The sequence below is a fragment of the Thermobacillus sp. ZCTH02-B1 genome (genome assembly GCF_002159085.1).
Taxonomy (GTDB): Bacteria; Bacillota; Bacilli; order Paenibacillales; family Paenibacillaceae; genus Thermobacillus.
The window spans coordinates 1-115343 of record NZ_LZRU01000023.1; the positions used below are offsets into that span (position 1 = coordinate 1).

Genomic DNA, 115343 nt, shown 5'->3' on the forward strand with positions numbered 1-115343 from the left:
CCGGATGACCGCTTCCCGCCATGCTGATTGACGATGCCGAAAGCACGGGAACATGATATAATGAACGGGATCAGCACAGCGGTCCTGCGCAGCGGACCGCCGGAACGCCGGAAGGAGGCAGTGAATGGGCAAGGTAGTCGTGTGCGATCATCCGCTGATCCAGCACAAACTGACGATCATACGCGACAAGAACACGATCACGAAGGATTTCCGCGAACTGGTCAGCGAGGTCGCGACGCTGATGGCATACGAGATCACGCGCGACCTGCCGCTGTCGAAGGTGACGATCGAGACGCCGATCGCGAAGATGGAGGGGAGCGTGCTGTCCGGCCGGATGATCGGGCTCGTGCCGATTTTGCGCGCCGGGCTCGGCATGGTGGACGGCATCCTGAAGCTGATTCCCTCCGCGAAGGTCGGCCATATCGGGCTGCAGCGGGACGAGGAGACGCTGAAGCCGGTCGAATACTACATCAACCTGCCGACCGACGCACAGGAGAGACTGCTCATCGTCATCGACCCGATGCTGGCCACCGGCGGTTCGGCGGTCGCGGCGCTGTCCGCGCTGAAGGCGCGGGGCTGCCGGCACCTCAAGATGATGTGCCTGATCGCGGCGCCCGAGGGCGTGAAGGCGCTGCAGGAGGCGCATCCGGACATCGACCTGTACGTCGCCGCGATCGACGAGCGGCTGGACGAGCGCGGCTACATCGTGCCGGGGCTCGGCGACGCCGGCGACCGGCTGTTCGGCACGAAATGACGGGGGCCGCCGGATGAACGGGAGCGTGAGGGGCGACATGGCAAGATTGAAAGTGATGACGATCTTCGGCACGCGTCCGGAAGCGGTAAAAATGGCCCCGCTCGTGCTCGAGCTGCAGAAATACGAAGACGTGATCGAGACGGTCGTGTGCGTCACCGCGCAGCATCGCGAGATGCTGGACCAGGTGCTCGACTTTTTCGAGATCAGGCCGGACTACGACCTGAACGTGATGAAGGACCGGCAGACGTTGACCGAGATCGCGGTGAACGTGCTCGCCGGGCTCGATCCGGTGCTGAGGGAGGCGCGGCCCGATCTCGTGCTCGTGCACGGCGACACGTCGACGACGTTCCTCGCAAGTTATGCGGCGTTCGTCAACCAAATCAAGATCGGCCACGTCGAGGCGGGGCTGCGCACCTGGAACAAGCGGTCTCCCTTTCCGGAGGAGATGAACCGGCAGCTCGCCGGCGTGCTCGCGGACCTGCACTTCGCGCCGACGGAATGGTCGGCCGGCAATCTCCGGCGGGAAAACAAGCCCGAATCGTCGATTTACATAACGGGCAACACGGTGACGGACGTGTTCCAGTACACGGTCGATCCGTCCTTCAGCCACCCGATCCTCGACTGGGCGAAGGGGCGCCGGCTGATCCTGATGACGGCGCACCGGAGAGAGGCGCTCGGCGAGCCGCACCGCAACATTTTCCGCGCCGTGCGGCGGATCGCCGACGAGTTCGCCGACATCGCGGTCGTCTACGCGGTGCACATGAATCCGGCGGTACGCGAACCCGCGTACGAGATTCTCGGCGGCCACGAGCGGATCCGGCTCGTCGACCCGCTCGACGTGTTCGAGATCCACAATTTCTATCCGCACACGTACATGATCCTGACCGATTCCGGCGGCCTGCAGGAGGAGGCGCCGTCGTTCGGCGTGCCGGTGCTCGTCCTGCGCGACACGACCGAGCGGCCGGAGGGGATCGAGGCGGGCGTGCTCGAGCTCGTCGGGACGCAGGAGGAGCGGGTGTACGCGGCCGCGCGCCGGCTGCTCACCGATCCGGCGGCTTACGATCGGATGACCGGCCGGACGAATCCGTACGGCGACGGCCGCGCGTCCGAGCGGATCGTGCAGGCGATCCTGCACCACTTCGGCCTGCGGGACGAGCCGCCCGAGCCGTTCGCGCCCGGGGAGCCCGCGCGGGAGAACCGGCCGGAAACGGCGGAGTGAACCGCCCCGAGGCCGGTTCCGCCCGAGGCACAACCGGCTCCTGCCGGGCAACCGGCAGCCCATCCGGCCGGACCGCAGGTTGGGCAAATCTACAGTCGAACTGTATGCTGTAAAGTTTCCGGACGCCGGAAGCCGCGAAAAAACGCCCATTTCCGCCGTTTGTTCACGAAATATTCGATTATGCGCGAAAAGGTCCGAATTGACAAAGGATCTGACGCATGACTAAAATAGATGGGGATTGACAGGGGTACGCGGGCATGAACAAGTCGGACAAGGGTGACAATCCCTGGCGCGCAGCGGGACTGGTGGGCGCGATGGGAGTCAACGTGGCCGCATGCATCACGGCCGGGTATTGGCTCGGTGCGCGCCTTGGCGGCACGCCCGGATGGGTTGTCGCGGGCGTATTGATCGGGCTTCTGACGGGAATTCTTTCCTGCATTGCGATGGTGAAGCTCGTGCTGGGGGGTTCCGATGGATGACATCTTGAGGCGGGCCGTTCGGCTTTCGCTGTTTACGATGGCGGCCTTGCTGATGGCCTGGGCCCTGTTCCCGAATGGACGAGACGTAGCCGCAGGATTGTTGCTCGGGATTTGCGCGAGTCTTGTGAATGCGTTTTTATTGCGCGGCAGGGTGCAGATGATCGTCCGCGCCGCGCTGGAAGGCCGGAAGCGGAGGAGCCTCGGCCTCGCCGCCCGGCTGGCGGTCATTCTGCTTGCGGTCATGACGAGCTGGCGATATCCCGAACACTTTTCGCTACCCGCAACATTGGCGGCGTGTTTTTATGTCCAGTTTGCGGTATTTTTTTTGGCGGCGGTACACAATAGGGATGTCGGGAATGGAAAGGGGTGAGAATCGGCGTGCACGAATTTCCTGTCATAGAGGTTGGAGGATTCCACCTTGACCTGTCTGCCATCCTGGCCATCGTTGTGTCCGGCATCATCACGTTTGTGATCGCGAAGCTGGCGACACGAAACCTGTCGATCCGCAATCCTTCGAAGCTGCAGAATTTCATGGAATGGGTCGTGGAGTTCGTTCACAAGACGATTGCCAGCACGATGCCGCTGTCGAAGGTGAAGATGTTCGTCGGGCTCGGCATGACGCTCATCACCTACCTCTTCGTCTCCAACCTTCTCGGGCTCCCCTTCGGGATTGTGACGGAGCACCACGAGGAATTCCGGCTCTTCGGCTCGGTGGTGGTGTCGGAGGAAACGATTGAAAAGCATGGCGGCGAAGTGCACGTCGCCTGGTGGAAGTCGCCGACGGCCGACATCATGGTCAACTTTGGTCTCGCGATCATCGTCTTCTTCCTGATCCACATCCTCGGGCTGAAGATGAACCGCAAGCATTACCTGAAGCATTATGTCGAGCCGTACCCGGTGTTTCTGCCGCTCAATCTGATCGAGCAGATCGTCCGCCCGGTGACGCTGGCCGTTCGTCTGTACGCGAACATCTATGCGGGCGAACTGCTGATTGCGACCATCCTGATGCTCAATTTCGTGGGGATTCCGCTGCTTGCCGTATGGCAGGGCTTCAGCATATTCGTGGGTGCCGTCCAGGCGTTCCTGTTCACGATCCTGACGATGGTCTACATCTCACAGGCGATTGTGCATGAGGACCATTGACCGGAACGGTACCGCACACGGCCGCGCTGGTCGCCGGCCGGGTTTTGAATCCCGTTTCAAGAAATTTCATTTTTGCGAGGAGGAATTGGTACAATGGAATTTCTGGCAGCAGCAATTGCAGTCGGTCTCGGCGCGATCGGCGCAGGTTTCGGCAACGGTTTAATCGTGAGCAAGACCGTTGAAGGCATCTCCCGTCAGCCGGAAGCGCGCGGTGCGCTCCAGACGACGATGTTCATCGGCGTCGGTATCGTCGAAGTCGTGCCGCTGATCGGCGCCGTGCTCGGATTCCTGATGTTCTTCAACGCTTAAACTGCAAACCGTATAGTTTGAGCGGGGCGGGGACGGCGTATGCCTCCACGCCTTCTGTTTGTATGATGCTGCGGGCGGAACCGTCCGTGTCCGGGAAGGGAGTGTAACGGATGTCGTTCCATTGGGAATCGACCATCTTTTCCATCATCGCGTTCGGATTGCTGTACTGGCTGCTCAACAAATACGCGTTCGGACCGCTGTTCGGCATCATGGAGAAAAGACGCGAGATCGTGCTCGGCGAGCTGGAGGCGGCCGAAGCGAACCGGAAGGAATCCGAGCGGCTGCTTGCGGAACAGCGGCAGGCGCTTGAGGAAGCGCGCAGGGAAGCCCAGGAGATCATCGAAACCGCGCGCAGGACAAGCCAGAAGCAGGCGGAGGAGATCATCCAGGCCGCGCGTGAAGAAGCAAACCGCCTGAAGAACGAGGCGCTCCGGGAAATCCAGAACGAAAAGAACAACGCGATCGCCGCGCTGCGCCGGCAGGTCAGCGGTCTGTCCGTGCAGATCGCATCGAAAATTCTCGAGCGCCAGATCGACGAGAAAGCGCACGAGCAATTGGTTGAACAATATTTGAAAGAAGTAGGGAAGACGTCATGAGCGCGGATTCGGTCGCAGCGAAGCGCTACGCCAGGGCGCTCTACGAAGCCGCGGCGCAGCGGAACGCGGTCTGGGATATCGAGCTCCAGTTCAGGGAACTGGTCGAAGCGCTGGAAAAGGATGCGGAGATCAGGGCGTTTCTCGGCTCCCCGAAATTTGAAACCTCGCTCAAGCTTTCCGTCCTCCGGCATGCGCTGGAGGGTCGGATGGACGAACTGCTCGTGAACACGGTCGAACTCCTGTTCAAGCGCGGCAGATTGCCGGAACTTGCGGCCGTCTATCAGGCTTATTCGAGAATCGCCGAGGAAGGGTCCGGACAGGCCAGGGCGATCGTCTATACGGCCCGGCCGCTCCGCGACGCCGAACTGGCCGCCGTCGCGGAACAATTCGGCAAATTGACCGGCAAGCAGGTCCGCGCGGAACAGGTGGTCGATCCTTCGCTGATCGGCGGCGTCAAGGTGCGGATCGGCGACCGTCTGTACGACGGCAGTTTGTCGGGCAAGCTCGCGCGCCTCGAGAAAGAATTGATTTCCTAAGCCAATTCAGACAGGGGTGAGCCTTTTGAGCATCAGACCTGACGAGATCAGCACGCTGATCAGGCAGCAGATCGAGAATTTCAAATCCGAAATCGAGGTCGCCGACGTCGGTACGGTCATTCAGGTGGGCGACGGGATCGCGCGCGTACACGGCCTGGAGAACGCGATGGCCGGCGAGTTGCTGGAATTCGAGAACGGCGTAGTGGGCATGGCCCTGAACCTCGAAGAGAACAACGTCGGCGTTGTCATCCTCGGTCCCTACACGGGCATCCGCGAAGGCGACCAGGTGAAACGGACGCGCCGGATCATGGAAGTGCCGGTCGGCGAAGAACTGCTCGGCCGCGTCGTCAACCCGCTCGGCCAGCCGCTTGACGGCAAGGGGCCGATCGAGGCGAAACATTTCCGTCCGATCGAGTCGCCGGCTCCGGGCGTCATCGACCGGAAATCGGTTCATGAACCGCTGCAAACCGGCATCAAGGCGATCGACTCGATGATCCCGATCGGCCGCGGCCAGCGGGAGCTCATCATCGGCGACCGTCAAACGGGCAAAACGACGATCGCGATCGACACCATCATCAACCAGAAAAACACCGGCGTGAAGTGCATCTACGTCGCGATCGGCCAAAAGCAATCGACGGTGGCGAGCGTCGTGGAAACGCTTCGTCGCCACGGCGCCATGGATTATACGATCGTCGTCACCGCATCGGCATCCGAACCGGCGCCGCTTCTGTATATCGCGCCGTATGCCGGCTGCGCGATGGGCGAGTACTTCATGTACAAGGGCGAACACGTCCTCGTCATCTATGACGACCTGTCGAAGCAGGCGGCGGCCTATCGCGAGCTGTCGCTGCTGCTCCGCCGCCCGCCGGGCCGCGAAGCGTATCCGGGGGACGTCTTCTATCTGCACTCCCGTCTGCTGGAACGCGCGGCGAAACTGAGCGACGCCCGCGGAGGCGGGTCGCTGACGGCCCTGCCGTTCATCGAGACGCAGGCTTCGGACGTGTCGGCTTACATTCCGACGAACGTCATCTCGATCACGGACGGTCAGATCTTCCTCGAGTCCGACCTGTTCTATGCCGGACAGCGCCCGGCGATCAACGTCGGCATCTCGGTCTCGCGGGTCGGCGGCAATGCGCAGATCAAGGCGATGAAGAAAGTCGCCGGCACGCTGCGCCTCGACCTCGCTGCCTACCGTTCGCTGGCGGCGTTCGCGCAATTCGGTTCCGACCTCGACAAGGCCACGCAGGCGCAGCTGACCCGCGGCGCGCGCACGATGGAAATTCTGAAACAGGACGTGCACGAGCCGATGCCGGTTGAGAAGCAGGTCATCTCGATCTTCGCGGCCATCAAGGGTCATCTCGACGATCTGCCGGTCGAGGCGGTCAGGCGGTTCGAAAAGGAATTGCACGCGTTCCTCGACACGAACCATCCGGAGATCGCCCAGTCGATCCGCGATACCAAGGATCTGACGCCGGAAACCGAGAACGCGCTGAACGAAGCGATCCTCAAGTTCAAGAAGACCTTCGTCGTCTGACGGCGGATCGACGATTACGAATCTGGCCTTCTGCCGCGCCGCGACGGTCCCGGACCCGGAACAACCGGGCGAACTCCGGGACCGGCTGTCGGCGGCGGCCGGGGCGTGCAAAGACGGGTGAGTGACGATGGCCAAAGGCTTGCGCGAGCTCAAGGCGAAGATCAAGAGCACGCAGAGCACGATGCAGATCACGAAGGCAATGGAACTGGTGGCGGCTTCCCGTCTCCGGCGCGCGCAGGAGGCTGCAACCGCGGCCCGGCCGTATGCGGAGAAATTGCGGGAGGTCGTCGCAAGCATCGCGCTCGGCACCCGGGATGTCCAACATCCCATGCTGCAGAGACGACCGGTCAGGCGGACGGGGTACCTGGTCATCACCTCCGACCGGGGTCTGGCAGGCGGTTACAATTCGAACCTGCTGCGCAACGTGTTGAACACGATCAACAGCCGGCACGCTTCGCCGGATGAATACGTGCTGTTCGTCATCGGCCGGAAGGGCCGGGATTTCTTCCGCCGCCGCGGCATTCCGATCGCGAGGGAAGTGACGGGGCTGCCGGATTCGCCGGCGTTCTCCGATATCAGGACGATTGCGCAGGAAGCGGTCAAGGGCTACGAGGATGAACTGTATGATGAACTGTATCTCTGCTACAACATGTTCATCAGCACCCTGACCATGAGGCCGACGGAGCGGCTGCTCCTGCCGCTGTCCAAAGACGACGTGGCCGCCACGCCGACGACGGTCTATGAATATGAACCGTCCGCCGAAGTGGTATTGAACGCGCTGCTTCCGAGATACGCGGAGACGCTCATCTACAGCGCCCTGCTGGACGCGAAGGCGAGCGAGTTCAGCGCGCGGATGAACGCGATGGGCAATGCGACGCGGAACGCGCAGAAGATGATCCAGACGCTTACGCTGAACTACAACCGGGCGCGTCAGGCCGCCATCACGCAGGAGATCGCCGAAGTCGTCGGCGGCGCGAACGCGCTGAAGGGCTGATCATATCCGTGCCGGCCGGCGGCGCCCGGCCGCCGGCGCCGGCATATCGGGAGGGAACGCTATGAAGAAGGGACGCGTGGTGTCCGTCATGGGTCCGGTCGTCGACATCGAGTTCGAACGCGGACATCTGCCGGACATTTACAACGCGATCAAAATTGAAGCCAAGGGCGGGGGCGGCGGTCCGGACATCAACCTGACGCTCGAAGTTGCCCTGCACCTCGGCGACAACCTGGTCCGCACGGTCGCGATGGCCTCGACCGACGGCCTCGTGCGCGGCATGGAAGCCGTCGACCTCGGCGGCCCGATCACCGTGCCGGTCGGTCCGGCCACGCTGGGCCGCGTCTTCAACGTGCTCGGCGAACCGATCGACGAGGCGGGCGAGGTGAAGTCGGACATCAAGCTGCCGATTCACCGTCCGGCGCCGTCGTTCGAACAATTGACGACGAAACCGGAAATCCTCGAAACGGGGATCAAGGTCATCGACCTGCTCGCGCCGTATGCGAAGGGCGGCAAGATCGGCCTGTTCGGCGGCGCGGGCGTCGGCAAGACCGTCATGATCCAGGAACTGATCCACAACATCGCGCAGGAGCACGGCGGTATCTCCGTCTTCACGGGCGTCGGCGAACGGACCCGCGAAGGGAACGACCTGTACTATGAAATGAAGGAGTCCGGCGTCATCGGCAAGACGGCGATGGTGTTCGGCCAGATGAACGAACCGCCGGGCGCCCGTCTCCGCGTCGCGCTGACGGGCCTCACGATGGCCGAATACTTCCGTGATGAAGAGGGCCGCGACGTGCTGCTCTTCATCGACAACATCTTCCGCTTCACGCAGGCCGGTTCCGAGGTGTCCGCGCTGCTCGGCCGGATGCCGTCGGCGGTCGGTTACCAGCCGACGCTCGCGACGGAGATGGGTCAGCTGCAGGAGCGGATCACGTCGACGAAGAAGGGTTCGGTCACGTCGATCCAGGCGATCTACGTCCCGGCGGACGACTACACCGACCCGGCTCCGGCGACGACGTTCGCCCACCTCGACGCGACGACGAACCTCGAGCGCCGCATCGCCGAGATGGGCATCTATCCGGCCGTCGACCCGCTGGCTTCGACCTCGCGGATCCTGACGCCGGAAGTCGTCGGTCAGGAGCACTACGAAGTCGCCCAGGGCGTCAAGAAGATTCTGCAGCGTTACAAGGAACTGCAGGACATCATCGCGATCCTCGGCATGGACGAGCTGTCCGAGGAAGACAAGCTGATCGTCGCCCGCGCGCGCAAGATCCAGAACTTCCTGTCCCAGCCGTTCCACGTCGCGGAGGCGTTCACGGGGCAGAAGGGGGTCTACGTGCCGGTCAAGGAGACGGTCCGCAGCTTCAAGGAGATTCTGGAAGGCAAGCACGACGATCTTCCGGAGGCGGCTTTCCGTTACGTCGGCACGATCGAAGAGGCCGTGGAGAGAGCGAAGAAGCTCTGATGCTTCCGGCGGGAGGTTATCGCGATGAGCACCATGCTGCTTGAAATCGTCACGCCGGAACGCACCGTCTTCTCCGAGCAGGTCGACATGGTCGTCGTGCGCGGCGTGGAAGGCGAGCTCGGCATTCTGCCCAACCACATTCCGCTGGTCACGCCGCTCAAAATCGCGCCGGCGAAGATCAAGCAGGGCGGCCGCGAGAAATGGGTGGCGGTCAACGGCGGCTTCCTCGAAGTCCGCAAGGACAAGGTCGTCATCCTCGCCGAGAGCGCGGAGCTGCCGGAGGACATCGACGTCGAGCGGGCGCTCGCCGCGAAGGAGCGTGCGGAGCGTCGTCTCCGGGCCGAGCGGCAGGAAGAGATCGATTTCCGCCGCGCCCAGCTGGCGCTGATGCGCGCCCTCAACCGGCTGGAAGTCAAGAACCGTCAAGATTGACGCCCGCGGACGTGCCTGCCCGTCAGGCATGGAAACCTGTCGGCCAGCCTGCCGGCCTGGCCGGCAGGTTTTTTTCTTGTTGGCGGGCGCGCGGAAGGGAGGAGTTGGCGCGTCATGATCCGCCGTTTTCTGGGATATTACCGCCCGCACATCAGGCTGTTCTGGCTCGATTTCACCTGCGCCGTCGTCGCCGCGCTGCTGGAGCTCGCGTTCCCGATGGCCGTCAACTGGGTGATCGACGAGCTGCTCCCGACGAAGGACTGGAACGCGATCGCCGTCGCGTGCACCGTGCTCCTGTTCGTCTATCTGTTCGCGATGTTCATGCACTTCATCGTCGGCTACTGGGGCCACATGCTCGGCATCAACATCGAGACGGACATGCGGCAGCAGGCGTTCAATCATCTCCAGCGGCTGTCGTTCCGCTACTTTGACAACACGAAGACGGGCCACCTGATGTCGCGGATCACGAACGACCTGTTCGACATCGGCGAGATGGCGCATCACGGTCCCGAGGACCTGTTCATCGCGCTGATGACGTTCGCGGGCGCGTTCGGCATCATGTGGACGGTCGACTGGCAGCTCTCGCTGATCACGTTCTCGGCCGTGCCGGTCCTCGTCGCGCTGATCGCGTACTTCAACCTGAAGCTGAACCGGGCGGCTAAGCAGATGTTCGAGAACATCGCCGACGTGAACGCGCGGGTCGAGGACAGCGTGTCCGGCATCCGCGTCGTGAAGTCGTTCGGGAACGAGGACTTCGAGATCGAGCGGTTCCGGCGGAACAACGCGGGCCTGCGCAAGGCGAAGCTCAGGTCGTATCTCGCGATCTCCCTGAGCTCGTCGGGCATGTACATGCTGAACCGGCTGATCATGCTGATCGTGCTGGTCGCCGGCGCCTGGTTCGCCTACCGGGGCCGCATCACCTACGGGGAGCTCGTCGCGTTCCTGCTCTACGTGCAGGTGTTCCTGAAGCCGATCGACAAGATCAACGCGCTGATGGAAATGTACCCGAAGGGCATGGCCGGCTTCCGGCGGTTCTGCGCCCTGATCGACACGGAGCCGGAGGTGAAGGACGCGCCGGACGCGATCGAGGTGAAGTCGCTCAGGGGCGACATCGAGTTCCGGAACGTGACGTTCGGCTACGAACCGCACAAGAAGGTGCTGCGGAACGTGGACCTGCACATCCGGGCGGGCGAGACCGTCGCGCTCGTGGGGCCGAGCGGCGCCGGGAAATCGACGATCTGCAGCCTGATTCCGCGATTTTACGACGTGGACGAAGGGGAGATCCGGATCGACGGCATCCCGATCCGGAAGATGACCCAGCGGTCGCTCCGCTCGCAGATCGGCATCGTGCAGCAGGACGTCTTCCTGTTCAACGGGACGATCCGCGAGAACATCGCCTACGGCCGGCTCGGCGCGACGGAGGAAGAGATTCGGGAGGCGGCGCGCCGGGCGCATCTCGGGGAGCTGATCCGCGAATTGCCGGACGGCCTCGACACGGTGATCGGCGAGCGCGGGCTGAAGCTGTCCGGCGGCCAGCGGCAGCGGATCGCGATCGCGCGGATGTTTCTGAAGAATCCGCCAATACTGATCTTGGATGAAGCGACATCGGCGCTCGACACCGAGACGGAGCGGATCATCCAGCAGGCGCTGGAGGAGCTGGCGGTGAACCGCACGACGATCGTCATCGCCCACCGGCTGGCGACGATCCGCGGCGCGGACCGCATCTTCGTCGTGAGCGGCGACGGCATCGCGGAGACGGGGAGGCACGAGGAGCTGCTGGCGAAGGACGGCATCTACGCGCGCCTGTACCGGGCGCAGTTCGGCGAGGCGGTTCCGACGTGAGATCTCCGGACGCGTTCCGTCAGTCAAACCGGACATAGACGGGGCGCACTCCTTTAAGCTATAATTATTAAGTAAATTTTTGCGGCCGGCGTCATCCGCAAGCCGTCCATACCGATCCTGCGCACGGAGGCGAACGTATGGAGAAATACGTCAACAGCTACGTGATCGTGGTCGTTTTTGTCGCGCTGGGCATTCTGCTCCCGATGGTCGCGCTGGCGGCGGGTCGCATCCTTCGCCCGAACAAGCCGACCGCGGAGAAGCAGATGACCTACGAGAGCGGGAACGACCCGGTCGGCGAAGGACAGGTTCGCTACAACATCCGGTATTACCTGTACGCGCTGATGTTCGTCATATTTGATGTCGAAACCGTTTTCCTCTATCCCTGGGCCGTCGCTTACAATCAGCTCGGCCTGTTCGCGCTGGTGGAGATGCTGATCTTCACGGCCCTGCTGCTGGTGGGGCTGTTCTATGCCTGGAAGAAGAGGGTGCTGAAATGGGATTCGATCTAGAATCGATTACGCCTGAAGAGCGCGAGGAGCTCAGCCGCAACGTGCTGCTGACGTCGCTGGAGCAGATCAAGGCCTGGGCGCGCAGCCATTCGATGTGGCCGCTGACGTTCGGGCTGGCCTGCTGCGCGATCGAAATGATGGGCACGGGCGCCGCGCACTACGACCTCGACCGGTTCGGCGTCTTCTTCCGTCCCTCGCCGCGCCAGGCCGACGTCATGATCGTCGCGGGCACCGTCACGAAGAAAATGGCGCCGCTGCTCCGCCGTCTGTACGAACAGATGCCGGAGCCGAAGTGGGTCATCGCGATGGGCTCGTGCGCGACCGCGGGCGGTCCCTACGTGCGCTCGTACTCCGTCGTCAAGGGCGTCGACCAGATCGTGCCCGTCGACGTCTACATTCCGGGCTGCCCGCCCAATCCGGCGGCGCTCATCTACGGCATCAACAAGCTGCGCGAAAAAATCCGCTACGAGGCGAAGACCGGGAAGCAGGTGACGAATCGGTGAGCGAGGAGCAAAAGCGCGAGGAGAGCCGGCCGGCGGAGCCGGAAGCCGCGCGCCGTGAGGATGCGGCCGAAGCGCGGACCGGCGGGCCGGCGGACGCGCGCGTGGAGAATGCGGGCGAAGAGAAGCGGGATGAACCGGCGGCCGAAGGCGGCCGGGAGACGGTGACGGCGCGGGAGGCGTCCGGCGGCGGGTCCGCCGGAACGGAAGCGGGGCAGCCCGCGCAGCCGCAGCCGGACGCCGCATCGGATCAGCCGGCATCCGCGGCGGGCGCGGAAGCGGAGGGCAAGGCCGCGCCGGCCGGAGACGGAGATGGCGCACGCGCCGGTGACGGCGCGGATGCCGGCACGGGCAAGTCCGGCGGCGAGGCCGCCGATGCGGGCAAGGCGGCCGTTGATCCCGAGCGCGAGGCGAAGATTCGCGCCGCGCAGGAGGCGCGCGCCGCGCGCCTCGCGGCGAAGGCAGCCGCGGGTGCGGCCGCAGGCGGCGCCGCAGCGGGCAAAGACGCCGCGGCGGCGGAACCGAAGCCGCCGTCGCCGAAGCAGCCCTGGCTTGACGAGGCCGTCGAATTGCTGAAGACCGAAGTGCATCCCGAAGCGGTCGAAGAAGCGACGATCAACGCGCTGTCGGACGACATGCCGACGATCGTCGTGAAGGCCGAGCATTGGCCCGCGGCGGCGAAGCTGCTGCGCGACCACGAGAAGCTGGGTTGCAGATATCTCCGCAACGTGACGGGCGTCGATTACGAGACGCACATGGAAGTCGTCTATTTCGTCATCAACATGGAGACGAAGCGCGAATACGCGATCAAGATTCGTACGGACCGCGAGCATCCGTCCGTTCCCTCGGCCGTGCCGGTGTGGCCGGGAGCGGACTGGCCCGAGCGCGAGATCTACGACCTGCTCGGGATCGAATTCCCCGGGCATCCGAATCTGCGCCGCATCCTGATGCCGGACGACTGGGTCGGCCATCCGCTGCGCAAAGACTACGTTCCGCTCGATCCGGAGGTGTGACGCGTGATCCGTACCGAAGAACTGCTGCTCAACGTCGGTCCGCAGCACCCGAGCACGCACGGCGTGTTGCGCATCGTGGTCAAGCTGGACGGCGAAGTGATCAAGGAAGCGACGCCCGTCATCGGCTATCTGCACCGCGGAACGGAGAAGCTGGCGGAAAGCCTGAACTATACCCAGATCATCCCGTACACGGACCGGATGGACTACCTGTCCGCGATGACGAACAATTACGTGCTCTGCTACGCGGTCGAGAAAATGATGGGCATCGAGGTGCCGGAACGCGCCCAGTTCCTGCGCCTCATCGTGATGGAATTGCAGCGCATCGCGAGCCATCTCGTCTGGTGGGGCACCTATCTGCTTGACCTGGGCGCGCTGAGCCCGTTCCTGTTCGCGTTCAAGGACCGCGAGAAGATCGTCGACCTGTTCAACGAGCTGTGCGGCGCGCGCCTCACCTACAACTACATGCGGGTCGGCGGCGTGAAATGGGATGCGCCTCCGGGGTGGATCGACAAGGTTCGCGACTTCATCCCCTACATGGAGAAGCAGCTGCAGGATTACGACCGGCTGGTCACCGGCAACGAAATTTTCCTCAACCGGGTGAAGGGGATCGGCAAATACGACGCCGAGACGGCGATCGCCTGGGGCCTCTCCGGCGTGAATCTGCGCTGCACCGGCGTAAAATGGGATTTGCGGAAAGACGAGCCCTATTGTATTTACGACCGGTTCGAGTTCGACGTTCCGGTCGGGAAGAACGGCGACTGCTATGACCGGTACCTGCTCCGGATCGAAGAGATCCGCCAGTCGCTGCGCATCCTGAAGCAGGCGGTCGAGCAGTTCCCGTCTTCCGGCGAGACGATGGGCAAGGTGCCGCGCGTCATCCGTCCGCCGGAGGGGGAAACGTATGTCCGCATCGAGGCGCCGCGCGGCGAGCTCGGCTGCCATATCGTCTCGAAGGGCAAGGCGGAGCCGTATCGCCTGAAGTTCCGGCGGCCCTCGTTCAACAACCTGCAGATGCTGCCGAAGCTGCTCGTCGGCGAGACGATGTCCAACCTGATCGCGATTCTGGGCGGCGTGGACATCGTCCTCGGGGAGGTCGACTGCTGAGATGACGAAATGGCTGGAGCAACCCCTGTCGTGGGAAAACGCGCTCTTCTTCACCGCCATGGCGGTCGTCTTCCTGCTGATCGTGCTTTTGTACGTCGTGTACGCGATTCTGTTCGAGCGCAAGGTGCTCGGATGGATGCAGTGGCGGCACGGACCGAACCGGCTCGGCCCGTGGGGGATGTTCCAGACGGTGGCGGACGTCCTGAAGCTGCTGTTCAAGGAGGACACGATCCCGCGCAAGGCCGACCGGGCGCTGTTCATCATCGCGCCGGCGCTCTGCTATGCGCCGTCGTTCGCGGTGCTCGCGGTCATCCCGTACACGCGCGAGCTGTATTTCGCCGATCTGAACGTCGCCGTCGTCTATTACGCGGCGCTGTCGGCGATCTCCACGATCGCGATCGTGCTCGGCGGCTGGGCATCGAACAACAAGTATTCGCTGCTCGGCGGCATGCGGTCGGGCGCGCAGATGATCAGCTACGAGGTGCCGCTCGTCCTTTCGATCGTCGGCACGGTCATGATGACCGGCAGCATGAACCTGCGCAAGATCGTCGAGGCGCAGGGCGACTGGTTCTGGCAGTGGAACTTCCTGCCGCAGATCATCGGATTCGGCGTCTTCCTCGTCGCGGCGGTGTCGGAGCTGAACCGCTCGCCGTTCGACCTGCCGGAGGCGGAGTCCGAGCTCGTCGCCGGTTACCACACGGAGTACAGCGGCTTCCGGTTCGCGTTCTTCATGCTGGCGGAATACGTCTACATGTTCGCGATCGCGGGGCTCGCGTCCGTGCTGTTCCTCGGCGGCTGGCGACCGCCGGCGCCGTTCCTGGATTTCATTCCGGGCATTGTCTGGATGATCCTGAAGATGGCCTTCGTCATCTTCTTCCTGTTCTGGCTCAGGGCGACGATGCCGCGCGTGCGCATCGACCAGCTGATGGGATTCGCCTGGAAGGTGCTGCTGCCGCTGGCGATTTTGAACGTGTTCGTGACGGCCGTCGGCCTGGAGCTTTTCATCAAGGGATAACGGGGGGACAAGGCCATGAAAGGCATGATCCAGGGTCTGGGCGTCACGCTCAAGACGATGTTTTCGAAGAAGGTCACCTATGCCTACCCGGATGAGCCGCTCAAGATGCCGGACCGGTTCCGCGGCATCCAGCATTTCGACCCGGACAAATGCATCGTCTGCAACCAGTGCGCGCGCATCTGTCCGACGCAATGCATCACGCTGACCGGCAAGCCGAATCCGGATCCCGAGAAGAAGGGCAAAGTGATCGACACGTACGACATCAACTTCGAGCTGTGCATCCTGTGCGATCTCTGCACCGAGGTGTGCCCGACGGAAGCGATCGTCATGACGAACAATTTCGAACTGGCGGCATACAGCCGCGACGAGCTGTTCAAGGACCGCGAATGGCTGGAGAACAACAACACGAACATCCGGCAGGACAACAACAATATCGGCGCGCCGCAGAGAGGAGGCGCGAAGTAACCGATGGGCGGATTCTACATCGACTGGTCCGGCGAACTGGTTGCGTTCTTCGCGTTCGCCGTCGTCATGATCGTCGGCGCCGTGCTGATGCTGACGCTGACGAAGGTCGTGCACATGGTGGCCTCGCTGGCGGCCGTCTTTCTCGGGCTCGGCGGCATGTTCGTCGTGCTGGAGGCGGAGTTCGTCGCGTTCACGCAGGTGCTCCTCTACGCGGGCGCCGTCACGATCCTGCTGATCTTCGGCATCATGATGACGGATCATCAGGCCGTGCAGCGGGAGCCGGTGCGGCCGGCACACGAGATCGTCTCGGCCGTCGCATCGATCGTGCTGTTCGGCATCCTGTTCTACGCGATCCGGACGACGGAATTCGCGCCTTCGGCTCCGCCGCTGCAGGCCGGGGTCGACAACGCGATGGAGATCGGCAAGCAGCTCTACACGCAGCACGTCATTCCGTTCGAGCTCGTGTCGGTTCTGCTGACGGTCGCATTCATCGGCGCGATCGTGATCGCGAAGAAGGAGGCGGAGTAAGGCGTGCTGTCCTCGTATCTGACCATGGCCGCCATTCTGTTCTGCATCGGGCTGTACGGCGCGCTGACGAAACGCAACGCCGTCATCGTGCTGATGTCGGTGGAGCTGATGCTCAATTCGGTGAACCTGAATCTGGTCGCCTTCTCGAAATACGGCGTCGTGCCGTCGCTCACGGGACAGATCTTCTCGCTGTTTACGATCTCGGTGGCGGCCGCCGAGGTGGCCGTCGGCGTCGCGATCCTGATCGCGCTGTTCCGCTCGCGCGGCTCGGCGAACGTCGACGAATTCAATGAGATGAGGAGGTAGCGGCATGGAAACCGTGCTTTCGCAATACGCCTGGCTCGTACCGGTCTTCCCGCTCGCGGCCTTCCTCATCCTGCTGGCGTTCGGCCGCGGCATGAAGCGGACCGGTCCGGTCATCGCCACGCTCGGGTCGCTCGCGTCGCTCGTCCTGTCGGCGCTGGTGCTGATCGAGCAGCTCGGCGGTGCGGATGAGTACAACAACGGCTTCGACTGGATCCAAATCGGCGGCTACACGCTGACCGTCGGCTTCGACGTGACGAACCTGACGGCGCTCATGATGGTCGTCGTCTCGCTCGTCGCATTCCTCGTCAATGTATATTCGATCGGCTACATGAAGGACGACGAGCGCATCTCCGTGTTCTTCGCGTACGTGGCGCTGTTCACGTGCTCGATGCTCGGCCTCGTGATCGCCGACAATCTGCTGATGCTCTACATCTTCTGGGAGCTCGTCGGCCTCTGCTCGTTCCTGCTGATCGGCTTCTGGTATTACAAACCGGAGGCGAAGGCCGCGGCGAAGAAGGCGTTCATCGTCACGCGCGTCGGCGACGTGGGGTTCCTGATCGCGCTCCTGCTCCTGTTCTGGTACATGCCGGATCATGACCTGTCGTTCGCCGCGATCGCGAACGTGTTTGGTCAAACCGGCCTGATCACGGAGGGCATCACGACGCTGATCGCGATCCTGATCTTCCTCGGCGCGGTCGGCAAGTCCGGCCAGTTCCCGCTGCACGTCTGGCTTCCGGACGCGATGGAGGGTCCGACGCCGATCAGCGCCCTGATCCACGCCGCGACGATGGTCGCCGCCGGCGTGTTCCTCGTCGCCCGCACGTTCCCGATCTTCGAGGCGTCGCCGGCGGCGCTCGACACGGTCGCCTGGGTGGGCGCCTTCACCGCGATCTTCGCGGCGTCGATCGCGATCGCGCAGGACGACATCAAACGGATTCTGGCCTACTCCACCGTCAGCCAGCTCGGCTACATGATGATGGCGCTCGGGCTCGGCTCGGTGACGGCGGCGATGTTCCACCTGTTCACGCACGCGTTTTTCAAGGCGCTCCTGTTCCTCGGGGCGGGCAGCGTCATCCACGCGGTGCATACGCAGAACATCCACGAGATGGGCGGCCTCGGCAAGACGATGAAGACGACCGCCTGGACGTTCGCGGTCGGCGCGCTGGCGCTGGCCGGCATTCCGCCGCTTTCGGGCTTCTGGTCGAAGGACGCGATTCTGGCGGAGGCGCTGCACGACCATCCGGCGCTGTTCGCGATCGGCATCGCGGCCGCGCTGCTCACGGCGCTCTACATGTCGCGGCTGTTCTTCCTCGTCTTCGCGGGCAAGCCGCGGAAGGGCGCTTCGGGTCACGAGTCGCCGGCCGTCATGACGGTGCCGCTCGTCGTGCTCGCGCTGCTGGCGGTCGTCGCGGGCTTCGTCGAGATGCCGTTCGAAGGAACCGGCTGGTTCGGCGAATGGCTGACGGGACATGCCGCGGCGCATGAAGGCACGGCGCTCGTCATGCTCGTTTCCACGGCGGTCGGCCTCCTGGGCATCTATCTCGGCTGGCTGATCTACGTGAAGGGCGCGATTCCGCGCGACGCCGTCACGAAGCGCATGCCCTGGCTGACCCGGCTGCTGGAGCGGAAATATTACATCGATGAAATCTATCATGCGGTCTTCGTGGTATCGCTGCGCGCGATCGGGCGGGCCTTCGATGCCTTCGACCGCCATGTCGTCGGCGGCGCCGTCCGGCTGGCCGGCGGTGCGGCGGTCTGGACGGGACGCGCTGCCACCCGGATGCAGAACGGCCAGCTGCAGTCCTACGGCCTGTATGCCGTGATCGGTCTGGTCATTCTCGCGGCGGCGATCGCCGGAAGGAGGTTTTGGTGATGGCGGGCTCTTTTCCCTGGCTGACGCTGCTGACGTTCTCGCCGATCATCGGGCTCATCGTCCTGCTCTTCCTGCCGGGGACGAACCGTCGCGCGCTCCGCTGGACCGCGATCGTCACGACGCTCGTCCCGCTCGCCCTGTCCCTCTGGCTGTTCGCCGTGCATGATGCGTCGGACCCGGACGCCTTCCGGGAGAAGGCGGACTGGATCACGATCGCGCTCAACCACGAGGCGGTCAACATCGAATCGAGCGCCTACGTGTTCCAGTATCATCTCGCGATCGACGGCCTGTCGCTGCCGCTCGTGGTGCTCGCGTCGCTCGTCGCGGTGATGGCCGCGCTCGCGTCCGTTCACATCAAGAAGCGCTGGAAAGCGTTCTACGTCTGGTTCCTGCTGCTCGAGACGGGGATGCTGGGCGTGTTCCTCGCGCGCGATCTGATTCTGTTCTTCCTGTTCTTCGAGCTGACGCTGATCGCGCTGTTCTTCCTGATCGGCATCTGGGGCTCGCTGAACCGGGAGAAGGCGGCGAACACGTTCCTCATTTACAACGGGCTCGGCTCGGCGCTCATGCTGATCGCGTTCGTGCTGCTGATCGCCACCGCGGGCGCGTCGCTGAACGCGACGCAGCAGGGGGGCGACCTGGTCTATACCGGCGACTACGCGACGATCCGGTCGAATCTGACGGCCGAGAATTCGCTCACGAATCTGCCGGGCCATTACGAGAACCCGTTCGCGCTGAGCGACGGCATGCGGTGGGCCATCTTCATCCTGCTGCTCGCGGCGTTCGGCATCAAGCTGCCGATGCTGCCGTTCCATACCTGGATGCTGCGCGTCCACGCGGAGGCGCCGCCGTCCGTCGTCATGATCCACTCGGGCGTGCTGCTCAAGATGGGCGGCTACGGTCTCATCCGCTTCGGCGTCGGGCTGTTCCCCGGGCTGGCGGAGGAGGCGGCGTTCGTGCTGGCGCTGCTCGGAGCCGCTGGCGTGCTGTACGGCGCGGCGCTCGCGTTCGTCCAGACGGAGTTCCGGCTCGTGCTCGCCTATTCGTCGGTCAGCCACATGGGCATCGTGCTGCTCGGGATCGCGTCGCTGAACGAGATCGGCCTGCAGGGCGCGGTGTACCAGCTCGTCTCGCACGGCCTCATCTCGGCGCTGCTGTTCCTGATCGTCGGCAGCCTGCATGAGCGGACCGGCACGACGGAGCTGGACGAGCTCGGCGGCCTCGCGCGTCCGATGCCGTTCATGAGCGGCATGCTGCTGGCCGCGGGGGTGGCTTCGCTCGGGCTGCCCGGCCTGTCCGGGTTCGTCGGCGAGTTCCTCAGCTTCCTCGGCCTGTTCGAGACGATGAAGTGGGTGACCGCGATCGCCGCGATCGGCGTCATTCTGGCGGCCGTGTACATCCTGCGCAGCGTGCTGAAGATCACGTTCGGCCCGCAGCAGGAGCGCTATGCGGCGCTGAAGGACGCGCGGCTGATCGAAGCCGTGCCGATGATCGCGCTCATGGCCTTCATCGTGCTGCTCGGCATCTATCCTTCCGTACTGACGGATGCGATGCAGGGCAGCTTCGACGACATCATCGCGCAGCTCAACGCGAGGATGGGGGGGTAACCGCATGTTGATGACGGCAACGCAAGCCCTTACCGGGCCGGATGTGGCTTACCTCGTCCCCGAGATCCTTCTCGTCGGCGCGGCGATTGTGCTGACGGTGCTTGATCTGCTGCTGCCGAACACGGTTCGCCGCGGGTGGATCAGCTGGCTGACGCTCGCCTCGCTCGCCGGCGCCGCGGCCGCCGTCATCGGGCAGTTCGCGATGTTCAATCCGTTCGACGGCGACGCGGAGGTCGTGTCGCTGCTTTCGGACAGCTACCGGATCGACGGCTTCGCGCTCGTGATGAAGCTGGTCATCCTGACCGCCTCGATGCTCATCCTGCTGATGGGCATCCGGACGATCGAGCGGGACGATGCGATTCCGGACAAGGGCGAGACGTTCACGATGATGCTGCCCGCCGTGACCGGCGCGCTCGTCCTCTGCTCGACGGCGGATCTGATCACGATGTTCGTCGGCCTCGAGCTGCTCGGCATCTCGACGTACGTGATGATCGGCTTCCGCAAGAAGTCGAGCCTCGCGTCCGAAGCGGCGTTCAAATATATCGTGATCGGCGCCGTTTCGTCCGCGATCATCCTGTTCGGCATGTCGTATCTGTACGGGGTAACGGGATCGACCAACCTCGGCTGGATCGCCTGGGCGCTGGAGCAGGCGGCGGCCGATTACCAGGCGCTCGTCTATGTCGCGCTGTTCTTCATCGTCGCCGGCTTCGCGGTGAAGATCGCGGCCGTGCCGTTCCATGCGTGGGCGCCCGACGTCTACCAGGGGGCGGCGACGCCGGTCACCGCGTTCCTGGCCGTCGTCTCGAAGGCCGCGGCGTTCATCGCGCTGGTCCGGGTGATCTTCAACACGGCCGTCATCCAGACGCCGTTCATCCTCGGGCCGGGGGTCAGCCCCGTCGGCGAGGACGTGCTGCTCGCGCTGAAGGTGCTCGCGGCGGCCGCGATGATCGTCGGCACGACGGCGGCGCTGCGCCAGAAGAACGTGAAGCGGCTGCTCGCGCTGTCGGGTGTCGCCAACGCGGGCTATCTGCTCGTGCCGCTCGCGATCGGGATCGGCTCGACGTCCACGAACAATCTGGGCGACTTCGCGTTTTACCTGGTCGCCTACCTGTTCATGACGATCGGCGCCTTTGCGGTCATGGCGGTCGTCGGCCGAGCGGCCGGCCACGACGAGCTGAAGGGCTACGCCGGGCTGTATTACCGCGCACCCTGGACGGCGGCGGGCATGGTCGTGCTGCTTGTCTCGCTCGCCGGGCTGCCGGTGACGGGCGGCTTCTTCGGCAAGCTGTTCATCCTGCTCAGCGCCGTGCAGATGAAGGATTACTGGCTGGCGGCGATCATGGTCGTCACCAGCGTCATCTCGTACTACTTCTACTTCAGCATCATTCGCCAGATGTTCATGCGGACCGCCGAGACGGAGGCGAAGCTCAGCGTCCCCGCCCCGACGGGCATCGTGGCGTGGATTTGCGTCGTTGCGACGCTGGCGCTCGGTTTTCTGCCGAACGCGTTCATGGACATGTTCGAGCAGGCCGTGACGCTGTCGCGCGACATCTGGATCGCGGTGCCGAAGTAATCCGGCGCACTGCAACCGGCTTTTTGGGGAAAGGATGGACGGCCGGACGGCCGGCTGGGGGCGGCGGTCCGGGAAAAGAGAGAAGATACGGAATGTCCGGCCGCATCTTGTCCGGATTGGACGGGATGCGGCCGGATCGCGTTTTCGGGGGCTGAATCGGTGCGGGCGCAAGCGGCGGGTCGAGGTGGCGGAAGCGGGCTCGCAACGCGGACGAACGTGCGTAAAAAGTCACGTGAAAGTTTTTTAAGCGCACCGGCACATCCAATCGATTATAATAGGTTCATGGCATGGAGGATCGGGTCATGGATAAGGACAGATCGTGATGCGCATGATATACGGGAACGGCCGAATCAGGGAAAACCGGATGGACGGGGAACGGAACGGACGGCGCCGGCGGCGCGGCGCGGCCGCAATCGCGGCTGTGCTGGCGTTTGCGCTGGCTTTTGCCGTCTTGCCGGGTGCGCCCGGCGGGGAGGCGGCTTCGGCCGCGGCATCGGGCGGCGCCAGACCGCGCGCCGCCGGCCATGCACCCGCGGACGGACCGGCACAGGGGGCGGCGGAAAGCGGATACGCGGCCGCAGGTTGGGCGCTCAAATGGCGGGAAGGCGCCGCGGCCGATCCCTCGCGGCTTCCCGGCACCGTCGTGCGCATGCGGCAGCCGGAGATCCGCGTCGACCTGGTCGAACCGGAGGAGGGGGTGGATCCGGAGCGCTGGCTCGAACGACTGAGCGCGCATCCGGATGTGGAATATGTCCATCCCGTCGGGAAGGTGAAGCTGCTCGCGTCGGAGGGAGGATCCGGCAAGGAGCGGACGGACGGAGTCACGGCGGCGATGGATCGGCCGGACAGGCCCGACGATCCCCATCTGGACAAGCAGGGGCATCTGTCGCTGATCGGTGCCGATCGCGCCTGGTCACTGGCGCCGGGCATGGCAACCGACCTGACGATCGCGGTCGTGGATACCGGAATCGACCTCGATCATCCGGATCTGAAGGACAACCTTGTGGACGGGATCAATCTGATCTCCCCGGGCCAGCCGCCCGAGGACGACAACGGGCACGGCACCCGGGTGGCCGGCGTGCTGGCGGCCGTCGGCAACAACGGCATCGGGACGGCCGGCGTGCTCTGGAAGGCGAAGATCATGCCGGTCAAGGCGCTGGATTCGAGCGGATACGGCGACGAGGAGATGCTCGGCGAGGCGATCGTGAGGGCGGTGGATGCCGGCGCGAAAATCATCGTGCTCTCCGTCGGGCTGTACCGCTATTCCCCCTACATGCTGGATGTCGTCCGTTATGCCGAGGAGAAGGACGTGCTGCTCGTCGCGGCGAGCGGCAATGACGGCGTGCTGCACGGCGGCAAGGCAGCGGTCAAATATCCCGCCGCCTATCCGACCGTGTTCGCCGTGGCCGGTGTCGCTTCGGACGGCAGCCCGGAACCCCGATCCAACGCCGGACCGGAAATCGATATCGCGGCGGCCTGGGAAGTGTACACGACGTCACGGGGCGGCGGATACCGAAAGGAAGAAGGCACGTCGATGGCGGCGCCGCAGGTCGCGGCGGCGGCGGCGCTCGTCTGGTCGCGGGAGCCGAATCTGAAGGTCTGGCAGGTCCGGGAGAGACTGATGCAGACGGCGCAGGACATCGGCGCTCCCGGACGCGATCACCAGTCCGGAGCGGGGCTGCTCCGGGTCGATCGGGCGCTGCAGGCGAAGCAGACGCCGGATGCGCGGGAGCCGAACGACACGCGCCAGAAAGCGGCCGTGCTGCCGTACGCCAATCAGATCGCGGGCAGCCTGAGCGGCGGTACCGACGTTGACTGGTTCAAAATCGAGGTGCCGCATGACGGCTGGCTGACGGTAACGTTTGAGGGGCATCCGGGCGAGCGGAAATCCCATCCCGCCGTATCGGCGACGCTGCACCGGCCGGACGGGTCCCGGACCTCGACGGAATGGCGGAAGGACGACTCCGGGGCCGAGTGGCAGGTGAAGCGCGGAACGCATTGGCTCGAATTGAAGTTCCTGAACGGGAAGGATCAGACGGTCGTGCCGTACAAGCTCACGACCGGATTCCGGATGGCGGCCGACGCCTTCGAGCCGAACGATACGCGGGAGGCCGCGCGTCAGGTGACGCTGGAGAACGGTCGGCTGAAGCTGACCGGCACGTTCCACCGGCAGGGAGACCTGGACTGGTTCGCCGTGACGATCGACCAGACGGGCGATTTGAAGGTGACGCTCTCTGTCGACACGATGCGCATCGATCCGGCCCTGCTCATCAAGCCCGAACGCGGCGGTCCGGAACAACGCATCGACGATTACGGCGAAGGCGTCACGGAGCGGGCGAGCATACCGGTGAACCCGGGGCGTTACCTGATCCGCGTGCGCGACGCCACGTCCGTTTCGTCCCATCCCGTGGTCGGCACCTATACGCTGATGCTGGAATTCGAGCGGAGGCACGTGGATCCGAACGAGCCGAACGACCGGATCTACCAGGCGACGACCATGACGCCGGGCACGGAATATCGGGGAGTATTCGCTGCCGCAGGGGATGAGGACTGGTTCCGATTCAGGCTGAACGCGCGCTCCGTCGTGACGGTCACGCTGGACGGAGTGCCTTCGGACCGCCGCGTGAAGATGGAGGTGTTCGACCGGCGCCAGCAGCTCATCGAAACGATCGAAACGCCGGCCGGAGCCGGCGGCCTGCGCGTCGAGCGCGAATATGATGAAGGCGATCACTACATCCGGCTGACGGCCGACCGGCCGTTCGACCGGAGTCTGTACCGGCTGCGGGTGAACGTGGAGCGGTTGACGGGCGGTTTCCGCGACATCGCCGGCCACTGGGCGGAGGAGGCGATCGTGAAGCTGAGCGGGCTCGGCCTCGTGTCGGGCACGGGCAACTGGCGGTTCGAGCCGGATCGCGGCATTTCCCGCGCGGAGTCGGTCACGCTCCTCGTGCGGGCGCTGGCGCCCGCCGGCTCGTCCGGCGCCCGGACCGCTTACCGGGATGTGGGCGCGGGTCATTGGGCCTACAACGCGATCCGGCGGGCGACGGCCGCCGGCATCGTGAACGGCATGCCGGACGGCACCTTCGGTCCGTCCCGGCCGGTGACGCGGGCGGAAGCGGCCGTCATGATCGGCCGGGCGCTCGGCCTCAAGCCGCTGGACGCGGCGGCGCCGGCGTTCGCCGATCTCCGGCCCGGCCACTGGGCTGCGCCGATGGTCAACCGGCTGAAGGAAGAGGGGCTTCTGATCGGTTTCCCCGGCGGGCGGTTCAGGCCGGATGAACCGATCAGCCGCGCGGAATTCAGCGTGTTGCTGCTCCGCGCATTGGAGGAGAGGAGAATGAGCTGAGATGGAGGACATCTATTTCTCCGTCGGGATGAATGCGCTTCTGGCCATGGTCATCATGCTGCTGAGCGTCTACCTTGCCTGGGTCCTGCTGCAGGAGCTCAAGCTGGAGGTATTCCTGAAGCAGCCCAAGGGCAGACGGGCGATCCTGCTGCGGCTGATGCTCGCGGTCGCGATCGGCTACCTGTTCTCCCGCTTCGTGCTGGACTACTGGGAATGGTCGGCGTCGCTGCGGCTGCTTGTCGAATAATGCGGACCCATTTCGTCAACAATGGTATTGATTCTGCGTCCCGAATCCCGCCTGCGGTCCCGAAAGATGCAGATTGTACGGAAATTTGCGCAGTTCCTGTAAAGATTCGAAAAATTATGCTTGTCGATCTGTGTAAGAAAATGCTAAGATTGTTCAGAGAGAGTTGGACGGATGAAAAACTGCACGTGTTCGGATCGTGAAAGGTCAGGATCATGTGCGCGGAGGGACCCATATGAGCAAAATCATCGTACGCGGCGGCCGGCGGCTCTCCGGATCGGTTCGCAACAGCGGCGCCAAAAATGCGGTGCTGCCCATTCTGGCCGCGTCGCTGCTCGCCGAAGAAGGCGTCAGCATCATCCGTGACGTTCCCCTCCTTGATGACGTGCTCACCATGCGGCAGGTGCTGACGTCGCTCGGCGCGGATTTCCGCCATGAAGGCGACGCCGTAACCGTCGACGCATCATCGCTGAACAGCTTTGAGCCACCCTATGAACTCGTCCGCAAGATGCGGGCTTCTTTCCTCGTGATGGGACCTCTGCTGACGCGATTCGGACAGGCGCGCATTTCGCTTCCCGGCGGATGCGCGATCGGCACGCGCCCGATCGACCAGCACCTGAAAGGCTTGGAAGCCATGGGGGCGGATATCGCCCTTGGGCAAGGTTACATAGACGCCCGCACGAACGGCAGGCTGAAGGGGGCCAAGATCTATCTTGACGTGCCGAGCGTCGGCGCCACGCAGAACATCATGATGGCCGCCGCGCTGGCGGAAGGGACGACGATCATCGAGAACGCGGCCCGGGAGCCGGAGATCGTCGATCTGGCCAACTTCATGAACAAAATGGGAGCCGTCGTGCGCGGCGCGGGCACGAGCATGATCCGCATCGAGGGAGTCGACCGTCTGTGCGGGGCCGAGCACACGGTCATTCCCGATCGGGTGGAAGCCGGCACCTATATGGTGGCCGCCGCCATCACCGGCGGGGATGTCCTGATCGAAGGCGCGATCGTCGACCATTTGACGCCGGTCATTTCGAAGCTGGAAGAGATGGGCGTCGAAATTCGGGAGTGCGAAAACGGCATCCGCGTGGCGGTGAACCGTCCGCTCAAGGCCGTCGACGTGAAGACGCTCCCGCATCCGGGGTTCCCCACCGACATGCAGGCGCAGATCATGGCGCTGCTCATGGTGGCGGAAGGGACGAGCGTCGTGACGGAGACGGTGTTCGAGAACCGTTTCATGCATGTGGAAGAATTCCGCAAGCTGCAGGGACAGATTCGCGTGGAAGGCCGGTCCGCGATCGTGACGGGCGGCGCCAGGCTGGTCGGCGCGAAGGTGTGCGCCACCGATCTGCGCGCGGGCGCCGCGCTGATCTGCGCCGCGCTGGCGGCCGAAGGCGAGACCGAGATCACGGGCGTTCATCATATCGATCGCGGGTATCTGCAGATTACGGAGAAGCTGGCGGCGCTCGGCGCCGACATCCGCCGGATCGATGCCGAGGCGGATCCCGCCAAGGCGGCGGGGGCGCTGCATGCGGTGCGGCCGGAGGAAGAGGGGGCGCAGACCGTCTTCGTCCGCGACAAGGAGCCAGCCCTCGTGCAGGTGCGGCCTTCGTGGGCATAATGGCAACGTGATGCAGGAACGCGCCGGTTGCGGCGCGTTCTCTTTTTTTGTCCGGCGGTGCGGCCGAAGCGGCGGGAGGACCGGCTTGCCGTCCGCATGCCGCAGCCCGGACTCGTTTTTTTTTTTTTGCATTCGAAGGGGGTTCCGCCGAATTAGGGGCCACATGTTCGCTTGCGTTTGCCCGGAGCGGGCGGGAGAGTCACCGGTCTGCCCGTTCCGGTGCCCGTCCGGTTCAGCGGAGGCGGGTCCGGTTCGTGTGACGGGAGGACGATGTGCCGGCGGCAGGACGAGAAGGCGGCAGCACGAGGAAGGCTCCGGGAGCGGCGCGGACGCGGGAGGGCGAGACCCGCGGCCGCGAATCCGGGGGCGGAGCGCTGTCCGGCAACGGGAGGTTCGCGGTTCTGTTCTAGCAATCCGCTTCATAGGATGTAGCAGACCCGTCGGATGAGAGATTCAACCGGACGAACCCGTGTCGATTGGAGGGTATGCGGAATGCGACGAAGACCGGCATGGTGGCGCATCCTGCGGGGCGGTGGCGGAAGGACGGGAATCCGGACGGCATTCCTGGCCGGCATGGCGGCGGCCATGTTGGCGAAGACGATCATGGCGGGCGGGGATCTGTCGGAATCCGGCGGTTCTTCCGCGGGATCCGGCGCGGGCCGGACGGACCGGACGGTCGGGGCGCCGGGAGCGGAGCGGATGGAGGAAGCTGCGACGGCGGCATCCGTCGGCGACCGGCGGTCGGCCCGCGGCCCGGCCGGGATCGGAAGCAAACGGCGGCCGCCGGGGAATGCCGGGACGGCCGGCGAGGGAAGCGAGCGGCGGTTGAAGGACGGAGGCGCCGGTGACGCAAGCGCGCCGGTTCGGCCGGAAGCCGGGCGGGCCGACGGCACGGGCGTTCCGGTGCCGTCGGGCACCGGACGAGCCGAAGGCGGAGGCATCCCGGAGGGGGAGACGGCCGCGGCCGGACGCATCACCGGACGGCCGGAGGACGGAAGGTACGGAGGCAACGGCGCATCGGCGCGTGCGAAAACCGGACAGGCCGGCGTTGAAGACGTATCGGGAATCACGGAATCCGGCGGTCCGGAAGAGCCCCTCGTGCGCGTCTATCTGGAAGGCGGGCGGCGGGTGGAGACGGTGCCGCTGGAGACGTACGTCCGCGGCGTCGTGGCGGGCGAGATGCCGGCAAGTTTCGAGCTGGAGGCGCTGAAGGCGCAGGCGATTGCGGCCCGGACGTACATCGTCCGGAAGCTGCTCACCGGGCCGCAGGACGAAGGCGGCGGGCGCCGGGACTACGATGTGACGGACGGCGAGGCCGACCAGGCGTATGTTCCGCTGGAGCGGATGCGGCAGCTCGAGTGCGAGCGGACGGAGGACATGGAACGCATCGAACGGGCGGTCGCCGAGACGGAAGGACTGGTGCTGGTCTACGACGGCGAACCGATACAGGCGGTCTATTTTTCGACTAGCGGCGGCCATACGGAGAATGCGGAAGACTACTGGTCCACGGAGGTGCCCTATCTGCGAAGCGTGCCCAGCCCGTGGGACGCGCTGATCTCCCCCCGGTACGAGCAGGTGATCGAGATGGGGCGGGAGGAGTTCTATGACCGGCTCGGCATCGGCAAGCGGGACCGGAAGGGCGGCATCCGGGTGTTGAGCAGGACGGCCGGCGGCAGCGTGAAAGAACTCCGGGTCGGCAGTAAAGTCCTGTCCGGCCGCGAGGTGCGCGAAGCGCTGGGGCTGCCGTCGGCCAATTTCAGCCTGAGCGTCCGGGACGACACCATCAGGCTGGTCTGCCGCGGTCACGGGCACGGCGTCGGCATGAGCCAGTACGGCGCACAGGCGCTGGCCCTGGCGGGCAATGATGCGGAACAAATTCTCTCCTGGTATTACCGGGGCGCCCGGCTGGTCCGTTCTGAAAATCTCGCGGGACGATTCGAAAGTTTCAAAACTTGAAAATTATCAATCGCCGGACGTATAAAAGATTCCTCACTGGCAAGAATGGCTGGTGAGGTGATCGAAAAATGAATGAACAGGACAAGCAAAAACCGCTTGAGGAAACGACCAGGCAGTCCCGCAGCGGTGCCGCCGGACCGGGCGGCTGGAGGCGATTGCTGTCGAAGAAATGGGTATCTCCGGCGCTGTTCATGGCCGCGGCGGCAATCATCGTAACGATCATGTGGCTCTACCAGGGGACGACCGAGAAGGCCGACGTCAAGCCGGCCGATGAGGGGTCCGCCGAAGTGAGCGACGTGACGACGGAAGATGAGACCGCCGCGGACGAGAAGACGCTGGAGGTCATCGCGGACAACGAGACGATGCAGTGGCCGGTCGTCAACCGGAGCGAGCTCGAGATCGTGCTTCCGCACTACGACGCGGACGCGCCGAGCGAAGAGCGGCAGCAGGCGCTGCTGGTGTCCGGTACGACGTACATTCCGCACATGGGCATCGATCTCGCACGGCCCGACAACGCCGCATTCGAAGTCGTTGCCGCGATGAGCGGCAAGGTGACGGTCGCCGAGCAGCATCCGACGAACGGGTATGTCGTCGAGATCGAGCATCCGGACGGGCTGGTGACCGTGTACCAAAGCCTGGGCGAGATCAGCGTCAAGGCCGGCGACGAAGTGAAGCAAGGCACGCTGATCGGCAAGGCGGGTCGCAGCGAGCTCGAAAAGGATTTCGGCGTCCATCTGCATTTCGAGGTCCGCGAGAACGGCACGCCGGTCAATCCGTTGGCGCTGCTGGACGAGGAAGAGTAAGACGCGGACCGGAAGCCGGATGAAGCCGGATGAACGCATCCTGCGGATGCCCGCCGGCGCGATGGCGTCCGGCGGGAATTCCGGAGGGCTTCCGGCGGCTCCCGCGCGGTTCAGCGGGAACGGGCCGAAACGGCCGGTTGGGCGAAGCGGCCGGCAGGCGGAAAGCCGGGGATGAAGCGGGACCGCGGAACCGCCCGCCGGACGATCCCGTCTGCGGCCATCGGGTCCGTGCGGAACGGCAGGCCGATACGGGTACGCGGAACGACCCGGCAGGCGGGATGAACCGGGACCGCGGGCCGGCCGCACGATCCGGCGTCGGGCATCCGGTCCCGGACGGTCCGCAGACCGTGAAGCGCCAGCACATCCGAACGAAGAGAGCAGGGCGGGAGACCCTGCTCTCTTCTTGTGTCGTTCCCCGATTATTTCCCGGAAAATAATTGCGCGCGGCCGGGCTTGTCACGCTTGACCACGGCGAATATCGGCCTCCCCGACTCATATAATGTACCAAACATTCCGAGTTGGGAGGCGGGAACGTGCACGATTACATCAAAGAACGGACGATCAAGATCGGCAGATGCCTCGTCGAGACCAAGCACACCGTTCGAACGATCGCGAAGGAATTCGGCGTTTCGAAAAGCACGGTTCACAAGGACCTGACCGAGCGGCTGCCGGAGATCAATCCCGATCTGGCGAATCAGGTGAAGCACATTCTCGAGTACCACAAATCGATCCGACATCTGCGCGGCGGTGAGGCGACGAAGATCAAATACAAGAAATCGGCGGCGAAGAAGCGCGAAGCGCTGACGGCCGGTGTCACGAGCGGAAAAAACGGCTGATCTTTCTACAAAAATAGAGGAATTCGGACAATCGCATCGAATTGATATCGAGTGTGGGCCGACGGGAACCAAGGCGACACTGCATGACATACCGTGTGCCTCCGTCCCGGAGGGACGGGACGGCGCGCGGTATTCGTCGGGTTCGGACAGGCCGGTGTTCAGACGGCTCGAGATCGGACAAGCCTTCGGGGCCGGCCGGAACGCCCTGATAAATTTCGGTTGGGGGACAAGCGGAATCATGTTTGGCAAGGATATCGGAATCGATCTCGGAACAGCGAATGTGTCCATTCACGTCAAGGGCAGGGGCGTCGTGTTGGACGAGCCCTCCGTCGTCGCGATCGAAAGCGAGACGAAGCGCGTGCTCGCCGTCGGCGAAGAGGCCAGGCGAATGGTCGGCCGCACGCCGGGCAACATCGTGGCGATCCGGCCGCTGAAGGACGGCGTGATCGCCGACTTCGAGATTACCGAGCTGATGCTGAAGTCGTTCATCGACCGGGTCGGCGGGCGGTCATGGTTCAGCCGGCCGCGCATCCTGATCTGCGCGCCGACGAACATCACGTCGGTCGAGCAGAAGGCGATCCGGGAAGCGGCGGAGCGCAGCGGGGCGAAGGACGTCTTCCTCGAGGAGGAACCGAAGGCGGCGGCGATCGGCGCGGGGATGGACATCTTCCAGCCGAGCGGCAACATGGTCGTCGACATCGGCGGCGGCACGACGGATGTCGCGGTGCTGTCGATGGGCGACATCGTCACGGCCTCGTCCATCAAGGTGGCGGGCGACAAGTTCGATTCCGAGATCATGAAATATATCAAGAACAAATACAAGCTGCTGATCGGCGAACGGACAAGCGAGGACATCAAGATCCGGATCGGCACGGTCCATCCCGAAGGACGCCGGGAATCGATGGATATCCGCGGGCGCGACATGGTGACCGGGCTGCCCCAGACGGTGACGATCCGTTCGGAGGAAGTGCGGGAGGCGCTCTGGGATTCGGTCATGTCGATTGTCCAGGCGGCCAAGTCGGTGCTCGAGCGGACGCCGCCGGAGCTGTCGGCGGACATCATCGACCGCGGCGTCATCCTGACGGGCGGCGGGGCGCTGCTCCACGGGCTCGACCAGCTGTTGGCCGACGAGCTGAAGGTGCCGGTGCTGATCGCGGACGATCCGATGCACTGCGTCGTGAAGGGCACGGGCATCATGCTCGAAAATCTCGACAAGGTCAGTTCGAAGAAAATGTGATGCATTCCGTCCGGCGCTTCCTCATGATATTCACAAACCGGTCCCGGATTGCCGATACATAGATTACGGAGTCTTCGCGGCATCGCCGGAGTCGGCGCGGCCGCGGGAAGGAGGTTCGTCATGCTGCGCGGGTTGTACACGGCCGCGGCGGGGATGATCGCCCAGCAGCGGCGTCATGATACCGTCACGAACAACATTTCGAACCTGAATACGCCGGGCTACAAGGAAGCGGTGTCGGTGAACCGCTCGTTCCCCGAAATGCTGCTTCGCCTGACGGGCCTGGAAGGCCAGAAGCCCAGGCGGATCGGCGCGGTGAACACCGGCGTGTTCGCGGAGGAGAGCCTGTCGGTCCATGTTCAGGGCGACCTGTATGGGACGGGCAGGATGTCGGATTTCGCGATCCGGTCGGAGATCGGGGTGCCCGGACTCGTGTTCGACGGTTCCGGCAAGGCCGTCGACGCGAACGGCAACGTCGTGTTCCGGCCGCAGGCGTTCTTCACGGTGCAAAATCCGGACGGCGCCGTCCGCTATACGCGGAACGGGGCGTTCCTCGTGAACGAGGAAGGCTATCTCGTGACGAACGACGGTTCGTTCGTGCTCGGCACGGACAACAATCCGGTCCGGTTCCCGCCGGGCGTCGCCGTCGAAGAATTGACGCTGACGGATGATTTCCGGTTCGTCGACGCGACGGGCGCCGATACCGGCGCGCAGCTCCTGATTACGGTGATCGAGAACCCGAACCGCCTCGTCCGGGAAGGGTACGGCAAATTCCGGCTGAACGACGAGGACGCCGATCTGGCGCGCCCGGCCGCCGCCGGAGACAACATCGAAGTGAGGCAGGGCCATCTCGAGCGCGCCAACGTGGACGCGGCGCAGGCGATGGTCGATCTGATGAGCGCGCTCCGCGCGTACGAGTCGAACCAGCGCGTCATCCAGTTCTACGACAGTACGCTGAACAAGGCGGTCAACGAGGTCGGGAAGGTCTAGGGCTGGTTTTCGCGCCGATTTTCGGGTATGATGCTGGATGAGAGCGGGAAAGGAGCGGTTCGATGAACAGCTCGATGATCAACGCGTTGATGTCGATGCATGCGATGCAGCGCAAGATCGACCTCATCGCCGACAACATCGCCAATCTGAATACCGCGGGTTACAAGCGCAAGACTTCCTCGTTTGAGGAGCTGCTTGCGACGCTGAAACAGCAGGATGAGCGGTTCGCGCAGCCCGGCCGGCTGACGCCGCTCGGCTTCACGACCGGCTGGGGCGTGCGGATGACGCAGGTGCTCACGGACCTTGCGCAGGGTCCGATTCAGACCACCGGGAACGCATACGATCTCGCCATCCAGGGGCGGGCGTTCTTCGAGGTGATCGTCGACGGCGAAGGGCGGCGCGCCTACACGCGGCACGGCGCGTTCCAGGCGAGGGTGAACGAGGACGGCGACGTCGTCGTGACGACGGCGGACGGCTACCCGCTGGTCGTGCGCGGCGAGGACGGCACGGACGGGCCGCTCGTGTTGCCGGCGGGCCATGAGCTGCAGGTGGATGCCTGGGGCGCGGTCAGAGCCGTCTCGCCCGACGGGTCCCAGGTCCTCGAGCTCGGCCGGCTGAGGCTGGTTGAGCCGGTGAGACCGGAGGCGCTCGCGGCGGTGGCGGACAATCTGTACGCGGTGGCCGACGGCGTCGATCCGGCGGACGTGCTGCCCGACGCGCAGCCGGACGAGAACAACGACCTCCGGATCACGCAAGGCGCCCTGGAGCAATCGAACGTCGATCTGCAGACGGAGCTCACGGATCTCCTGATGGCCCAGCGGGCCTACCAACTCAGCGCGCGCGCGCTGCAATCCGCCGACATGATGATGAGTCTGGCCAACCAGTTGCGCGCGTGAGCGAAACGGGATGAGACATGATTAACGGACAGGACCGGCCGAAGTCGCCGGCAAGGGATACGGAACCGGTCCGCGCCGCGGCGCCGATCCGGAGAGGGACGGCGGAAGCGCCGGGGACGGCGGAAGCCGCGCCGCGGCGGCCGTCCGGCCCGACGGAGGCGGGCGCGGGAAGGCCGACCGACGGGAAGCCGCCGGCCGGCGAACCGGGGAAGCCGCGCAGGCGGCGGATGCATCCGGCTCTCCGGGGGCTGCTCTGGACGCTGCGCCTGACCATCGTGCCGCTGCTCTGCATCGCGGCGCTGATCGCGGGTTTGTATGTCGGCTACACGAAAATCGGCGGCGGATCGGCCGCGGACGTCTGGAAGCTGGAGACGTGGCTCCACATGTTCGATCTGATCTTCGCCGATTCGTAAGTTGGGTCAAGATTTCCGGTTGCGAAAAAAACGGGCGCCCCGCGCCGTCGTTCAGACGGGCGGGGCGCCCTTTCGTTCATGGCCGTCCGGGTTATTTCGTGACTTTCACCCGGATGGAGACGGTTTTGCCGCCGTACGACGCCTTGATCGTGGCCGTGCCCGGCTCCCTGGCGGTGATCGTCCCGGCCGATACGACGGCCACGCGTTCGTTCGAGGAGGTCCACGCGGCGAGCGCGGTCACGTCGGATTGCGAGCTCTTGTCGAACACGGCGGTCAGCCGCACCGCCCCGGTGCCGCCGGGCTTGAGCTCCAGCTTCTTCACCGACGCGCTCAGTCCGGTCAGCTTCGGCACGACCGACACCTGCACGACGACCTTGATGTCCTGATATTCGGCGGTGAGCGCCGCCTGTCCCGCGGCAACAGCCTTCACCTTGCTGCCGCTCACGGTGACGACGGACGGGTTGCTCGACGTCCAGGCGACCTTGCTGCTCAGGTTGACCGTCTTGCCGTTCTTGTAGGTCCCGATAACCCGGATCGTCTTCGACTTGCCGGGGTTCAGCTCGATCGAAGCGGGGTTCGCTTCCAGCTTGACGATCTCCTGCTCGACGTTGACGCGGAACGACAGCTTCTTGCCGAGATGGGAAGCGGTCAGGGTGTAACGGCCGGTCAGCAATCCCTTGAGCTCGCCCCTGACGACCAGAATGTTCGGCGACGATGTCGTCCATTCCAGCTTCGGTTCGATGTCTTCGACGATGTTCCCGTTCTTCAGGACCAGCGTCACATCCGGCAGCGGGACCGTCTTGCCGGCGACGACCGTGAGCTCTTCGACGTCCGACAGGAGAGCCAGCGGCTCTTCGTGCACGACGATCTTCACCGTCGCCGTGCGCGTGCCGACGCGCGCCGTCAGCACCGTCTCGCCGAGGCCGCGCGCGAACCATTTGCCGTCCCTGACCTCGACGATCGCCTCGTTCGCCGAGGTCCATTCGGCCGCCCCGGACACGTCGATCTTCTCGCCGGTGAGCGTCTCGCCGATCACCTTCGGCAGCGCGCCCTCGCCGTCCTCAAACGCGTCCATCGCTTCCCGCTCGACCTCGATCGACCGGACGCGCGGGTAGACGGTCACGTCGACGCCGACCGTCCGGCCCATGTACGACGCCGTGATGCGGGCCTTGCCCGCTTCCTTGGCCGAGACGAGGCCGCCGGAGACGGTCACCGGGTACACGTCCGACGATTTCCATTCGGCAAGGTCCGTGACGTCGATCTCCGGCTCATCCGGGTCGTTCGCCGCGAAAGCCCGAAGCTGCACCGGATCGCTTCCCGGCAGCAGATACAGCGGCTTGTCCGCCGACAGCCTGAGGGCCGCATAGGCGGGCCGCACGACGACCGTCACCGTGGCGTGCACGCCGAAGTACTCGGCGCGGATCGTCGTCGTGCCGACGCCGGCCGGCTTTACGAGGCCGCCCTCCACCGTGGCGACGGACGGATCGGCGGACTTCCAGCCGGCCTTCTCCGTTACGAGCTCGAAGCCGCCACCCTTCCGAACGGCCGTCGCCTCAAGCTGCACGCCCGCATCGCCGTAACGGAATTCGATCAGCTCATTCGGCGTGAGCGACAGCGATTCATAGGGCGACGCGATGTTCAGCTTGACGCTGTCGGAACGCCCCTTGTAGCGGGCCGAAATCGTGACCGATCCCGGCGCCAGCAGCTCGACCCTGCCGGCTTCCACGCGGGCGACGGCTTCGTTGGACGAGCTCCACTCCGCGTCGCCGGTCACGTCCGAGGTCGAGCCGTCCTTGTAAGCCAGCAGTTTCAGCCCGAGATCTTCGCCGACCAAGACGTCGAGCGACGCGGCCAGCGGCGTTCCGTCGGACGACGCGATCTCCACTTTGTCGAATTCGTGCGTCACCGTGACGCGCATCGTCTTCGACGCGGAAGCGTATTTCACGGTGATGTCGGCATAGCCGGAAGCCTTCGCCGTCAGCAGCCCTTTGTCCACGCTGACGACGCTGCCGTTGGACGTGCTCCAGACGGCGTCGAACGTCACATCCCGATAGGTGCCGTCGGACATCTCCGCGAGGGCCGAAATCTGCCGGCTGTCACCGACATGCATCGACAGGGTGTTGTCGATGTCGGCAAACCGGACCGCCCTCACCGACTCGTCCGCCGCCCCCGCCGGCATGGCGGGAAGCGCCAGCAGGATCAGCGCGGTTATTGCGGCGACGAGGCGAATGACCATCAGACCAGTTGTCTGGTGCGAACGCATCCTCCCAACCTCCTGCGCCCAAGCGGACGTAATGTAATCTAGATGGCTTCTTATAATATAAACGGCCGGATGACTCGAATTTTGAAGAATTTTCCGCAAAAAAATCCGCCGGGCCGGTCGAAGGATGCGGTAGAAGGGCGGCGGTTTCCTTTTTCCTGGTCAAGCGTTATAATGGTTTGGGAACTTGGGAAGGCGGCTCCTGCAGCGAGAGAACGGAGGGGGAGGGGAGACGTTGAATTTGCCGAATATGCTCACGGCGCTGCGATTTTTGCTGATACCCGTCTATCTGGTCGTATTCGCGAACGGGCATATGCTTTCGGCGTTCATCGTTTTCACCGCCGCGGGGCTGACCGATATCCTTGACGGATACATCGCCCGGACCAGGGGTCTCGAGACGCCTGCGGGCGCGCTGCTCGATCCGCTTGCCGACAAGCTGATGCTGATTGCGGTCATCCTCTCGCTGCTGATCGCGGGCATCATTCCGTTGGCGGCCGCGGTGCTGCTGCTTGTCCGCGATATCGGGATGATCGCGGGATCGGCGTTTTTCCATTTCCGGGGCAAAAAGACGGTCAAGGCGAACTGGATGGGCAAACTGACGACGGTGCTGTTCTATGTGGCCCTCATGTTCATTTTCCTCGAGCTGCCGCACGGCGTGACGATGCTCTGGTTCGTGATTGCGTTCTCATTCGTCACGTCGATCATGTACATCTTCAAGTTCAGGGCGCTCAACCGCCGGCAGCCCGGCTGAGGCCGGCGCCGGCAAACCGAAAAGGAGCCTGCCCGACGAGACGTACCCGCCGGACAAGCTCCCCTATCTGAACCTCCGCGATCTGCAGCTTCGCGAAGGGTATTATTATTCTTGGCGGTTCCGAAGCCTTTTATGCACCGGAACCCGGAGGAGGATGATGCCGACATGATGGATGTCAGACAGATTCAGTCGATCATTCCGCACCGGCCGCCCTTTCTGCTGGTCGACCGGATTCTCGAGGTGGAGCCGGGCGTCCGCGCGGTCGGGCTGAAGAACGTGTCGATGAACGAGCCGTATTTCGCGGGACATTTTCCGGATTATCCGGTCATGCCGGGCGTGCTGATCGTCGAGGCGCTGGCGCAGGTCGGCGCCGTCGCGATCCTGATGGTCGAGGAGAACCGGGGCAAGCTCGCGATGTTCGCCGGCATCGACAACCTCCGTTTCCGCGGACAGGTGGCGCCGGGCGACACGCTGACGCTGTCGGTCGAGATCATCCGCTTCAAAGGGCCGATCGGCAAGGGCAAGGCGGTTGCCACGGTCGACGGCCGCATGGTCGTCGAAGGCGAAATCATGTTTGCCCTGACGGACGCGGAAGGCAAGACGGGCGCCTGAGTTCGGGAACCGCGCCTGCCCGGAAGCGGGATTCGTGCGTCCGGGCGGAGGCTTGAAGCCGGAGTGGCCGTTTGGTGAAGGCGGTGCAGTCCGGCAGGTATTTTTTATACAAGGAAAAGCAGTTCTTTATATATGTAAGAACAGTATTTCGGGTGGCAAGGAGTGGGAACGATGACGGAGCTGAACGTCGCACTGGAGCGCTATCGGGCGTGGCTCGCGGATCCGGCGATCGACGAGGAGACGAAGCGCGAGCTGCGCGAACTGGAGGGACAGGAGCCGGAAATCGTGGACCGGTTCTACCGGGAGCTGGAGTTCGGCACGGGCGGCCTGCGCGGCGTGATGGGCGCCGGCCTGAACCGGATGAACGCCTACACGGTCGGCAAGGCGACGCAGGGGCTCGCGAACTGGCTGCTGGCGCGGCGCGAGAAGCCTTCCGTCGTGATCGCGCACGATTCGCGCCGTTCATCCGACGCGTTCGCGCTCACGGCCGCGGAGGTGCTGGCAGGTAACGGCATCCGGGCGTATCTGTGGCCGAGTCTCCGCCCGACTCCGCAGCTTTCGTTCACGGTGCGGCATCTCGGCGCGGACGCCGGCGTCGTGATCACGGCCAGCCACAATCCGCCGGAATACAACGGATACAAGGTGTACGGCCCGGACGGCTGCCAGATCGTGCCGGACCTGGCGGCCGAGGTGATCGCCCGCATTCGGGAAGTCGGGAGCTTCGCGGAGGTGAAGCGGATGCCCCGCGCGGAAGCGGAGGCGGCCGGGCTGATCGTCTGGCTGGGCGAACGGGAGGACCGGGCGTATCACGAGACGGTCGCGGCCCAGTGCCTCCGGCCGGAGCTCATCAAATCCGGCGCGGGCAACGAGCTTTCCATTATTTATACGCCGCTGCACGGGGCGGGCAACGTGCCGGTGCGGGAAGTGCTGAAGCTGGCCGGTTTCGGGAACGTGCGGGTCGTCGCCGAGCAGGAGCGGCCGGACGGCAATTTCCCGACGGTGAAGTCGCCGAACCCGGAGGAGCGCGAAGCGTTCACGCTCGCGATCGAGCAGGCGAAGCGGGAAGGCGCCGATCTCATCATCGGCACCGACCCGGACTGCGACCGGGTGGGTGCCGTCGTGAAGGATGATCGCGGCGAATATATCGTGCTGAACGGCAACCAGACCGGCGCGATCCTCGTGCATTATCTGCTTACGGCGCTGCATGAGCAGGGGCGGCTGCCGGCGAACGGGGCCGTCATCAAGACGATCGTCACGGGCGAGATGGGCGCGGACATCGCGCGCAGCTTCGGCGTCCGGGTGGACAACACGCTCACCGGATTCAAGTACATCGGCGAGCGGATGACGCGCTATGAGCAGACGGGCGAGGCGACGTTCCTGTTCGGCTACGAGGAGAGCTACGGGTATCTCGCGGGGACGTACGCGCGCGACAAGGACGGTGTCGTCGCTTCGCTCTTGATCGCCGAAGCGGCGGCGTACTACAAGCGGCAGGGCAAGACGCTGTACGACGTGCTGCTCGAGCTGTACGGGAAGTACGGTTATTATTTCGAAGCGCTCGAATCGCGCACGCTGAAAGGGATCGACGGCGTCCGGAAGATTCGGGGCATCATGGAGGACTGGCGCACGGCGCCGCCTTCGGAAGTCGCCGGGGTCGAGGTGGAGCGGGTGCTCGACTATCTCCCGGGGCTCGACGGCCTGCCGCCGGAGAACGTGCTGAAGTTCATGCTGGCGGACGGCTCCTGGTTCTGCCTGCGCCCGTCGGGCACGGAGCCGAAGATCAAGGTGTATTTCGCCGTGCGCCGGAGCGGCCGGGAGGAAGCGGAATCCGCGCTGCGGCGCCTGGTCGCCGAAGTGATGGAACGGGTCGACAAACGGAGCTGAGGAGTGGACAAATTGCCGCGAGTCAATCGGAAATTGTACCGGGCGGCGCGCCGGCTGCTCCTGCTGTTCACGGCGCTGGGCGTGCTCGCCGCGCTGCCGCTCGGTGTCGTGCGCCATCAGATGGAGCAGAAGTCGAAGACGGTCGAGTTCGTGTTCGATTACCGCGATCTGCTGCTGATCGCGTCCTATCACGCGCATCCGCGGGAATTCGTCGCGGAGAAGCTCCAGGCGCTGAAGGAAGCCGGCGTGACGACGATGGCCGTGTTCGAGGGGTCGCTGGATGATTTCCAGCGCGCGGGACGGATCACCGTCTACAACTCCAAGGAAGCGGCCATGCTGCGGGGAGAGCCGGCGTCGGCGGACGAGAACTACACGTATGTGCTGTTCGCGGACGAGGCGACGGCCGAGGCGCTCGAGCCGGTGTTCCGGCGGGCGTTCGAACGGAGCGGCAACACGGTCCGGGCATGGTCGCACGGCGGCCGCCCCGGCATCGTGATCGACACGTCGGTCGAGGATGCGCAGCTTCGGCCGATGGAGCCGGACCCGCTCGCGATGGAGGAGCTCACGGCCGCCGGCTTCCGGCTGCTGCCGCGGTTCACCGACCGGATCCGGCCCTATGATCCGGTGTTGATGGACGAGCTGCTCGGCCGGTTCGCCGCGCTCGGCTCGACGTTCCTGCTGTTCGAGGGCACCGAGGCGACGGGCTTCGGGGATCGGGCGGAGCTGGGCAGCCTCGACCATTTCGCGTCGCTGCTGAACAAGCACAACATCGGGCTTGCGACGATCGAGAATCTCCGCGCGCCGCAGGCGGGCTTCGCGACGCTCGCCTGGGAGACGGACTACAACGTCGTGCGGCTGTACTCGCTGTCCGAGAACGACGCGATGACGATGACCCCGGAGGCGATCGCGGACCGGTTCCTGCTCGCGGCGAAGGACCGGAACATCCGGATGTTCTATCTGAACGCCGCGCCGGTGCGGAGCGGGACGCGGCCGGAGGTCGCCGATCCGCTGGACAATCTGGTGGAGGCGCTGGCGGGCGGCGACGATACGGAAGGGGCGATCGCGAAGCTCGAGCGGTTCGGCTTCCGGGCGGGCTTTGCCGAGCCGTTCGATTACCGGCATGAAGGATGGCAGAAGGCGCTGCGCGCCGTCGTCGCGCTGGGCGCGATCGCGGTCATCGCGCTGCTCATCGACGCGTTCCTGCGCGGGTTCGGGCCGGCCGCGTTTGTGATCGGCGTGATCGGCAGCGCCGGGCTGTACGTGCTCAGCCCGTCGCTTCTGGAGCAGGCGCTGGCGCTCGGCGCGGCGGTCGCGGTGCCGACGCTGGCCGTCCTGTGGGCGCTCGGGCGCGTCCGCGCGCATACGGAGGGCGAACGGCGGCCGGTCGGCGGCTTCGGCGCTGCGGAGCCGGCGCCGGCGGATGACGGGCGGCTGCTCGGCGGCCGGTGGACGTTCGACGGCCATCCGGCGGGCCGGCGGCTCGCGGCGGCGCTCGCGCTGTTCGCAGCGACGTCGCTGCTCACGCTGCTCGGCACGGCGTTCGTGTTCGGCCTGCTGACGAATGTGACGTACAGCCTGGTGCTGCAGCAGTTCCGCGGCGTCAGCTTGCTGCACGCGGCGCCGATCGCGCTCGTCGCGATTTACGTGTTCCTGTACACCGGGAAGTCCGTGTCCGGGCAGCTTCGCAAGCTCATGCGGCTTGAGGTGACGGTGTTCGGCCTGATCGTGACCGCCGTGCTCGCGGCCGTCGGCTACTACTACATGACGCGCACGGGCAACGCCGGGCAGGTGACCTCGCTGGAGCTCATGTTCCGGAACGCCCTCGAATCGGCGTTCGGCGTGCGGCCGCGCACGAAGGAATTTCTGATCGCGCATCCGCTGCTCGTGTTCGGGCTGTTCCTGTCGCTGCGCTATCGCGCGGCCTGGGTGCTCATGATCGCCGGGGTGCTCGGGCAGCTCTCGATGGTCGACACGTTCGCGCACATCCACTCGCCGATCCTGCTGTCACTGATCCGCAGCCTGCTCGGCCTCGGCCTGGGGCTCGTCATCGGGCTTCTCCTGATCGCGCTGTGGCAGCTCGGGGAAGGAGCGTGGCGGCGATGGGCGCTCTCCGCGAAGGGCGACGGACGTACCGCGTAGCGATATCGGGCTATTACGGGTTCCGCAACAGCGGCGACGAGGCGGTGCTGCGCTCGATCGTGTCGGCGCTCCGGGAGGAAGCCCGGGCGGCGGGCGTGCGCATCGAGCCGGTCGTCCTGTCGGTCGATCCGGCCTGGACGCGGTCGGCGCACGGCGTCGAGGCCGCGCACCGGATGAGGCCCGCCGAGGTGCTGCGGACGCTGCGCGGCTGCGATGCGCTGATCAGCGGCGGCGGCAGCCTGCTGCAGGACGCGACGGGTGCGCTGACGATCCCGTATTACACGGGGATCGTCGGGCTGGCGCGCATGCTGCGCAAGCCGGTGTTCATTTACGCCCAGGGGATCGGGCCGGTCCGGCGCGCGTGGCTGCGCCCGCTCGTGCGCTTCGCGATGAACGCGTCCCGCGTCGTGACGGTGCGGGACGGGGAGAGCGCCGCGCTGCTCGAACGCTTCGGCGTCGCGCGCGAACGGATCGGGGTGGTGCCGGATCCGGTGATGGGATTGGATTTGCCGGACGGGGAGGAGCCGACCGCGGGCGGGCCGGACGGCGCGGGGGTTCCGGTCGTCGGCGTGTCGGTGCGCCGCTGGCGGCCCGACGGCGCCGACCTGGAACGCGTCGCGGAGGCGCTGGCCGCGCTCGCCCGGCGGCGCGCGGTTCGGCTGCGCTTCCTGCCGATGCATCTGCCGGACGACGCGGAGGCGTCGCGCGCCGTGATGGAGCATCTGGCCGCGCTAGGCTTCGGACAGGCCGCCGAGCTCGCCGAGCCCGGCGACGATCCGCAGCGGATGCTGCTCGAGGTCGGGCGCTGCAGCCTCGTCTTCGGCATGCGGCTGCACGCGCTCATCTATGCGGCGAACCGCGGCGTGCCGATGTTCGGGCTGTCCTATGATCCGAAGATCGATCATTTCCTCGCGCGGCTCGGCCTGAAGCCCGTCGGGACGACGGACGGGCTCGACGCGGAGGCGTTCGCCGCGGCGGCCGACGCGCTGCTCGGGCCCGAAGGCGCGGCGGCCTGGCGCAAGCGGCACGGGCCGGCGATCGAGGCGCTGCGCCGGGATGCCCGGCGGCCGGCGCGGCTCATCATCGAAGCGTTGACCGGGCCGGACAAGGGGTGACGGGATGGACGTGAAGCGCGATTATCCGGCGGTGCCGATCTTCGGCCTGCCGTTCTCGAAGATGGACATGGCGCAGACGGTCGGGTATCTGGCGCGGCGCATCGAAGAGCGGCGGCCGACGCAGGTGGTCACCGGAAACCCGATCATGGTGATGGCGGCGCTCGAGCGGCCGGACTATTACCGCGTCCTGGAGCAGGCCGAGCTGATCGTGCCGGACGGCGCGGGCATCGTCTGGGCGTCCCGCGTCGCCGGCGACCCGGTGCCGGAGCGCGTCGCGGGATTCGATTTGCTGCACGAGCTGATGCGCGAGGGCGAGCGGCGGTGCTGGTCGGTCTATCTGCTGGGCGCGCGGCAGGACGTGGTCGAGGAGACCGCGCGGCGGCTTGGGGAGCGCTATCCGCTCGTCCGGATCGCCGGATACCGCAACGGCTATTTCGGCCCGGAGGAGGACGAGGCGGTCGTCCGGGCCGTCAGGGAGGCCGCGCCGGATCTCCTGTTCGTCGCGCGGGACGCGCTGACGACGCAGGAACCCTGGATCGCGCGCTACAAGGAGGCGCTGGGCGTGCCCGTCATGATGGGGGTCGGCGGCAGCTTCGACGTGATCGCGGGGCGGACGAAGCGGGCGCCGGCATCGTTCCAGAGGCTCGGGCTGGAATGGCTGTACCGGCTGCTTCGCCAGCCTTCGCGCGCCGGACGGATGGCCGCGCTGCCGCGCTTTGCGCTGAAAGTGCTGCGTGCGGGCCGGAATGTGACGGAGCGCCCGGGCGGCGCGGGCGAAAACGGGCCCGAACGCTGAAAAATCGGATGAAAACGGGGATGGATTTTCATACCGAAGAGGCGTATAATGCTGTTCGTTGCGGTTCGGACTTCCCGAAAAGGCGGGAAGCTCTCCAACCGCGCAAGCGACAGCATGATACATACGGGAGAGTGTGATCATGCCTGCGGGCTTTGGTCTGATCTTCGGATTCATCGTTGCGGCGGCCCTCGCCTGGCTTTTGACGCCGGCGGTCGGAAGGCTGGCGTTCCGGATCGGCGCCGTCGACCGGCCGGACGAACGGAAAGTCCATACCCGCGTCATGCCGCGCCTCGGCGGCCTCGCGATCTACGCCTCGTTCATCGCCGGCCTGTTCGCGTTGCTGCCGTTCCTGCCGGATGCGTGGCTGAGCGCCTATGACGCGCGTTTCATCCGGGCGCTGCTGGCGGGCGGCACGATCATCGTGCTGCTGGGCGCGCTCGACGACCGGTTCGGACTGCCCGCGAAGGTGAAGCTGCTCGGCCAGATCGCGGCCGCCTGCGTCGTCGTGTTCGGATTCGGCATCCGGATCAGCCTGGTCAACATTCCGTTCGGCGGGACGATGCAGCCGCTCGCGGAATGGCTTGCGATTCCGCTCACCATCCTCTGGATCGTCGGCTGCACGAACGCGATCAATCTGATCGACGGGCTGGACGGCCTCGCGGCCGGGGTGAGCGGCATCGCGATCGCGACGATTCTCGTGATGGCCGCCGTCATGGGCTACGAGGCGGTGCTGCTGCTCGGCGCGCCGTTGCTCGGGAGCATCATCGGGTTTCTGAGGCACAATTTCCATCCGGCGAGGATCTTCATGGGCGATTCGGGCTCGCTGTTCCTCGGCTTCAGCCTGGCGACGCTGTCGATGCTCGGGTTCAAACAGGTGACGATCGTCTCGTTCGTGACGCCGCTGCTCATCATCGGCGTGCCGCTGTCGGACACGTTCTTCGCGATCGTCCGGCGGGTGGTGAACCGGCGGCCGATCTTCGCGCCGGACAAGGGGCATCTGCACCATTGCCTGCGCGAGCTCGGCTTCAGCCACCGCGGAACGGTGCTGATCATCTGGGGCATCGCCGCGTTCTTCGGAGCGACCGCCATCTTCATGTCGACCGTCGTGCCGTCGTCGTCGGCGAACTGGGTCACGTTCGTCGTCATCGCGGTGCTCGTCCTCATCCTGCAGATCGGCGCGGAGCTGATCGGGATCGTCGACAAGACGCGCCGGCCGGTGCTCGACTTCCTGGCCCGGCTCGGAATGAAGGTCGGCGTTCCGACGCGGTCGAAGTGAGAAGCGGGAAGGCGGTTTTCCGGACTTTCGGCCCGGCCGTTCAGGCCGGGTCTTTTTCACTTGGGTTCGGATGAACCGGCGGATGCGGAATGTGTGGTCCGGCGGCTAAAGTATCCGGGGGTTCGAGCCGATAACTAGGGTACGGAACTTTTGTCGAATATCCGCGTCCTTTTTTATGGGTATGAAAACCATTCCCGAATCGACGAAAGAAATGCTGACAGGGGGAGGGGAGACGGCGAAGTTCGGGAACCATTGCGATCCGGACGCGGAAAAGGCTCTGTCCGGCCGGATCCGGGAAGCGGATTCGCTCCGGGGCGCATGCGGCCCGGGAGAGTCGAAATCGGTCCAGAATTGTTGAATCGGGAAGGAGGAACTTTCGTGAAGCGATTCACCGCTGTGCTGCTGGCCGTCTGTCTGGCGCTGTTGTCGGTTCCGGCGACGATCGCGCCCGTATCGGCGGCAGACGGGGATTACTTCATATTTCCGGGAGAACAATCCACCTATGAGAATGCCCGTGTCGTCCTGACAGACCGTATCGATCTGACGGGTACGATCAACGGGGTCATCGGATCGTCCATTTCCTATACGGTTGAAAAAGTGATCCTGGTCAACGGGCAGGAGCAGGTCGTCCAGTCGAATCCGAACCAGACGGCCAACATCGTCCTGTCCGGTAACACCATCCGGGTGCTGGGCATCCAGCTGTACCCCGGCGTGAACAAGATCACGTTCAAGGGGCTGATCGGTTTCACCGAGGTTTCGACCAGCATTTACATCGAATACCGCAACAGCCCGACGCTCTATGACCTGCAAGCCATTATCGACGGACAGCGGTTTGCGATCCTGGAAGACGAAACGACGGTCATTCATTCGGCGCCCTCCAGGAATCGTCCCGACTATGACATTATCATCACCGGCAAAGCGCCGAACGCGGACCGCGTGACGGTCATCGTGAACGGCCGCAGCTACACCTATACGGTCTCGGCGAACAACGACTGGTCGTTCGCGGCTTCCCCGGTCAACGTCCGGAAAGGGAAGAACACGGTAACCATCCGCGTTCACAACGATACGCAGACCGTCGAGACGACGCGCGAAATCGCGTTCTACAACGGCGAAGTGACGTTCTTTGATCTGAAGCTGACGAACGACAATACGGGCGCCGGCGCTTCCGTGCCGCTTGATTCCGTGACGAACTTCTCCGTCGCTTCCGCGGATCCGGTATACGTAACCGGGAAAGTCATCCTGCCGGTCAAGGTGACGCAGAAAGACTCCGGCGAAACGACCTATGTCCCGGATGACACCCATTTCGGCTCTCCGAGCGACAAGTACCGGTTCCGGCTCGACAACAGCTCGGCCTGGACGGATATGACGTTGCAATCGCCCAACCCGGATCCGGCGGATTTCACGCCGTCCACCGCATTCGTCATGGCCGAGTTTACGGAGTACCTCGGTACGGCGAGCGGCCTCGGGTTCAATACGCCGCATACGCTGATGTTCGAGGGCGTGAACGCGACCAAGACAACCACGGCGAATGTGGACAGAACCGGTCCGTTCATTTTCTATCTGCGGGACAAGTCCCAGCCGTATATCCAGGAAGTGAACTATCTGCCGGGATATTCGGAACAGATGGACAGCGACACGAACCGGCTGATCTCCTTGACCGGTTCTCCGCTGAACGGTGCGACGATTCCGGCGCTGCCGCTCGGCGTGGAACTGCTGATCGGCAATTCGGACGGTGATCCGAGCCCCGCGCTGATCGAGGTCAACGGAGCTGCTCCGGCCAGCGATTCGTGGGAAGAAATCAAGGTTTCGCCTCCGGTGTACGTGACCCGCGTGATCGACGGCGTGCCGCAGCAGTTCCAGCGCGTTTTCCTGAAAATCAGCAAGGCTCCGTCCTCCGGCACGCTGAAGCTCAAGTTCCAGGTCGAGGGCGGAGCGACGGCCGAGGTCACGATTTATCTGCTGTACGGCCCGTATGTGAAATACGACAGGCTGTACGACGGAATGGAAATCCGCTTCGATACGACGAGAACCGACGGCCTGGAATATATCCTTGAAGACATGCTGGGGTACTTCAGCGGCGAGCTGAAGAACGTCAGCAATCCGGCCGACATTCGCTACGAGAACGCCACGTCCGGTTCGCAAACGCTGTTGCAGACGGTGTTCTTCTACATCAACAACATCGAAGTCAAGCTGGAGCAGGACAGCACGTCCTCAAGCCCGACGCGGTTCAGGCTGAGCTCCGAAGGGCAGAGCAATCCGGCTGACAGCGACAACGTGAAACGGGCGTATGATGCCATCTTCAAGAGCGGCGAGAACGTCGTCCGGTTCGTCTTCCAGACGCCCAGTCACAGTTATGTCAGCGAGACGCGGTTTGTCGTCATTCCGACGAATCTGCCGGAAATTCCGGCCAGGGGTTCGGACGGGATCTTCCCGTACAGCCTGAACCGGGAGCCGAGCAAAAACGATCCGAACTTTGAGCTGCGGGGCACGGTCTACACGACGCGCGAAGCCTGGATGAACATTTACGGAACGTTCGACTTCGTTGATCTGGGCGACGATCCCGGAGAAGTCGAAGCGATGCTCGCGCAGCTGTCCGGCAGCAACCTTTTGGCCAATTACATTCTGCATATCCGGACCGGCTATACCGAATACGAGTGGAATCTGGGCAATGAATTCAGGGATTCGGAAGGCAACGTGTACAACGAAGGATCGCTTCCGATCGTCACGGGTCCCACCGGAACCGCGACCGGCATTCCGCTGCGCGTCGTATACAATCTGAAAACGCAGTACTTCGAATTCTATCTGGAAAGACAGCAGCTGCCGGTGGACGGAAGCCCGATCGTCTATACGTTCACGGTGTTCAACACCGGCAAGAACGGGCCGCGCGCTTCGTACCGCCTGGAAGTGGATCCGACGACCGTCCCGTACACGATCCTTTCGCCGATTCCCGAGAAGCGGACGGTCAATCAGAACTTCGTCGAAGTGATCATTTACTCCGAGGGCGCGGAGTCGGTGGTGATCGACGGACAACCGGCCCGGAAGATCCGGTACATCAACCATGCGGCGACTTCGGCGGAGGAAGCGGAACTGGATGCCTTCTATGCCCTGGTCACGGGGCTCAGGGCCAACCGGCCGACCGACATCAAGTTTGTCATTACAAGCGGCGAGGAAAAAATTCAGGACAGCATCACCGTGACCTATACGCCGGAGAACATTCCCGGCGCGAAGGTCATCCAAAAGATGAGCAACAAACATACGCCGTTCGGCAACGCCCTGACGCTGTCGTTCGAGCGGGGCACCAACCTGATCCGCCGGGATTACAACGTGCCGCAGGAGTACAAGACCCAGGTTTACAGCGGGAACAACATCCTGTTCGCGATCGCCAATCCGACGGACGGCGTGGTGGACCGCCACGAATTCGAGAGCGTGCCGGCGGGCTACGACCTGCAAGTGGAGACGGGCTCGGTCTATTTCTCCGCGAGCTTCCCGTCCCGGTTCGTGAAGGTCAGCCCGGTGTTCTGGATTGACGCGGGCGATGCGGACGACATCACGACCCCGGCATACGATCCGATCACGTCGGGCTACGATCCGATGCCGCTCAACGTGATCAAGGACGAGGAACGGAAGTTCTATTACGATCGTGCTGCCGATCGGGAACTCATTCCTTCAAAGCGCGGCACGCTGACGCTGGCTTACGATCCGTCGGCGCGTCAAAGCGCGGGCGTGTCGGTCACGGTGTTCCGGTTCGATCCGTATACCCGTCAATGGGAAAACATCGGCGGCAAGGTCGATGAGCGGAAGCACACGATCACGGTGCCGTTCGACCGGTTCGGCTATTACGTCGTCGCCAAGCTGGCCGCCAGCTTCAACGACATCATCGATCACCCGTACGGGCGCAACGCGATGGAGGCAGTGTTCGCGAAAGGCATCATGAACGCCGTGGATCCGAGCGGGGCGTTCGGCACGGATCTGTACATTACCCGCGGCGAATTCACGCGCATGATCGTCAAGGCCCTGGAGCTGCCGCTGAACTATGACGGACCGAAGCATTTCATGGACCTCGGCGACACCAGCGGCATCATCAGCCCGGACGCGCTCTGGGATTTCCGTTATATCGAGACGGCGGCGCGGGCCGGCATCGTCAAGGGCACGCGGCCGAACACGTTCTCGCCGAACGATTACATCACCCGCCAGGATGCGGCCGTCATGCTGGCGAACGCGCTGAACCTGAAGCAGGATACGAAGCTGGATTCCGTGCGCAAGCAGCTGCAAAAGGCGTTCAAGGACGAGGCGAGCATCAATATCTACGCGAAGCCGGCCGTCGCGGCGATCCAGAAGAAGGGGTATATCGCCGGATCGCCGGTGGATTCCACCGACCTGTCGAAGGGTTATGTGTTCGAGCCTACGGCCCGCCTGCTGAGATCGGATGCCGCCATCATCATCGCGCGCGTGATGGCGGATCAGAAGAAGCTGCCCGCGATCTTCGCGCCGAAGCAGCCGTGAGCACGCGCTGAAGCAAGCGCCCGGACAAGGGAAAGCCGGATCCCGAGCGATCCGGTTTTTCCCGTCCGGGCATGCAAATTTCGCGCGGAATGGAAGATAGTTGGGCTCGACGGTCCGGGCGCACGCAGGCTATACTCATAACCGTAAGTCTTGAAGTCATGGAATTTTCGCGTACGGCGCGAAAAATATTTTTCGGATACAGCGCCGATCATCGCAACTTTTTCGTGAAGCCTGCGTCTAATTACATGACTTCGGGAACGGCGGAATTCGCGGCGTGCCGCGGTTCGCAAGTCCTGAAGTTCCTCTTTACGGCAGTTGTCCGGGCATTGTATAATGTGGTAGTGCCGTGCATGACTTTGCCAGTATTTTCTTGCAAGATTCAGCGACATAATCCTACATTTCGATATATGCCCTGACGCAGACATCATTATTCATTGAAAAACAGTGCTCACTCTGGGAAGGGGGTGAATCGGCAGATGAGGGAAAAGAGCCAACTACATCACTCTCAACATCCGAAGCAGTTCAGAGGAGGAGAAAAAAAGGTTATGAAGAGAAGTTTGTCTCTGCTCGTAGCCATCGCTATGGTCTTCTCGATGTTCGCGACCGTAGTGGCGGCTGAAGAGCTCGACACTCAGGCAAAATTCGATATTCTCAAGGAAGCGGGAATTTTCGAAGGCATGCCTGATGGTTCGGCCGGGCTCGACCAAGAGATGACCCGTGCCCAATTCGCAGTCGTCATCTATCGTATCTTTGAAGCGATCGGCCAACCGCTGGCGGATGCTCCGGCGTCGTTCAACGACGTGGCGGACACGCACTGGGCGGTCAAGGAAATCGGCGCGGTCCAAAACGCCGGTTACATGGAAGGCCGCGGCAAGGGCAAGTTCGACCCGTCGGCTCCTGTGAAGAAGCAAGAGCTCGTCAAGGTTGTCTCGGTCATTCTGGGTCTTGAGCTGGATCCGAGCGCGTCGGTCTCCGGCAAAGCCTCGCCGTGGGCGCAACCGTATCTTGCGGCTGCCGAAAAGGCCGGTCTGATCCAACCGCAAGACGACTATACGGTGAACGCGCCGCGCGGCTACCTCGTGGACGTCACGTACAGCGCTTATCAACAACTCCAAAGCGCCATCAAGGTGACCGCTACGGCGAAGCAAACCGGCGCGAAGAAGGTCGAAGTCAAGTTCAGCAAGCCGATCGACGACTCGAAGGCTACCTTCGTGGTCAAGAACGGTCTGGCTGAACGCACGGTCGACAAGTACACGGTTTCCGACGACAAGAAGACCGTCGTTCTCGAACTGACGACGAAGCTGCAATCCGCCGACTCGACGGTGACGATCAAGGGCGTGGAGTCCGAAGACATCGTTGCCAATTTCACGGCGGAACAAGAGCGGGTCGCTCAAGTAAAATTCAAGAGCGACAAGCTGGCGCTCTCCGTCGGTGCGAACAACCTGCCGAACTACACCGAGGCGAAAGTCGGCTATCAAATTCTGAACCAATTCGGTGAAGAAGTATCGAACGTCGGCGGCAACCTGGTGTTCCAAGCCGCAAAAGCGACGGCCCAAGCTACAGCGAACAACGGCGTTCTGACGATCAAGACGAGTGAGACGGCCCCGTTCTACGTCGGTGAAACGGTCGTCATCAACGGCTACCTGCATCTCGGCACGTATGCCGTGACGGTCAATGAAACGCTGACGGTCGGTCAACCGGCTACGGTGGACAGCGTCGAGATCAAGGGGCTGTACCATCCGGAGAACAAGGAAATCAACACGAATTCGACGTTCTCGGATTACGTCCTGCTGATCGAAGTCAAGGACCAATACGGCAACAAGCTGGACGCGAAGCAATTCAACGCCGGTGCGTTCGTGACGGTCTCGAACCCGGGCATCTTCCAAGTTCCGGCCAAAGATCCGGCGGTCGACAACCAAGGTCCTGAAAAAGACCAAGTCGGCATTCCGCTTGCGGATCCGGTCATCACGCCTGGTTTCGAAGGCACGAACATCATCCGGATCACGACGCTCAGCGGCAAGCAGTACACCTACAATGTGGAAGTGAAGAAAGCCGCGACGGTGCAAAAGATCACGCTGCTGCCGCCGTCGGAAGTCATCGCCGCGAATGACGGCACGGTGAAGATTCCGTTCGTCGCGGAAGACCAATTCGGCAATGAAGTCAAGAAGTACAGCGATCTGGTCGGCAAGATCACGCTGTCGCCGGACAAGAAGCAAAAAGGTACTGATGGTCTGGAACTGAAGCAAGACTATGTGACGAAGGAAGCCTATATCGAACTGACGCTTCCGGCGTTTGACCCGAACCAACAAATTGCCGTTCCGTACCCGATCATGGCTTGGGTCAACGGCACGTCGAGTTCTTCGCAGCTGACGCTCAGCATTGAAAAGCCGTGGTATCCGGAGTCGATCGTCGGCCTGACGTCCGACGTGTCCGCAACGCTCGCCGTGAACGCCACGACGGAGATCAAAGCGGACTATGTCAAGGTCAAGGACAACTACGGCCGCGACAAGAAGCTGTCGGATCTGTTTAAGGATGGTTACAAGGTCGTCGTTTCGGTCGCAGACGGCACGGAAGACGTTATCGGACTCTCCGCTCCTGCCGAACTGTCGGGCGCTAACGACACCATCAAGGTGACGGCGAAGCAAAAGGGCAGCGATCGCATCAAGGTTCAGCTGTTCCACAACAACGAGCTTGTCTACTCGTACGAAAGCTTCGTCTTCACGGTTGTCGACAGCAATGGCATCGTCGAATACGCTGTTGAAGACGTGCCGAAGATGAGCAACAAGGCAAACCGTGAAGTGGAGCTGAAGGTCGTCGGCAAGCGTTCGAACGGCACGACGGTCGCGTTGCCGGTGAGCGCGTATACGGTGACGACGACGAACGGCCTGACGTTCAGCAACGGCAAGCTGAGTGCAAATGGAATCGAAAATGGTTTTGACAACGGCGAACTGAAAGCCAAGGTCGTTGTCACGATCCTCGCAACCGGCGACAGGATCGAGAAGGAAGTCGTCGTTTCGAACGCTACGCTGGTGCCGGCCACGATCGAGCTGAAGGATGCGAACGGCCTCAAAGCCTCGGACGGCGTCGTGAAGGGCTCGGTGGCAGACCTGCTCAAAGGCAATGGTGTCATCCAGAACGTCTTTGGTACGCTGAAGATCAAGGACCAATTCGGGTTCGAGATGAACGCTGCCAACAAGGACGAAGGAGCAGCCGCAATCGGACAGTTCACCGCTACGGTTGTCAACATTGACGACGTCGACGACAAGGCGACGAAGCTCACTGTCAACGGCAACGGTGGCGATGCGAACACGGTTACGGTGACCGGTCTCGAAACGGGTGACTCCTTCACGGTCATCTTCACGTCCAAGGCAAGCGGCGTGAGCATCAGCGTGCGGGTTGTCGCCGAGGAGTAATCGGCACACCGGGAAACCCCGATTCTTCGGAATCGGGGTTTCTTTTTTGTTTGTTCCATCATCCTGCAACTTTTTGCTTGTTTCTTCGTCTAAATTAGTAGCAATGCAGCAGGCAAAAGGAGAAGGTTTTATGAAAAAATTAGCAAAATATACCGGGACGGCCCTGATGGCGGGAAGCTTGCTTCTTTTCCCGCTTCCGCCGACCGCCTGGACGGTGTCCGCCGATTCGGCGGCAGCGGCCGCCGCACAGCAAACGCTGAAGCCGTTTGCCGGCACAAAGTTGAAAACGTTCATGATTTCAAACAAAAGCTATGTTCAGGTGAAGGACATTTTCTTCCAGCATGACAGCAACAGCAAGAAAGTGTTCTTCACGCTTCTCGTTTACAACGGTGACAAACAGGCGATTGATTTCACCTATTATTTCCCCGAATTGTATGCGGCATCCGGCGGAAAGTTTACGGTGCAGGAACACCCCGGGAACAAGAAATCCGGCATCGTGGAGCCGGGGACGACGGAAGAGTTCATCTTTTATGCCAACGTCAATCCGGCTTTGAACTATACCGACCTGGTGTTCAAAATCCAAAAGATCGATTTCAGCGTGCCCGGTTACTTGCGGCTGATCGGTCAGGCGGCCGTTACGTCATCCTATCAAAATTCGGTTCCTTCGAAGCATTATTACATCATTCGCAAAGGCAACAACCAGTTGAAGACCTATCTGCATCCGGGGAACAGGCTTGCCATAAGCGGATCCCAACAGCTCCGGCTCCAATTTGAAATGGAGAACGTCGGCAACCTGTCCTATACGGTGCCGGATCTGCAGTTCTACATTTTGACGAAGGCCGGTCAGATGTTGAAGCTGAAACCGGATGTTTCAAGCCGGCTGCAGCTCCAGCCGGGAGAGAACGTCGTGATCACGCTGCTGGGATCGGTCAAATCGGGCATCGATTTGTCCGGAGCCAAGCTGCTGGTTCAGACGGGCCCGACGGGCGAACAGGGCATCGAGACGCCCGTCGCCATGTACAATCTAGTATGGGACAATGCGTCCGGGTTTATAACCGGCGAAAATCAGACAGCGCAGCTCAAAGTGTCGGACATTGAGATGGAGGCCGGCATCGAGACGCTCTATCTCGACCAAACGGATACGCAAAACGAGTGGACGATTACGCTCAAGTGGACGAACAAGGGCAGCTCGGCCGTGACGCTGCCGAACTACAAATATGAGCTGATGGACAGCCGGGGCGTCCGTTATCCGGTGGATTTCGGGGAGAACGACGTTCAGGTCATTCCCGGTATCGACAAGGACATGACCGGATCGGCCGTCACGCCCCCGAACGTCAACGGACCCTTCACGCTGCTGGTTCGTTATCCGAAGGATGACGCGAATCCCGAGGAATATGTGACGGCGGCGTTCAGGCTGACCCCCGAACAGGCCGTTGGACCGGTCGAAGGGAAACGGTACCGGAACGAATATGGTCTGTACAATATCAGCGTTTCGAAGGTCGAGCGTCTCCCGTGGGGCGATCAGGACATGATCAACGCCCATGTCAACATCCAGAATCTCGGCTCTTCTTCGCAGATCATCCCCGAGATCGAAGCGGCCTTGAAGCTGAACGGCATCAGCGTGGGCGGTCAAGATATTACGGTTATGAAACTGGAAGACAAAATCATGCTCGGGGCCGGGGAGAAGACGAGCTACGTCGTCTCGACCAAAGTGCCGTACTCCTATACCTTCGATGAACTGACGCTGAACCTGACGGAGACGACCGGCGGTTCGAAATCGACGATCGGCCTGTTCAAGGCAAGCAGGATCACACCGGTTCCCTCCGTCTCGATCAACGGCAAACATACGATCGATTCGCTGGGCAGACGCGCTTCGCTCGAATTCCTGAACACCTATGTCTTCGAAGGCAAAGACAATGACCTGCTGTACGTCGAGTTCAAGTATACGAACGAGGAGAGCCGTTCGAAGACGCTGCCCGCGCTGGCCGCTTATTTCAAAGCAAGCGACGGCACGTACATCGAAGCCGATATTGTGAACGTCAAGTCGCAGGTGAAATCGAAGGGCAAAGCGCATCTCGCGGCTACCGCGGTCGTGCCGAAGACGTTCGTCAGCGACGGCAACGTGGAACTGATCGTCGGCGAGGCCGTTCTGAACGGAAAATATGCGAAACCGGACGAAACCCCGGACGGGTTCATCCGCGCCGTATCGATCAAACTGCCGAAGAACCAGAACGAGGTCAAAGAGGAGTTTGTCGATCTTGCGTTCAGACCGTACAACCTGACGATTCACAGTGCGTTCGCCGTGTTGTCCGATTCGTCGAATGTCCGGCTGGATATCAACTATACCTTGCGCAAGTCCGCCGAGTTCGACGTGATGGAGACCGGGCGCAAGCTGTACGTGGAACTTTCCGGAAACAACCTGAAATACGGCACCACCGTCGCAGTCGAGCCGGAACAGGGAGAGGCTGGCTTCGAGCTCGGAACGGAGCAGGAAATCCGGGTCGACATTCAAGGACAGAACATCGCCAGCCTGATTTACAACGGATATACGGTCAACATTTACGAAGAAATCGACGGTTACAAGCGGCACCTTGCGAGCAAGCGCTATTACAGCTTCCAGGGTCCGACACCGTGACGGGAAAGGTGGTAGTCTCCGTTGAGAAAGATCGGGCTGACGGCATTGCTCATCATCGCGGCTGCCGCCGGGACGATGGTCTATGCCAATACGGATTCAAGGGCCGACAGCCATGTGCCGGGTTCGATTGATGATCCGCTTGTAACCAAGAGCTACGTCGACAGCCTGCTGGCGGGAGGAGGAACCGGCGGGCAGGGAGGCGCAGCAGGCGTCAGGACCGAGGTCGTCACGGTCAATCCGGGAGAAGTGCTGCTCGGCAAGCAGGGCGCGCAGTTCGTGGTGCGCGCCGGCAAGGGCGTTGCGTACAGCGCGGACCCGAACGGCATATCCGATGTGACGGACGGGAAAGATATCCAAAATGGTGAGCCGGTGGCGAACAACCACCTGCTCATCTTTCCCAGGGAAGGACGCGGCGTCATGCCGGACCCCAAATCCAATACCCGGCTGACCGTGTTCGTCATCGGCGGCTACGAGATTGCAACGGCACCCAGCACGGGCGGATCCTGAGTCGAGTGACATCATCTTATACGCTTCGTCCCGGCCGCCTTGTCCCATACTAAAGGCACCACCGAGGGAGGTGCCGAAGATGGCGGGAAGAAATTCGAACGTCAAGGTCGTGCCGGAATGCCGGGCGGCGCTCGAGCGCATGAAGTATGAAATTGCGGCCGAGCTCGGGCTGACCATGCCCGCGCATGATTTTTCGGCCGAGGCTTCCGGCGAACTGGGCGAGTCGGGCGCGCGTCCCGGGTCCGTTTACGGCCGCGTGCAATGGGATGCGGTCACGACGCGGGACGCCGGAACGGTCGGCGGCCTGATCACGCAAAGGCTGGTCCGGCAGGCGGAGCAGATTCTTGGCGGAATTTGAATGAATTTCGAACAGCGTAAGTTTGACAGAGTTCAACTTTTATTATATTATTGATAGATGGAAAGTTGTTTAACAACCTTTTCCAATTGGAAAAGGTTGATTTTTTGCTGAAAATCATGACTTAGAGGAGACACGGATGCGCCTGCCTGCAAGAGGACGGCGCAAGCCGGTTGATCCGCCCCGGGTGGGCTCACAATCCGAATTGCAGGAGGTCGATCCGCGTTGACGAAAAATGGGCGTCATCTGTTCACATCGGAATCCGTAACGGAAGGACATCCGGACAAAATCTGCGACCAGATCTCGGACGCCGTGCTGGACGCGTTCCTTGAAGTGGATCCTTACGCGAGGGTGGCGTGCGAGACGGCCGTCACCACCGGTCTCGTGCTCGTCATCGGCGAGATCAGCACGAGGGCGGACTATGTCGACATCCCGGCGATCGTCCGCCGCACGATTCGCGAGATCGGGTATACGCGTGCGAAGTACGGCTTCGATGCCGAAACCTGCGCCGTCCTGACATCGGTGAACGAGCAATCCGCCGACATCGCGCAGGGCGTCAACGCGGCGCTCGAAATCCGTGAAGGGAAAGAGCAGATCGATCTCGGTCAGGAGAGCGAAGAAATCGGGGCGGGCGACCAGGGGCTGATGTTCGGCTTCGCAACGAACGAGACGCCGGAATTCATGCCGCTTCCGATCGCGCTGGCGCACCGGATTTCGCGCCGGCTGGCGGAGGTGCGCAAGGACGGCACGCTTCCTTATCTGAGGCCGGACGGCAAGACGCAGGTGACGATCGAATACGAAGGCGACCGGCCGGTGCGCGTCGACACGATCGTCGTGTCGGCCCAGCACTCGGAAGACGTGACGCAGGAGCAAATCCGCCGGGATATCCTGGAGCGGGTCGTGCGGCCGGTGGTGCCGGAAGAGTGGCTTGACGGCCGGACGAAATACTTCATCAATCCGACGGGCCGATTCGTCATCGGCGGTCCGCAGGGCGACGCCGGCCTGACCGGACGGAAGATCATCGTCGATACCTACGGCGGGTATGCGCGCCACGGCGGCGGCGCGTTCTCCGGCAAGGACCCGACGAAGGTCGACCGCTCGGCAGCCTACGCGGCGCGCTATGTTGCGAAGAACATCGTCGCGGCCGGCCTTGCGGACAAATGCGAGATTCAGCTCGCTTATGCGATCGGCGTCGCGAATCCGGTATCGATCCGTGTCGACACATACGGCACGGGCAAGGTCAGCGACGAGAAACTGGTGGAGATCATCCGCGCCAACTTCGATCTCCGTCCGGCGGGCATCATCCGGATGCTCGACCTTCGCCGTCCGATCTACCGGCAGACGGCGGCCTACGGCCATTTCGGACGCACCGACATCGATCTGCCGTGGGAGCGCGTGGACCGCGCGGAGCAACTGCGTGCCGATGCCTTGAGATGACGTTGCGTGAATGCCAAGTCATAAAGCGCGTTCCGCTGTCGAAGCGGAGCGCGCTTTTTTTGTCACCCGTGCGTATAAAGATATGCGACGGATTGTCCGAAAAAGTAAGTACGAGTGTTAACGCGGGGAGTGATCATCGTTGAGGCGCATGCGGACCATCACCGTCCTGATCGCCATCATCCATTTGATCGGATATATGCTGCTTCCGCCCGGAACTGACGGATGGTTGGCCGGACCGGAAACGGCGGGAGCGGCCGCGGGAGGCCCCAAGCTGCTCGGGACGTCGCCCGCGAACCAGGCGACGGGCGTGAGCGTCGACACCAATCTGATATTGATTTTCGATGAAGAGGTAACCCGCGGAACCGGCTCGGCGGCCGTAACGATCCGCCGGGTGGACAACAACAGCGTCGTGGAGACGTTCGAGACGGCCACCAGCAGCCGGGTGTCCATCTCGTCCAACGTCGTGACCATCGATCCCACCCAAAACCTGGACCCGAATACCGGTTATTATGTGATCATTGATGCGGGCGCGTTCCGCAATACGAGAGGCGAAAATTATGCCGGTCTGAACAGCGCGACGGCCTGGCGGTTTGTGACGGGCGCCAAGGATCAGACGCCGCCCGCGCTGCTGCAGAAACCGGCTTCCGTGCAAGTGGGTCAGCCGATCGTCCTGACGTTCAGCGAGCCGGTCTACGCGGCCAGCGGCGTCATCACGATCACGAACATCCTCGATGCCGCGGACAGCCGCACCATTGCCGTGACTTCCGGGGAAGTCTCGGGGAGCGGCACGGCGACGATCTCGATTTTGCCTTCGATTCCGCTCAAAGCGGGCCAGACTTACAAGATCACCGTGCCGAATACGGCGTTTGAAGATGCCGCCGGCAACCGCCTGTCCGGGACGAACGAGTGGAATGTGACGGTTTCGGGCTCCGCGGTGACGATCACGGGCCTGTCCCCGGCAGACGACGCGACCGGCGTATCCGCCGACACCAATCAATTGGTCATGACGTTCAACACGGCGGTGCAGAAAGACACGTCAGGCAACAAGAAGATTACGGTCAAAAATCTGATCAGCAATGCCGACGTCTACAAGATTGATGTAAGCTCGAGCGCCGTGTCGGTCAACCAGAAGACGGTCACGATCCAGCTCCCCGGCAAATTGTCCGCCAATACGTCGTATTACGTATTGGTCGATCCGGGCGCGTTCTTCGACAAGGCGAATCCGAAGGTGCTGTTCCCGGGCATCCAGGACGCGACGACGTGGAACTTCACGACGATGCCGGGCAACGACGTGACGAAACCGACGATCGTGGAACTTGTGCCCGCGGACGATTCCGTCAATGCCGGGCTGTCCCAGTCGCTCAAAATCAAGTTCAGCGAACCGGTCTATCCGGGTTCCGGCGAGATTGTGATCCGTTACAGCCAGACGGACCTGATCTTCGAGACGATTCCCGTCACCTCGAGCAACGTCACCGGTTTCGGCACGGACACGATCAGCATCACGGTAACGAACCGGTTCGTGATGAACCAGTCGTACTATGTCCAAATCGGCAAACAGGCGTTCCGGGACGCGGCGGGCAACTATTTTGACGGCATCTCGGACAAGACGACGTGGAACTTCTCGGTCTCCTCGGATACCACGCCGCCGACGATCGCGGCGATGAAGCCGGCGGCCGGCACCAACAGCGTCGATCCGAACGAAACGTTCGAGCTCACGTTCAGCGAAGCCATCCGCATCAACACGCAAGTCCTTGCTTCGAAGCCGGTTGTATTCAGAGGAAGCAAGTCCGGTACGGGAACGGTCCAGGCGAATATCAGCGTGGACCCCGCGGATGGCCGGAAGCTGATCCTCAAGCCGGCGAGCGCCCTGCAGACCGGCGCGAGTTATTATGTCGAAATTCCGGCCGGCGTGATCGAAGACCTGGTCGGCAATCCGTTCGGCGGCATTCTGAACGAACACATCTGGCCGTTCAGCACGAAAGGAACGGACCGGACGCCGCCCGTCATCCAGAGCGCGGCCATGTCGGGTACCAACCGCATCGTGCTGACGTACAACGAACTGCTGGATGAAAGTTCCGTTCCGCCTACGGGAAGCTTCTACGTGACGGCGAACGACATCCGCGTCAATGTGACGGAGGTAACGGTCACCGGATACTCGGTGGTCCTGACGCTGCAGTCGGGGATCGTATACGGGCAGACCGTGAAGCTGTACTATACGAAGAGCAGTCCGGCGATTCGGGACCTGTCGGGCAACGAGGCGGCGAATCTGACGAACTATACCGTCAAGAACGAGGCGGGTTCCACGCAGACGGCGCCGATCAGCGGCTCGGTCAGCGGCAATATCCTGACGCTGAACTTCAACAGCTCCCTGCAGCCGGTCCATGAAGAAGCATACCGGCAATTCAGCGTCTATGCCGGGGGCGCGTATATTGCACCGTCGAGAATTGCCTCGAGCGGCAGCACGATTACGCTGACCCTGTCGTCTTCGGTCACGACGGAAGGGCCCGTCTCGGTGTATTATTCGTCCGGCGCCTATCCGCTCCGGGATGTGGCCGGCAACACGGTGGCGTCGTTCAGCAATTTCCCGGTTCGCAACACGCTGGACAAAACGCCGCCGGTCCTGCAATCCATCTACGGGTCCGGCAATACGATCATGTTGATGTACAATGAAACGCTGGATTCCGGATCGGTTCCGAAGACCAATCAATTCATCGTGATGGAGTCGGGCGTGTCGCGCGCGATCTCGTCCGTATCGGTTTCCGGAACGGTGGTCACGCTGACGCTGTCGTCGACGCCGACGAACTATAAAAATGTGACCGTCAGCTACCTCGGCAGCAGTCCGGCGCTGAGGGATTTGAACGGCAACAACGCGCCGCGGTTCAGCAATCAGCCGGTCACGAACGGCCTGGTCATCGTGAATCTGCAATCCGCCACGGTGTCCGGCAACGTCGTGCAGCTCTATTTTGACAGCACGCTCAAGACGACGAATCTGCCCGCGGCTTCCCAATTTACCGTGAAGGAAAACGGCGTGGTCCGCACGGTTGCGTCCGTGTCGGTCAGCGGCTCGGTCGTGAGTCTGACGCTGGCCTCGCCGATCAGCAGCGGTTCGACGGTGACGGTCAGCTACACGCCGTCCTCGACGGGCATGCTGCAATCCACGACGGGCCTTACCGTCCCCGCGTTCAGCGACTATGTGGTGACGCATGGAAGCGGCAATACGGGCGGTCCCGGCGGAACCGACCTCGGCGGCAATTTCGAGACGGCGACCGGCGGAGGCGTCAATATCAAGGAACAGGGGGCGACGGTTTCGACCCGGACGTCGTCCGGGGGCAGAACGGCGAACCGCTATTTCCTGTCCGCCAACACGGTGAGCGAGGCCTACAGCCTCAGCCGGTCGAGATTCAATGTGTACCGCGTGACGTTTACGGTACCTTCCTCGCAGGCCGCCGCCATGGTGGAACTGCCGGCTGATGCGATGTTGAACATCAAAAAACAGTCGAATCAGGCCACCTTCTCCGTGATGTATGGGGATGTCGCCTACGAGCTTCCGCTGGGCGCGCTCGACGAGAAGGAAATTGCCGATCTGATCCGGCAGTACGGCCAGGGCAATCTGCTGTTTGAAATCGACAAAGGTTCCGTCAATCAGGCGGGCAGATTGCGGACGGCCATCATGCAGCAACAGCTGGAGATGATCTCGGACACGTATGTGTTCAACCTGTCGTTCGTAAGCGGAAGCTACTCCAAGCCGTTAACGCAATTCAAGGAATATCAGACCATGAAACTGCTGCTGTCCCGCAAGTTGAGCGAGCGGGAGCACGTGGTCGTGCGTCTGGATTCCGAGACGGGCAAGCTTGCCCACGTGCCGACGATCATCTCGAATCAGGGCAACATGGCTGTCGTGACGTTCAAAAACCATGCGAACACCGCCTACGCGCTGGTCCGGAATACGGTGTCGTTCACGGACACGACCAATCACTGGGCCCACAGCGCCATTCAGTTCATGGCCAACCGGATGATCGCCGCGGGCCGCACCGGCACGAAGTTTATGCCGAAACAGCCGATCACGCGGGCGGAGTTCGCGGTGTTCATCGTGCGCGGGCTGGGGCTTGAAGGCAGCAGGTACGATGCGCGCAACTTCCGGGATATCTCGCCGAACTCGGAACTGGCGTCGTATATCGGAGCCGCCTACAAGGCGGGGATCATCTCCGGCGTGTCGAGCACCCGCTTCGATCCGGACAGCCCGATCACGCGCGAGCAGATGGCGTCGATGATGGTCCGCGCGGCGCGCGCGATGGGGGTTGAAATTCTGACGACCCGTTCCCAATCCGAATATCTGAAACCTTACAAGGATGCGGGAACCCTGTCATCCTGGGCGAGGAGCGACATGGTCAAGGCGATCGAAGCGCAGATCATCAAAGGCATGACCAAGGACTCGCTCGGTCCGAAGCGGAACGCGACGCGGGCCGAAGCGATCGTCATGATCGAGCGGCTGCTCCGGTATCTGAACTTGATGTGAGACCATTCAGCCGCGCAGACCGCCCCGTTTCGGGGCGGTTTCCCGTTTCGGGGCGGTTTTTTGTATGCGCGGGAGGAAATTTTCGGAATTTGTCCATTGGGACCGGAACTTTTCGTTCCGAACGGGAGTCTATTTCTTTGCAGAACTTGCGGATGGGAGAGAAGAGGAACGATGCGAACGGACGGATTCGGGAAGCATCCGGGCGCCGGGCTGCCGCGTCTGCGGCGGCTGGCGCGTTATGTGCGGACAGGCGTCATCGGGATCTCGCTGCTGTTGACGACCGCCGGCGGCGCGGCATGGCCGGCTGCGGCGGCATCGTCCGCGGGGAATGGCAAGGCGTCCGGGCCTGCTCTGCATTTGATCGGGGAGACGCCCGTGACCGCGGGCGCGATGCGGCGCACGTACGAATTCCTGCCGGAGCAGAACGGCACGAACGGGATGGCGCGCGTGCACGTCATCGCAATCGATCTGACCCAACCGTATGTGTCGCTGAACGCGATGACGGGGGGCGGCACGGTGCCCGGCAGGGCGACCGTCGGGAACATGGTGAAGGAGACCGGCGCCGTTGCGGGGGTTAACGCGGACTATTTTGATATGTCGGGCGTCCAGCCGGTGCCGTTCGGCTTCCATATCGCGGGAGGCGAGCTGGTCAAATCGGCGCGCGGGATTGAAGGCATGTACATGTTCGGCATCACGAAGGACAGGGTGCCGGTCATCGACCGCTTCCGGTTCACGGGCAGCGTCGTCGCGTCGAACGGGGCGACATTTGCGCTCAAGGGCGTGAACGAGGCGGCGTTCTGGTCGAACGAGGGCGCGAGCCATGCGAACGCGCTGTACCTGTATACGAGCAGCTGGGGGGAAGCGGAACGTCCGCTCGACGCCAGCACGTCACCGACGGAAGCGCTCGTGCAGGACGGCATCGTCGTGTCGGTATCCGACAAGGTTCCGCTGCCGGTCCGGCCGCCGGAGAACGGCTACATTCTGCGCGGCCACGGCACGGCGGCGAAGTTCATCCTGGAGAATCTGATGCCGGGAACGCCGGTCACGGTATCGTACTCGCTCGTATCGGAGACATCGGGCAAGTCGTACAAGGCCGACGACTGGAGCATGATGATCGGCGGCCATACCATTCTGGTGGACGGCGGTGCGCCGGCCCAATATTCGCGGAGCGTCTCGAGCCTGAGTCCGAACGCCGACCGCGCGCGCACGGCGATCGGTTATTCGCGGGACGGAAAAACCGTCTATCTGGTGACGGTCGAGAAGAGCGGTTCCAGCGCCGGCGCCACGCTGCCGGAACTCCAGCAGATTCTCGTGATGCTCGGCGCATGGCGGGCCATCAATCTCGACGGCGGGGGATCGACGACGATGGTTGCCCGGCCGCTCGGGGAGTTCGCGGCGCAGCTCACGCATGCGACGGAAGACGGCGGCTCCGGTACGTACCAGCGCCCGGTCGTGAACGGCATCGGCGTCTATACGAGCGCGCCGCAGGGGAAGCTGAAGGGCATCCTCATCTCCGGCCGGCAGGTGCTGTTCGTCGGCGAAGAGGCGGCCTACACGCTGAAGGCCTACGATGAATATTACAATCCGCTGGATCCTTCGGGCATTGCCGTCACCTGGCGTCTGGACGATCCGAAGCTCGGGAGCCTGACGGACAACATCCTCAAGCCGGCGCGCCCGGGCACGGGGACGTTGACCGCGAAGGCGGGCAGCGCTTCGGACAAGCTGGCGTTCGAGGTGATCGGCGAAGCGCAGATCGTTCGCATGACGATCGGCGCCTCGCAGGCGGAGCTCGCGCCGGGCGCGTCGATTAGCGCGCCGGTATCCGTGGAATTGTCCGACGGCCGGAAGCTGTCCGTACCCGCGGCAAGCGTGCGGTGGGAATTCCGCGGCTTCACGGGAACGGCGAAGGACGGCGTCATCCATATCGACAAGGTAAAACCGGGCGTGAGCACCGGTTACGCGATCGCCCGCTACGACGGCTATTCGGCGCTGCTGACGCTGAAGGCCGGCGAGGCGCTGCCGTTTGAAGATTTCGAGAGCGGCAAGACGGCGGTTTCGGCGTCGCAGGCGCCCGCGCAAGTGACGGCGGAGGCGGATCTCGTCAGCGGTCTGCCGGGCGAAAACGAGTCGACGGTGCTGCGGCTGCGGTATGATTTTTCGACGAGTGCGGAGGACCGGAACAAGGCGGCCTATGCCGTATTGGGCGAGCAGGGCGTCGTGCTTCCGGGAGAGCCCGTCGGCCTCTCGGTCGACGTGTTCGGCGACGGCAGCAGCCACATGGTCCGCGCGATGATCACGGACGCGGACGGCAAGGATCAGCTCGTAACCCTGGCATCGTCGCTGAACTGGACCGGATGGAAGACGGTCCGTGCGGATCTGGCGTCGTACAAACCGCCGTTCAGGCTGAAGAGCCTGTATGTCGCGTCGCCGAAGGAGGGGCAGGCGGCTCGTCCGGCGTCCGGCGAGGTCTATTTTGACAACATCCGGCTGCATTATCCCGTGTCCGACGGGCAGGAATACGAGACCGTCGTGCTCAAGATCGGCTCCCGGCAGGCGACGGTCGGCGACAAAACGTTCACGCTGGATGTCGCGCCCTTCGTGGAGAACGGCGTGACCTACCTGCCGCTGCGCTTCGTCTCGGATCAGCTCGGCGGCAGCGTCGGCTGGGACGGACAGGCGAAGAAGGCGACGCTGCTGCGCGGCGACCGTCTGCTGGAACTCAGGCTCGGATCGGAGACCTATATCGTGAACGGCGAGCGGAAGCCCGCCCCGGCCCAGATCCGGATCAAGAACGGCAGGACGCTCGTCCCGGTGCGGCTCGTGTCGGAACAGCTCGGTCTCAAGGTGACCTGGAACAAGCAGGACAAGACCGTGACGATCGAATGACCGAAAAGCGAACGGCCCGCGAATTTGTGATATATTTAGAGATGAGAGCAGGAATCCATTCGCGAGAAGGTGCTTGATGCCATCGTGGATTTCCGGATCCAGCATATCGACAGCATCATCAAAAACGCGATCTCGGTCATGGAACAGAGCAAGTACCAGATCTTCGAGATCGCCGAATCGGCCCGCCAGGAGTGGCTGCAGCTCCGGCAGGAGCTCGAGCGGGTCAAGAGGGAAACGAGCGAGACGATCGACAAGGTGGACGAGCTCGAGCGGGAATACCGGCGGGCGCGCATGCAGCTGGTCGAGGTCAGCAAGGATTTCATCCGCTATAAGGAAGCCGACATCAAAAGCGCCTACGAGAAAGCGACGCGAATCCAGTTGGACCTGCTCATGTATCGCGAGAAGGAAGCATACCTTAAGGCTCGCCGGGACGAACTGCAGCAGCGGATCAAGAACGTCGAGGTCTCCGTGGAGCGCGCGGAGACGATCAGTTCGCAGATCAACGTCGTGCTGGAGTATCTTTCCGGCGACCTCAACCAGGTGACGCGCATTCTGGAATCGGCGAAGAACCGTCAGCTGATCGGGCTGAAGATCATTTTGGCCCAAGAAGAAGAGCGGAAACGGATGGCCCGGGAAATCCATGACGGTCCGGCCCAGTCCCTGGCGAATCTAGTGCTTAGGACCGAAATTGCGGAAAGGATGCTGATGAAGCAGGAATTTCAGCTGGTTCAGGAAGAATTAATGGAATTGAAAAGTCAGGTTCGCTCAGGACTGGAAGAAATCAGGAAGATCATTTTCAATCTGCGACCGATGGCTCTGGACGATCTGGGACTCGTGCCGACGCTGCGAAAATTCGTGCAGGACTTCGAGGAGAAGACGAAGATTCGCGCGGTGTTCGAGACGTCCGGCCGCGAGCTCCGGATGCCGTCCGGCATGGAGGCCGCCATCTATCGTCTTGTCCAGGAAGCATTCTCCAACGCGCTGAAGCATGCCTCCGCGTCCTATGTCAGGCTGGAGATCAAGTTCCATCCGAAGCGGGTCAATCTCGTCATTCAGGACAACGGCGTCGGCTTCGATGTCGAACAGACGCTGGCGCGGTCGAAGCACAGCTCCCATTTCGGGTTGATCGGTATGACCGAACGGGTGGAACTGCTCAACGGCAAGATGGAAATCCAATCCGCGAAAGGACAGGGGACCAAAATCTCCATTTCCATTCCCGTGGATACGGACCTCTGAAAGGAGACGTGATCAGCATGGACCTCAAGGCTGCGGGAAGCCGCAAAATCAAGGTGCTGCTGGCGGACGACCATCAGCTGTTCCGCGAGGGCCTGAAGCGGATCCTCAACATGGAAGAGGATCTGGAGGTCATCGGCGAGTGCAGCGACGGCATCCAGGTGTTGGAGTTCTGCAACCACACGAAGCCGGATATCGTCCTTATGGATATCAACATGCCGGTCGAGAACGGGGTCGTGGCCACCGAGCGGCTGCGGGACCTGTTCCCGGACGTAAAGGTCATCATTCTGTCCATCCATGACGACGAGAGCTATGTCTTCGAGACGCTGCGCAAGGGCGCTTCCGGTTACCTGCTGAAGGATATGGAAGCGGAAGCCCTGGTGAACGCGATCCGTGCCGTGGCGGAAGGACACGCATACATACATCCGAAGGTGACGGGCAAGCTGATCAACCAACTGCGCCGCATGACCTATCTGAACGACATGGGCGTCATGTCGGGAGCGGCCGCCAGCAAGGAGTCCGGCGTCAAGTTCGTCGGCGAGAAAAGCCCGCTGACGCGGCGCGAGGCGGAAGTGCTGCGGCTGATGGCCGAGGGCCTGAGCAACAAGGCGATCGGCGAGCAGCTCTTCATCAGCGAGAAGACGGTCAAGAACCACGTCAGCAGCATCCTGCAGAAGATGGAAGTCGACGACCGGACGCAGGCCGTCATCAATTCGATCAAATACGGCTGGGTGACGCTGTAAGCCGCCGGATCGCGCGTGCGAACGTGCGGGCGGCATGGGGCGGCGTTGGCGGGGGAACCCGGAAGCGCCGCTTGCGTTCCGGAATCCGGATTTCGGGTGTGAGGGCCCCCGTTTGCCGGCCGGATGCGGACGGGCTTCGTGCCATGGACCGCTTCGGGCCGGGAGGCGGGGGCTTCGTGTGTCCGGCGCAGGGCTTTCACGACTGGGCATCCGTGCGCATATGCTGTTGGCACGAAGGAGGCGGATGCTCATGTGGTGGATGCTGCTTGCGATCATCGGCTGCTACGCCTTCGCCGCGCTGGCGGTGCGGGCGGCCGTCCGGCGGCATCGGGTGCGGCGCGCCGGCACGCATGTGGTGCTGCTTGCGGGCAATCAGGGCGGTCGGATCGAGTGGTATCTGCGCCGGCTGCGCCGTTGGTCGCTCCGCACCGGCCGGGACGTCCGCGTGACCCTCGTGGATTGCGGATCAACCGACGATACCGTCGCCATCGCGGAGCGGTTCGGCCGGAGGACGGGAGCGGTGAGCGTCGTGCGCCCGGGATGGCTGGCCGCTACACCGGAGCGGCGGGAACGGCCGGAGTTGAACGGGATTGAAATCGGTCGCGATGGCGCGGTTCGATGCGGCAATGACAGGGCGCGCATCCCTGGGGATCTGCCGAACGAAGATGAAGTGCAACTTCCGGAGGAGCTGCTGCTTTTTGATCTGAGCAATCCGGAGGATGTGGCGAGATTGCCATAGATCCGGTTGATGCGGCGGGCGGCGGGGGAACCGATCGAGGGCTGTCCCCGCGAATCTCGCGAATCGCCGAGTCGCCCTTCGATCCTGCGGCCGCCTGCCGATGATCCCGCGCCGGCCGCTCGAACGGGCCGGAGCGGATTGGCTTCAAGATCTTGATGGGAGAGCGGATTTGTTCTATAATGCTGGCAAAAGGTTGTTCGGTTGGCAGGAAGCACCTGCCTCGCAATTGTGCGGGGCGGGTGTTTTTTCTTTGCGCTTCGGCGGCCGGGCCGGGAGATTTTTATCGGACGGTATTCCAGTAATGGGAATATTCGTCTAATATTTAACTGATCGACAAAAATTGATCAGGGAGTGTCGGATTCCTATGATGCGCATGGTGAAGAAGCTGTGGGTCGCTGTGATCGTTGCCGCATTGTCGGTCTCGGCTTTCGGCGTCTCGGCGGCTGAGCAACAAGTGGCCGGTTCCTTCAAGGACGTACCTGCCGGGCATTGGGCCGCCTCGGTCATCCGGGAGGCGGTCGGTAAAGGCTATGTGTCCGGTTATCCGGACGGCACGTTCAAGCCGGACCGGAACGTAACGCGGGCCGAGTTCATGAAAATGCTCGTCTCGGCGTTGGGACTTCCTCATTCGCAGGGAGGCAGCCCGTGGTATCAACCTTACAATGACACGTTGCGGAAAACCGGGATTTTGAACGACGACGATTTCCACTTCCTGAATTACGACGCGCCGATCACCCGGCTCGAGCTGATCCGGCTGGCGGTGAAGGCGCTGGATCCGGAACATATCGGCAAGGAAGAGATTGAACTGGTTCGTACGGCGGCGGAGACGGGGCTCTTGCGCGGCATGGATGGAGAACTCAAGCTGAGCGGCCGCACCACGCGCGCCCAGGCGGTTGCGTTTATGGAACGGTTGTTGGCGTTGCGCGCCGGGGAGACGCTGTCCGTCGATCATGTCGCGCTTGCGCAGGCGGAGGCGCTGGAGGCCGATCCCTGGGGGCGGGTCATCCGGACGACGAACCTGCCGAAAAACGCGGCGGACTACCCGTATATCCTCGAAAGCATCCCGAATGCCATGTACGAGATGGGGTACAACGAGAAGTTCTTTTCAAATGGATTGGGCGAGACTTCAAGGCAGTTCCATGAACGATGGAAGTCCTACAAGCGGGAAAACATTGACAAATGGCTACCTAATGCAGAACGATGGCTGAATATGGTAGTGAATGTCGATTATCAGACGATTGATGATCGTTGGGTGAAGGAGATGGGCGATCTTGGTAATTATTTTGCCCGGAGAGATGCCATCGACAGCTTCTACACCCGTTACGCAGAGAAAGTTCGGAAAGAGAAAATCCGAATCATTGGCAACGTCAGGTTGGAGCCGTCAATCATCGTCAATGACCATTTGTATCGTACGTTCATGAGGGCCAAAGTGGAATTTAAAATCGTCGAAGCGAAAAATCCGAAAGACGTTTTCTTCATGACATTCCAGCCAAAGGAAGGATTCAAAATCGGACAGTGGTACCGTGGATACGCGGATATTGAACTTGGCGACATGGTCGTTCATCCGGACATGTTGACGGATATGCGGGTGGGGCACGTTTACTCAACATTCTTCTGGAATTACGATTTTAACATTAAGGAGTGACGGTATGCGACGCAAGCTGCTTTCATATGTTTTGATCGCGGCGTTGCTCGCGCCTCTCGCGTTGCCCTTCGTTCCTGTCGGCGAAGCCGTTGCAAGTAACATGATGTTCAGATATAACAAGGCTACCGATACCTATGACGGATGGTCCAACGATGTAAAAGCGCGGCCGGGGACAGTCAGCTATCGGACGGTAGGCTGGACGGTTACGAGAGTGCCAACGAACGGAAATCCGTTGGCCTATGCGCACGGCGTGATGCTGGACAATGATGACAATCCGGGGTTCCAAGTTTTGGAGGATCCGCCTAATGCCGGTCCGGGTGATAATATCAGAACTTATTTTGCCGTCCCCCGGACCGTTCTCGAACAGGCGCTGAAGGACGCCGATCTGCTGGATGCCGTGGACGGCCAGACGGTCTATATCCACTCGATCTTCCGCATCGAGAACAGCCCGAAAAATGCGGGGAAGCTGTTTTACACGTTGGAGGACATCCTGGCGGCGGAGAACTGGTCCCAGGAGACCCGGGAAAACCTGCGCATGCGTTTCGATAACCCGATCACGTTCCAGTCTCCGTTTTATGATGGTGATGTCGTGAGGCGGCTTGTCCATGCGGATTCGACCGTCGAGGAGCTGCCTCCGGTGAATGTGGTAAAGGGCGTGAAGTCAGGTACCCCGTTCAGCTACACATTGGAAGATACCGTTGGCCATAACGGAAAAACGTTCCGTCTCTACAAGTCATACATCCGGTTGAAGCTGAAGCCGAATGAGGAACTTTATCCGCAATTTGAAGGGGATCCCGCCCTCAAAACTCGCAATACGACCATTGCCGTCGGAGGCACTGATATCGTCGGCGTCTATCGAGAGGTGACGCAGAAACCCGACTTGGTCACGGTGGACATCACGGCAGACGGCCCTATCGAAGCCGAAAAGCCTGTCAGCTTTACGGCGAAGTGGAAGGTGGCTGATCAGGCAACCGGAAAGCCGTACAACGTCTCCATCATGGTCAATGGCACGCAGATTAAGCTGGAAAGTCAGGCTGCCGGACAACCCGGCGAATATACCATGAACTTTACCTATACGTTTACGGATACATCCCAAAAGACGTTCCTGCTGATCGTAGACAGCACCAATGCAATTGATGAAAGCAATGAGAACAACAACCAGGTATCTAAAATGTTCAAGGCGGCCGACCCTAACAGGAACTTTACCGGCGATTTCGATGTGTTGCCGCCGGCGATCGAGTTCCGTGAGTCGTTCCAGTTGAAACCGAAAAACTTCACGTTCAACGGCTGCACGTATGACGGCCATCGGTACAAGATTGAACGTGATGGATTGTCGGTTTACACGCCATGGGCGGACAGCCAGAGCTACGTGCACTCGTATTCCTACAGTACATATCCGTCGGTCATCGGCATCGGGACGCACTTCATTACCCTCGAAATCCGCACGAAGGATTGCGGTATGAAGCAGACGGCCACGCATACGCTGGTCGTGAACGGGCCGAGCCACAACCGGCCGCCCGAATTCGAGATCGGGTTTGTCCATCCCTACAACCCGACGAAGCCGGTTCATGAGGTCGTCGAGGGCACCGTTATGCACCTGATTTACATCACCGATCCGAGCGTACCGACGCCCCATGATCCGGACGGGGATCCGATCGAATTCCTGGGCTTCGATTTTTCCGAAAGCTCAAACTGGGCCAAGACGATCCCGCAGAACTATCCCGAGTACGGCGACGGATATCACAACATCGTGATGAACGGCCTCGGTTATCACGTGGTCAAGGCTTCGATGCGGGATGCCTTCGGGGCAACCGCTACCCGGACGACGTACATCCGGGTCATTCCGCCGAACCCGATCCCCGTGATCGAAGGGCCGAAGGAAGTGAAGGAAGGCCGGCCGCTGCCGCAGCCGTTCAGCAGCGCGAAAAGCTACAGCCCCGCTGGACGGGCGATCGATCATTCCAGGGACGAATGGGGAAACCTGAAGGAAGTCTATACGAAGCCGGGCAAGGAGATCATCACGCTGCATGTTTACGACAGCATCGGCCTGAAATCCCTCGAACCGGCGGTGCACGAGCTGACGGTGCTGCCGGATGAGCCACCGGTGGCGAAGCTCGAAGTGGAGCCCCGCGGCATCCGCGGCCAGACGTATTACGTGTACAACAAGTCGTACAGCCCCGACGGCGAACAGATTGTCTCCGTCCAGTACAAGATGCGTTATGATGCCGAAAACAACGGCTTCGATGACGATCCGTGGACAAACCTGAACGGGGATATGACCCGCGCCGTGTTCAAGCCGGATCGGGTCGGGAAGTATCAATTCTACGTCAAGGTCTGTGAAGACTACGGCAAATGCGACGACACCCTGTCCGATCCGGTGGAGCTCACCATGATCGACATCGTCAATTTGGCGCCGGAAGTGTCGTTCGAGCTGGAAGGGAAGAACCCGCAGCCGGACCATTCCGTCGCTCGCATCTATACGCCTGCGGAAATGTTCGGCTGGACGCTGACCGATGTCAACAGCACGAGTCCGCTGGACGGCAAACGGATGCGCTGGAGCTATTCGGCCAGCGAATTGTTCGGCAAATCCGGGAAAAAGCCGGAGCGATTCTACGGGAACGGCTTGTACATCCCATCGGCCACGCTCTCTTATTTTCCACCCTTCTCGGATGCGGGGTACGGCAAAAACGGTTACAATCTCTACCGGCCCATAGGCGGGGTGGATCCGAACAAGACGTTCAGCCAGCCGTTGCTGGTGCCTAATCCGAATTCGGAAGGAAAATGGAACCTCGTATCTTTTTCTCCGGGTAATTTGCCGAACTTTGTTTCCACGCCGACGCATTTGTATTTCAGCTACAACGAACGGTTCTACGCGCTGAACAAGAGCAAAATCGGCCGGTATGAGTTGCAGTATATTTATACCAATGGGAGACTTTCGGGCGTCGAACACACGCTCCCGGATGGCTCGTACTATGATTACATCCTGCATGCGCCGAACGCCCAGTTTTTTGCAGAGGTTCGGCATTGGGCAGGCGAACCCATTAAGTTTGTCGAAGAACATGAGAAAGTGCCCGGGGTCAACTATGCGGGGGTTGGCTATACACCGGTTGAATACTACGTAACGGATGACACCGTCTACCAGGTCGTTGAATGGAGATGTTATTGTGGTTTATACAGTGACGGGGAAAGGTTCCATATGGGAGGATACACCCTGTTCACTTATGACCTGAAGACGGGGGAGCTCATTGCAAGCGGACTCAAGAAGGGCATCAATTATCCAATTAGTAATCCTCCGAGACAAGGTTTCTCACGAAACGGGAATCTCGTCTATCTTCCCAATTATTCGAACGAATTGCAAACCTATGATCGGTATTTGAACCTGAAAAGCAGAAAGCAACTGCAACAATTCCCGTATGATCCTCCTGCTTCTTGGTTGAGCTGTAGCGGAGGTTACAAGTTTGACAAGGTTTTTGAGGATATCAATGAAAACACCTATGTATACGAGGAAGTGAACTGCTATAACGGCGATGAGTGGAGAAATTACGGTTCCGTGTATCTGGTAAAGTTTGACCCGGATTTCAATGTGGTATGGCGGGCCAAACTTGAAGGAACCGACCTGATGCCCAACATTGACGTATACACCCATGACGTTCCGGATATGATCGTCAATCATGCGGGGAAAGAGATCATCGTCCGGAGCTACCAATACTTTAATACTTGGGCCGGCACCAAATATATTCAGGCCGTGAATATGGATACCGGTGCCACCCGCATTCTGGAATCCGCAGATTTTGCGTGGAACGGCACCACGTTCGACATCGATGCCTTCGGCCAGATGCAGACGAGATCGTCGCTGGAATTGCCGTATTCCTATACACCGTATGGCATCAAGTTCCGGTGGAGCGGCAACCGCTATTACGGTTATACCTGGACCGGACAGTCGCAGTATTCGTTTGAGGCGGGCGGCATACTCAGTACCGACGGATACACGGTGAGAGTGGCACATGATATCAGAGTCGCGCAGTATGTCGGCGATGGTCTTTTGCTGTCCTTGTTGACGGAAAGCGGCACCACCTTCATGTACTACTGGACTCCGTGGTTGAACGTCGGGGTTCCGGTGGAAGGCGAGCGGCAGGGTCCGGGCTTTACGCTGGGGCAACTGCTTTCGTCGACGAAGGTCAAGGACCATGAGCTTTCGTTCACGCTCTCCCTGGACGATGCCGATGCGGATCGGGAGCTCGTCGGCATGTCGTTCCGGGCCGCAGATGCCGCCAACCGGTATGCGTTCGAAACAAACGGTTCGACGATATTCCTGTCCAAATATGTGAACGGCAAACGGACGGTGTTGGCGCAGCAATCTTTCCCCTTTCAAGACAGGGAGAAGGTGCTGATCAAGCTCCGGTTTTCCGGAGACAAACTGCAGCTTTACGTCAACAACGCGCCGTACTTCAACGTGACGGACAGCACGTTCCGGGAAGGGAAATTCGGTCCGTTCAGCAACAAGTCTTACGTCCGTTTCGGACCGGTATCGGCGAAGGAGATTCTGCCGGATCAGATTTACTGGTATAGGGACTATGCGATCTGGGATGAAGGCTCCGCAAAGGCCGAGGTCCGGTACAAAAACATCTCGTTCGTCGATCCGGAGAACGACCCGCCGGCAGGATCGTATCAGTGGTCGATTACGCATACGCCGCGCTTCCTGAACAACCAGGGGCTGTCGGCGCTGCACGGCAAGACGTTCTCGTCGCCGGTGCTTGAGTTCGACAAGGTTGGCGATTACACGGTCATCCTGCGTGCGAAGGACGACCCGCATCCGGAGCACCGCCATCCGGATCCGACATTCGAGGAGTACCGTCAGCCGTCCAACGAATTTACGGCGGTCATCACCGTGCACCGCCGGCCGATCGCGGACAAATGGCACTCGATTGCAAGCGACGGCACGATCCTGTGGTTCGACCGCAGCCATGACCCGGACCGCTGGATCAGCGATACGGAATACTCCACCGAACCGACCGGCATCGACTACAAGACGACGCGGGGGATTCTGGAGAAGAAATTCTATTACATCACACCGAGCGGCCGGTATGTGGCCGAGAAGCTTGTCGTGCCGGACGAGCTCGGCACGTATATCATCGGGATGGCGGTGAAGGACGAATACGGTGCCTGGAGCGAATATGACGTCGATTTCGTGACGGTCACGAAGCTTCCCGAGCCCAACGAACCGCCGGTGGCCGCGTTTACGGTGAACCCGTCGACCACCTACAGGGGCGTACAGGTCACGATCGAGTCGCAATCGCGGGACAAGGAAGACGGCGGCCGGGAGAATCTGAAGCACACCTATTACCTCAAGAACCTTACGACCGGCGGACCCGAGACGGTGGCAAGCGCATCCCGGACCGTCTGGACGAAGACGTTCAGCACGCTCGGCACGTTCCAAATCCGGCTCGTGGTGGAGGACAGCCTTGGCCAGCCCGCGCAGGCGGTCAAGACCGTTACGATTGTGAACCGCAAGCCGCAGGCGAATGTGACGACGCCGGCAAGCACGAGTACGTCCAATCCGACGAAGTTTGATGTGCTGCGTCCGACGTTTGTCTGGACGTATTCGGACGCCGACGGGGACGCGCAATCGATGTTCCAGGTGCAGATCTACCGCTTGGACGGCACGCTTGAGCGCGACACCGGGCCGCGATCCGGTTCCGTCACGAGCTGGACGCCTGCCGTGGATCTGCCCGAGCGCGTGACGATGTACGTCCGCGTCCGCGCGCATGACGGAATCGAGTGGGGCGATTGGAGCGCGCCGAAGTATTTCTACATCGAGACGAACCGGCCGCCGGTGGCCGACTTCGACTGGACGCCGAAGCCGGTGTACGAAGGCGACACGGTGCAACTGATCGACCGTTCCTCCGACCCCGACGGCGACCCGCTGACTTATGACTGGCAAATCACGGGGCCTGGCGGACGGAGCCTTGCGTTCAACGCGAAGGAGCCGAGCTTCCGGGCGGAGCAACCGGGCAGCTACACGATCCGGCTTGTGGTGAGCGACGGCCGGGAGACGGCGCAGGCGGAGCGCGTACTGGAGGCGTTGCCGCTTACGATCGACGGCGAAGTGCATCACACGCCCGAGTGGCGCAAGATGCACGAGGAGGCCGGGCACGAGGTCGACCGGGACCCGAAGGATTTCTACTCGGGCGAGATCATCCGGGTGGCCGCGGTGATCTCGGAGGCGCCGGCCGACGAGGTGACGGCGGAGCTGGAGGCGGTGTCGAAATCGGGCGGAGCGATCCGCAAACAGGTGCAGCTCAAGGCCGCGGGCGGTCGGCGGTACGAGGGCGAGCTGCACGACAAGAGCTGGATGACGTTCGATGGGAGCATCCGGGAAGGCGAATATCCCGTCGTGTTCCGGGTGCGGTACCGGAACGGGACCGTCAAGGAGACGTCGGTACCGATCCGGATCATCGGGAACATCCACAAGCATGTGTCGGTGCACCGGGTGCGGTGAACGGGCGGCGGATCGGAGGTCGAAACCGCCGGACGTTCGCTTGCCGTCTGACGGACGGGGGCATCGAATATGAAAGGATATCTCTATGCTTTTGCTTCGGCGGGCCGCTGGTCGGCCGTCGTGACGATATCGCCGGAAGTCGATCTGGCCTTTTGGCTGGATGCGGAATTTCGCCGGACGGTGGAAGAGATGGCATCCGGCTGCGGAGGCGAGGGGACGGGAAAACGGCAATACGGTAAAGCGGAAGAGCGGCAGAACGGCGAAGCGGCGACATGGCCGGGTGGCGGCCGGGAGGGGCGGCTTACGGACGGAGCGGAAGCGGGACGAAGCGGCCTCGCCGATGTCGTCCTGCTCTTGGACGAACCGCTGCCGCTCGGCATCGCCTTCGCCGCGGCTGAACGGTTCGCCGCGAAGGCGCGGCGCGTGCGGGGAGAGGCGCGGGCCGCACGGCTGCTGCGCGCCTGCGCGCGCGGAGCGGAGCTCGGCGGCGGCCTGCGCGGCACCTTGGACTTGTTCCGGATCTTCGGCCGGGAGGGGACCGCGCGGCGCGTGCGCCGATATACCGCCGTGCGATGGGACCGGGCCTCCGGGATGCGGGAGGCGGCCCGGAAGCTGGCGGCGGCCGTTTGCGAAGCCGCCGACGCGCTCGAGGGGCGTGCGCTGCTGCGCGGCGAAGCGCACGCCCTGCTCGGCGTGCCCGCCCGCCGGAGCGCCGCGTTCGTCGACGCGGCGCTCCAGCTCGCGGCCCTGCTGGGCCGGCTGCGCCTGGGCAGCGCCGTCGCCGGCTGGCGCAGGCGCCGCTGCCGGCGGTGCGGCAGCGGCGAGGCGCATATGCACCGCACGCCATGCCTTGCGTGCGGCCGCGTCTGCGCCTATTGCGAAGCCTGCCTGATGCTGGGCCGAAGCAGGGAATGCGCGCTGCTCGTCAGCGGCATTCCCGCGGGCGGCGCATCCGGCCGCTTGCGTCCGGCGGACGGACTCCCGCCCGTTCCGGTCAGGCTCGCGCGCCGGGGCCTCAGTCCGGCCCAATCCGCGGCGGCGGAGGCGGCGCTAAGTTGGCTGGAAAGCCCGGACGACGGAGGAAGTCGGGCGTTCCTGATTTGGGCGGTCACGGGCGCGGGCAAGACGGAGATGATGTTCCCGCTCATCGAATCCGTGCTCGCGCGCGGTGGAAACGTATTGATCGCGACGCCGCGCCGGGACGTCGTGCTCGAGCTCGAACCGCGCATCCGGCGGGCGTTCCCCGGGCGCACCGTCGCCGCGCTGCACGGCGCCAGCCGCGAGAAATGGACGAAGGCCGACATCACGATCGCGACGACGCACCAGACGATCCGGTTCGAGGCCGGCTTCGATCTGGTCGTGATCGACGAGCTGGATGCTTTTCCCTATCACAACAATCCGATGCTGCAATACGCGGCGGAGAAGAGCCTGGCCCCGGGCGGCCGGCGCGTGCTGCTCACCGCGACGCCGCCGGCGGAGCTCAGGCGTGCGGCCATCCGCGGACGGCTGCCGCATGCGCGCGTGCCCGTCCGGCACCACGGCCATCCGCTGCCGGTGCCCGAAGAGCTCCGGATTCCGCCCGTGCGTGAACTGATCCGCCGCAACGCGGTTCCCGACAGGCTGAAACAAGCCGTTCTCGCCTCGCTCTCCAGAGGGGCGCAACTGTTCGTGTTCGTGCCGCGCATCGCCGATACGGGCCCCGTGGCTTCGCTGCTCCGCGGCGTCTGCCCGCCGGGAACCGCGATCGGGCACACCTCCTCGCGGGACGAGCGGCGGACGGAGACGGTGCAGCGATTCCGGAACCGCGAGCTGCGCTTGCTGGTGACGACGACGATTCTCGAGCGCGGCGTGACGATTCCGCGCAGCGACGTGTTCGTGCTGGATGCGGACTCGCCTCTGTTCGATGAAGCTTCCCTCGAGCAGATGGCGGGACGGGCCGGCCGATCGAAGGAGGATCCCCACGGACGGGTTTATTTCTGCGCGCCGCACGCGACCCGCGCCCAGCGCGCCGCCATCCGCCGGATCCGGGAGATGAACGCGATCGCCGCGGCCGGGGGCCATATTCGCATGGAAGCGCCGCCGGGCGAAGTCCGCGCGGGAGGCCTCCGGCGATGATGTCCTGGACCGGTTTCCTGAAGATGCTGCTTGCGCATACGGCTGATTGGATCGGGCCGCCGGACGAACGCTGCCTCGTCTGCGGCGACCGGCGGAACGGCCTCCCGGCGCGATCGTCGGAAGCCCCGAACCTCGAACGATGGCTGTGCGCCGGCTGCCTGCGGCGCATTCCCTGGATCCGGCGGATCGCCTGTCCGCGCTGCGGCCGCCCCGTGTTCTGCCCGGACTGCATCCGGCGGCCGGTCCGCGCCTTCGCAATGAACCGCAGCGCGGTGCGCTACAGCGACGACATGAAGGCGTGGCTCAAGCTGTACAAATTCCGCGGCGACGAGCGCTACGGCGATCTGCTGGCCGAAATGCTGCTTCCGGCCTACGAGCGGCTGACCGCGGAGGCGGCCGCCGCATCCCGACGGGCGGGCGAAGCGGCGATTGCCGGAGCGGACCGGAGCGGTGCGGCGCGATGGCCGGGCGGGCCGGAGGCGGCGGGCGGACCGTGCGGACCATGGGGATTCCGCCGGCACGGCGCTGATCCGGCTTGTCCGGCGGGCGTCCGCCCTTCCGGCCGCGGCGTCTGGCACGCCGTCACGTATGTGCCGGTCAGCCGGGAGCGGGCGGAGGAGAGGGGGTTCAACCAGGCGGAACGGCTCGCCCGGGCGGCCGCGAAATGGGCGAACGCGCCGCTCCTGCCGCTCCTCCGGCGCCTCCGCGACGGCGGCAAGCAGAGCCAGCGCGGAAGAATCGAGCGGTTCCGGGCAATGCGGGCAGCGTTCGGACCCGACGAAACCGAAATCCGGCGGCTTGCGGCGCGGTTCGTGCGGGCGGGGCGCTCTCCCGGCGAACCCTTGCGCATCCTCCTGGTGGATGACATCTACACGACCGGCGCCACATCGGAGGCGTGCGCCACGGCGATCCGCTCGGCCGCTCCGTGCAACGTTCTGGTCTACGTGCTGACCTGGGCACGCTCGTGACATTTCGGAAGCGATTGGCTCATTTACATGGTGAATCGATCAGCTCACGGCAACATGAGGCATTGGGTGCACGCCGTCGTTCCGGACCGGCCCCCCGGAAATACGATGCAATAAATCGAAGGTCCCTATTTTTCGCAAAATATCGCATTATTCTTCCATTTTCGATAAAATAACGTCAAAAGGAATCTGTGTGCATGGGGGACTAGGGGCCAATGAAGCTCGACTATTGTCCGCGTTGCGGTAAGCTGTTCGCCAGGGGTATCCGCGACATTTGTCCGAATTGCATAAAGGAAATCGAGGAAGATTATGAGAAATGCGTCGCGTACCTCAAGGAGCACCCGAACATTACGATCCAGCAGCTTTCGGAGGCTACCGGGGTATCCGTGCGCCAGATTACCCGGTTCATTCGCGAGGGACGCATCAGCATCAGTGCCCATCCGAACATGTATTACTCCTGCGAATCCTGCGGCGCGCCGATCCGGGAAGGCAGCATGTGCCCGAAATGCCTGAAGAAGCTGACCGAAGAGATCAAGGCGCAGCAGGCGATCGAAGCCCGACTGAAAGCCGAAGCTCAGCACGTGCGGCCGGAGACGTACCAGATCAAGCAGGCAGAACGGCAGTCGGAGCGGAAAGATCGTTAAACCTCCCGTAAAACCTATAAATTTTGCGAAGACGGCAACCGATAATACCCACATAGGGATTATCGGTTGTTTTTGCGTTATTGTCGCGCAGGAAGAGGTGGCAACCATGAAGATCTACGAGATCGGGCGCTTGAGCGCCGTCCGCACCTATCAGAAACAACAGGATGCGAACGCCGGCGGCAAGGGCGCGGTGAAGCGCAGGGACGAAGTGCAAATATCCGCGGAAGCGCAGCAACTGTTCTCGGACAGCCGGCTGTTCGGCGCCGAGCGGGCGGAGAAGATCAATCGGCTGAAGCAGTCGGTGGCGACGGGCACGTATTACGTCGATGCCGGCAAGATCGCCGACAAGCTCTGGCCGTATCTGAAATAGGCGCACCGCAGGCCTGTCGGTATCTCATGAAGAAAGACGGTGAACCGGATGGCGGTCCAGGACATCGTCCGGATATTGGATGAACAAGCGGAGCTGTACGGCCGGCTGCTCGAGACGGCGAACGAGAAGACGCCCGTGCTGGTGAAGGGAGACGTCGACCGACTCAACGCGATCGTGCAGCAGGAGCGAAAGCTGATCGCCCGGGCCGAGCAGCTGGAACAGCAGCGCATTCTTGCGACGCACCGCCATTTCGTATCGCTCGGATATATTTCCCGCATGAACACGCTGCGCGAAGTCATCCAGTCGGTGAATCAGCCGGAGCTGAAGGAACGGCTGATCGGGCAGCAGCGGAAGCTGTCGCAGCTCCTGGAAGAGCTGCGACGCGTGAACGAACTGAACCAGCAGTTGATCCGCCAATCGCTTGCCTTCATTGAATATTCAATCGAACTTCTGGTCGGCAATCCTTCCGAAGATATCGTGTATCAGCATCCGCAGAAGAACCACGGGACCGGAGGCAGGAACGGCGTGTTTGACAGGCGGGCATGAGCCGGGCGGCGGTGTTGGAAATACGATCCGTTACGTCCAATCCGCCGATCCGAAGACGAAGCTGCATCCGGTCCGTTCCGGTCAGGGCGATTTGAATGCAAGCCTTGCTTTTGGAGGTGTCTGAATGCGATCCACATTTCACGGTCTGGAAACGAGCAAACGGGCATTGTTAACCCAACAGGTGGCGTTGATCACCGTCGGTCACAACATCGCCAATGCGGCAACCGAAGGCTATTCCCGGCAGCGGGTCCATCTGTCGGCCACCCGGCCCATCGAAGCGCCGGGCATGCAATCCAGCACGGCTCCGGGTCAAATCGGCACCGGTGTTCAATATGACAGCATCGAACGGCTCAGGGACAGTTATCTGGATCTGCAGTATCGAAGGGAAAACGCGTCCCTGAGCATGTGGCAAGTCCGCAACTCGACGCTGGATTCCATCGTGGCGCTCATCAACGAGCCCAGCGAGAGCGGATTGCGCAGCGTCATGGACAAGTTCTGGGATTCGTTGGAAGTCCTGAACCGGGATCCGGGCTTGCTGAGCGCCCGCATTGCCCTTGTCAGCGCGGCCGTCAATCTGACGGACACGCTCAACACGCTGGAAAACGGTCTGAGGGCGCTGGAGAGCGACATTGAGCTGAACATCAATCGCAAGATCGCCCAGGCCAACACGCTCATTGAGAACATCGCCAACATGTTCACGCTCATCCGGCGCACGGAGGGAATGGGCAACAACGCCAACGACTTCCGCGACCAACGGGACCTGTTGGTGGACCAACTTTCCTCCATTATTGACGTGCAAGTGATCGAAACGCCGGACGGCGACTATTCGATCGTGGCGGGCGGCGTGACCGTGGTGGCCAATGGCGAGTTCACGCTGCTTACGGCTGATGTTGTGGGGACGGCGGCAGGCGGCGAACTGGCCGGATACAGGCAATCGTTGGAGGAGATCACCCACATCCGCAACCAGTTGAACGCGATGGTGAACACCCTTGTCAACGGGGAAATGACGGTCCGGCTCGAGAACGGGTACATGACATCGAGTGACCTGGTCGCCTTGAACGATGTGACGCTGGCGGACGGCACCGTCATTCCCGCCGGGCAGACCATTCCGGCCGGATCGGAAATTGTGAGCCCCGTGGAACTTCGGGTAAACGGTTTCAATGGCTTGCACCGGCTCGGTTACGCGCTCACCGACGGACGGACCGACATTCCGTTCTTCACGACAGCCGATGGCAGCGATACGTTCACATTGGAGAATATCCGGGTCAATCCCGAAATCCAGAAAAATACGAATCTTGTCGCGGCGTCGGGCAAATACGAGATGGTCGGCGGCAACAGGGTGACGATTCGGGGGAACAGCGATATTGCCCATGCGCTGACGAGACTGCGTGACCATGTGTTCCAGTATCCCCCGGAACTGACCAACTTGTCCTCCGGCACGATTGACGACTATTTCCGGGCGGTGGTCGGCGACCTCGGCATCCGCAGCAACAATGCCCAGCGGCAAGTCCGCAATTTGCAGGATTTGACCGATGCCGTCTCCATGCGCAAGCAACAAGTAAGCGGCGTTTCGCTGGATGAAGAACTGGCGGACATGATCCGTTACCAGCACGCCTACAATGCCGCGGCACGCAACATGACCGCCGTGGATGAAATGCTCGACCGGATTATCAATCACATGGGCCTGGTCGGCCGATGAAGCGGGGTGAGCAGGCATGCGCGTGACCCATACGATGCAGCATTTGCAATTCTTGAAAAATTTGCGCAACAACAATACCGGCATTCTGGATTGGCAGAACAAGCTGGCTACCGGCCGCCGCATCCACAAGCCGGGCGACGATCCCGTCGGCGTCGGCTATTACATGCGGTATAACAGCGAAATCAACCGGGCGGACGTCTTTTTGGAAAACGCCAACACGGCGCTCGGGTTTTTGAAAACGATGGACCAGATGCTCCAGCAGGCGAACGATGTATACAAACGGGCCAGGACGCTGGTGCAGCAGGCAACGACGGGCACGACGCCGGAGGAGGACCTGAAGCTTATTGCCGCCGAAATCAAACAGCTCAAAGAACAGCTGGTTACGATCGGCAACAGCAGCTTCTCCGGCCGGTACCTGTTCAACGGCCAGAAAACCGACCAGCCTCCCTATTCGCTGACGGATCCCGCCAATGACAGAACGGACCGGGGCGTCTATTATCTGAATGTCAGTCCGTTCGTGTCCGTGCCGGTCAGCATCAGCGGGGAAGACATCTTCGGCGAAGCCGGAGCGCCCGACAACGCCTTCCGCGTTTTTGACAACATTTTGACCCACCTGGAGAACAACGACCGGGACGGCCTACTGGCGGACATGGACAGAATTCTGGATCTTGCCGACCGGCTGAACGAGGCCTGGGCGGAAGTGGGCGCCCGCACGAACCGGTTCGAACTGATGAAGGAACGCATCGAGGATCAGCTGGTATCCCTGAAGGAACTGCGCTCCCACGTCGGCGATGTCGACATGGCCGAAGCACTGATCGAGCTGCAGCAGCGGGAGAACGTCCTGCAGGCTTCCCTTGCCGTCGGAGCGCGGATCATGCAGGTGTCGCTTGTCGACTTCCTCAAATAGAAGCGGAGCGGTCCTGGATGAACATGTCCGTCAGCTCCACGAATTCCCGTACGTTGACGTCTTTCGCGGCGGATATGAAACCGGTCCGATCGCACTCCGTTCGCAACATGGAGAAGGTCGAGGTCGATGCGGCGCCGGAAGCGGCCGTTCTGGAAATCCGCACGCGGAATCCCGAAATGACCGTCGACTGGGATCCCGTCTGGCGGGAGCGCGGGTTTCTGAAAGTGCACGATCTGAAACGGGAAATCGAGGCCATCGCCCAGGAGCGGTACGCCCGCAACGTCGAATTCCGGGTCAAATCGGGGCTCCGGGTGCGCGACCTCCACAAGGAGAAGGGCAACGTGTTCGGCCGCATCGCGTTCGACAAATTCCTGTACACCCGTCAGCGATACGTGAAAATCGACGCCGCGCCGAAATTCGGTGTGCAGATAGACGTCCGCATCCATCCGCCTGAAATCAGGGTGGAAACCAATTTCAAATGGGAGCGCGATTGACGCCATGCATCAGGCCGCAAATCCGCCGGCTGCGGTTCGCACCGTCAACAGCCTGGCATACGGAGCATTTCAGGTCACGGAGGATCAGATCTACCATTTCCCGCGCGGATTGGTGGGGCTGCACGAATACAAGGATTATGCCCTCATCCAGGTGGAAGACGGACCGTTTTACGTGCTGCATGCCCTCAACGACGAGCTCAGTTTCATTTTGCTGCCGGCCCATCTGGCCGCCGACGACTACGGTTTCCACATCGATGACGCCACCGTGGAACTGCTGCAAATCCGGAAACCGGAAGACGTCAACACGTTCGTGATCGTCAACGCCATTGACGACGACCTGTTCGTCAATCTGAAAGCACCGATCCTTGCGGCGCCCGCCAGCCGACGCGGATGCCAGTTCATCATCGATGATCCGACGTATCCGATTCGCCATCCGCTGCTTCGCAAGGAGGGGTCCTAGTGCTCGTGCTGCGGCGAAAAACCGGCGAGTCGGTGATGATCGGTGACGGCATTGAAGTGCAGGTGCTCGGTGTGGAAGGCGATACGGTGAAGCTGGGTTTTTCCGCTCCGCCGGACATCCAGATTTTCCGCAAGGAATTGGTGGAAAGCATTTGGCAGGAAAACCTGAAAGCGGGCAAGCAGCCGCCGAATCAGGACCAGCTTCGCCACCTGATAAACAGATTTTCCGGCAAGGATGCCGGCAAGCAGGATTTCCAGCAGGAAAGGAAGTGAAAACATGTCTGTCGTTCATGGCGCAAGTGTCCAAAAGCCGGAACCGTTTCCCGTCGAAACGGAGCGCATCGAACCGTTGGTTCCCGTGAAAAGCAAGATGTCAAGCGAATCCGGAAAGGTCGCCGGGCGGAGCGAAGGACCGCTGGGCGAACGCCTTCTGGAAGGAAAAAGGACGTTCCGCTTTGACCAGATAACCGAACAGGACAAGCAAAAACTGCAGGAAGAACTGGATCGGCACAACGCGGAATTCGCCTATACCGGCAAGTATCTCAAATTCAAGTTCGACGAGGAAGCGTCCATGCTGTACGTGGAGGTCATCGATGCCTCCACCCATGAAGTGATCGTCAGCCTGCCGCCGGAATTTTTGATCGATCTGTCGATCAAGATGAAGAAAATTCTCGGGCTGTACATTGACGAAAGGCTGTAATGAACCGCCATCTGCCGCATGACGGCGATTCATGCTGACCAAGGAGGGTCCGCCATGTCTTTCAGTCTGAGCGGCATTGCATCCGGTCTGGATACCAATACGATCATATCCCAATTGATGCAGATCGAACGCATCCCGTACAACAAACTGGAGTCGAAAAAGAAGACCTACGACGCGCAGCTGTCCGTGTTCCGCACCATCAACACAAAACTGGCCGCCCTGCGGACGGCTGCCGAAGATTTGCGCCTTCAGGCCAATTTCAGCCTGCGCAGCGCGAGTATTTCCGATGAAACCGTGCTCAAGTCAGCAGCATCGGATGCCGTGCAGGAAGGCGTCTATGTGGTGCAGGTCGAGAAACTGGCCACCTACAGCACTTTTGTAACGGATGGCGTCGATGCTTCCGGCAACAGCCTGGCGGGCTTGACGGAAATCACGATCGGACTCAATGGAAACGAAACGACCATCAACATCGACGAAGATCTGAGCGGAAAAACGAACGATGAAATTCTGGCCCTTATCGCCAAGAAGATCAACAAGAAGATCAATGAGAACAAGGATCTGGGCGTTCGGGCAACCGTGATCCAGAATGAGCCGGGCAAAAAGGCGCTCATGCTGACGGCCAAAGAAGCCGGGGGCATCGAAATCACCCTGGACGCGGACGTTTCGCTGGGTGGAAAAAACAAACTGGGCCAGAACGCCGTTTTCTACATCAACGGCATTGAATTCCAGTCCTCCAGCAATGAAGTCAGGGATGTCATCAACGGGTTGAGTCTGACGCTGCTCAAGGAAGGCACATCCACCATCACGGTTTCCCGGGACGCCGACAAGGTGGCCGAGAAGGTGGAAGCCTTCGTCAAGGCGTACAACGACGTCATCCAGACCATCCGCGAAAATACGGCGCAGGGGAAATTGCTGCAGGGAGATTCCACGCTGAGAACCCTGCAAAACACGCTGTTCTCGGAATTTAACGCCAAAGTGGCGGGAGCCGAAGCATTCGAATTCTTGTCGCAAATCGGCCTGTCGATTGATGAAGGCAAAACCTCCGCCGAAACGATGACGGGCCAGATCGTATTCAACAAGGAAAAATTCAAGGAAGCGCTGCTGAACGACCCGGAAGGCGTGTTCCGGCTGTTTTCCAACCATGACAGCCAGAACCCCGGCATCGCCGACCGCTTCACCGAAACGCTGCGCTACTGGACCCGTTCGGGCAACGGCATCCTGGCCGCCCGGATCCAGGGCTACAATGCGGAGATATCTTTCATCAACAAGCAGATGGAAGATATGGAAATACGGCTTGCGATGAAAGAAGAGCAGCTGAAAAAGCAATTTACCGCCATGGAAACGATGCTGATCCAATTGCAGAACGAGCAGGCCTGGCTGAACAGCCAGCTCGCCGCTTTCCTCGTGCGTTGAGACCGGACTACCGTTGAGGGGTGAAGATGTTGGCGACGCCCAATCTGACCGGGTATCAGGCCTACCAGAAAAGCAAGTATGAAACCGCCTCGCCCCACAGATTGATTTTGCTGCTGTATGATGCGGCCATCGCCAAAATGAAACAGGCCATCGAGCTGCTGGAAGCGGGACGGACGGCAGAAGCCAGGCCTCCGATCCTCAAATCCCAGGACATTGTCTGCGAGCTGCTGGCATGCCTCAATGAAGAGCAGGGCGGCGAAATCGCGCAAAACCTGAAACAGATTTACTTCTACGTCGTGCGGCAGTTGGCGATGGCGGACATTCGCAAGGAAGCGGCCTACGTGAAAGAAGCCTTGGAACCGATCATGAGTCTCCGTTCTGCTTGGCAGGAAATTGGAAAGGAAGCCGGCCTTGGGCTTCGGGGATGACAGGCAGGCCGCGTTGGACCGCTGGGTCGGATTGTACCGGGATCTGCTGAACATCAGCCGGCGAATGCTGGACACGGCGCAGACGTGCCCGGACGCCGATCAGCTGCTGGAGGCCATGGGCCCGGCACTGTCGGACTGGCGGCGAGTCAGGGATCAGATCACCGTTCTGGAGCAAACGTTGCGGGCGGAATGGGGCGTGGAAAAGGCGACGGAACTGTTCCGCCTGCACATTCTGTCCATCCTTCAGGACGTACAAGACAACCTGTCAAGATCGTCCGCGATCATGCAGACGAGACTGTCGGAGACGGGCCGGTCGATCCAATCCGCCAGGGACCGCAGGCAGGCCACGAAGGCTTATAGCGCACTGGAGCAGGATTGGCACGAGGCGCATTTTTTCGACGAAAAAAAATAAAAAATAAAAATTTTCTGCAAGGATATATAAACTTTTGATGATCACCTGCCGATATTAGTTATCGAGTCGCAAGGATGCGACAATCCATATCAATCAAGGAGGATGATTGAGGATGTCGATGTACATCAACACCAACGTTGCTGCCATCAACGCCCATCGCAACCTCACCTTCAACAACACCCAGATGGGCAAGACGATGGAGAAGCTGTCGTCCGGCTACCGGATCAACCGTGCGGCTGACGACGCGGCCGGCCTTGCCGTCTCCGAAAAGATGCGCTACCAAATCAACGGCTACAACCAAGCCATGCGGAATGCCCTGGACGGCATCTCGCTCCTGCAAACCGGTGAAGGCGCGCTGACGGAAGTGCATGCGATGCTGCAACGTCTGAACGTGCTGGCTACGCAAGCCGCCAACGGCACGCTCGATGACGACGACCGGGCAAAGCTGCAACTTGAAGTGGAGCAACTGCTCAAAGAAATCGACAACATCGCCGATACCACGGAATTCAACGGCATCAAACTGCTGGATGGCACTGAGGGCACCGTCTCCTTCCAAGTCGGTTTCCGGGCCAACACCACGATTGACATCGACCTGAGCACCGGCATTGGTACCGCGGCGCTGAGCATCGACAGCATCAATATCAGCACGGCGGCTGGTGCGCAAACCGCCATTTCGGCGATCCAAAACGCCATCAGCACGGTGTCCGAGCTGCGCGCCAACTTCGGTGCGGTGCAAAACCGGCTCGAGCACACGATCAACAACCTCGGCGTCAACGTGGAAAACCTGTCCGCTTCCGAATCCCGGATCCGCAACGCGGACATGGCGAAAGAAATCACCGAGTTCACCCGCAACCAAATCCTGGTGCAGGCCGGCACGGCGATGCTCGCCCAGGCGAACGCCGTACCGCAAAACGTGCTGCGTCTGCTCGGCTGATCGCAGACAGTCGGCATGATCCAGCTTGCAAGGGGCTGTCCCCCAAACGGGGGGCAGCCCTTGTGTTTTTATTATGGGGATTACGGGCGAGCGAAAACCGAACGCGTGCTTATTTCGCAGCGCCGCTTTCCCTGACCCGGTTCGTATGCCGCCCCAATTTCATGCCGGCTTTGATTTCACATGCTGGTATTGGTTTCAGGAATCGCAAGAAACCTCTGGAATGAATTCGCTTTCAAAAAAAGTTTGACTTCGCATTCCCCGGAGTGTATAGTCGAATTGTGGGCCATGCTAAACATGTCGCCTCACAGCCATATGAAAAACGAAGGGAATGTGTGTTGAATGCAAGGAAGAGTCAAGTGGTTCAGCGCGGAAAAGGGCTACGGATTCATTGAGACGGAAGAGGGAGGCGACGTGTTCGTCCACTTCTCCGCCATCCAGGCCGAAGGTTTCAAGACGCTCGAAGAAGGCCAACAAGTCGAGTTCGACATCGTCCAGGGTGCGCGTGGTCCACAGGCGGCGAACGTCGTGAAGCTTTCGTAATCGGATCCGTACCAACGGACGCAGTACCTGAACGCCACACCCCCGGATCGATCCGGGGGTTTTCTATTTCATTTCGGCTTTCGGACGGAAGACGCGGGAAAAAGGGCAATCGGGATTTTTGGTTCGGAAAATTCAAAAAATTCAAAAAAAATTCACGCAAAACGCGTGTCAAGTTTTTGTAAAGCCCATTTCGGTATGTTACAATGAATTCAGGACATTCTAGGAGGGGTGCATATGAGGCTCAATATCCGCGGAAAGCAACTGCCGGTTACGGAAGCGCTGAAAGAGTACGCGGAGAAGAAACTTGCGCGATTGGACAAATATTTCGAGAATCCCCAGAACCTGGATGCCCAAGTCACGCTCTCCGTCACCAAGAACGTGCATGTCGTCGAAGTGACCATCTCGCTCCCGGGATTGTTGCTGCGGGCGGAAGAGCGGCATGATGATATGTATGCGGCGATCGACCTGGTCGTGGACAAGCTCGAGCGCCAAATCCGGAAACACAAAACCCGCGTGAACCGCAAGCTTCGCCAGGAAGGCAGGCTGAAAGAGCTGTTCGCGGAAGAACCAGCCGGCAAGGTCGCGGTCGCCGAAGCGGACGAAGAAGAGAAGTTCGAGGTCGTCCGCACGAAGCGGCACACGCTCAAGCCGATGGACGTGGACGAGGCGATCCTGCAGATGAATCTGCTCGGCCACAGCTTCTTCGTCTTCATCAATGCCGATACGAAGGAAGTCAATGTCGTCTATCGCCGCCAGGACGGCAAATACGGACTCATCGAGCAAGCCTGATCCCCTTCCGAATGCCGGCCGGCCCGCACGGGCCGGCTTTTCCGATGCCCTCCGGCTTTCCGCGGATCGGAAGCGGCGTTTGCCTCGTCGCCCCCGAGCTGGTACAATTGAATTTATGAGTTGTCAGACGAAAGGGGCTCTCACGCCATGCTCGGTCTTGTGAAGAAACTATTCGGCGATGCCAACGAGCGTGAGATCAAGCGCTTCATGAAGGTCGTGGAGCGCATCAACGCGATGGAGCCGGATTTCGAGAGGCTGTCGGACGACGAGCTCCGCGGGAAGACGGTCGAATACCGGGAGCGGCTTGCCCGCGGGGAGACGCTGGACGACCTGCTGCCCGAGGCGTTCGCGACGGTCCGCGAAGCGTCGAAGCGGACGCTCGGCATGCGCCATTTCGACGTCCAGCTGATCGGCGGCATGGTACTGCATGAAGGCCGCATTGCCGAGATGAAGACGGGGGAAGGCAAGACGCTCGTCGCGACGCTGGCCGCCTACCTGAACGCGCTGGAAGGCAAGGGCGTCCACGTCGTCACGGTCAACGATTACCTGGCCCGGCGGGACAGCACGACGATGGGGAACATCTACACGTTCCTCGGCATGACCGTCGGCTGCAACGTGCCCGGCCTGACGCACGCGCAGAAGCAGGAGGCGTACAACGCCGACATCACGTACGGCACGAACAACGAGTTCGGGTTCGACTACCTGCGCGACAACATGGTGCTGTACAAGGAGCAGATCGTGCAGCGGCCGCTCCACTACGCGATCATCGACGAGGTGGACTCGATCCTGATCGACGAGGCGCGGACGCCGCTCATCATCTCCGGCCAGGCGATGAAATCGACCGAGCTCTACTACGCCGCCGACCGCTTCGTGCGCAAACTGAAAGAGGGCGAAGATTACACCGTCGACCTGAAAATGCGCTCCGTCACGCTGACGGAGGCGGGGGTCGAGAAGGCGGAGCGCGAGTTCCGCATCGAGAACCTGTATGACCACGCGAACGTGACGCTCAACCACCACATCCAGCAGGCGCTCAAGGCGCACGTCATCATGAAGCGCGACGTCGACTACGTCGTGCAGGACGGCGAAGTCATCATCGTCGACGAGTTCACCGGGCGGCTCATGGCGGGACGCCGCTACAGCGACGGGCTGCACCAGGCGATCGAGGCGAAGGAAAACCTGCAGGTGCAGAACGAGAGCATGACGCTCGCGACGATCACGTTCCAGAACTATTTCCGGATGTACCGCAAGCTCGCGGGCATGACCGGCACGGCGAAGACGGAAGAAGAGGAGTTCAAGAAAATCTACGGCCTCGACGTGGTGGTCGTGCCGACGAACAAGCCGATGATCCGCGTCGACCTGCCCGACGTCGTCTACAAGACGGGGAACGCGAAGTACCGGGCGGTCGTGGAGGAGATCGTCCGGCGGCACCAGCAGGGGCAGCCGGTGCTCGTCGGCACCGTCTCGATCGAGAACTCGGAGCGGCTCTCCGAGATGCTGAAGCGCCGCGGCATCCCGCACAAGGTGCTGAACGCGAAGTACCACGCGGAAGAAGCGGAGATCATCGCCCGCGCCGGCCAGCGGGGCGCCGTGACGATCGCGACGAACATGGCCGGCCGCGGCACCGACATCATCCTCGGCGAAGGCGTGGCCGAGCTCGGCGGGCTGCACATCATCGGCACCGAGCGGCACGAGGCGCGGCGGATCGACAATCAGCTGCGCGGCCGCGCGGGCCGGCAGGGCGACCCGGGCTCGTCGCAGTTCTACCTTGCGCTTGACGACGATTTGATGCGCCGCTTCGGCTCCGAGAATATCATGGGGATGATGGAGCGCCTGGGCTTCAGCGAGGACGAGCCGATCGAGAGCAAGCTCGTGACGAAGGCGATCGAGTCCGCCCAGAAGCGGGTGGAGGGCGCCAACTTCGACACGCGCCGGATCGTCCTCCAGTATGACGACGTCATGAACCAGCAGCGGGAAATCATCTACAAGCAGCGGCGCGAGATCCTGTTCGCGGAGAACATCCGCGATCACGTCTTCGACATGATCCGGCCGGTCGTCGAGCGGATCGTCGAGGCGCACTGCACCGACGAGGATGTCCCGGAGGAGTGGAACCTGGACGCGATCGTCGACTACGCGCACGCGACGTTCCTGAAGGAAGGCACGCTCAAGCGCGAGGATCTCGAAGGCCGCGACAAGCAGGGCATCGTCGAGTTCCTGATGGAGGAAGTGCGCAAGCTGTACGACGAGCGCGAACAGCAGATCGGCGAGGAGACGATGCGCGAATTCGAGAAGGTCGTCGTCCTGCGCGCCGTCGACAGCAAGTGGATGGATCACATCGACGCGATGGACCAGCTCCGGCAGGGGATCCATCTGCGGGCGTACGGCGGCACCGATCCGCTGCGCGAGTACCAGCTTGAAGGCTTCGAGATGTTCCGCGAAATGATCGAGAACATCCAGGAAGAAGTCACGAAATATATTATGAAGGCGCACGTCGAAAAGAACGTCCAGCGCCAGGAAGTCGCCAAGGGCCAGACGGAGGCCGGCGGCGGCAGCAGCAGCCGGGAGGCGCAGCGGCGCCCGGTCCGGCGCACGGCGCCGCGGATCGGACGCAACGATCCGTGCCCTTGCGGCAGCGGCAAGAAGTACAAATACTGCCACGGCGCGAACGTCTGACGGCGGCGCGCCCGGCATCATGCATATTGCGAAATTGAGGTGACCAGCGAACCATGATCGACGCAAGCGTCAAACAGGACCTGCGCGAGATGGCGAAGCGGCTCCAAGAACTCAGGGGGTCTCTTTGACCTCGATCTCAAGCAGGAGCTCATTGCGGATTATGAACAGAAGATGGCGGCGCCCGACTTCTGGGATGACAACGAGCGGGCGCAGAAGCTGATCGGCGAGCTCAACGCGGTGAAATCCGTCGTCGACACCTACAACCGCCTGACGGCCGAGCAGGCGGACCTCGAGGCGCTGCTCGAGCTGGCGGAGGAGGAGGGCGACGAATCGCTCGAAGCCGAGTTGGCGGAAGGCGTCGCGAAGCTCAAGCGCGAAATCGGAGATTTCGAGCTGCAGCTTCTTCTCAACCAGCCGTACGACCGGTTGAACGCGATCCTCGAGCTGCACCCGGGCGCCGGCGGCACCGAGTCGCAGGACTGGGCGAATATGCTGTACCGGATGTACACCCGCTGGGCGGAGCACCGCGGCTTCAAGGTCGAGGTGCTCGACTACCTGCCGGGCGAGGAAGCCGGCATCAAGAGCGTCACCCTGCTCATCAAGGGGCATAATGCCTACGGGTACCTGAAAGCGGAGAAGGGCGTCCACCGGCTCGTCCGCATCTCGCCGTTCGACGCCTCCGGCCGTCGCCACACGTCGTTCGTCTCCTGCGATGTCGTGCCGGAGATCGAAGACGACATCGAGATCGAGATCCGGCCGGAGGATCTGAGGATCGACACGTACCGCTCGAGCGGCGCCGGCGGCCAGCACGTCAACAAGACGGAGTCGGCGGTCCGGATCACCCACATCCCGACCGGCATCGTCGTCTCGTGCCAGTCCGAGCGCTCGCAGATCCAGAACCGGGAGCGCGCGATGAAGATGCTCCGGTCGAAGCTGTACGAATTGAAGATCGAAGAGCAGCGCAAGGAACTGGCGGCGATCCGCGGCGAGCAGACGGACATCGCGTGGGGCAACCAGATCCGCTCCTACGTCTTCCATCCGTACAGCATGGTCAAGGACCATCGGACCCAGTACGAGACCGCCAACGTCCAGGCGGTGATGGACGGGGAAATCGACGGATTCATCGACGCCTATCTGCGCAGCCAGATCCGCAAGGAAGCGTAAGAACGGAAAGGCCGGACCCGTGCTTCGGGTCCGGCCTTCTTCCGCTATCGGGCCTGCCGATCCTTCGGCGCGGCGATGCCGAACAGGAACATCGTGCGGAACTGTTCCCCGAGCAGCCGCAAATCGTGGAACTGCGCCAGCACGTCGGGCCGGGCGAAATACTCGGCAATGCCCTGCATGTACACCATCAGGATATGGGGCGAAAGATCCTTGCGGATGACGCCCTCCTCCTGGCCGCGCACGATCAGTTCGCGCAGCTGGTCGTGGACGTGCTCCCGGTAATAGCGCAGCAGATCCGCCACGATCCCCGGATACAGCTCGAGACTTTCCCGGATGAAGCGCTCGGGCACGACGGGCATGCTCCGGTAATCCAGAATGGACACGAGCGCCGACAGGGTGTCCGGGCTCTCCGCGATTTTCCGGTTCATGATCGCGTGCTGTTCCCGCATGTACCGTTCCATCACCGCGCCGACCAGCCGTTCCTTGCTTCGGAAGTGCTTGTAGATCGTCATCTTTGCGACCGGGACGGCGGCGGCGATGTCGTCCATGCTGACGTCGGCCACTCCCCGGGCGAAAAAGAGCTCCGTCGCCTTCTCCAGTATTTGTTCCCGCTTGCGCTGCCTCAAATCCGACCCACGTCTCCCGATGTTGCCGGCGTCGCGCGCCGCATGCTTGCGGACGGTTCAGCCGGCGATGTCTTTGATGCGATAATACCCGATCGCTCCGGCGACGGACAAGACGCTGACGAGCGCCATGACGGCCGCGTCCGGCGCGGCCAGCCCGCCGCGTTCCGCGATGGCCGCCGCGTCCGCGAAGGAGAACAGGCTGACGCGGCGCAGGAACCCGAACCGTTCCGACAACTCCGCGACGACATGCAGCGCGTAGGACAGGAACACGATGCCGAGGGCCAGCGACACGACGCTCCGGGTGCGGCGCATTGCGGCCGACAGCAGGAAGGACACGGATGCGACGGTCCCGTGGAGCAGGAAGGCTGCCAGCATGTACCAGGCGAGGAGGTCGAATTCGACCGCCTCGTCCGCAAAACCCGTGCAGGCGAAGCCGACCGCCGCAATGACGGCGTTCAACGCGAACAGGTTGGCGAGCACGGCCGCCAGCTTCTGGAGCGCCACCGACGTGCGGGTGACCGGCCTTGTCAGCAGGAACTCGGCGGTGCGGTCGTTCTCTTCCCCGGCCAGCATGCCGGCCGCGAGCAGCGCCGCGTACACGCTGCCGGCCAGCGTGTTGATCAGATGCACCTCCACACCGTAGAAGCCGGCGTACGTGCCGAGCTTCAGCACGTCCATGCCGAACACGCCGGCGATCGGTCCGGGGAACAGATTCAACATGTCTTCCACCGTCTGCGCATTTCCGGCGAAGGACGGATACACGCTCAATATCAGCAGCCCGAGTCCGCCCAGCACGAGGCTCCAGACGATCAGGCCCCGGGCATGGGACCTGAGCTCCCTCCTGAAGATCATCCGCCTCACGCCCCTTCGTCCGTTTGGTATTCCTGCATGAAGATGTCTTCCAGGGCAGGCTCCCCGATCCGGATGTCCGCCAGCGGCAGCCGTCGGACATACTCCAGCAGGTCGCGCACGCCGCCGGCATAGAGCAACGTCAGGACATGGCCGCTGACGTCCTGCCGGACGACGCCGGGGAGCTCATCATCCCGCACCGGCTGCGGTCTGGCGTCCGCGGCGAAGGTGAGCGTCACGGTCTTGAGGCCGCTCCCCACAAGCTTGCTGACCGATTCCACGCGGACGAGCCGGCCGTCCCGGATGATCGCGACGCGCCCGCACAGGCGCTGCACTTCCCCCAGGATGTGGGAGGAGAAGAAAATCGTCGCGCCCCGCTCCCGCTCCTCCCGGAGCAGATCGAAAAACGCATGCTGCATGAGCGGATCGAGCCCGCCGGTCGGCTCGTCGAGGATGAGCAGCCGCGGACGGTGCAGGAGCGCCTGGATGATGCCGACCTTTTTCCGGTTGCCGAGGCTGAGATCCGATATCCGGCGGGCGAGATCCAGATCGAGCCGCTCCGCGAGGCGCCGCAGGCGGGCTTCGTCGGGTTTGCCGTAGAATCCGGCGGAATAGCGCAGCAGCTCCGCCGCCCTCATGTCATCGTAATAGCGCACCTCGGCCGGCAGATAGCCGATCTCGCGGCGGATGTCCCGGGAGTGGCGGACGACGTCTTTGCCGAACACCCGGGCCGATCCCGCGGTGGGACGGATCAGATTGAGCAGGATGCGGATCGTCGTGCTTTTGCCCGCCCCGTTCGGTCCGATGAATCCGAAGATTTCGCCCTCCTCGACGGAAAAGGAGACGTCCTCGATGCCCCGCCGCTTTCCGTACCGCTTCGTCAACCGGTCCAGCTCCACGATCGCCATGCGAACCCCTCGTTTGCGAAATATACTCAAAATAACTTTTTAGTATATTATATGTGGATAAAACGAAAAAATAAAGTTCAAAATATACTAATTATTAATTCTTGGTACATATATTTTTGATTGCCAGCCCATCGGTGCCGCCGCCGCATGTTCCGGACGGGGGAAAGGCGGAAAAGCGGCCGGAAACCGTGATTGTATTTTCATGTAATTCATTGTATAATGATACGGACTTGCGATACGGATTTATTCCGCCGTCTCCATGGTGTAGAATGGGGAAGTCAAGGACAACGAACGGGTGAGGGAACGGACAGATGGACAAGGAGATCAGGGCGGCGATCGTCGGCTCGACCGGTTACGGCGGCGTGGAACTGATCCGGCTGCTCTCGGCCCATCCGAAGGTTGCCATTTCCGCCGTGCTGTCGTCGTCCAGCGCGGGCGAGCCGCTGGCGGCGGGTTATCCGCATCTGACGGAGATCCGGACGGACGTGCTCGAAGCGATCGATCCGGCGTCGCTTGCGAAGAAGGCGGACGTCGTGTTTCTCGCGACGCCGGCGGGCGTCGCGGCGAAGCTGGCGCCGCAGATGCTGGAGACCGGGCTGGACGTGATCGACCTTTCGGGCGATTTCCGGCTGAAGTCGCCGGCGGTTTACGAGGAATGGTACAAGAAGCCGGCCGCCGATCCGGCCTGGCTCGGGCAGGCCGTCTACGGGCTCGCGGAAGTGTTCGGCGAGGACGTGCGCGGCGCGCGGCTCATCTCCAATCCGGGCTGCTATCCGACGGCGTCGCTGCTCGGCCTGATCCCGGCCGTGCAGGCGGGATTCATCGACCCGGCGACGATCATCATCGACGCGAAGTCCGGCGTGTCGGGAGCGGGCCGCGGCGCGAGCCTCGGCACCCACTACGCGGAGATCAACGAGAACTTCAAGGCGTACAAGGTGAATCAACACCAGCATATCCCCGAGATCGAGCAGGCGCTCGCCCGCGTCGCCGGACATGAAATCACGGTCACGTTCACGACCCATCTCGTGCCGATGACGCGCGGCATCATGGCGACGATGTACGCGGCCGTGAAGGGCGGCCGCACGCAGCGGGATTTCATCGACCTGTACCGGAGCTACTACGAGAACCGCCGGTTCGTGCGCATCCGCCCGGAGGGCGTGCTCCCGGCGACGAAGGAAGTGTACGGCTCCAACTACTGCGACATCGGCTTCGCCGTGGACGGCCGGACGGGGCGCGTCACGATCGTGTCGGTCATCGACAACCTCGTGAAGGGCGCGGCCGGACAGGCGATCCAGAACCTGAACCTGCGCATGGGCTGGGACGAGGGGCTCGGGCTGGATTTCGTTCCGGTCTACCCGTAACGCCGACGACCGGCGGATGGATAGAGGAAAAAGGACACGCCTTCATCATACGTTCTGCAAGGAGACCACGATACGAACATGGGACAAGGGAAACCGTTCGAAACCGTGCCCGGCGGCTCCGTCACGACGCCGCTCGGCTTCAGGGCCGGCGGTCTGCATTGCGGCCTGAAGAAGACCGACCGCAACGACCTCGGCGCCATCGTCTGCGAAGTGCCGGCGGTCGCCGCGGCCGTTTACACGACGAACCAGGTCCAGGCGGCGCCGCTCAAAGTCACCCGCGAAGGGCTGGAGAAGGAAGGCCGGCTGCGCGCCGTGCTCGTCAACAGCGGCAATGCGAACGCCTGCACCGGCGAGGCGGGCGAAGCCGACGCGCGCGAGATGCAGGAGACGTTCGCGCGCGCGCTGGGCGTGCCGCCGCACCAGGTCGCGGTCGCGTCGACCGGCGTCATCGGCGAACGGCTCCGGATGGACCGCGTCCGCTCCGGCATCGCCGCGATGCCGGAGAAGCTGCGGGCTGACGCGGAGGGCGCGGAGGCGTTCTGCCAGGCGATCCTGACGACCGATCTCGTGAAGAAAACGGTCTGCGTAAAGCTCGACATGGACGGGAAAACCGTCCATGTGGCGGGAGCGGCGAAGGGCTCGGGCATGATCCATCCGAACATGGCGACGATGCTCGGCTTCATCACGACCGACGCGGCCGTCGGCGGCGAGGCGCTGCGGTCGCTGCTCCGGCAGGCCGTGGACGTGACGTTCAACATGATCACCGTCGACGGCGACACGAGCACGAACGACATGGTCGTCGCGATGGCGAGCGGGCTGGCGGGCAACGACGAGCTCGGTCCGGACCATCCGGACTGGAGCCGGTTCGCCGCGGCGTTCACGCATGTGTGCGAAGAGCTCGCGAAGGCGATCGCGCGCGACGGCGAGGGCGCGACGAAGCTGATCGAGGTGCGCGTCGAAGGCGCGGCGAGCGACGACGACGCCCGCGCGATCGCGAAGACCGTGATCGGCTCGTCGCTCGTGAAGGCGGCCATGTTCGGCGCCGACGCGAACTGGGGCCGCATCATCGCGGCGGTCGGCCGCGCGGGTCGTCCGATCGATCCGGCGAAGGTCGACATCTCGATCGGGCCGATCCGGGTGCTGGAGCAATCCCGTCCCGTTCCGTTCGACGAGGACGAGGCGCTCGCGTACCTCAAGGGCGGCACGATCCGGATCGACGTGAACCTGAACATCGGCACCGGGCGGGCGGTCGGCTGGGGCTGCGATCTGACGTACGATTACGTGCGGATCAACGCCGCGTACCGGACCTGACGGAAAGGGCGGGAAGCGATGGCACAGGAGCGGTTCGTGATGAAATGCGGCGGCAGCACGCTTGCCGCCTTGCCGGATTCGTTCTTCCGCGATCTCCGGCAATTGCAGGAGGAAGGCTGGCGCCCCGTCATCGTGCACGGCGGCGGGCCGGCCATCTCGGAGATGCTCGGCCGGCTCGGCATCGAATCGGAATTCGTGAACGGCCTGCGCAAGACGGACGAGGCGACGCTCGACGTCGTCGAAATGGTGCTGGCGGGCCGGATCAACAAGGAGATCGTGCGCCGCATCCAGTCGTGCGGGGCCAGGGCGCTCGGCCTCTCCGGCACGGACGGGATGCTGATCCGGGCCGTGCCGGCCGCGAACGCGGACGCGATCGGCTTCGTCGGCGACGTGGCCGGCGTGAACACGGCGATCATCGAAGGCGTCATGGCGATGGGCTACATCCCGGTCATCGCGCCGGTCGGCATCGACGAGCGCGGGCAGCGCTACAACATCAACGCGGACACGGCGGCGGGCGCCGTCGCGTCGCATCTCGGCGTCGAGCGGATGATCGTCGTCACCGACGTGCCCGGCATCCTGCGCACCATTGACGGTGAGAAGCGGGTGCTGCCGCAGGTCACGACGGCGGAGATCGACGGGATGATCGCCTCCGGCGAAATCTACGGCGGCATGATTCCGAAGGTGCAATCGGCCGTGCAGTGCCTCCAGGGGCGCGTGCGCGAAGTCGTCATCATCAGCGGGGCCGAGCCGGGCGCGTTCGCCCGCGCGGTGCGCGAAGGCGGCGTCGGCACGCGCATCGTGAAGGCCTGACGGGTGCGCGGAACGATAGTTTCCATACGCAAGGAACAAGGAAAGGTGGCGCGGCAAATGAGCGGAGCGCATGGGACGGAGGGCGCGCCGGCGAGCGCGCTGTTTCCGACGTACGCCAGATTTCCGATCACCCTCGTGAAGGGGCAGGGGAGCTGGCTGTGGGACGACCGGGGCAACCGGTATCTCGACTTCATGAGCGGTCTGGCGGTGACGAACCTCGGCCACGTGCCGGCGAAGGTGAAGGAAGCGCTCGTGAAGCAGCTCGACGAGCTGTGGCACGTGTCGAACCTGTTCCGCATTCCGGGCCAGGAGGAGGCGGCCCGGATGCTGACGGCGCACAGCCACGCGGGAGCCGTCTTCTTCTGCAACTCCGGCGCGGAGGCGAACGAGGCGGCGATCAAGCTGGCGCGGCGCTATCACCGGAAGGTGCTCGGGAACGACCGGTACGAGATCATCACGTTCCATCAGTCCTTCCACGGCCGCACGCTCGCCACGCTGACGGCGACGGGGCAGGACAAGGTGAAGGACGGCTTCGATCCGCTGCCGCCGGGCTTTGTCAGCGTGCCGCTGCATGACGAGCGGGCGCTGCGCGAAGCGGTCACGGACAGGACGGCGGCGATCATGCTCGAGATGGTGCAGGCGGAGGGCGGCGTCATCCCGGTCGATCCCGCGTTCGCGCAGGCGGTCGCGCGGCTGTGCGAGGAGCGGGGGCTGCTGCTCATCGTCGACGAGGTGCAGACCGGCATGGGCCGCACGGGCAAGCTGTTCGCGTTCCAGCATTACGGCATCGAGCCGGACATCTTCACGCTCGCGAAGGGGCTCGGCAGCGGCTTCCCGGTCGGCGCGATGCTCGCGAAGGCGAAGCTGGCCGGGGCGTTCGGACCGGGCAGCCACGCCTCGACCTTCGGCGGGACGCCGATCGCGATGGCTGCGGTCAAGGCGACGATCGAAACGATGCTTGCCGAGAACATCCCGCAGCGCGCCGCCGAATCCGGCGCGTATCTGATGGCCCGGCTGCGCGAGGCGCTGGCCGGCTGCCCGGCGGTCCGGGAAGTGCGCGGGCTCGGGCTGCTCGTCGGCATCGCGTGCGACCGGCCCGTGGCGGATTACGTGGCGGAGGCCCACCGCCGCGGCCTGCTCGTCGTGACGGCCGGACCGAACGTCATCCGTCTCCTGCCGAACCTGCTCGTGACCCGCGAAGAGATCGACCAGGCCGTCGACATCCTGGCCGGCGTGCTGGCCGGGCAGGCGGCGGCCGCGCAAACGTAACGGGCGCGCGAGGGGCGCGTCCGCATGGACAAGGAGTGATGGATGGGATGCCGCAACTTTCGGAATTGCTGAACGGCGAGATCGCCGCTTCGCTGAAGGGGCGCGATTTTCTCGCGCTCGTCGATTTCACGCCGGAGGAGATCCGGTGGCTGATCGATTTCGCGATCGAACTGAAGCGGCTGCACAAGGCGGGCGAGCCGTTCCAACCGCTCAAGGGCAAGACGCTCGGCATGATCTTCGAGAAATCGTCCACCCGCACGCGCGTGTCGTTCGAAGTCGGCATGTATCAACTGGGCGGCTACGCCCTTTTCCTGAGCCGGAACGACCTGCAGCTCGGCCGCGGCGAGACGATCGCCGACACGGCGCGGACGATGTCCCGCTATCTGGACGGCATCATGATCCGGACGTACGCGCACCGCACCGTCATCGAACTGGCGCGGGCCGCGACGATCCCGGTCATCAACGGGCTGACCGACTACGCCCACCCGTGCCAGGCGCTGGCCGACTACCAGACGATCCTCGAGCACAAGGGCCGGCTGGAGGGGCTCAAGATCGCCTACATCGGCGACGGCAACAACATGGTCCATTCGCTGCTCGTCGGCGCGGCCAAGCTCGGCCTGCACATGTCGATCGCGTCGCCGGAAGGGTACGAACCCGATCCGGAGCTGATCCGGCAGATGCAGGAGACGTGCGGGGAGACCGGCGCGTCGATTCGCGTCGTGCGCGATCCGCGCGAGGCGATCGAGGACGCGGACGTCGTCTACACCGACGTCTGGGCGAGCATGGGCTTCGAGGCGGAGCAGGAGAAGCGCAGGATCGCGTTTGCCAACTATCAGGTGAACGAGGATCTGGTGCGTTACGCGAAGCCCGACTTCGTCTTCATGCACTGCCTGCCGGCGAAGCGCGGCGAAGAGGTGAGCGCGGGCGTCATCGACGGCGATCATTCGATCGTCTTCGACCAGGCCGAGAACCGGCTGCACGCGCAGAAGGCGATCATGGCGGCCATCATGTCGTGATCCATTCAGAACAAGGAGCGGAATCCGAACATGGCGAAGGAAAAGATCGTGCTCGCCTACTCCGGCGGGCTCGATACGTCGGTCATCCTGAAGTGGCTGAAGGAGACGTACGACGCGGAGGTCATCGCCTTCACGGCCGACATCGGCCAGAAGGAAGAGCTGGAAGGCCTCGAGGAGAAGGCCTACGCGACCGGCGCGTCGAAGGTGTACATCGACGACCTGCGCGAAGAGTTCGCGCGCGACTTCATTTTCCCGATGTTCCAGGCGGGAGCGCTCTATGAAGGGCAGTATCTGCTCGGCACGTCGATCGCCCGGCCGCTCATCGCGAAGCGGATGATCGAGATCGCGCGGGCGGAGGGCGCGACGGCGATCGCCCACGGCGCGACCGGCAAGGGCAACGACCAGGTGCGGTTCGAACTGACGGCGGCGGCGCTCGCGCCGGACATCAAAGTCATCGCGCCGTGGCGCATCGAGGCGTTCCGCGAGCGGTTCCCGGGCCGGGCGGAGATGATCGCCTACGCGGAGCAGCACGGCATTCCGGTGAAGGCGACCGCGGAGAAACCCTATTCGATGGACCGCAATCTGCTGCACATCAGCTACGAGAGCGGCGTGCTCGAAGACCCGTGGTTCGACGCGAGCGCGGAATCGATGCGGGACATGTACATCCTGACGGTGTCGCCGGAGGAGGCGCCGGACGAGCCGGAGTACGTCGAGCTCGAGTTCGAGGCCGGCAACTGCGTCGCGGTCAACGGCGAGCGGATGACGCCGCTGCAGGTGATGGAAAAGCTGAACGAGCTCGGCGGCAAGCACGGCATCGGGCGCGTCGACATGGTCGAGAACCGGTTCGTCGGCATGAAGAGCCGCGGCGTGTACGAGACGCCGGGCGGCACGATCCTGTTCGTCGCGCACCGGAAGATGGAGTCGCTGACGATGGACCGCGAAGTGATGCACCTGCGCGACTCGCTCATTCCGAAGTACGCGGCGCTCGTCTACAACGGCTTCTGGTTCTCGCCCGAGCGGCTCGCGATCCAGGCGCTCGTGACGGAAAGCCAGAAGAACGTCACCGGCACGGTCCGGCTGAAGCTGTACAAGGGCAACGTGATCGCCGCCGGCGTAAAGAGCCCGGTCAGCCTGTACAATCCGAACATCGCGACGATGGAGGCGGATCCGACGCAGGCCTACGACCAGGGCGACGCGACCGGATTCATCCGGCTGCATGCGCTGCGGCTGAAGGTCTACGCCGCCGCGCAGGGGAACGCGCAGGCGAAGCAGAACTGAACGGGGCCTGTCCGGGAGGGCCGGCCGCGGACCGGGGGCCATGCGATGCCCCGGGGTTCGGGCGGCCCTCTTTTTCGGCACGAACGGTCAGGTGCGAACGGAACATTCGTCCCGAAGGCGGGACAGCGGGGAGTGTCAGTCGTGAGCAAACTGTGGGGCGGCCGGTTCACGAAGCAGACGGACCGGCTGGTGGAAGAATTTACGGCGTCCATCACGTTCGATAAAGAACTGGCCGAGGAGGACATCGAGGGCAGCCTGGCCCACGCGGCGATGCTCGGCAGGCAGGGGATCATCCCGGCGGAAGACGCCGAACGGATCCGCGAAGGGCTGCTCAAGGTGCGCGACAAAATCCGCAGGGGCGAGATCGAGTTCTCGATCGCGGACGAAGACATCCACATGAACATCGAGAAGCATCTCATCGCGGAGATCGGCCCGGTAGGCGGCAAACTGCACACCGGCCGCAGCCGGAACGACCAGGTGGCGACCGACATGCACCTGTATCTTCGCCGCCGGGTCGTCGAAATCGTCGATCTGCTGCACAAGCTTCAGACCGCGCTCGTCGAACAGGCGAAGGCGAACACGGACACGATCATGCCGGGCTACACCCATCTGCAGCGGGCGCAGCCGATCCTGTTCGCCCACCATCTGATGGCGTACGTCTCGATGTTCGGCCGCGACGCGGAACGGCTGATGGACAGCTACAAGCGGATCAACGTGCTGCCGCTCGGCGCGGGCGCGCTCGCGGGCACGACGTTCCCGATCGACCGCCGGTTCGTCGCCGAACAGCTCGGCTTCGACCGCATCTACGAGAACAGCCTCGACGCGGTCAGCGACCGCGATTTCATCGTCGAATTCCTCGCGAACGCGTCGCTCATCATGATGCACCTGTCGCGGCTCAGCGAGGAGCTGATCCTCTGGTCGAGCACGGAATTCGGCTTCATCGAGCTTGACGACGCGTTCTGCACGGGCAGCAGCATCATGCCGCAGAAGAAGAACCCGGACGTGCCGGAGCTCGTGCGCGGCAAGACCGGCCGCGTCTACGGCCACCTGATCGGCCTGCTGACCGTGCTGAAGTCGCTGCCGCTCGCGTACAACAAGGACATGCAGGAAGACAAGGAAGGCATGTTCGACACGGTTCGCACGCTGCAGGGCTCGCTGCAGCTGTTCGCGCAGATGATCGCGACGATGACCGTGAACCGCGAGCGGATGCGCCAGGCGGTAAACCGCGACTTCTCGAACGCGACCGACATCGCCGACTTCCTCGTCGGCAAGGGCATGCCGTTCCGCCAGGCGCATGAAGTGATCGGCAAGACGGTGCTGTATTGCATTCAGAACGGGAAATTCCTGCTTGATCTCACGCTGGATGAATTCAGGCAGTTCTCGCCGCTGTTCGACGAGCGCATCTACGAGGTGCTGAAGCCGGAATCGGTCGTAAATGCGCGCGACGTCTACGGCGGCACGGCGAAGAACCAGGTGCTCGCCGCCATCGGACGCGCCGAGGAGGAACTCGCGCGGATCGCCGATTGGGTGGCCGCGCACCGGGAACACGCGTAAGCACCGGGAAAGCGCGCAATCCGTTTCCGATCGTCCCCTGCCCGAACCGCGCTGCGAATGAACGGACATTCGCGGCGATGGTCGGAAGCGGGGGAATTTTTGTGCGGTTCAGCGCGAATCGTACAGGCCGGCGAGCCCCCAGACGACGGTGGCGACGAGCAGCAGGCCGAGGACGGCGGTCAGCCAGAAATGCAGTTTTCGCATGCAATCACCTCGCGCGCGGAGATATCCACCATGCCTATGCGGCGCGGACCCTTTTTATGACAGCGGGACGGCAATTGCCGCATTCCGCGCCCGTCGACGGCAAACGCGCCGAACGCCCGTCCGGAACCGCCGTCGCATTTTCGGAAAATGAAAAATCTCAAATCTGCAAATTTGTACTTTCCTAAAGGAATTCGGCCGTTTCTGTCGAAAAGAACATTTTAGCCTTCTACAGGATGTGATATCGTTGATCGAGATGCGCGACGTCTGGAAGATTTATCCCGACGGCAGCCAGGCGCTGCGAGGCGTCTCCGTGCTCATCGAACGCAACGAATTCGTCTACATTGTCGGCCCTTCCGGCGCCGGCAAGTCGACGTTCATGAAGCTGATTTACCGCGAGGAAGTGCCGACCAGGGGCGAAATTTCGGTAAACGGCTTCAATATCGGAAAACTGAAACCGCGCAAAATCCCGTACATCCGGCGCAACATCGGCGTCGTGTTCCAGGATTTCCGCCTCCTGCCGAAACTGACGGTCTACGAGAACGTCGCATTCGCGATGGAGGTCATCGAGGCTCCCCGCAGGCTCATCCGCAAGCGGGTGATGGAGGTGCTCGAGCTCGTCGGGCTGAAGTCGAAGGCGAACAGCCTGCCCGCGCAGCTTTCGGGCGGTGAGCAGCAGCGCGTCGCGATCGCGCGCGCGATCGTGAACAATCCCGCCGTCATCGTGGCGGACGAGCCCACCGGCAACCTCGATCCCGAGACGTCCTGGGGGATCATGAACCTGCTGGAGGAGATCCATTTCCGGGGCGCGACGATCGTCATGGCGACGCACAACAAGGAGATCGTCAACACGCTCCGCAAGCGCGTCATCGCGATCGAGAACGGCGTCATCGTGCGCGACGAGCCCAAAGGGGAATACGGATATGAAATTTAGCACGCTCCTCCGGCATCTTCGCGAGGGCTCGCTCAGCGTTGTCCGGAACGGCTGGATGTCGTTCGCGTCGATCAGCTCGATCGCGATTTCGCTGTTCATTCTCGGGGTGTTCCTGCTGCTCACGCTCAACGTGAACAATCTGACGAAGCAGATCGAGAACCAGGTGCAGATCCGGGTGTTCCTCAGCCTCGACATCAGCCGGGAGAAAATCGAGGCGATCGGGCGGTCGATCGGCGCGCTGCCGGAAGTGAGCCGCATCCGCTTCGTGTCGAAGGCGGAGGGCCTTGAGATATTGCGCCGGAACCTCGGCGAAGACGGGCAGGGCATCCTCGACGAGTACGACGACACGAACAATCCGCTGCCGGATTCGTACACCGTCGAGGTCGTCGATCCGGAGCGGATCGCCGAAGTCGCCGCGAAGATCCGGGCGATCGGCGACGCGGATCCGGATCGGCCGATCCGGAGCGTCCGGTACGGCCAGGGCACCGTCGAGATGCTGTTTCGCGTCACGAACGCCGTGCGCAACGTCGGGCTCGTCATCGTGCTCGGACTGGCGTTCACGGCGACGCTGCTCATTTCCAACACGATCCGGATCACGATTTTCGCCCGCCGGCGGGAGATCGGGATCATGAAGCTCGTCGGCGCGACCAACAGCTTCATCCGCTGGCCGTTCTTCGTCGAAGGGGCGCTTCTCGGGTTCATCGGTTCCGCCGTGACGACGGCCGTGTTGCTGGCGGCCTACAACTGGCTGGTCCAGTCCCTGCAGCTGGAATTCGGCCTGATGATGATCCGGCTCGTCACCGTTCGGGAATCCGGCCTGCTGGTCGCGGGCGTGCTGATCGGGATCGGCACGCTGATCGGCATCTGGGGAAGCGCGATTTCCGTGCGCAAGTACCTGAAAGTGTAGGTGATCGGGATCGTGAAACGAACGCTCGCATTTCTCGCCTGCATGCTTCTGGCTTTCGCCGTCTCCCAGCCTTACCGCACCGAGGCGGCTTCCGAGCTCGAAAAGATTCGCAGCGAGATCAAGCGGCTGCAGAAGCAGATGAGCGATGTCGACGCGAATCTGAAGAAGGTCGAGCGGGACAAGCAGTACGTGCTCCATCAGAAGGAAGTGACGATGGACGAGATCAACGAGCTTGTCTCGGAGATCAACGCGCTCGAAGAGGAATTGATCCAGGTGGACCGGCAGATCGCCGATACGGAGGACGCGCTCGTCCAGGCGGGGCAGGAGCTCGAGGAAGCCCAGACGCGCATCGAGGAGCGCAGCGAGCTGCTTGACGCCCGCGTCCGGCTGATGTACACGAGCGGGTTCGTTTCCTATCTGGACGTGCTCCTGAGCGCGACGAGCTTCTCCGATTTCCTGGACCGGCTGGACTCGCTGCAGTCGATTCTCGCGCAGGACAAGGCGCTGCTCGAGGCGCACCGGGCGGACAAGGCGCTCATCGAGGAGAAGAAAGCCCGGATCGAGCGGGAGCTGGCCGAGCTGCGGGAGCTTTACAGCCAGAAGGAAGATTATTACAATCAACTTGTCGAGAAAGAAAAAGAGAAGGAAGTCATGATCCTCGAGTACAACCGGAAGATCGAGGAGCTGGAGCAGCGGGCGGAGGAACTGGAGGAAATCTCCGAAGAGCAGGAGAAGCTCATGATGGAGCTCGCCCGCAAGGAGAAGGCCGCCATCGAGGCCGAAAAGAAGAAAAAGAACAAGGTGTATTACACCGGCGGCAAGCTGGGCATGCCGATCAGGGACTACAAGTACGTCAGCTCGAAATTCGGCCCGCGCACGCATCCGATCACCGGCGAGAAAGGCAAGCAGCACAACGGTATCGACTTCGCGGCGCCTGCCGGCACGGACATCTACGCCGCGGAGTCGGGGACGGTCATCGTGGCGCAGCGCATGAGCGGTTACGGCAATACCGTCATCATCGACCACGGCAACGGCCTGTGGACGCTGTACGCGCACATCCGCAACGGCGGCATCCTGGTCAAGGCCGGGGACGAAGTCAAGAAGGGCCAGAAGATCGCCGAAGTCGGCAGCACCGGCAATTCCACCGGTCCGCATCTCCATTTCGAGGTGCGGCTCAATGAAAAACCCGTCGATCCCGACAGTTATTTGCGCTGACGGCGCATGCCGCGCGCGTAACTCCGGACCGCCACCCGAAGCGATCCCGCGGAGGATGGCGGTCTTTCTCCACAGGCAGGAACGCGCGGGCTTCGGACGCCTGCACCGTCCCGTCCGGCGCCGCCTTTCCGCGGGGGAGCGCGGGCCTTCGCGAACGTGTCCGGGAACGGCGGAACACGGGGGGACGATCCATGCTGTTTCGCGGCCGCACGGTGACCGCCATGCTCCTCCTCACGGCGCTTGCGTCCGCGCTTGTCACGCTGACGGCCGCGGAGCGGTGGCTGCTTGAGGGGCGGGATTTGGAGCCGCAGGCCGGAGCGGCGCCGTCCGGAGACGGAGGGCTGACCGAGCGGGAAGCCGCCCGCCTGGGTGAAGTGCTGGATCTGATCGAACGGAAATATTATGTCCCGGTCGACCGGGAGAAGCTGCTGGAGGGCGCGATCCGCGGCATGCTCGAGACGCTGGACGATCCGTATTCGGCCTGGCTGGACAAAAGCGAGGCGGAGCAGCTCGAGGATTCGCTCGAGGGGACGTTCTCGGGCATCGGCGCGCGGCTGCAGGTCCGGGGCGGCCTGGTGATCGTCGAATCGGCGATCAAGGATTCGCCCGCCGAGCGGGCGGGGCTCCATCCCCGCGACGTCATCCTGTCGGTCAACGGCCATTCGCTCGTCGGCGTCGATCTGAACGAGGCCGTGAATCTGATCCGCGGACCGAAGGGAACGAAGGCGAAGCTGCTCGTGCAGCGCGAGGGGGTTGCGGAGCCGTTCGAGCTCATCCTCGTGCGGGACGAGATCGATCTGGAAACGATCTTCACGCGTCTGACGCCCGACGGCATCGGCGTGATCGAAATCCGCCAGTTCACGCTTCATTCGCTGGACAAATTCGGGAAGGCGCTGGAGGAGCTCGAGGCGTCCGGCATGAAGGCGCTCGTCATCGACGTGCGGAACAATCCCGGCGGGCCGCTGCCGGCCGTCGTCTCGATCGCGCAGCTCTTCATCCCGAAGGGTGAGCCGATCGTGCAGGTCGAAAATCGGCAGGGCGGACGCGAAGTGACGGTGTCGCAGGGCGAGAAGAAGCCTTATCCGGTTGCGGTGCTCATCAACCGGGGAAGCGCGAGCGCGGCCGAGGTGCTGGCGGCGGCGTTGCAGGAGTCGGCCGGCGCGCTGCTGGTCGGCGAGACGACGTTCGGCAAGGGCACGGTGCAGGTCAGCTACGAGAGCCATGCCTCTCCGGGCAGCCAAGTCAAGCTGACGATCGCGAAATGGCTGACGCCCTCCGGCAGGTGGGTGCACGACGAGGGCGTAAGCCCTGACATCGCCGTCGAGCAGCCGGACTATTTCCGGGTGGCGCGCCTGTCCAGGGAACGGACGCTGGCCCGGGACATGGCCGCCGAGGATGTGAAGAGCCTGCAGATCATGCTGAAGGCGCTCGGGTACCATGCCGGCAGGACGGACGGCTATTTCGACGCGGCGACCGAGGAAGCGCTGAAGGCTTTCCAGCAGGCCGAAGATCTCCCGGCGACCGGCCGCACGGACGACGCGACGGCGGACCGGCTTGAGCAGCGGGTGCGGGAACGGATCGGCGATCCCGCGAACGACCGGCAGCTGAACCGGGCGATCGATGCGCTGCGCGCGCGGGTCGCCGCGTCGGCTTCGGACGGAGGCACGGCGGAAGCGGGATCCGCGGCGCGGAAGGAGCAGGCGGGCAAGAGCGAAGCGGAAGGGAAGTGAAGGCCGATGGAATGGTGGCTGGAATGGCTGGTGCAGGCGGGATACGGCATCGTCCGGGCGCTGCTCCAGCCGTTCGGATACATCGCCGTGCTGCTGGTGCTGCTGCTGGCGTTCCGTCAGATTCGGACGGAGCGCAGGCTGTTCCACGCGCGGCTGACGGCCTGGCCCGGCCGCATGCTTGCGGCGCTGCCGGCGGGGCTGATGGCCGGCGTCATCGTCTCCGCGGCCGTCCAGTTCCTGGGCGTCGATCTGAACGCGGAAGCCGTGATCTGGCTCTGGTGCGCGTCGCTTTTGCTCGGGCTCGTGCGGCTTCGCTTCGTGTCGGCGGCCTACGGCGCGGGGCTCGTCGCGTTCCTGCAATGGGCGGCCGGCTGGTTCGACTGGTCGGGCGCGCCCGAATGGGTCCGCCGGTTGACGGCGTCGCTCGCGTCGTTCGACGCGGCGGGCCTGCTGCTGGTCGCCGGCCTGCTGCTGCCGCTGGAGGCGCTCATGCTCCGCTTCTTCAGCCGCCGCCTCGCCGGGCCGGTCATCGTCGACGGCAAGCGCGGCCGGCCGATCGGCGGCTGGCGCATCGACGCCGTCTGGCCGGTGCCGCTGCTGCTGCTCGTGCCGGCGGACGCGTCGTCCCCCGCGCTGCCGTGGACGCCGCTGTTTTGGAACGCGGATGATGCGGCGGGCTGGGCGATGCTCGGCCTGCCGGTCGTCGTCGGCTCCGTCTGGCGCACGACCTCGCTGCTGCCGGCCGCGAAGGCCGCGCGGGCGGCGAAGCCGCTCCTCTGGACCGGGCTGATCGCCGCCGCAGCGGGCGCGGCCGCTTCCCGCTGGGAACTGGTGCTGACCGCGGCCGCCGCGGCCTTGCCGGCGCTGCGCGAGATCGCGCTCTGGCTCGAGCGGACCCGCGAGGCGGCATCCGCCCCGCTGTACGCCCATGAAAGCGGCGGGCTGCGGGTGCTCGCGGTGCTGCCCGGCTCCGCGGGCGCGCAGCTCGGCATCGAGCCCGGCGAGGTCGTGCGCAAGGTGAACGGCGTCGCCGTCCGCTCGCCGGAGGACCTGTACGACGGCCTCGCGGCAAACCCGGCGTTCTGCAAGATCGAGCTGCTCAACCACGAGGGCCATGTGCGATTTGCGCAGCGCGCGCGCTACGAGAACGAGCATCACCAGCTCGGCCTGATCATGGCGCCGTTCGAAGACGCCTCCTGGACCGTGAGCGGCGCTTCCCGAACGCTGATCGGGCTGTTGCCCTGGAGCCGGCCCTACCGCCGCCGGAAGGCGGCATCGGCCGGACCGGCCGACGGGATCGCCGTGCAGACTGAAGCCGCCGCCGGGCATTCGTCCGGTGAAGCGGCCGGTTCCGCCGCCGGCGGGGACGAGGATGCCGCGTCCCTGGCGCTGCCGGCCGCCGAAACCGGGGGTGCGCCGGGCGGAATGCCCGCCCCTGGATTGCATGCGGCCCAAGCGGGGGGTGAAGGCGGAAACGGCGGCGCCCGGGGACCGGACGGCGCCCGGGAGGGGGCGGCCGTCGTCCCGCAAACGAAAGATCGATGACCATGCGCCGGCAGGCCTGTCCGCGCCCCTTGTCCGTTCGGTCCAACGGTTGCGGGCCGACCGAACGGCAGGGGGCGATTCGCAGGCCGTGCCGCCGGTTCCGGAATCGGGCCGTCCCCGCCCCGCGTGACGGGGGTGTTTTTTTCTTGGTATTCCCGTTGCGCATGCAGCGGCGATTCCGGCGGCGGCTCGTCCGGGGATGGAAGATCCGACCCGCGATTGCGCTGCGCCGGGAGAACCGATATAATCGAATGGGAACATTTATTCCCATCCGGCCGGGGACGCGGGAAGGACAGGTCCGTCCCGCGTCTGCCGGCCGGCCGCACGGGGCATACCGGATAATGGCGGACGAACCGGAGAGACCCGGACGTCGGCGGGGCGCCCGGCGCGCATCGTCATCGTCCAAGGTGCGCCGCCGGAGGCGGACAGCCGAAAGGAGAGGGAAGCGAGACCGATGCGAGAACCGATAGCGATTCTGGACAAGCCGTTCGAGCTTGTCTCCGATTTCAAGCCGACCGGGGATCAGCCGCAGGCGATCGCGAAGCTGGTGGAAGGCGTCCGGAAGGGCAAGAAACACCAGACGCTGCTCGGCGCGACGGGCACGGGCAAGACGTTCACGATCGCGAACGTCATCAAGGAGCTGAACCGACCGACGCTCGTCATCGCGCACAACAAGACGCTGGCGGCGCAGCTGTGCAGCGAGTTCCAGTCTTTCTTCCCGAACAACGCGGTCTCCTATTTCGTCAGCTATTACGACTACTATCAACCGGAAGCCTACATTCCGCAGACGGATACCTATATCGAGAAAGACGCCAGCATCAACGACGAGATCGACAAGTTGCGCCACTCGGCGACCAGCTCGCTGTTCGAGCGGCGCGACGTCATCATCGTGGCCAGCGTGTCGTGCATTTACGGCCTCGGCTCGCCGGACGAGTACCGCGACCTCGTGCTGTCGCTCCGCGTCGGCATGGAGAAACCGCGCAACGAGATTCTGCGCAAGCTGGTCGACATCCAGTACCAGCGCAACGACATCAACTTCGTCCGCGGCACGTTCCGCGTGCGGGGCGATACGATCGAGATCTTCCCGGCCGGCAGCCACGAGCGGGCGGTCCGCGTCGAGCTGTTCGGCGACGAGATCGAGCGGATCACCGAGATCGACACGCTGACCGGCGAGATCATCGGGGAGCGGAACCACGTCGCCATTTTCCCGGCGTCCCACTTCGTCACCCACCAGGAGAAGCTGAAGCTCGCGCTGCAGAACATCGAGCGCGAGCTGGAGGAGCGGCTGGCGGAGCTCCGGTCGCAGGGCAAGCTGCTCGAGGCGCAGCGCCTGGAGCAGCGGACGCGCTACGACCTCGAGATGCTGCAGGAGATGGGATACTGCCCGGGCATCGAGAACTATTCGGGACCGCTCACGTTCCGCAAGCGGGGCGAGCCCCCGTACACGCTGCTCGATTATTTCCCGGACGATTTCCTGATCGTCATCGACGAGTCGCACGTCACGATTCCGCAGCTGCGCGCGATGTACAACGGCGACCGGTCGCGGAAGGAAGTGCTCGTCGAGCACGGATTCCGGCTGCCATCCGCGCTGGACAACCGGCCGCTCCGGTTCGAGGAGTTCGAGGCGAAGGCGAATCAGCTCATCTACGTGTCCGCGACGCCCGGACCGTACGAGCTGGAACATTGCGACGAGGTGGTCGAGCAGATCATCCGGCCGACGGGCCTCGTCGATCCGGTCGTCGAGGTGCGGCCGACGAAGGGGCAGATCGACGACCTCGTCGGCGAGATCCGGGCGCGGATCGCGAAGGACGAGCGCGTGCTCGTCACGACGCTGACGAAGAAGATGGCGGAGGATCTGACCGACTACCTGAAGGACATCGGCATCAAGGTCCGCTATCTCCATTCGGACATCAAGACGCTCGAGCGGATGGCCATCATCCGCGACCTGCGCCTCGGCGTGTTCCACGTGCTCGTCGGCATCAACCTGCTGCGCGAGGGGCTCGACCTGCCCGAGGTGTCGCTCGTCGCGATTCTCGACGCGGACAAGGAAGGGTTCCTCCGCTCCGAGACGTCGCTGATCCAGACGATCGGACGGGCGGCGCGGAACGCGGAGGGCCGCGTCATCATGTACGCCGACACGATCACGGACTCGATGAGCCGCGCGATCCGCGAGACGGAGCGCCGCCGGACGATCCAGATCGCGTACAACGAGAAGCACGGCATCGTGCCGCAGACGATCCGCAAGAAGGTGCACGACGTCATCGAAGCCGTGAAGGTCGCCGAGCCGAAGGCGGAGTACGGCGCGGAGTCGTTCGGCAAGATGTCGAAGAAGGAGAAGCTGAAGCTGATCCAGCGGCTGGAGGCCGAAATGAAGGAAGCGGCGAAGCGGCTCGAATTCGAACGCGCGGCCGAGCTGCGCGACGCGCTGCTCGAGCTGAAGGCCGAGCTGGAATGAGAGAAACCGTGCCCAGGGCGGCATGAAACCGGGAGGTACCGCGAGTGGCCAGCGACCGCATCATCATCAAAGGGGCGAGAGCCCACAACCTGAAAAACATCGACGTGGAGATTCCGCGCGACAAATTCGTCGTCCTGACCGGCCTCAGCGGCTCCGGAAAATCGTCGCTCGCGTTCGACACGATCTATGCCGAAGGCCAGCGGCGGTACGTCGAATCGCTGTCGGCCTACGCCCGGCAGTTCCTCGGCCAGATGGAGAAGCCGGACGTCGACTCGATCGACGGCCTGTCGCCGGCCATTTCCATCGACCAGAAGACGACGAGCCGCAACCCGCGTTCGACCGTCGGCACGGTGACGGAGATCTACGACTATCTCCGCCTGCTCTACGCGCGCATCGGCAAGCCGCATTGCCCGGAGCACGGCATCCCGATCACGGCCCAGACGGTCGAGCAGATGGTCGACCGGATCCTGGAGTACCCGGAGCGGACGCGGCTGCAGATCCTCGCGCCCGTCGTCTCCGGGCGCAAGGGCGAGCACGCGAAGCTGCTCGCGGACATCCGGAAGCAGGGGTTCGTGCGCGTGCGGGTTGACGGCGAGATTCGTGATCTGTCCGAGCCGATCGAACTCGAGAAGAACAAGAAGCACAGCATCGAGGTCGTCGTCGACCGGATCGTCGTGAAGGAGGACGTCGCGCCGCGGCTTGCCGACTCCCTGGAGACGGCGCTGAAGCTGTCCGACGGCAAGGTCATCGTCGACATCATCGGGCAGGAGGAGCTGCTGTTCAGCTCGAAGCTGGCCTGCCCGGAGTGCGGGTTCAGCATCGACGAGCTGTCGCCGCGGATGTTCTCGTTCAACAGCCCGTTCGGCGCGTGCCCCGAATGCGACGGCCTCGGCGTGAAAATGATCGTGGACCCCGATCTGATCGTCAGCAATCCGCGGCTCACGATCGAGGAAGGGGCGTTCGAAGCCTGGGCGGGCAGCACGTCGAACTACTACCCGCAGTTTCTGCGCGCGGTGTGCGAGCATTACGGCATTCCGACGAACGTGCCGGTGGGGGAATTGCCGCCCGAACAGATTCACAAGCTGCTCTACGGCACCGGCGGGGAGAAGGTCCGGTTCCGCTACGAAAATGACTTCGGCCATACGCGCGAGGCGTATGTCGCCTTCGAGGGCATCGTGCCGAATCTGGAGCGCCGCTACCGGGAGACGGCGTCCGACGGCATCCGCGAGTTCATCGAGCAGTTCATGAGCGCGAAGACTTGCGGCACCTGCAAGGGGCACCGGCTCCGGAAGGAGAGCCTGGCCGTGACGGTCGGCGGCAAGAACATCGCGCACGTGACGTCGCTGTCGATCCGCGAGGCGCAGAAATTCTTCGCCGAACTCGAACTGAGCGAAAAGGAGCGCGCGATCGCCCGCCTCATCCTGAAGGAGATCGACAACCGGCTCGGTTTTCTCGCGGCGGTCGGACTCGATTATCTCACGCTCAGCCGCGCGGCCGGCACGCTGTCCGGCGGCGAGGCGCAGCGCATCCGGCTCGCGACGCAGATCGGCTCCAGCCTGATGGGCGTCCTCTACATCCTCGACGAGCCGAGCATCGGCCTGCATCAACGGGACAACGACCGGCTGATCCAGGCATTGTACAAAATGCGCGACCTCGGCAACACGCTGATCGTCGTCGAGCACGACGAAGACACGATGCTCGCGGCCGACTACATCATCGACATCGGACCGGGCGCCGGCATCCACGGCGGCCGCGTCGTCGCGGCGGGGACGCCCGAGGAAGTGATGAACAACCCGGATTCGCTGACGGGCCAATATCTGAGCGGGAAGAAGTTCATCCCGGTGCCCGAGGAGCGCCGGAAGCCGGACGGCCGCTGGCTTGAGGTGCGCGGCGCGCGGGAGAACAACCTGAAGAATGTCAACGTGAAGATTCCGGTCGGCCTGTTCACGGTCGTCACCGGCGTCTCCGGCTCCGGCAAGTCGACGCTCGTGAACGAGATTCTGTACAAGGCGCTGGCGCGCGACCTGAACCGCGCGAAGACGCGCCCCGGCG

General features: G+C 62.8%; 91 protein-coding genes (1 of these 91 running past the window's edge). 87 read left to right on the forward strand and 4 right to left on the reverse strand.

The features are described from left to right. The first annotated feature begins 124 nt into the window (after positions 1–124). From upp to A9Z00_RS10225, 34 genes are all read left to right on the forward strand, one after another. Positions 125–754 carry a uracil phosphoribosyltransferase gene (upp, locus tag A9Z00_RS10060; protein ID WP_296976641.1) on the forward strand — a complete coding sequence of 210 codons (630 nt, stop codon included), beginning with the start codon at positions 125–127 and terminating at the stop codon, positions 752–754. Positions 755–791: 37 nt separating this feature from the next. Then, positions 792–1973: a non-hydrolyzing UDP-N-acetylglucosamine 2-epimerase gene (gene wecB / locus A9Z00_RS10065; protein ID WP_296976644.1), complete on the forward strand. Its 1182-nt coding sequence runs from the start codon at positions 792–794 to the stop codon at positions 1971–1973. Positions 1974–2230: 257 nt separating this feature from the next. Further along, a complete protein-coding gene (locus tag A9Z00_RS10070; RefSeq protein ID WP_296976647.1) occupies positions 2231–2452 on the forward strand; it encodes an AtpZ/AtpI family protein in 222 nt (73 codons plus the stop codon). After that, positions 2445–2822 (forward strand): ATP synthase subunit I, encoded by a 378-nt coding sequence (locus A9Z00_RS10075; protein ID WP_296976649.1) that lies wholly within the window; start codon positions 2445–2447, stop codon positions 2820–2822. The genes A9Z00_RS10070 and A9Z00_RS10075 overlap by 8 nt, the downstream gene beginning before the upstream one ends. Positions 2823–2830: 8 nt before the next feature. After that, positions 2831–3595: a F0F1 ATP synthase subunit A gene (gene atpB / locus A9Z00_RS10080; RefSeq protein WP_296976652.1), complete on the forward strand. Its 765-nt coding sequence runs from the start codon at positions 2831–2833 to the stop codon at positions 3593–3595. A 93-nt stretch (positions 3596–3688) separates the two neighbouring features. Further along, positions 3689–3904 (forward strand): F0F1 ATP synthase subunit C, encoded by a 216-nt coding sequence (gene atpE / locus A9Z00_RS10085; RefSeq protein WP_296976655.1) that lies wholly within the window; start codon positions 3689–3691, stop codon positions 3902–3904. A gap of 110 nt (positions 3905–4014) precedes the next feature. Next, positions 4015–4500: a F0F1 ATP synthase subunit B gene (gene atpF, locus A9Z00_RS10090; protein WP_296976657.1), complete on the forward strand. Its 486-nt coding sequence runs from the start codon at positions 4015–4017 to the stop codon at positions 4498–4500. Further along, positions 4497–5036 carry a F0F1 ATP synthase subunit delta gene (locus A9Z00_RS10095; RefSeq protein WP_296976659.1) on the forward strand — a complete coding sequence of 180 codons (540 nt, stop codon included), beginning with the start codon at positions 4497–4499 and terminating at the stop codon, positions 5034–5036. The genes atpF and A9Z00_RS10095 overlap by 4 nt, the downstream gene beginning before the upstream one ends. A gap of 25 nt (positions 5037–5061) precedes the next feature. Next, entirely contained in the window at positions 5062–6570 is a 1509-nt protein-coding gene (atpA, locus tag A9Z00_RS10100) for a F0F1 ATP synthase subunit alpha (RefSeq protein ID WP_296976662.1), read from the forward strand. A gap of 127 nt (positions 6571–6697) precedes the next feature. Then, the gene (gene atpG, locus A9Z00_RS10105) at positions 6698–7564 is read left to right on the forward strand and encodes an ATP synthase F1 subunit gamma (protein ID WP_296976666.1); all 867 of its coding nucleotides are present in this window, start codon (positions 6698–6700) and stop codon (positions 7562–7564) included. A 61-nt stretch (positions 7565–7625) separates the two neighbouring features. Then, on the forward strand, positions 7626–9029 hold the full coding sequence (atpD, locus tag A9Z00_RS10110) for a F0F1 ATP synthase subunit beta (protein ID WP_296976668.1): 1404 nt from the start codon (positions 7626–7628) through the stop codon (positions 9027–9029). Positions 9030–9053: 24 nt separating this feature from the next. After that, a complete protein-coding gene (locus A9Z00_RS10115) occupies positions 9054–9461 on the forward strand; it encodes a F0F1 ATP synthase subunit epsilon (RefSeq protein WP_296976670.1) in 408 nt (135 codons plus the stop codon). Positions 9462–9575: 114 nt separating this feature from the next. Then, positions 9576–11303, forward strand: a complete 1728-nt coding sequence (locus A9Z00_RS10120) for an ABC transporter ATP-binding protein (protein ID WP_296976672.1) — start codon at positions 9576–9578, stop codon at positions 11301–11303. A gap of 137 nt (positions 11304–11440) precedes the next feature. Next, the gene (locus A9Z00_RS10125; RefSeq protein ID WP_296976675.1) at positions 11441–11812 is read left to right on the forward strand and encodes an NADH-quinone oxidoreductase subunit A; all 372 of its coding nucleotides are present in this window, start codon (positions 11441–11443) and stop codon (positions 11810–11812) included. Beyond that, positions 11797–12315 carry a NuoB/complex I 20 kDa subunit family protein gene (locus tag A9Z00_RS10130; RefSeq protein ID WP_296976678.1) on the forward strand — a complete coding sequence of 173 codons (519 nt, stop codon included), beginning with the start codon at positions 11797–11799 and terminating at the stop codon, positions 12313–12315. Before A9Z00_RS10125 ends, A9Z00_RS10130 begins: the two co-directional genes overlap by 16 nt. After that, positions 12312–13325, forward strand: a complete 1014-nt coding sequence (locus A9Z00_RS10135) for an NADH-quinone oxidoreductase subunit C (RefSeq protein WP_296976681.1) — start codon at positions 12312–12314, stop codon at positions 13323–13325. Before A9Z00_RS10130 ends, A9Z00_RS10135 begins: the two co-directional genes overlap by 4 nt. Before the next feature lie 3 nt (positions 13326–13328). Continuing rightward, positions 13329–14429, forward strand: coding sequence for an NADH-quinone oxidoreductase subunit D (locus A9Z00_RS10140; RefSeq protein ID WP_296976684.1), 1101 nt, complete (start codon positions 13329–13331; stop codon positions 14427–14429). Between the two features lies 1 nt (position 14430). Continuing rightward, positions 14431–15444 (forward strand): NADH-quinone oxidoreductase subunit NuoH, encoded by a 1014-nt coding sequence (gene nuoH, locus A9Z00_RS10145; protein WP_296976687.1) that lies wholly within the window; start codon positions 14431–14433, stop codon positions 15442–15444. Positions 15445–15459: 15 nt separating this feature from the next. Then, a complete protein-coding gene (gene nuoI, locus A9Z00_RS10150; protein ID WP_296976689.1) occupies positions 15460–15909 on the forward strand; it encodes an NADH-quinone oxidoreductase subunit NuoI in 450 nt (149 codons plus the stop codon). Between the two features lie 3 nt (positions 15910–15912). Beyond that, positions 15913–16437: an NADH-quinone oxidoreductase subunit J gene (locus tag A9Z00_RS10155; RefSeq protein ID WP_296976692.1), complete on the forward strand. Its 525-nt coding sequence runs from the start codon at positions 15913–15915 to the stop codon at positions 16435–16437. A gap of 3 nt (positions 16438–16440) precedes the next feature. Next, entirely contained in the window at positions 16441–16743 is a 303-nt protein-coding gene (gene nuoK, locus A9Z00_RS10160; protein ID WP_296976693.1) for an NADH-quinone oxidoreductase subunit NuoK, read from the forward strand. A gap of 4 nt (positions 16744–16747) precedes the next feature. Continuing rightward, positions 16748–18616 (forward strand): NADH-quinone oxidoreductase subunit L, encoded by a 1869-nt coding sequence (gene nuoL / locus A9Z00_RS10165; protein WP_296976695.1) that lies wholly within the window; start codon positions 16748–16750, stop codon positions 18614–18616. Next, the gene (locus A9Z00_RS10170; RefSeq protein WP_296976697.1) at positions 18616–20223 is read left to right on the forward strand and encodes a complex I subunit 4 family protein; all 1608 of its coding nucleotides are present in this window, start codon (positions 18616–18618) and stop codon (positions 20221–20223) included. The genes nuoL and A9Z00_RS10170 overlap by 1 nt, the downstream gene beginning before the upstream one ends. A gap of 4 nt (positions 20224–20227) precedes the next feature. Beyond that, positions 20228–21796, forward strand: coding sequence for an NADH-quinone oxidoreductase subunit N (locus tag A9Z00_RS10175; RefSeq protein ID WP_296976699.1), 1569 nt, complete (start codon positions 20228–20230; stop codon positions 21794–21796). 322 nt (positions 21797–22118) lie between these two features. After that, complete coding sequence (locus tag A9Z00_RS10180) at positions 22119–25142, forward strand: S8 family peptidase (RefSeq protein ID WP_296977134.1); 3024 nt, start codon at positions 22119–22121, stop codon at positions 25140–25142. A 1-nt stretch (position 25143) separates the two neighbouring features. Next, positions 25144–25389 carry a DUF1146 domain-containing protein gene (locus A9Z00_RS10185; RefSeq protein WP_296976701.1) on the forward strand — a complete coding sequence of 82 codons (246 nt, stop codon included), beginning with the start codon at positions 25144–25146 and terminating at the stop codon, positions 25387–25389. A gap of 232 nt (positions 25390–25621) precedes the next feature. Continuing rightward, positions 25622–27004: a UDP-N-acetylglucosamine 1-carboxyvinyltransferase gene (gene murA / locus A9Z00_RS10190; protein WP_296976703.1), complete on the forward strand. Its 1383-nt coding sequence runs from the start codon at positions 25622–25624 to the stop codon at positions 27002–27004. A 492-nt stretch (positions 27005–27496) separates the two neighbouring features. Continuing rightward, a complete protein-coding gene (gene spoIID / locus A9Z00_RS10195; RefSeq protein ID WP_296976705.1) occupies positions 27497–28960 on the forward strand; it encodes a stage II sporulation protein D in 1464 nt (487 codons plus the stop codon). A gap of 68 nt (positions 28961–29028) precedes the next feature. Next, a complete protein-coding gene (locus tag A9Z00_RS10200) occupies positions 29029–29763 on the forward strand; it encodes a M23 family metallopeptidase (protein ID WP_296976707.1) in 735 nt (244 codons plus the stop codon). A 533-nt stretch (positions 29764–30296) separates the two neighbouring features. Then, positions 30297–30599: a sporulation transcriptional regulator SpoIIID gene (gene spoIIID, locus A9Z00_RS10205; RefSeq protein ID WP_296976708.1), complete on the forward strand. Its 303-nt coding sequence runs from the start codon at positions 30297–30299 to the stop codon at positions 30597–30599. 238 nt (positions 30600–30837) lie between these two features. Beyond that, entirely contained in the window at positions 30838–31836 is a 999-nt protein-coding gene (gene mreB / locus A9Z00_RS10210; protein WP_296976712.1) for a rod shape-determining protein, read from the forward strand. A gap of 120 nt (positions 31837–31956) precedes the next feature. Next, the gene (locus A9Z00_RS10215) at positions 31957–32823 is read left to right on the forward strand and encodes a flagellar hook-basal body protein (protein ID WP_296976714.1); all 867 of its coding nucleotides are present in this window, start codon (positions 31957–31959) and stop codon (positions 32821–32823) included. 62 nt (positions 32824–32885) lie between these two features. Further along, complete coding sequence (locus A9Z00_RS10220; RefSeq protein WP_296976716.1) at positions 32886–33719, forward strand: flagellar hook-basal body protein; 834 nt, start codon at positions 32886–32888, stop codon at positions 33717–33719. Positions 33720–33736: 17 nt separating this feature from the next. Then, positions 33737–34132 carry a DNA-directed RNA polymerase subunit beta gene (locus A9Z00_RS10225; RefSeq protein WP_296976718.1) on the forward strand — a complete coding sequence of 132 codons (396 nt, stop codon included), beginning with the start codon at positions 33737–33739 and terminating at the stop codon, positions 34130–34132. 91 nt (positions 34133–34223) lie between these two features. On the opposite strand, the gene A9Z00_RS10230 is transcribed toward A9Z00_RS10225, so the two are convergent. Further along, complete coding sequence (locus A9Z00_RS10230; RefSeq protein WP_296976720.1) at positions 34224–36395, reverse strand: Ig-like domain-containing protein; 2172 nt, start codon at positions 36393–36395, stop codon at positions 34224–34226. A 232-nt stretch (positions 36396–36627) separates the two neighbouring features. Between A9Z00_RS10230 and A9Z00_RS10235 the strand changes: the two genes are divergently transcribed. The 39 genes from A9Z00_RS10235 to prfB all read left to right on the forward strand — a co-directional run bounded on the left by A9Z00_RS10235 (position 36628) and on the right by prfB (position 93322). After that, positions 36628–37143, forward strand: coding sequence for a CDP-alcohol phosphatidyltransferase family protein (locus A9Z00_RS10235; RefSeq protein ID WP_296976722.1), 516 nt, complete (start codon positions 36628–36630; stop codon positions 37141–37143). 165 nt (positions 37144–37308) lie between these two features. Further along, positions 37309–37755 carry a 3-hydroxyacyl-ACP dehydratase FabZ gene (fabZ, locus tag A9Z00_RS10240; protein WP_296976725.1) on the forward strand — a complete coding sequence of 149 codons (447 nt, stop codon included), beginning with the start codon at positions 37309–37311 and terminating at the stop codon, positions 37753–37755. 171 nt (positions 37756–37926) lie between these two features. Continuing rightward, entirely contained in the window at positions 37927–39636 is a 1710-nt protein-coding gene (locus tag A9Z00_RS10245; protein ID WP_296976728.1) for a phospho-sugar mutase, read from the forward strand. Between the two features lie 120 nt (positions 39637–39756). Continuing rightward, positions 39757–41775, forward strand: a complete 2019-nt coding sequence (locus A9Z00_RS10250; protein WP_483316294.1) for a DUF5693 family protein — start codon at positions 39757–39759, stop codon at positions 41773–41775. Next, positions 41736–42890: a polysaccharide pyruvyl transferase CsaB gene (gene csaB / locus A9Z00_RS10255; RefSeq protein WP_296976737.1), complete on the forward strand. Its 1155-nt coding sequence runs from the start codon at positions 41736–41738 to the stop codon at positions 42888–42890. The genes A9Z00_RS10250 and csaB overlap by 40 nt, the downstream gene beginning before the upstream one ends. 4 nt (positions 42891–42894) lie before the next feature. Then, the gene (locus A9Z00_RS10260; RefSeq protein ID WP_296976740.1) at positions 42895–43686 is read left to right on the forward strand and encodes a WecB/TagA/CpsF family glycosyltransferase; all 792 of its coding nucleotides are present in this window, start codon (positions 42895–42897) and stop codon (positions 43684–43686) included. Between the two features lie 139 nt (positions 43687–43825). Beyond that, a complete protein-coding gene (locus tag A9Z00_RS10265) occupies positions 43826–44962 on the forward strand; it encodes an MraY family glycosyltransferase (RefSeq protein WP_296976743.1) in 1137 nt (378 codons plus the stop codon). Between the two features lie 378 nt (positions 44963–45340). Next, the gene (locus A9Z00_RS10270; protein ID WP_296976746.1) at positions 45341–49465 is read left to right on the forward strand and encodes an S-layer homology domain-containing protein; all 4125 of its coding nucleotides are present in this window, start codon (positions 45341–45343) and stop codon (positions 49463–49465) included. Between the two features lie 545 nt (positions 49466–50010). After that, positions 50011–52878, forward strand: a complete 2868-nt coding sequence (locus A9Z00_RS10275; protein WP_296976748.1) for an S-layer homology domain-containing protein — start codon at positions 50011–50013, stop codon at positions 52876–52878. 130 nt (positions 52879–53008) lie between these two features. Then, a complete protein-coding gene (locus A9Z00_RS10280) occupies positions 53009–55513 on the forward strand; it encodes a hypothetical protein (RefSeq protein ID WP_296976751.1) in 2505 nt (834 codons plus the stop codon). Positions 55514–55534: 21 nt separating this feature from the next. Beyond that, on the forward strand, positions 55535–56020 hold the full coding sequence (locus A9Z00_RS10285) for a hypothetical protein (protein WP_296976753.1): 486 nt from the start codon (positions 55535–55537) through the stop codon (positions 56018–56020). Between the two features lie 79 nt (positions 56021–56099). Beyond that, positions 56100–56378 carry an alpha/beta-type small acid-soluble spore protein gene (locus tag A9Z00_RS10290; protein WP_296976756.1) on the forward strand — a complete coding sequence of 93 codons (279 nt, stop codon included), beginning with the start codon at positions 56100–56102 and terminating at the stop codon, positions 56376–56378. Between the two features lie 222 nt (positions 56379–56600). Beyond that, on the forward strand, positions 56601–57812 hold the full coding sequence (gene metK / locus A9Z00_RS10295) for a methionine adenosyltransferase (protein ID WP_296976759.1): 1212 nt from the start codon (positions 56601–56603) through the stop codon (positions 57810–57812). 148 nt (positions 57813–57960) lie between these two features. After that, entirely contained in the window at positions 57961–62328 is a 4368-nt protein-coding gene (locus A9Z00_RS10300; RefSeq protein WP_296977137.1) for an Ig-like domain-containing protein, read from the forward strand. A 171-nt stretch (positions 62329–62499) separates the two neighbouring features. Next, positions 62500–65214 carry a stalk domain-containing protein gene (locus A9Z00_RS10305; protein ID WP_296976762.1) on the forward strand — a complete coding sequence of 905 codons (2715 nt, stop codon included), beginning with the start codon at positions 62500–62502 and terminating at the stop codon, positions 65212–65214. An 84-nt stretch (positions 65215–65298) separates the two neighbouring features. Next, complete coding sequence (locus A9Z00_RS10310) at positions 65299–66450, forward strand: sensor histidine kinase (protein WP_296976764.1); 1152 nt, start codon at positions 65299–65301, stop codon at positions 66448–66450. Positions 66451–66467: 17 nt separating this feature from the next. Beyond that, entirely contained in the window at positions 66468–67190 is a 723-nt protein-coding gene (locus A9Z00_RS10315; protein ID WP_296976766.1) for a response regulator, read from the forward strand. A 250-nt stretch (positions 67191–67440) separates the two neighbouring features. Next, positions 67441–67929: a hypothetical protein gene (locus tag A9Z00_RS10320; RefSeq protein ID WP_296976767.1), complete on the forward strand. Its 489-nt coding sequence runs from the start codon at positions 67441–67443 to the stop codon at positions 67927–67929. 364 nt (positions 67930–68293) lie between these two features. Further along, positions 68294–69574 carry an S-layer homology domain-containing protein gene (locus A9Z00_RS10325; protein WP_296976768.1) on the forward strand — a complete coding sequence of 427 codons (1281 nt, stop codon included), beginning with the start codon at positions 68294–68296 and terminating at the stop codon, positions 69572–69574. A 289-nt stretch (positions 69575–69863) separates the two neighbouring features. Further along, positions 69864–76073 (forward strand): PKD domain-containing protein, encoded by a 6210-nt coding sequence (locus A9Z00_RS10330; protein WP_296976771.1) that lies wholly within the window; start codon positions 69864–69866, stop codon positions 76071–76073. Between the two features lie 69 nt (positions 76074–76142). Beyond that, complete coding sequence (locus A9Z00_RS10335) at positions 76143–78188, forward strand: ATP-dependent helicase ComFA (RefSeq protein ID WP_296976774.1); 2046 nt, start codon at positions 76143–76145, stop codon at positions 78186–78188. Then, positions 78185–79156: a ComFC family protein gene (locus A9Z00_RS10340; RefSeq protein WP_296976777.1), complete on the forward strand. Its 972-nt coding sequence runs from the start codon at positions 78185–78187 to the stop codon at positions 79154–79156. Before A9Z00_RS10335 ends, A9Z00_RS10340 begins: the two co-directional genes overlap by 4 nt. A gap of 212 nt (positions 79157–79368) precedes the next feature. Beyond that, the gene (locus tag A9Z00_RS10345) at positions 79369–79797 is read left to right on the forward strand and encodes a TIGR03826 family flagellar region protein (RefSeq protein WP_296976780.1); all 429 of its coding nucleotides are present in this window, start codon (positions 79369–79371) and stop codon (positions 79795–79797) included. A gap of 106 nt (positions 79798–79903) precedes the next feature. Then, entirely contained in the window at positions 79904–80167 is a 264-nt protein-coding gene (flgM, locus tag A9Z00_RS10350) for a flagellar biosynthesis anti-sigma factor FlgM (protein WP_296976782.1), read from the forward strand. A 48-nt stretch (positions 80168–80215) separates the two neighbouring features. Beyond that, positions 80216–80713 carry a flagellar protein FlgN gene (locus tag A9Z00_RS10355; RefSeq protein ID WP_296976784.1) on the forward strand — a complete coding sequence of 166 codons (498 nt, stop codon included), beginning with the start codon at positions 80216–80218 and terminating at the stop codon, positions 80711–80713. A 124-nt stretch (positions 80714–80837) separates the two neighbouring features. Continuing rightward, on the forward strand, positions 80838–82412 hold the full coding sequence (flgK, locus tag A9Z00_RS10360) for a flagellar hook-associated protein FlgK (RefSeq protein WP_296976787.1): 1575 nt from the start codon (positions 80838–80840) through the stop codon (positions 82410–82412). A 16-nt stretch (positions 82413–82428) separates the two neighbouring features. Then, positions 82429–83319, forward strand: coding sequence for a flagellar hook-associated protein FlgL (gene flgL / locus A9Z00_RS10365; protein WP_296976791.1), 891 nt, complete (start codon positions 82429–82431; stop codon positions 83317–83319). A gap of 74 nt (positions 83320–83393) precedes the next feature. Next, positions 83394–83813, forward strand: a complete 420-nt coding sequence (locus A9Z00_RS10370) for a DUF6470 family protein (RefSeq protein WP_296976794.1) — start codon at positions 83394–83396, stop codon at positions 83811–83813. Between the two features lie 4 nt (positions 83814–83817). Beyond that, complete coding sequence (gene fliW / locus A9Z00_RS10375) at positions 83818–84273, forward strand: flagellar assembly protein FliW (protein ID WP_296976796.1); 456 nt, start codon at positions 83818–83820, stop codon at positions 84271–84273. Further along, on the forward strand, positions 84273–84545 hold the full coding sequence (gene csrA / locus A9Z00_RS10380; RefSeq protein ID WP_296976799.1) for a carbon storage regulator CsrA: 273 nt from the start codon (positions 84273–84275) through the stop codon (positions 84543–84545). Before fliW ends, csrA begins: the two co-directional genes overlap by 1 nt. Before the next feature lie 85 nt (positions 84546–84630). Further along, positions 84631–84972, forward strand: coding sequence for a flagellar protein FlaG (locus A9Z00_RS10385; RefSeq protein ID WP_296977140.1), 342 nt, complete (start codon positions 84631–84633; stop codon positions 84970–84972). Between the two features lie 54 nt (positions 84973–85026). Beyond that, positions 85027–86385, forward strand: coding sequence for a flagellar filament capping protein FliD (gene fliD / locus A9Z00_RS10390; protein WP_296976801.1), 1359 nt, complete (start codon positions 85027–85029; stop codon positions 86383–86385). 29 nt (positions 86386–86414) lie between these two features. Next, a complete protein-coding gene (gene fliS / locus A9Z00_RS10395) occupies positions 86415–86813 on the forward strand; it encodes a flagellar export chaperone FliS (RefSeq protein WP_296976804.1) in 399 nt (132 codons plus the stop codon). Further along, a complete protein-coding gene (locus A9Z00_RS10400) occupies positions 86797–87225 on the forward strand; it encodes a hypothetical protein (RefSeq protein ID WP_296976807.1) in 429 nt (142 codons plus the stop codon). The genes fliS and A9Z00_RS10400 overlap by 17 nt, the downstream gene beginning before the upstream one ends. 112 nt (positions 87226–87337) lie before the next feature. Next, positions 87338–88159, forward strand: a complete 822-nt coding sequence (locus A9Z00_RS10405) for a flagellin N-terminal helical domain-containing protein (RefSeq protein WP_296976810.1) — start codon at positions 87338–87340, stop codon at positions 88157–88159. A 339-nt stretch (positions 88160–88498) separates the two neighbouring features. Beyond that, positions 88499–88699 (forward strand): cold shock domain-containing protein, encoded by a 201-nt coding sequence (locus A9Z00_RS10410; RefSeq protein WP_296976813.1) that lies wholly within the window; start codon positions 88499–88501, stop codon positions 88697–88699. Positions 88700–88933: 234 nt separating this feature from the next. Beyond that, positions 88934–89488: a ribosome hibernation-promoting factor, HPF/YfiA family gene (gene hpf / locus A9Z00_RS10415; protein ID WP_296976816.1), complete on the forward strand. Its 555-nt coding sequence runs from the start codon at positions 88934–88936 to the stop codon at positions 89486–89488. A 147-nt stretch (positions 89489–89635) separates the two neighbouring features. Continuing rightward, entirely contained in the window at positions 89636–92158 is a 2523-nt protein-coding gene (gene secA, locus A9Z00_RS10420) for a preprotein translocase subunit SecA (protein ID WP_296976819.1), read from the forward strand. Positions 92159–92211: 53 nt separating this feature from the next. Beyond that, positions 92212–93322, forward strand: a protein-coding gene (prfB, locus tag A9Z00_RS10425) for a peptide chain release factor 2 (protein ID WP_296976821.1) whose coding sequence is annotated in 2 segments (ribosomal slippage) — positions 92212–92283 and positions 92285–93322 — 1110 coding nt in all. Because the reading frame shifts where the segments join, the coding sequence is not laid out codon by codon here. Between the two features lie 44 nt (positions 93323–93366). Here the strand turns inward: prfB and A9Z00_RS10430 are convergent. Genes A9Z00_RS10430 through A9Z00_RS10440 form a run of 3 tightly spaced genes read right to left on the reverse strand, consistent with a single transcriptional unit; the run spans position 93367 to position 95705 of the window. Further along, a complete protein-coding gene (locus A9Z00_RS10430; RefSeq protein ID WP_296976824.1) occupies positions 93367–93948 on the reverse strand; it encodes a TetR/AcrR family transcriptional regulator in 582 nt (193 codons plus the stop codon). 57 nt (positions 93949–94005) lie between these two features. Continuing rightward, the gene (locus A9Z00_RS10435) at positions 94006–94800 is read right to left on the reverse strand and encodes an ABC transporter permease subunit (protein ID WP_296976827.1); all 795 of its coding nucleotides are present in this window, start codon (positions 94798–94800) and stop codon (positions 94006–94008) included. A 5-nt stretch (positions 94801–94805) separates the two neighbouring features. Continuing rightward, a complete protein-coding gene (locus A9Z00_RS10440; RefSeq protein WP_296976829.1) occupies positions 94806–95705 on the reverse strand; it encodes an ABC transporter ATP-binding protein in 900 nt (299 codons plus the stop codon). Between the two features lie 311 nt (positions 95706–96016). Between A9Z00_RS10440 and argC the strand changes: the two genes are divergently transcribed. From argC to uvrA, 14 genes are all read left to right on the forward strand, one after another. Then, a complete protein-coding gene (gene argC / locus A9Z00_RS10445; protein WP_296976832.1) occupies positions 96017–97066 on the forward strand; it encodes an N-acetyl-gamma-glutamyl-phosphate reductase in 1050 nt (349 codons plus the stop codon). A 78-nt stretch (positions 97067–97144) separates the two neighbouring features. Beyond that, a complete protein-coding gene (argJ, locus tag A9Z00_RS10450; RefSeq protein WP_296976834.1) occupies positions 97145–98377 on the forward strand; it encodes a bifunctional glutamate N-acetyltransferase/amino-acid acetyltransferase ArgJ in 1233 nt (410 codons plus the stop codon). A gap of 18 nt (positions 98378–98395) precedes the next feature. After that, positions 98396–99187 carry an acetylglutamate kinase gene (gene argB, locus A9Z00_RS10455; protein ID WP_296976837.1) on the forward strand — a complete coding sequence of 264 codons (792 nt, stop codon included), beginning with the start codon at positions 98396–98398 and terminating at the stop codon, positions 99185–99187. Positions 99188–99244: 57 nt separating this feature from the next. Next, positions 99245–100456: an acetylornithine transaminase gene (locus A9Z00_RS10460; protein ID WP_296976839.1), complete on the forward strand. Its 1212-nt coding sequence runs from the start codon at positions 99245–99247 to the stop codon at positions 100454–100456. Positions 100457–100503: 47 nt separating this feature from the next. After that, positions 100504–101472, forward strand: coding sequence for an ornithine carbamoyltransferase (gene argF, locus A9Z00_RS10465; protein ID WP_296976841.1), 969 nt, complete (start codon positions 100504–100506; stop codon positions 101470–101472). Positions 101473–101502: 30 nt separating this feature from the next. Continuing rightward, positions 101503–102750 carry an argininosuccinate synthase gene (locus tag A9Z00_RS10470; protein ID WP_296976844.1) on the forward strand — a complete coding sequence of 416 codons (1248 nt, stop codon included), beginning with the start codon at positions 101503–101505 and terminating at the stop codon, positions 102748–102750. Positions 102751–102891: 141 nt separating this feature from the next. Further along, the gene (argH, locus tag A9Z00_RS10475; protein WP_296976846.1) at positions 102892–104304 is read left to right on the forward strand and encodes an argininosuccinate lyase; all 1413 of its coding nucleotides are present in this window, start codon (positions 102892–102894) and stop codon (positions 104302–104304) included. A 448-nt stretch (positions 104305–104752) separates the two neighbouring features. After that, the gene (gene ftsE, locus A9Z00_RS10480) at positions 104753–105439 is read left to right on the forward strand and encodes a cell division ATP-binding protein FtsE (protein ID WP_296976849.1); all 687 of its coding nucleotides are present in this window, start codon (positions 104753–104755) and stop codon (positions 105437–105439) included. Beyond that, on the forward strand, positions 105429–106346 hold the full coding sequence (ftsX, locus tag A9Z00_RS10485; RefSeq protein WP_296976851.1) for a permease-like cell division protein FtsX: 918 nt from the start codon (positions 105429–105431) through the stop codon (positions 106344–106346). Before ftsE ends, ftsX begins: the two co-directional genes overlap by 11 nt. Positions 106347–106358: 12 nt before the next feature. Then, positions 106359–107561 (forward strand): murein hydrolase activator EnvC family protein, encoded by a 1203-nt coding sequence (locus A9Z00_RS10490; protein WP_296976855.1) that lies wholly within the window; start codon positions 106359–106361, stop codon positions 107559–107561. A 191-nt stretch (positions 107562–107752) separates the two neighbouring features. Beyond that, positions 107753–109291 (forward strand): S41 family peptidase, encoded by a 1539-nt coding sequence (locus tag A9Z00_RS10495; RefSeq protein ID WP_296976858.1) that lies wholly within the window; start codon positions 107753–107755, stop codon positions 109289–109291. A 6-nt stretch (positions 109292–109297) separates the two neighbouring features. Then, positions 109298–110836 carry a PDZ domain-containing protein gene (locus A9Z00_RS10500; protein ID WP_296976861.1) on the forward strand — a complete coding sequence of 513 codons (1539 nt, stop codon included), beginning with the start codon at positions 109298–109300 and terminating at the stop codon, positions 110834–110836. 454 nt (positions 110837–111290) lie between these two features. After that, entirely contained in the window at positions 111291–113291 is a 2001-nt protein-coding gene (gene uvrB, locus A9Z00_RS10505) for an excinuclease ABC subunit UvrB (RefSeq protein WP_296976863.1), read from the forward strand. Positions 113292–113335: 44 nt separating this feature from the next. After that, positions 113336–115343, forward strand: partial view of an excinuclease ABC subunit UvrA gene (uvrA, locus tag A9Z00_RS10510; RefSeq protein WP_296976866.1) — the 5' portion only. The gene runs 872 nt beyond the window's last position; only the first 2008 of its 2880 coding nucleotides appear in the window; the start codon lies at positions 113336–113338; its stop codon lies off the right edge, out of view.

Coding starts and splice junctions, on each gene's coding strand:
- A9Z00_RS10200 (WP_296976707.1), top strand. CDS start 29,029: ATGAATGAACAGGACAAGCAAAAACCGCTTGAGGAAACGACCAGGCAG.
- A9Z00_RS10500 (WP_296976861.1), top strand. CDS start 109,298: ATGGAATGGTGGCTGGAATGGCTGGTGCAGGCGGGATACGGCATCGTC.
- A9Z00_RS10260 (WP_296976740.1), top strand. CDS start 42,895: ATGGACGTGAAGCGCGATTATCCGGCGGTGCCGATCTTCGGCCTGCCG.
- A9Z00_RS10220 (WP_296976716.1), top strand. CDS start 32,886: ATGAACAGCTCGATGATCAACGCGTTGATGTCGATGCATGCGATGCAG.
- A9Z00_RS10315 (WP_296976766.1), top strand. CDS start 66,468: ATGGACCTCAAGGCTGCGGGAAGCCGCAAAATCAAGGTGCTGCTGGCG.
- mreB (WP_296976712.1), top strand. CDS start 30,838: ATGTTTGGCAAGGATATCGGAATCGATCTCGGAACAGCGAATGTGTCC.
- wecB (WP_296976644.1), top strand. CDS start 792: ATGGCAAGATTGAAAGTGATGACGATCTTCGGCACGCGTCCGGAAGCG.
- A9Z00_RS10440 (WP_296976829.1), bottom strand. CDS start 95,705: ATGGCGATCGTGGAGCTGGACCGGTTGACGAAGCGGTACGGAAAGCGG.
- A9Z00_RS10175 (WP_296976699.1), top strand. CDS start 20,228: ATGTTGATGACGGCAACGCAAGCCCTTACCGGGCCGGATGTGGCTTAC.
- flgM (WP_296976782.1), top strand. CDS start 79,904: ATGAAGATCTACGAGATCGGGCGCTTGAGCGCCGTCCGCACCTATCAG.
- A9Z00_RS10185 (WP_296976701.1), top strand. CDS start 25,144: ATGGAGGACATCTATTTCTCCGTCGGGATGAATGCGCTTCTGGCCATG.
- A9Z00_RS10120 (WP_296976672.1), top strand. CDS start 9,576: ATGATCCGCCGTTTTCTGGGATATTACCGCCCGCACATCAGGCTGTTC.
- A9Z00_RS10320 (WP_296976767.1), top strand. CDS start 67,441: ATGTGGTGGATGCTGCTTGCGATCATCGGCTGCTACGCCTTCGCCGCG.
- A9Z00_RS10070 (WP_296976647.1), top strand. CDS start 2,231: ATGAACAAGTCGGACAAGGGTGACAATCCCTGGCGCGCAGCGGGACTG.
- A9Z00_RS10335 (WP_296976774.1), top strand. CDS start 76,143: ATGAAAGGATATCTCTATGCTTTTGCTTCGGCGGGCCGCTGGTCGGCC.
- A9Z00_RS10470 (WP_296976844.1), top strand. CDS start 101,503: ATGGCGAAGGAAAAGATCGTGCTCGCCTACTCCGGCGGGCTCGATACG.
- A9Z00_RS10170 (WP_296976697.1), top strand. CDS start 18,616: ATGGCGGGCTCTTTTCCCTGGCTGACGCTGCTGACGTTCTCGCCGATC.
- A9Z00_RS10325 (WP_296976768.1), top strand. CDS start 68,294: ATGATGCGCATGGTGAAGAAGCTGTGGGTCGCTGTGATCGTTGCCGCA.
- fliD (WP_296976801.1), top strand. CDS start 85,027: ATGTCTTTCAGTCTGAGCGGCATTGCATCCGGTCTGGATACCAATACG.
- argJ (WP_296976834.1), top strand. CDS start 97,145: ATGGGACAAGGGAAACCGTTCGAAACCGTGCCCGGCGGCTCCGTCACG.
- A9Z00_RS10130 (WP_296976678.1), top strand. CDS start 11,797: ATGGGATTCGATCTAGAATCGATTACGCCTGAAGAGCGCGAGGAGCTC.
- A9Z00_RS10410 (WP_296976813.1), top strand. CDS start 88,499: ATGCAAGGAAGAGTCAAGTGGTTCAGCGCGGAAAAGGGCTACGGATTC.
- hpf (WP_296976816.1), top strand. CDS start 88,934: ATGAGGCTCAATATCCGCGGAAAGCAACTGCCGGTTACGGAAGCGCTG.
- upp (WP_296976641.1), top strand. CDS start 125: ATGGGCAAGGTAGTCGTGTGCGATCATCCGCTGATCCAGCACAAACTG.
- nuoH (WP_296976687.1), top strand. CDS start 14,431: ATGACGAAATGGCTGGAGCAACCCCTGTCGTGGGAAAACGCGCTCTTC.
- A9Z00_RS10125 (WP_296976675.1), top strand. CDS start 11,441: ATGGAGAAATACGTCAACAGCTACGTGATCGTGGTCGTTTTTGTCGCG.
- atpG (WP_296976666.1), top strand. CDS start 6,698: ATGGCCAAAGGCTTGCGCGAGCTCAAGGCGAAGATCAAGAGCACGCAG.
- flgL (WP_296976791.1), top strand. CDS start 82,429: ATGCGCGTGACCCATACGATGCAGCATTTGCAATTCTTGAAAAATTTG.
- spoIID (WP_296976705.1), top strand. CDS start 27,497: ATGCGACGAAGACCGGCATGGTGGCGCATCCTGCGGGGCGGTGGCGGA.
- argC (WP_296976832.1), top strand. CDS start 96,017: ATGGACAAGGAGATCAGGGCGGCGATCGTCGGCTCGACCGGTTACGGC.
- A9Z00_RS10250 (WP_483316294.1), top strand. CDS start 39,757: ATGGAGCAGAAGTCGAAGACGGTCGAGTTCGTGTTCGATTACCGCGAT.
- nuoI (WP_296976689.1), top strand. CDS start 15,460: ATGAAAGGCATGATCCAGGGTCTGGGCGTCACGCTCAAGACGATGTTT.
- A9Z00_RS10275 (WP_296976748.1), top strand. CDS start 50,011: ATGAAGAGAAGTTTGTCTCTGCTCGTAGCCATCGCTATGGTCTTCTCG.
- A9Z00_RS10290 (WP_296976756.1), top strand. CDS start 56,100: ATGGCGGGAAGAAATTCGAACGTCAAGGTCGTGCCGGAATGCCGGGCG.
- atpD (WP_296976668.1), top strand. CDS start 7,626: ATGAAGAAGGGACGCGTGGTGTCCGTCATGGGTCCGGTCGTCGACATC.
- argF (WP_296976841.1), top strand. CDS start 100,504: ATGCCGCAACTTTCGGAATTGCTGAACGGCGAGATCGCCGCTTCGCTG.
- uvrB (WP_296976863.1), top strand. CDS start 111,291: ATGCGAGAACCGATAGCGATTCTGGACAAGCCGTTCGAGCTTGTCTCC.
- A9Z00_RS10265 (WP_296976743.1), top strand. CDS start 43,826: ATGCCTGCGGGCTTTGGTCTGATCTTCGGATTCATCGTTGCGGCGGCC.
- murA (WP_296976703.1), top strand. CDS start 25,622: ATGAGCAAAATCATCGTACGCGGCGGCCGGCGGCTCTCCGGATCGGTT.
- A9Z00_RS10340 (WP_296976777.1), top strand. CDS start 78,185: ATGATGTCCTGGACCGGTTTCCTGAAGATGCTGCTTGCGCATACGGCT.
- A9Z00_RS10495 (WP_296976858.1), top strand. CDS start 107,753: ATGCTGTTTCGCGGCCGCACGGTGACCGCCATGCTCCTCCTCACGGCG.
- csaB (WP_296976737.1), top strand. CDS start 41,736: ATGGGCGCTCTCCGCGAAGGGCGACGGACGTACCGCGTAGCGATATCG.
- argB (WP_296976837.1), top strand. CDS start 98,396: ATGGCACAGGAGCGGTTCGTGATGAAATGCGGCGGCAGCACGCTTGCC.
- ftsX (WP_296976851.1), top strand. CDS start 105,429: ATGAAATTTAGCACGCTCCTCCGGCATCTTCGCGAGGGCTCGCTCAGC.
- A9Z00_RS10095 (WP_296976659.1), top strand. CDS start 4,497: ATGAGCGCGGATTCGGTCGCAGCGAAGCGCTACGCCAGGGCGCTCTAC.
- atpE (WP_296976655.1), top strand. CDS start 3,689: ATGGAATTTCTGGCAGCAGCAATTGCAGTCGGTCTCGGCGCGATCGGC.
- A9Z00_RS10355 (WP_296976784.1), top strand. CDS start 80,216: ATGGCGGTCCAGGACATCGTCCGGATATTGGATGAACAAGCGGAGCTG.
- A9Z00_RS10180 (WP_296977134.1), top strand. CDS start 22,119: ATGCGCATGATATACGGGAACGGCCGAATCAGGGAAAACCGGATGGAC.
- A9Z00_RS10435 (WP_296976827.1), bottom strand. CDS start 94,800: ATGATCTTCAGGAGGGAGCTCAGGTCCCATGCCCGGGGCCTGATCGTC.
- A9Z00_RS10225 (WP_296976718.1), top strand. CDS start 33,737: ATGATTAACGGACAGGACCGGCCGAAGTCGCCGGCAAGGGATACGGAA.
- flgK (WP_296976787.1), top strand. CDS start 80,838: ATGCGATCCACATTTCACGGTCTGGAAACGAGCAAACGGGCATTGTTA.
- A9Z00_RS10115 (WP_296976670.1), top strand. CDS start 9,054: ATGAGCACCATGCTGCTTGAAATCGTCACGCCGGAACGCACCGTCTTC.
- A9Z00_RS10215 (WP_296976714.1), top strand. CDS start 31,957: ATGCTGCGCGGGTTGTACACGGCCGCGGCGGGGATGATCGCCCAGCAG.
- A9Z00_RS10230 (WP_296976720.1), bottom strand. CDS start 36,395: ATGCGTTCGCACCAGACAACTGGTCTGATGGTCATTCGCCTCGTCGCC.
- A9Z00_RS10075 (WP_296976649.1), top strand. CDS start 2,445: ATGGATGACATCTTGAGGCGGGCCGTTCGGCTTTCGCTGTTTACGATG.
- fabZ (WP_296976725.1), top strand. CDS start 37,309: ATGATGGATGTCAGACAGATTCAGTCGATCATTCCGCACCGGCCGCCC.
- A9Z00_RS10155 (WP_296976692.1), top strand. CDS start 15,913: ATGGGCGGATTCTACATCGACTGGTCCGGCGAACTGGTTGCGTTCTTC.
- fliW (WP_296976796.1), top strand. CDS start 83,818: ATGCATCAGGCCGCAAATCCGCCGGCTGCGGTTCGCACCGTCAACAGC.
- A9Z00_RS10460 (WP_296976839.1), top strand. CDS start 99,245: ATGAGCGGAGCGCATGGGACGGAGGGCGCGCCGGCGAGCGCGCTGTTT.
- A9Z00_RS10370 (WP_296976794.1), top strand. CDS start 83,394: ATGAAACCGGTCCGATCGCACTCCGTTCGCAACATGGAGAAGGTCGAG.
- atpF (WP_296976657.1), top strand. CDS start 4,015: ATGTCGTTCCATTGGGAATCGACCATCTTTTCCATCATCGCGTTCGGA.
- A9Z00_RS10300 (WP_296977137.1), top strand. CDS start 57,961: ATGCGGACCATCACCGTCCTGATCGCCATCATCCATTTGATCGGATAT.
- A9Z00_RS10245 (WP_296976728.1), top strand. CDS start 37,927: ATGACGGAGCTGAACGTCGCACTGGAGCGCTATCGGGCGTGGCTCGCG.
- A9Z00_RS10280 (WP_296976751.1), top strand. CDS start 53,009: ATGAAAAAATTAGCAAAATATACCGGGACGGCCCTGATGGCGGGAAGC.
- A9Z00_RS10405 (WP_296976810.1), top strand. CDS start 87,338: ATGTCGATGTACATCAACACCAACGTTGCTGCCATCAACGCCCATCGC.
- secA (WP_296976819.1), top strand. CDS start 89,636: ATGCTCGGTCTTGTGAAGAAACTATTCGGCGATGCCAACGAGCGTGAG.
- nuoL (WP_296976695.1), top strand. CDS start 16,748: ATGGAAACCGTGCTTTCGCAATACGCCTGGCTCGTACCGGTCTTCCCG.
- A9Z00_RS10345 (WP_296976780.1), top strand. CDS start 79,369: ATGAAGCTCGACTATTGTCCGCGTTGCGGTAAGCTGTTCGCCAGGGGT.
- A9Z00_RS10305 (WP_296976762.1), top strand. CDS start 62,500: ATGCGAACGGACGGATTCGGGAAGCATCCGGGCGCCGGGCTGCCGCGT.